This is a genomic window from Flavobacterium columnare (assembly GCF_014844295.1).
GTDB lineage: Bacteria > Bacteroidota > Bacteroidia > Flavobacteriales > Flavobacteriaceae > Flavobacterium > Flavobacterium columnare.
Genome location: NZ_CP054494.1, coordinates 3,097,398 through 3,212,500, shown reverse-complemented (window position 1 = coordinate 3,212,500; position 115,103 = coordinate 3,097,398). Strand labels below are relative to the sequence as shown.

Sequence of the window (115,103 nt, the reverse complement as noted above, 5' to 3'; positions counted from 1 at the left end):
CCGTAGCGAAAGCGAGTCTGAATAGGGCGCTTGAGTCAGTAATGTTAGACGCGAAACCGTGTGATCTACCCATGGGCAGGATGAAGCTGTGGTAACACATAGTGGAGGTCCGAACCGGTTGACGTTGAAAAGTCTTCGGATGACCTGTGGGTAGGGGTGAAAGGCCAATCAAACTCGGAAATAGCTCGTACTCCCCGAAATGCATTTAGGTGCAGCGCAGTGGTAGAGTTATATAGAGGTAGAGCTACTGATTGGATGCGGGGGCTTCACCGCCTACCAATTCCTGACAAACTCCGAATGCTATATAATATACACAGCAGTGAGGGCTGGGGTGCTAAGGTCCCAGTCCGAGAGGGAAAGAACCCAGACCATCAGCTAAGGTCCCCAAATGTATACTAAGTTGATCAAACGCGGTTTGATTGCATCGACAGCTAGGATGTTGGCTTGGAAGCAGCCATTCATTTAAAGAGTGCGTAACAGCTCACTAGTCGAGCGATCGAGCATGGATAATAATCGGGCATAAGTATACTACCGAAGCTATGGATTTGACAAAAGTCAAGTGGTAGGGGAGCATTCTAACATCGTAGAAGGGATTCCGTGAGGATTTCTGGAGAGGTTAGAAAAGAAAATGTAGGCATAAGTAACGATAAGGGGTGCGAGAAACACCCCCGCCGCAAAACTAAGGTTTCCGCAGCTATGCTAATCAGCTGCGGGTTAGTCGGGACCTAAGGCGAATCCGAAAGGAACAGTCGATGGCCAACGGGTTAATATTCCCGTACTACTTATAATTGTGATGGAGTGACGCAGTGGTGAAAGTACCGCGAACTGACGGAATAGTTCGTTAAAGCACCTAGCTATAGGCCCGGTAGGCAAATCCGCTGGGACTGGTGAAATGCGATAGTACTCGGATTCTTCGGATGATGGGATAGTGTACCTAAAGGCTGCCAAGAAAACCTTCTAAACATAGATTATAAGTACCCGTACCGTAAACCGACACAGGTAGTTGAGGAGAGTATCCTAAGGCGCTCGAGAGATTCATGGCTAAGGAATTAGGCAAAATAGACCTGTAACTTCGGGAGAAAGGTCGCCAGCGCAAGCTGGCCGCAGTGAAAAGGTCCAGGCGACTGTTTATCAAAAACACAGGGCTCTGCCAAATCGTAAGATGAAGTATAGGGCCTGACACCTGCCCGGTGCTGGAAGGTTAAGAGGAGATGTTATGAGCAATCAGAAGCATTGAATTGAAGCCCCAGTAAACGGCGGCCGTAACTATAACGGTCCTAAGGTAGCGAAATTCCTTGTCGGGTAAGTTCCGACCTGCACGAATGGTGTAACGATCTGGACACTGTCTCAGCCATGAGCTCGGTGAAATTGTAGTATCGGTGAAGATGCCGATTACCCGCAGTGGGACGAAAAGACCCTGTGCACCTTTACTATAGCTTAGTATTGACCTTGGATAAGTGATGTGTAGGATAGGTGGGAGACTGTGAAATGGCGTCGCTAGGCGTTGTGGAGTCATTGTTGAAATACCACCCTTTGCTTATCTGAGGCCTAACTCCATATTGTGGAGGACATTGCTTGGTGGGTAGTTTGACTGGGGTGGTCGCCTCCAAAAGAGTAACGGAGGCTTCTAAAGGTTCCCTCAGCACGCTTGGTAACCGTGCGTAGAGTGCAATGGCATAAGGGAGCTTGACTGAGAGACATACAGGTCGATCAGGTACGAAAGTAGAGCATAGTGATCCGGTGGTTCCGCATGGAAGGGCCATCGCTCAAAGGATAAAAGGTACGCCGGGGATAACAGGCTGATCTCCCCCAAGAGCTCATATCGACGGGGGGGTTTGGCACCTCGATGTCGGCTCGTCACATCCTGGGGCTGGAGAAGGTCCCAAGGGTTGGGCTGTTCGCCCATTAAAGTGGCACGCGAGCTGGGTTCAGAACGTCGTGAGACAGTTCGGTCTCTATCTACTGTGGGCGTTAGAAATTTGAGTGGATCTGACTCTAGTACGAGAGGACCGAGTTGGACCAACCGCTGGTGTATCTGTTGTTCCGCCAGGAGCACCGCAGAGTAGCTACGTTGGGAAGGGATAAGCGCTGAAAGCATATAAGCGCGAAACCCACCACAAGATGAGATTTCTTTTAAGGGTCGTGGAAGATGACCACGTTGATAGGCTATAGATGTAAAGGCAGTAATGTCACAGTCAAGTAGTACTAATAACCCGTAAGCTTATTGTAAGAGCCCCCTAACCCCCAAAGGGGGAACCTCAGGGGGCTCGTAAAATTCTTTCCAAATTAAATATTTATCTCAATATGTTAAAATATTTGTTTCGTTTAAAAACGAGACAGTCTTAAATAAGAAAGTCCAAAGGAAACTTTACGACATTCGACTTTAGACTTAAAACCTTAAGGTGGTTATTGCGGCGGGGCTCACCTCTTCCCATTTCGAACAGAGAAGTTAAGCCCGCCAGCGTCGATGGTACTGCATTTTGTGGGAGAGTAGATCGCCGCCTTTCTTTAGAAACCCTTCATCCGAAACGATGAAGGTTTTTTGTTTTATACGCGTTTGTGCTATCAAACCGAAATCACCGCGTGAGCGGGGATACTGTACAAAAAAAGTGTGTAAAGAATTTTTTGTAATTTTAAAATTATGAACCATTAAAATTTACAATTATGGACTTTACACACGCTCAAATTTCGGAATTATTATTGGAAGTTGCAAATTCAGAAAATGGAACGAATTTATTAATGCAAATGACCTTAGAGACCTTTATGAAGTCAGAACGGGTATTGCATCCGCTAGAAAATCCCACGGATTATGCAAATGGATTTAGAACTAGAACTACTAATGGTTTTGCAAAGAAATGGTTTTAAAGGTACCAAGAACACGAAGTGGTACCTTTTATCCAGCATTGCTTGGAGTTCTAAGAAATGAGGATGAAGAGCATCGAAAACTCATTTTTAGTCTTTATAGAAAAGGTTAAACAACAGAGCAAGTAAGCGACGTTTATGAAGAACTTTACGGTAAAGATTACAGCAAGCAGCAGATAAGTTACTTGATGAAGGAGAGTAAAAAAGAAATTGAATTATGGCTTAAAAGAGACTTAGAAGAACATTATTTAGTACTTTATATTGATGCTACTTTTGTTCATACAAGGCGAGATGATTCGGTTAAGAAAGAAGGCTATTTCACAATTTTAGGTATTAAAGAAGAAGGAACAAGGGAGGTTTTAACAATTGTAAATCATCCCACAGAAGGAGCTTTATTGTGGCAACAAGAGTTGGAGAGCTTAAAAACAAGAGGTGTAAAAAGTATTGGATTAGTGGTCTCTGACGGCTTAACATCTATTGAAAACGCTAGTGCAAAAGTCTTCCCTAATGCCAAACATCAACTCTGTGTGGTTCATTTTAAACGAAATATATTAGCTATTTTTCCACGAACAAAACGAGTAGAAATAGCAATAGAATTAAAGGAAATATACCAAGTAGAAACAAAAAGCACAACACCAATTGCTTCATTTGAAAAATTAATTAATTTTGTTCAAAAGAGGGAAAGTAAATATCCAAGCATAAAAAGTTTCAAAAATGAGCGAAATATAGCTTATTTTACTTATTTAGATTATCCGCCACAAATTCAAAGAATGGTTTATTCGACCAACTGGATTGAACGGTTGAACAGAGATTACAAGCGTGTTTTGAAAATGAGAGGAGCCATGCCGAACGTGTCTTCAGTTATTGCTTTAATGGGTTCGGTAGCATTGGAAAAAGAATATAAAACATACAAGTATCCAGTAAGTGCTTTTAGAGATATAGAGGAATTAAAAAGAAAGAAAGAAATAAGATAAAGGAAAGAAAATTAAGTGTAGCGTAGCGGAACGTATTTTCTTTCCTTTATCTTATTTTGAACATTGAAATATTGATTATAAAAATGATTTTACACACTTTTTAATACACTACCAACAATTAAAAAACAAAAACACCAGTGGTTTTTTTATTTTTTATAACAAAAACTTGTTTTTATAAAACAAACCCACTATATTTGACTTAATCATATTTCCATAAATGGTTGTTATTATTAAAAACAAAATATGTCATGAAACCACAAAATCCAAACGATCCTACTCAAATTGGTTCTTACCTAACAAAACCCACCCCAAAATCATTTTTTAACCTACTCTATACCTTTATAGATATATCCTTATGTATTTCTTAATTTTTTAAATATTTATAATTATGTCATTCAAAGCAAAATTAGCAGTAGCAGGAAAAGAGTACACAGTATTAAATGTAAACTACGGTTTATTTCAAGAAACAGACGCAACGGGTAGACCTTCTACTGTAACTAGAGGAGGAAAAATTGAATTAACAATTGAAGGTACTGCAGACACTTCATTCTTTGAGTGGATGACCAACTCATTTGAAAGAAAAGACGGAAGTGTAAAATTCTTTAAAAGAGACAGCGAAGCGGTTCTAAAAGAATTAAAATTCTCAGAAGGATACTTAGTAAAATTCAGAGAAAACTTTGATTCTACAGGCGTAAATCCACTAACTGAAACCTTTACCATTTCAGCTAAAAAAATTGAACTAGGTTCAGGAGCTTACGAAAACGAATGGGTATAATCCCTTCAAAAAGGCGTTCCCTAAAAACAACTTTTTAACCCCAGTTCTTTGTTAGTTTCTCTAGGGAAATGACATTGGCTAGATCAATCATTGTATTACCTCCTAGGTTTTACACCGGTCAACCCTAGTCTAAAAAGAACTCCGTTAAATGATGGTTGCGATCTTTTGGGATCGCCTTTTTTCTTTTTTTTCTTTCAAATAAACAACCCTATAAAAAAACAAACATGTCCTTTTTAGCTAAATTAGAACTAGACGGAAATACTTACAACATACTCAGTTGCGACTATAATTTTACACAACAAATAGACGCTACAGGAAAACCCGAAGGAATGCCTCAAGGAGGCGAAATTAACATCCGTATAGAAAGCAACGGGAAATCCAACCTATTACAATGGATGCTCGACCACAGTCAAACCAAAAACGGCACCATTATATTCTTTAGAAGAGATGCCATGAGCAAACTACAAGAGTTAAAGTTTGAAAAAGCCTATTGTGTTTCCTTTTCGGAATATTTTGACGCTAAAAGCACTGAACCGCTACAAATTGCCCTACGTCTAATGGCCAAACGTTTTGTTCTAAACGAAGCTGCACACGAAAAGAAATGGAAAGATTAAACAACAACTAAACAACTAAAAAATACGCGATATGGATACTTACAACAGCGATTATGGAAGACTCAACCATCCTGACGACATAGCAAAATACGCCTCATTACGTTCCTTTAAAGACTTTTTAGCCGACAAATCCAGTCCATTAGTCTACTGCACCCTTACCATAGAAGGCAAATCCTTCCTAGAAAAATCCCATTTTAACCTACAGTTCCATCAAAAAACCAACGAACACGACACCTTTACCCTAGATACCCGTGCCGATTCCCTAGACAACGAAGAAGCCTACATCATGGAACATTCTAAAAGCTACCTAGGAAAAACCATACACATCCACCTGCACCGATTTGGAGAAATAAAACAAACCTTTACAGGCATTATAACCCATTTAAACCTTTTAAAAAAAGACGGTTACGGCAGACTATATATTACAGGACACGCTCCTACCATTATGTTAGAACAAGGACTTGAATCCCAAAGTTTTGAAAACAAAACCCTAGAAGAAATCTTTCAAGACATAACCGCCCAATACCCCAAAGACACCCTTCATACCATTGTCCGAAACAACAACACCCAAAATGTGTTGCCTTACACCGTACAATACAACCAAACAGATTACCAATTTTTACAACAACTTGCCATACGCTATGGCGAATACCTGTATTACAACGGACAGAGCCTAGTGTTAGGCAACAAAGTAGGCCCTAAAATCATAAACCTAGACGAAAGTGTAGACCTAGTACACGTATCCTTTGAAATATCAGTAAAACCACAACAATTTACCTACACCACCTACGATGTAGAATCAGGCACCAGCCTACAACGAGATAGCGCCTCAGCTCAATTACAAAACAAAGTCAACCCCTACCAACTAGTAGCCCTAAAAGCCTCAAAAAACGTATTCCATAAAAAACCCAACAAGCTCCACAACCCCACGGGTATCAACAACCGAACCGATAGAGAGCTACAAGATGCCGTACGAAAACAAAAAGAACTCAGAGAAAACCTGATGATCGTAAAAGGCAAAAGCAAAGACCCCCAACTCAAACAAGGCGATCTAACCAAACTGGTTGATATAAACGACCGCCCTATGGAAACCTATCGCATCATAGAAATTCAACATTTTCATGATGGCAATAGCTATTACAACGAGTTCGTAGCCATTCCCGATTTATGGACCCCTCCTTATTTTGACGACAACACCTATCCTAAATGCGAAGAACAAACCGCACGGGTAGTAGACAACAACGATCCTATGAGCATGGGGCGTGTACGCGTACAATTTCCATGGCAAGAAAGAAAAAACCAAAAAACCCCATGGATTCGCCTAATACAACCCCACTCAGGAGCAGGCAAAGGATTTCATTTTATCCCCGAAATAGGCGAAGAAGTTCTTGTAGGTTTTGAAAGCGGCAATGCAGAAAAACCTTTTGTACTAGGCACTCATTATAACGGAAGCGAAACCAGTGGGTACCATACTAGCGGCAATGATGTAAAAGCCATTCATACCCGATCTGGAACTAAAATTATTCTAAACGATGCCCAAGGTTCTGTTTTTATAGAGGATCCTAGTGGCAACACTTGGACGATGGACGGACAGGGGAATATTAGTGTGAATGCGCCTAATGATATTACTATGAATGCTGGCGGAAATATTAGCATGACAGCAGGCATGAATATTACAACCTCCGCTGGTATGAATATCTCCGAAAGTGCTGGAATGAACCATAGCACTACAGCAGGAGCCATGATGATACAAAATGCAATAGGCGATTTTAGTTTACTAGCCAAAAACATAAAAAAAATAGCACATGAAAACATACAAACCTCCAGTAATGATATAACAAAACAAGCCTTAAAAGACATAACCGTATCAAGCCAAACCAATATTAATAAACACGCCAAAGACGAGGTATTTGTAAACAGCGGTAAAAACACTAAAAATCATTAATTCTTATGAGCAATAAATCAGGAAATTATATTGAAATTGCAGGTGGATCTATAACAGAACATTGCACAGGAGAATACAATTTATTTGCTCAAAAAATGAGTTTCAATGCCGAGGGTATAGTTTCTATTAACGGTGCCCAAAAAGGCACATCATATAAAACGCCAATAGAGCCTCCCAAAATAGTATTAAACCAAGGAAAAGTAAAAAAAGTAGAACTAGTTACTAAACTAGACCTTGGTTCAAAGAATGACAAGTCAGGAAGTACTCAGCTAGGAATGATTTTTGGAAAAGAATATACGTTTCAAGTCACACAATATGATAATGAAACATCATTGAGTCGTAGACTAACTAAGTGGCAAATACGCTACCATAGTCCAAAATACTCACAAAACAAATGGATAGATATACCATTAAAAGTTACAGGAGATACAGTAAAAATTACTATGAATGAAGAGGATATGTGTGGCAGATTTATTTATATTAGAGCTTATATTGACGATCCTAAAAGTGAAGGAGAAATAAAAGTTTGGAAGCATAATAGGTTTAGATGGTTTGATAGAATGGTTGTTTATGAGCAAGCAGAAGCAAGAGCAAAAGAACCGTGGAGAATTGATCAAGGTGGAACCTCACTATGTGGAATGGCAAGCTTATTTTATTTATTAGCAAAAAAAGATGGGAAAGGTTACGAAAAATTAGCTAAAGAACTATTCAGAACTGGCGAATATAAGTACAATAAATATATTGTGAAACCACACGAGAATGCTATTGAAATGTACTCTGTAAATCCCTACAAAGATAAAGACCACCCTAAATTACCAGAAGTAGATTGGTTAACTTTAGCTTGTGTGAGGAGCAAAGAAAGTTCATTTTTTGGAAAATTATTGTATAAAGGTAAAAAAGGGCAAGATGCAGAGGCAATAAATTGGCCTACGCTAATGAAGCCTCTAGGAAAAAACCTTTTGGGTTACACAGATGTTGAAATGGATTATTATAAAATTAATAAATCGTATTTAAGAGACTTTTTTGGTTCTGATGAAAAATTAAGAATACTTGAGAAAGATATTGATGCAGATTTTAAAAATGGATATCAAATATGCTTACTTATAGACGGAACTATGGTAGACTACAAACCAGGAGATGATTATTCATTAGATGATTTCAGCGAATATCACTGGGTTGTATATGAAGGTGGACTAGAAATTCTTAATGGTTTAAAACCTGAGTCAGATTATGACAATGTAACAAATATAAACTTCAATGTATTTACTTGGGGAGAGTTAAGAAATGATTCTGTGAATCCAACATCAGGTTTACCAATGAGAAAAATTAGATTAACAAAAAATCAGTTTAGAAGTAATTATTATGGTTATTTAAAGTTAAAGTAATGGAATATAAAAGTATAATTAAAATGTTTTTTTTAATGGCAATAATTAATTCTTGTAAAAGTGAAAAAAGAAAATGTGATAATGCAGAATTAAATAATGAAATAATTATAAAAGATTGGGGAGAAAATAAAATCAAGAAAGAAGATATCAAATTATACAAATATGACTCATTATTTTCAAAAAAAATAGATTCTTTTAAAATAGTTAAATTTTCCACTTATAATGATAAAAAAACAATAAAAGAATATTATGGTAGCATGAGTATTATTTTAGATAAGGAAATAGTATCAAAAGGCAACTATAGACTTATTTTATTAGACTCCTTAAAATACGACATTTCTAATATAAGAATTTTAACAAAAACAGTAATGATAGGGACGAGAGAAGAAAATATGTGTTTGATTGAAAGCTACAAAATAAATAACCGTGTAAGTAAATTAGGTTCTGGAGGAGTTCAAATAATTCTAAAAAAGGATTATAAACCGTAAGAGTTCACGATTATTTTTCAAATAGTGATTTAGAAGAATTAATAGAAATTGATAAAAGTCATAAATTGGGACATAAAACTTAAAGATGATTGTGAATGATAACAAGTCGAGTCATAACATTCTTGCAGATATTTGAAATGATTCACACTGGGTAGTTTATGAAGGTGGCTTACAGTTTTATGATAAAAATGGAAAAGTAACGTCAGTATTAGATGATATTGAGTCGTTAACTTTTAGAATTTTCACGTGGGGATATAACCCTGTGGATTACAAAAATGAAAAAGGGAAACCAATATGGGATAAGAATAGTGTTTTTCTTTTAGGTAATAACAGAATTTCAGTTAAATTTTTTAAATCCAACTATTATGGTTATATCGAGGTATATTAAATTTTATTATATATCATTTTTTTTTATTTTATTAAGTTGTGATAATTATGAAACTATAAACGATTCTTTCAGTTCTGTAATGATAACAAATTGGGATTCTGATGAAGATTCTTTAAAAATTAACTTTTTTAAATACAAAAAAGGAAGTAACTTCAAAATAGTTGAATCTAAAAATTCTGATTTTATTATTGAGAACAATAAATCCTTAAAAATATTATATTTAACTCCAAAATTCAAAAACGAGGGAGAAATAAATTCGGATATTGTTTTAACAATAAACGATAGTTTGAAATATCAGTTTGAAAACATACAATCAATTAGAGACACTACCCATTTAACATTTACTTTAGGAAGACGATATACTATTTTTTATAAAATCAATGCTATAGTAAATAATCAAATTATAAAAGGGGAAGATTCTTTTATTGTATTGGATTCAAAATCTTCATTATGTAAGCTTCCCCAAAAACAGCTACGATTAAAAGTATAATTTTTTAATTTTAGCAATATGAAAAAAAGTAAATTTACTGAGACACAAATCATCAAAATTATCTCAGAACAAGACAAGGGCAAAACGGTCAATGAAATTTGTCGTGAATTTGGTATAAGTCAGCCCACTTTTTATCAATGGAAAAGTAAATATTCTGGCATTGAACCCAATCAGCTCAAACAATTAAAAGAGCTTGAAAAAGCGTTGTCCAACCTGCAAAAGCCTCAATACGATAAAGTGGGGAATAAGAGAAATAAAAAAGGGCAGTTTATTAACCGCCCTCATTTTTTGTATATTATCAAATCTATTGCTGGTAGGAACAATTTCTTCTTTCATTTGATGTTGAAATATAATCAATTTAGATTAAAAATTCATGAACTATTTGATTACATTACCATTAAAGTAAAAGAGTCTAATTATTCTTGCATGGTATGAAAAACGTTCATAACGTCATCATCTTCTTCTATTTTTTCAAGTAATTTTTCAACATCGGCTACTTGTTCTGGTGTTAATTCTTTGGTTACTTGAGGGATTCTTTCGAATCCAGAAGATAAAACTTCTATGCTTCGATTTTCTAATTCTTTTTGGATAGCTCCAAAACTTTCAAAAGGTGCGTACATAACAATTCCATCTTCATCTGCAAATATTTCTTCAACACCAAAGTCAATCATTTCTAATTCTAATTCTTCAACATCTTGTCCTTCAGAAGGAATCCTGAAGTTGCAAGTATGATCAAACATAAATTCAACAGAACCTTGTGTGCCTAATGTTCCATTGCATTTATTAAAATAACTTCTGATATTAGCTACCGTTCTATTGTTATTATCTGTTGCTGTTTCTATTAAGATAGCAATTCCGTGTGGTGCGTAGCCTTCAAATAAAACTTCTTTATAGTTGGCTGTATCTTTATCAGTTGCTTTTTTTATGGCGCGCTCCACATTGTCTTTAGGCATATTAGCTGCTTTGGCATTTTGTATAACAGCTCTTAATCTAGAGTTGGTCTCAGGGTTTGGACCTCCTTCTTTTACTGCCATAACAATATCTTTACCAATTTTTGTAAACGTTTTAGCCATTGCTGACCAACGTTTCATTTTACGTGCTTTTCTAAATTCAAACGCTCTTCCCATTTCTATTTCTATTGGACTATATGAATGTTTACTAATTTTTATTCCTGCAAAAATACTATATGTATGATAAAAAAAAAATACTAAAAAAATATTTGATAGACCGTTTACTTTTATTATTTCTTGTTTTTAGTGTTATTTTCTTCTATTAATTCTTCTTCATCGTATTCATCATCTTCTTCTTTTTCAAATTCAAAAAAAGTGAAGACTGAGCCTCCATAGATTTTTTCGAATGAAAAGTTTTCTTTATGTGAGAGTTTTGTATATTTTGAATGTTCTATGATAAGCATTCCGTCTGGATCTAGTAGATTGTTTTCAAAAATAAGAGCTAAAATTTTTTCAAAGTTTTTTTGGTCTAGATCATAAGGAGGATCTGCAAAAATGATGTCATAATTGTTTTTGTTTTTTTCTAAGAATTTGAATACATCACTTTTGATTGGGGTAATATTCATTTCAAATTCCTTTGCTGTTTTTTTGATATAATTGATACAACCGAAGTCTCCATCTACACTAATTACGCTTTCTGCTCCTCTGGATAAAAATTCGTAGCTTATATTACCCGTACCACTAAATAGGTCTAATACGCGTAAGCCATTAAAATTAAAATAGTTATTCAATATGTTAAAGAGTGATTCTTTGGCCATATCTGTTGTAGGTCTTACGGGTAAATTTTTAGGTGCAACTAAACGTCTACCTTTGTATTTTCCTGAAATTATTCGCATGCGTGTATTAAAATAAAGTTTTTTAAATAGTTGTCTTCGGATATTGATTGGTCAAATTGTAAGTTTTCTGTGTATAGACTTACATTTCGAATGTATTTATATGCTATTTCAAATAATTCATTGTTTTTTGTTATTTTTCCAAGTAGTTTAACGATAACTGATTCTGGATTTAGTTTTAATTGTTCAGTAGTGAAAAGTAGGAGGTAGACAAAATCTTCTGATTTGTGATATTCAAATGAATTATATAATAATAATTTTTGATTTTTTACAACGATTATCTGAAACTGTTTTTCTTGAATATGTGCAAAAATCTGAGGTTCTGCTACATTTTTGCTTGTTTCTAAAATCTTTTTGACTAGAATAGTAGCTGTGTGTTTGTAATGAAACTGTCCATATATATCTATTAGTGCGTTGTTAAGCTTTACAAAAGGGATATAGATGTTGTTCATATCATTACCTGTAACTTCATCATAGGTTACAAAATCATCAGGAGATACTTTTACGTTGTAGTGTAAATAAGATTTTAGATATTGTTCGTCAAAAAGAGCTTGGGGAACAAAGCTATTTAATGTACTATCGTGTAATATTAAAACATCATCAAAACCAGTTTGTAAAACAGTACTTTGACGAATTAGGTTTAAAATTTCTTCTTCTGTTTCTTGGAGCGTATTGTTTTGAGTTAAAATGTAGTTACTAAAAAATTCTATTTTAGATTCTAAAGTATTGTACAAACAAAATGATACTTCATGTAATGAAATTTGAAGCAATAATTTCTTGTATTCTTTGTTAAGTATTGTATTAGTTGATGTTTGCATTCGTTTCTATACCCTTAATAGTGACAAAACTACGATTTTTTTAATAAAGAACCGATTTTGAAGAGGCTTAGATTATTAATATTTTTATTATTTTTAAAGAATTTATTGATAGTGTTGAGTTAATATTTATGAATGATGGATGCTATATCTTATGGAGATGTTTTATATTTGACCTTCTTAATGATATTAAAATATAGCCATGAGTTCGATATTATTTTACAGTATTTTACGAAAAAAATTTCCCTTTCAACCTACTGTAAAACAGGATGTTTTTTTTGGTAAAGTGGCTGAATTTGTAGAAAGTTCAAATAAAAATGAACTGTTTGTGCTAAAAGGATATGCAGGTACTGGTAAAACTACTTTGATTTCCACTATAGTAAATCATTTAGCGGAGGTTCAAAAGAAATATGTTTTGTTAGCACCTACAGGTAGAGCTGCAAAGGTAATTGCTAATTACTCTGAAAAACAAGCATTTACGATACATAAGAAAATTTATTTCCCTAAAAAAGGCAGTGGAGGAGGTGTTCGTTTTACGATGCAAACTAATAAACATACCAATACTATTTTTATTGTAGATGAGTCTTCTATGATTTCAGATGTAGATACAGATTCTACATTATATGGAAGCAGTTCATTGTTGGATGATTTGATGTCGTATGTATATTCGGGACAAAATTGTAAAATGATTATGATAGGCGATACGGCTCAGTTGCCTCCTGTTAATTTAGATATTTCGCCTGCGTTAAATGTAGAAACGTTAAGTTTAAATTATGATAAGGAGGTTTATTCAATAGAATTAGATGAAGTTATGCGTCAAGAAGCTAATTCAGGAATTTTGTATAATGCTACTGAATTAAGAGAATTATTGAAGGATCATTTTGTTACAGCCTTTCAATTTAAATTAAAAGGCTTTAAAGATATTTTTAGATTATCTGATGGATATGATATACAAGATGCAATCAATCAGGCTTATAGTAATTATAGTATAGAGGACACAACCTTTATTGTTCGTTCTAATAAAAGAGCTAATCAGTATAATCAACAGATACGGTCTAAAATATTAGGTAAAGAAAGTGAGTTATCGGTAGGTGACTTTTTAATGGTTGTGAAAAATAATTACTTTTGGTTGAAGGATTCAGATGAAGCGGGTTTTATTGCGAATGGTGATATTATTGAGGTTTTAGAAATTCGTTCTATAAAGGAATTATATGGTTTTAAATTTGCAGTTGTTAAAATAAGAATGGTAGATTATCCTAATCAACGACCTTTGGATACTATTTTGTTATTAGATACGATAACGAGTGAGTCCCCTTCATTAACTTATGAAGAGTCAAATAAACTGTATCAGGAAGTAACGAAGGATTATGAAAATGAACGAGCACAATATAAAAAGTATCAAAAAGTAAAAAATAATGAATATTTTAATGCTCTTCAAGTAAAATTTTCGTACGCTATTACTTGTCATAAATCACAAGGAGGACAATGGAACACAGTTTTTATAGAACAACCTTATTTAGCTAGTGATATAGATAAGGATTTTGTGCGTTGGTTGTATACTGCTATGACCCGTGCAAAAGATAAGTTGTATTTGATTGGTTTTAAAGATGAATTTTTTAATATATAATAGTTTCTTTTTAATCCTTAATTAAAAAAATGTTTAAAATAGTTTAGTATCGTTTCTGTTAAAAAAAATAAAATGAAAATAATAGCCGTAATACCCGCTCGTTATGCTTCCACTCGTTTTCCAGCTAAGTTAATGCAGGATTTAGGAGGGAAAACTGTTATACGTAATACGTATGAATCTGCTGTAAATTCTCAATTATTTGACGATGTATTTGTAGTAACTGATTCGGATTTGATTTATAATGAAATTGTTTCTAATGGAGGGAAAGCTCTAATGAGCATAAAAGAACACGAAAGTGGAAGCGATCGCATAGCCGAAGTCGTTGAAAATATGGATGTTGATGTTGTAATAAATGTGCAAGGTGATGAGCCTTTTATTAATGCGGAACCGTTAGGGAAAATTATTGAAATTTTTAAAAAAGATCTGAATAAAAAAGTAGATTTGGCTTCGCTTATGTTTGAAATAAAGGATAAAGTAGAAATTGAAAATCCTAACAATGTTAAGGTAATAGTAGATCAAGAAGGATTTGCGTTGTATTTTTCACGTTCAGTAATTCCTTATCCAAGAGAGGAGAATACAGGAGTTAGGTATATGAAACATATTGGTATTTATGCCTTTAGAAAAGAGGCCTTGATGGCTTTTTATCGTTTGCCGATGTTATCCTTAGAAGCTTCTGAAAAGTTAGAACAACTTCGTTATTTAGAATATGGCAAGCGTATCCGTATGGTTGAAACTACTCACGGAAGTATAGGTATAGATACTCCTGAGGATTTAGAAAAGGCTAGAAAAATGATAAAAAAATAATTTAGAAAAAACATTACGTTATAGATATAATTTGGATGTATATAGCTATAATTTTAAAAGAGGTTGGTTATAAGAAAATAAAGTGGGTGTTTCCAAAAGGAGTAGCTTAATGTTTAGTTTATTACTTTGATGATAGGAGAACTCACATTATCAGTACTATGTGGTTTCTCCTGTTCTCGAAATAAAAGATTACGACTTTTTAGCCCTCTCTTTTATAGAATTGGTTGTGTTTTTAGAAATTTAGTTAAGTTCAACAGTGCCTTTAATTTTTAAAGGGGTTAAACCATTTTCAGTATTAATAGCATTACTTTCCACCATAATGGACTTACGAATAGGCCCTGGATTCATATTGTATTTAACTTCTATTTTTCCAGATTGACCAGGCCCAACAGCTTCCTTTGAAAAGGAAGGTATAGTACAACCACAGGTGGATTGTACATTTTTTATAATAAGGGGTGCATCCCCTGTATTCGTAAATTCAAAAAAGCGAATACCATTATCAGTAGATTTACTAATCGTACCATAATCAATTTCATGTGTTTTGAATTCTATTTTTGCCCCACTCTGAGCTTGTAAGGAAAAACTGAATAACACCAATATTGTAAAAAATAAAATTCGTTTCATTTGCTTCAATTATATTAGTAAAAATACTTTCTTTCAAGTAAACCTACAAAAAAAATACTTAAACTTTTTATTTTTATGTGGTTTATTTACTTTTGCATAAAAAAATACAAAAAGTGTACCAAAAAAATACGTATATTTTTCTAAAGGAGCGAGTCTGCTTTCTACATCAATAATTTTTATTCCCACTGTGAAATCTATATGTTTTAGTAGTTTCCGTTGGGACTTTAGTTATTCATAACACTTTTATAAATGTTCTTTCAGTAAAACTGAAATCAAATTTCTAACTTTCAAAAATCTAAAATTTAAAATGATACCAGCACAATTTGATCCCAAGACCGTAGAAAAAAAATGGTATGACTATTGGATGGAAAATAAATATTTCCGTTCAACACCAGACCATCGTAAACCTTATACAATTACTATTCCACCACCCAATGTGACAGGCGTTTTACACATGGGACACATGTTAAATAATACGATTCAAGACGTATTAATTCGTCGTGCTCGTTTAAAAGGATTTAATGCTTGCTGGGTTCCTGGTACAGATCACGCATCTATTGCTACAGAGGCAAAGGTAGTAGCTAAATTAAAGGCAGAAGGGATCAATAAAAATGATTTATCTCGCGAAGAGTTTTTAAAACATGCTTGGGATTGGACACACAAATATGGCGGAACTATTCTTGAGCAATTAAAACAGTTGGGATGCTCATGCGATTGGGATAGGACCAAATTTACTATGGATGATGATATGACGGCATCAGTAATCAAGTCATTTGTAGATTTATATAACAAAGGAATGATTTATCGTGGTTACCGTATGGTAAACTGGGATCCTGAGGCTAAAACAACTTTGTCAGATGAAGAAGTAATTTATGAAGAGCGTCAAGGAAAATTATATCACTTAAGATATAAAATAGAAGATAGTAATGAGTTTGTAACGATTGCTACAACTCGTCCTGAAACTATTTTAGGGGACACAGCTATTTGTATTCATCCTGAAGATGAGCGTTACCAACATTTAAAAGGTAAGAAAGCAATTGTTCCTATTTGCAACAGAGTAATTCCTATTATTTTTGATGAGTATGTAGATATAGAATTTGGAACAGGTTGTTTAAAAGTAACACCTGCTCATGATATAAATGATAAAGAATTGGGAAATAAACACAATTTAGAAATCATTGATATTTTTAATGAAGATGCGACTTTGAATAGTTTTGGTTTGCATTATGTAGGCAAAGACCGCTTTGTAGTTCGCGATGAAATTGCAAAAGAGTTAGAAACTATTGGAGCATTAGTTAAAACCGAAAATCATCTAAATAAAGTAGGAACTTCCGAAAGAACTAAAGCTGTAATTGAGCCAAGACTGTCTGATCAGTGGTTTTTACGTATGGAAGAATTGGTTAAGCCTGCAATTAAAGCGGTATTAGAAACCGAAGAGGTGAAATTGTATCCATCACGTTTTAATAATACCTACCGTCATTGGATGGAAAATATTCGCGATTGGAATATTTCACGTCAGCTATGGTGGGGACAGCAAATTCCTGCGTATTACTATGGTGAAGGAAAGGAAGATTTTGTAGTAGCTGAAACAAAAGAACAAGCACTTGAGTTAGCAAAGCAAAAAACAAAAAATCAAGAACTAACAAAGGATGACTTAAAGCAAGATGTAGATGCTTTAGATACTTGGTTTTCTTCATGGTTATGGCCTATGGCCGTTTTTGGAGGTGTGTTAGATCCGGAAAATAAAGACTTTAAGTATTATTATCCTACTAATGATTTAGTAACAGGACCCGATATTTTATTTTTTTGGGTAGCGCGTATGATTATTGCAGGTTATGAATATGCAGATGAAAAACCTTTTACGAATGTATACCTAACAGGTTTAGTACGCGACAAACAAGGACGTAAAATGTCTAAATCTTTAGGAAATTCACCAGATCCATTAGATTTGATAGATAAATTTGGTGCTGATGGGGTTCGTTGTGGGTTATTGTTAAGTGCTGCTGCAGGTAACGATATTTTATTTGATGAAGAATTATGTAATCAAGGGAAGTCTTTTGCGAATAAAATTTGGAATGCTTTTCGTTTAATAAAAGGTTGGGAAGTAGCAGATATTGTACAGCCAGAAGCCTCTAAATCCGCGATTGCTTGGTATGAAGCTAAATTGCAAAAAACATTAGCAGAAATTGAAGATAATTTTGAGAAATATAGAATTTCGGATGCTCTAATGGCAATCTATAAATTAGTTTGGGATGATTTTTGTTCGTGGTTTTTAGAAATGATTAAACCAGGTTATCAGCAACCCATTGATAAAACTACTTTTGATAAAGCAATTGAAATGTTAGAGGCTAATCTAAAGTTATTGCATCCATTTATGCCCTTTTTAACAGAAGAAATTTGGCAATATATTGCTGATAGGAAAACGCCAGAAGAAGCATTAATTGTTGCTCAATGGCCAGAAATAAAAACCTATGATGAAAAATTAATTTCAGATTTTGATTTTGCTACAGAGGTAATTTCAGGAATTAGAACGATTCGAAAAGATAAAAACATTTCATTTAAAGATACTATTGAATTAAAAATAGTTAATAATGAAAAAGCTTCTACTTTTTTTGACACCGTAATTGCTAAACTAGGAAATCTATCTAATTTAGAATATGTTTCTGAAAAAGTAAATGGAGCCTTATCTTATCGTGTAAAATCCAATGAATATTTTATTCCAATAGGAGAGGGAATTGATATTGAGGCTGAAATAAAGAAATTAACCGAAGAGTTAAATTATACAAAAGGATTTTTAAAATCAGTTCAAGGCAAACTTTCTAATGAAAAGTTTGTTTCAGGTGCTCCAGAACAAGTAATTGCTAATGAGCGTAAAAAAGAAGCGGATGCTTTGGCCAAAATAGCAACTATTGAACAGAGTTTGGCGGGATTGAAATAAAAAGAAACATCCTAAAATATTTATAAAAAAGCTGTGCATTTTGCACAGCTTTTTTATGATTTGTTTTTTATTTAGGTTGTTTTATTTTTGAAATGAACTACTTTTTGTGATTAACCTTTTAAGTTTGTGGATCTAAGTTTTTTATTACCTTTATTTTTTTGAGAGAGGGCTAATGATTTCAACGTTTTGAAAAGCAATAGCTCCCCTTAAAACTCCTGAAATTACATTGCGTAAAGCATCTATAATATGGATTTTTAATTCATTTTTAGGGATTAATAAACTAACTTCTCTTGATGGTTTGGGATCTTTAAAATGACGTAGTTTTAATTTCTCTTTATCAGATAATTCTAAAGTATGCAAATAAGGAAGTAAAGTAACGCCCAACCCTTCGTTAGCCAATCGTATCAGTGTTTCAAAACTGCCACTTTCTAATTGAAATTTATTTTCTTTAGATGTATTTTTATTTTTACAAAGATTTAATATCCCATCTCTAAAACAATGACCATCTTGTAGTAATAAAATTTCATCTACATTTAAATCCCCAATTTCTAATTCAGCTTTGTTAAATTTACTATGACTTTCAGGAACGTAAACCATGAAAGGTTCATAGTACAAGACCACTTCTTTAATTTTTTCTTCTTCTAACGGAGTGGCTGCAATTGCTGCATCTAAATGACCATTTTTTAGTTTAGTGATTATTTCGTTGGTATTTAATTCTTCTATAATGAGTTTAACTTTTGGGTATTTTTTGATGAAATTGTTCAAAAACATTGGCAATAGGGTAGGCATTACTGTAGGGATAATTCCTATTCTGAACTCTCCCCCAACAAATCCTTTTTCTTGATCTACAATATCTTGAATTCGATCTGCTTCATTCACTATGTTTTTAGCTTGTTCAACAATTTTTTTACCTACTTCAGTAAGTTGAATTGGTTTTTTTGTTCTATCAAAAATAATAATATCCAATTCTTCCTCGATTTTTTGAATTTGCATACTTAGTGTAGGCTGTGTTACAAAACATTTTTCAGCTGCTTGAGTGAAATTTTTGTGTTCTGCAACAGCTAATACATATTGTAATTGTGTAATAGTCATTTTATAAAGTTCTTTTATACAAATATAAATATAATCAATTTGTTTTATGGTAAAAAGTGCTTAAATAAAAATAATTTTGAGGAACAAAAAGAAAGGCTTTAAAGAATTGATAATTTAATTTAACAGATTGTATTTATTTTGTTGTTAAAAAAAGTTAAAGAATCTATTAAAGAAAAAATATAAAACCGGAATGATGTTTCAGTAAGAATCTATATCATCAGGAACTTAAACTAAAAATGACTAAAATGAAAATAAATAACTTAGGACTACCAGTAGAAGAAACAAAAGAGTTAGTAATTCAATTAAATGCTTTGCTATCTAATTTTCAAATTTATTATCAAAACTTAAGAGGCTTACACTGGAATATACGTGGAAAACGTTTTTTTGATTTACATTTAAAATTTGAAGAGTTGTATAATGATGCACAACTTAAAATAGATATGATAGCTGAGCGAATTTTAACTTTAGGCGGGATTCCTTATCATACTTTTGAAGATTATTTGAAAGCTAGTGAACTTACGGCAGGTAAAAATATTTCTAACGATGAAAAAGCTATTAGACTTATCGTAGAATCGATCACCATTTTGTTGGTAATTGAACGTAAAATATTAAAAGGATCAGATGTAATAGATGATGAAGGAACGAGTTCAATGATGAGTGATTTTATAAAAGAGCAAGAAAAAACTATTTGGATGATGAGTGCTTGGTTAGAAGAAACTATAGATTAGCGTTCATCTAAGTTTTCATTGAAAGCAGAAGGAAGGAGTTTAGGAATAAATTTGATTAGGATAGGTAATAGTAAACTGCCACCAGGAACTAAAAAAATAGTAAGGGAGGGGATTGTTTTACAAATATCTAAGATTTGAGTCTTAACTTTTTTCTTTTCCTCAGGATTAAGTTCACGTAGAGTAGATTGTGATAATAAAATAACTAGTTCTTTGCTTTGTGAAAGTTCAATTAAAAGCCGTTTTTTATTTCTTTGTATAAGTGTTTGGATATTTAAACTGGTTTGGTCGTAAAAATGTTTGACAGGATTTGAGTAATTAAAATAAGGAATATTTTTTTTATTAAGACGTAAAAAATGATCCATATCATTAATACTTTTGCTGACAAAAGTATCAGAAAGATTTAATTGATGATTTAGAAATTTTAAAAATTGATATTCTGATTCATCCATCTGACCATCATTCCATAATGCCATGTTTGTAAGATCCATGAGATAAAATTTTTCATAATCATCTACTAAATAACTAAAATCGATATTTTCTAAAGTTGTTTTTGTATTTGCTCTGTTAAATTTAGAATAACGCACAGAAGAATCAAACAATTTCTGAAGAAGATCGTCATACACGGATTTAGTAGTTTTTGTAGTTAAGGCAAGTGAAATAACATTTACAATTATTTCTTCAATTTTTTTTAGATATTTTTTAGGGAAATAACCGTTTTCAAGATGTTTTTTAAATGCTAATACATCAATAAATAACAACGCATTGATTACTATATGTGAAAAATTTTTACTAATAATGTTATCATTAGTTTTGATACGGTTGGAAATAATTTTTTCTAATTTGCTTTCAAGCGTATCGTTAGGTAAAAAAAAATCAAAAAGACCCGACCCTTTAGGATGTAATTCCTGATAAAAAGTAACAATTTCTTTTGTAAAACGAATGCTATTATTGTCCTTTTTGATGATTTGATAAACACCAAACAAAGAATTTAATAAAGCAATTTTTGAAATTTCTTCTATGGTAAGCGAATGAATTTCAATAGGAATAGAGGTTACAAAATGAGTCGTATACCCAACTAAGAATCCCGTATTTCTTGTAGCCAGATAAAAACCTTCAGAATCAAATACGTTGAATTGTTCTTGTGAGGATTGCTCAAAGAAAAATTTGTGGACCCAACCGTGTGCTGATGGATTTATCATGTAACAAATTAATAGAAAAAAAGAAATTCAAGCAAATTTATATAATGTAATCTACTTAACATTTAGTCAATATTTAGAAGATTATTTTTGTGCTAAATAAATGAATAAAAAAAATAGAAAGCAGATCACTTTCATAAACAAATGAATAAGATTAACATTTAATCTTATTAAAGATACAATAAATAACTAAAAATAATTAATAACACAAAAAATGAATATTAAATTAAAAATTACATTATTATTACTATCAGGTATTGCAGTTCAACCAATAGCAGCGCAAGGTTGTAGTGATGCTGGATTTTGTTCCGTAGGAAATCCTTTTAAGACTATAAATAATGATATAAAAAATTATGTAGAAGTTAATACAGGTTACGGTTTAGGAGAACAAAACGTAGGTATTATTTCTTCTCATATAGCCTATACACGCCTATTTACAGATAAGTTTGCTATGAATGTAAAAGTTACAGGTTTATCAGCTAATGGTAATTTAGGTACTAAAACCAATATAGGGGATCTATTTGTAACGGCTAATTACAAATTAAGTAATTCAGAAAAAATGAAATGGTCTGGGGTATTAGGACTTAAAATTCCATTAACTAATGCTAATGATAAAATTAATAATGTTTCTTTACCCATGCCTTACCAGTCCAGTTTAGGAATTTATGATTTAATAGCGGGTATTGAGGCAGGAATAAAAAACTGGGATTTTAATTTAGCGACTCAAATACCATTAACTGATAATAAAAATTCGTATCTGAGTAATTTATCTTCCAATCAAGAATTTGTTTCTACAAATTTATTCCATAGAAGCCCAGACCTATTATTCAGACCTACGTATAAAATAATGTTAGCAAATGATCAATTAACATTAAAACCTAATTTACTATTTATTTATCATTTAGGAAATGATTCGTACATAGATCAATTAAATCAAAAAATAGAAATAGCTAATTCAAATGGTTTAACACTTAATGGAAATGTTATTGCAAATTATAAATTAGGAGCTAATAGTAGTATAGAAACATCTTTAGCAGCTCCGTTTGTAATACGTAAAGTTCGTCCTGATGGATTAACGAGATCATTTACTTTTGGAATAACATTTAAACAAGGATTTTAGTAAAATGCGAAGTTTAATTGTTTTAGCCTGCGGTGTGGTAAGTACAAGCTTTGGCCAAAAAGTAATTTCTGAAATTACATACACGGATGAAAGAAAACCTTTAGAATACGTTTATTTGCCTAATCAAGATAAAGTTGTACTAATTCAAGGAAAACCTGTAAATAAGGTTTATAAAAACGAAATACATGATATTTGGTCTTTTGATAAAGATGGATTTACACAAAAATTAATTTCAGACGAAAAATTAACCAATTGTGTTTTTTCGCCTATAGAAACCGCTTTTTTAATTGGTAAAATTTCAGATAAAAACGAATTCCCTAAGGAATATAAACTCAATTTAGACGGCTCTTCAAGCAAATTTTTTAAGATTAATGAAAATTTTAGATACTTTAATGATATTTACGGACTTTCAATAGTGAATCAAAAAAATAGCGATAAAGTAGATCTTAAAAATGAGGATTTGTTTTTAAAAGTAGTTGATTTATTTTCAGGGCAATTTACACAAAATAAGTTGGTTAAACCCGACCTAAACAAAATTGAAAATAAAACAACTACAACTTATTCTGAAGGGGTAAATTTTGATGTTCGGATAAACGAAGATAACATTAGTTTTATAACTAAATCTATAAATAAAAATTATAAATCAGCCACTATCTATAGGAATGTATATAATTTAAATGGAACCAAAATGGGCGATTTTTCCTATTTAGTAGATGTGCCTAAATATTATTTGTTATTTGCTGATAATGGAGGAGGGACTGTAATAGATACTAAAGGGAATAAAAGACTTTCTGAGTTAGCAATTAATAATTATGTGGTTGATAAAAGTACAGGAAATGTATATGTATTTGGAATTTTTGGAAATGAACCCAAAGAATTAGGAGAAAACATTAACATCCCATTAGGAGTATATGTGTTTAAATTTGATGCTAAAGGTAAATTAATTTGGGAATCGGTACAAGAAATTACAGATATAACAGGATTTAATCAAAAACAAGATATATCAAAAATTAATTTATCGTTACGAGTTCGTAAGGATGAGGTGTTATGTACTGTTAATTCTAAAGAATTAAATTATTCTGATACAATCGTTATTCAAAATGATACAGGACAAAAAAAATCAGATCATTTATTAAAATTCACTTCTGATCAAAATGTTATTTATGAATATGGAATTCAATCTAATTTAATAATAGATCAGTTTAAACAATTTAGAATAGATAAAGAAACACTTTATTTTATAAATACTTCGGATTCATTACAAAAATATTTGAATTCACTAGATAAAACAAAATCATTATTTTTCAAAAGCTATATTGCCCAAAAAGGCTTTTGGCTAATAGAAACGGATAATGCTTCTTATAGTAGAGTGTTATTTTTTAGTTAAGTTTGTTTAGATTAGGTGTCCTTTTGGGCACCTTTTCATTTTTAATAAAGAGCTTACTTTAAATAAAAAACAAAAATATTCTGTTAAAAATTAATCGGATGTAAACTAGATTACATTTAATTCAGTAAAACACAACTACCTTTAGTTTATAATATAAAAAAAGATGATTATGGTTAGGATTCTAAAAAAAGGAATTTTGTTTTTATTTCTAATTACATTAAATTATATGAATGCTCAAAACGGGAAAATTAAAAATCCATATTACTCCCATACAGCTACTAACAAATTAAAGCTAACGGATAAAGAATGGAAAAACATTTTACCAGAAAATTTGTACTTAGTTTCTAGAAAAGCAGATACAGAAGCTTCTTTTACAGGTAAATATTGGAATTATACAGGAAAAGGCACTTATTATTGTGCTGCTTGTGGAAACACATTATTTCGATCAGATGCTAAATTTGCAAGTTCATGCGGATGGCCTAGCTTTTTTGAACAAGTTGACAAAAAGAGTATTGTTTTTAGAAGTGATAAATCACATGGAATGGATAGGATAGAAGCTTTGTGTGGGCGTTGTGAAGGTCATTTAGGGCATTTGTTTGATGATGGTCCTGAACCCACAGGAAAACGTTATTGCATGAATTCAATAGCCTTAGATTTTGAACCCGATTCTAAAATTAAAAAATAAAAGATGAAAAAAGGAATAGTTATTTTTATAAGCTTTTTTAGTACAGTAATTTCGGCTCAAAAAACAAAAACACAAATAGAAACCATTACACTAGGAGGGGGATGTTTTTGGTGTATAGAAGCCGTTTTTGATAACTTAGATGGTGTTATTTCAGCGGAATCAGGATATTCAGGAGGAAATAGTTCAAACCCAACCTATGAAGAAGTATCTACAGGAGAAACAGGTTTTGCAGAAGCAGTTCAAATAAAATACGATACCACTAAAACCAATTTAGATGAAATTTTTAAAGTTTTTTTTACCGTACATGACCCAACCACTCTAAACCGTCAAGGAGCAGATATGGGATCTCAATATCGTTCCGTTATTTTTTATGCTAATGAAAAACAAAAAAATACAGCTAAAGATCTTATTATAGCATTAGAAAAATCAAAAGCTTATAGATCTAAAATTGTAACTCTATTGCAACCCTTCAGAGGTTTTACCAAAGCTGAAAATTACCATCAAAATTATTACGAAAACAATAAGAAGAAAAGTTATTGTCAATACGTAATTCAACCTAAATTAGAAAAATTTGAAAAAGTCTTTAAAGATCGCTTAAAGAAAAAATAATTAATATATAAGGTTATATAACTTTTTGAGCGTAAAAAAGTTGAATACAAATAAAGAAGAGACTCCAAAAACGGGTAATTTTGTTATTTATCGCTCATATCCATGATTTGAGTAAAACTTAAGAGAAATCGGAATGAAGTAAATCATTGAAAATCAGATGTAATTTATTCTAGTGTAAAATTTCTTCAGTTTTTAAAGCAACAAAAAATCTTGTTTTTTTATTTTTAGGGCCTCTTCTTTGTTGATTCAAAAATCTAAAATTGGAGCAATAGATAAAAAAGTATAAATCATTATCTAGAACCCAATTCAATGACTTCCAATTCTTTAATAGTTTCCCCTTCGATAATAAATCGCAACATAGTCCGTATTTGATGAAAACCACTTTTACCACAAGCCCCTGGATTCATGTGTAAAAGGTTTAATTTTTTATCAAATTGAACTTTCAGTATATGAGAATGCCCGCAAATAAATAATTTAGGAGGATTTTTATAGAGTTCGTCTTTAATTTCTGGATTGTATTTATTTGGGTAACCTCCAATATGAGTCATAAAAACATCAACCTTTTCACAATAAAAACGATTGTGTAAAGGAAATTCCATTCGGGCGCTGGTTCCGTCTATGTTTCCATAAACAGCACGCAATGGTTTGTATTTTTTTATGGTATCTGTAACGATTAGATTTCCTATATCGCCAGCATGCCATACCTCATCTGCCCAATTTATATGTTTAAGTATTGATTCGTCTATGTGTCCGTGGGTATCAGATAATAATAAAATTTTTTTCATACAAGGAAAACCTAATGGCTAATTCTAAAAGTTGTTAGATGATTTAAGCCCAAATTACGCATTAGAAATCTATTCCAACCTAAAACTATTTCAAAAATAAGCACTTACTCCTTTTTGAAATATTAATATATTCCAAAATTTCAAAAAGTCCGTGAGCACTCATTTTTATTATTTTTTTAGATTTCACAACGAAGTCTAATACGTAATCTGGGTTAAAAAAATATTCTTCTTTTTATTCAGAAGTATTTTCAGATTCAAATATATAAAATCATTAAATTTGAAATGAATAAAAATAAATGATAATTTCAGATAAAAGATATATGAAATTAATTATTATTTTACCTGTTTTATGATTTAAAAATGAAAAAAGTATATTTAGATAATGCCTCTACAACTTCATTGTATCCTGAAGTAATTGAGGAAATGACTCGAATATTAAGTACTCAATATGGAAATCCATCGTCTTCTCACCAAATGGGTAGAGAAGCAAAAAATGAACTTGAATTAGCTCGAAAAAGTATAGCTAAAAACCTTCAATGCAATGCTCAAGAAATTATTTTTACATCTTGTGCAACAGAGGCTAATAATTTAATACTTCGTTCAGCTATAAAAAGTTTGGAAGTAAAAAGGATTATTACAAGCAAAATAGAACATCATGCCGTTTTACATACAGTAGCCGTTTTACAAAAAGAATTTGAAATACAAGTAGATTTTGTCTCTATTAACCCTGATGGGACAATTAATTACGCTCATCTAGAAAACTTACTAAATTCAGATGTTAAAACCTTGGTTTCATTAATGTATGTTAATAATGAAATAGGAACCGTTTTAGATCTTCAGAAGGTAGCCCATCTATCAGAAAAAAACAATGCTTATTTTCATACAGATGCAGTTCAAGGAATAGGAAAATCAGTTGTTGATTTATCAAAGATTTCAATAGATTTTTTGGTAGCCAGTGCTCATAAATTTCACGGACCTAAAGGGGTTGGTTTTGCATTCATCAAAAAAAATATTGTTTTGCAACCCATATTGTATGGAGGAGAACAAGAAAAAGGACTTAGAGCAGGTACCGAAAGTATTCATAATATAGTAGGAATGGCTAAAGCCTTAGCTATTTCATTAGCTCATTTAGAAACGAACAAAGAATACCTTCAAGGGTTAAAAAAATATTTAGTAGAAGCATTTAAAAAACATTTTCCAGAAAGTATTTTTGTTGGAAACCCAGAAACGACTCAACATAATATTGTAAATATTATTTTACCATTAGAAGAAGCTAAATCAGGGATGATTGTTTTTTTAATGGATATGAACGGAGTAGCTATTTCAAGAGGAAGTGCTTGTCAATCAGGAAGCTCTAAACCTTCGCATGTTTTAGAAGCATTTATTCCTAGTGAATATTTAGCTAAACCCAATATTCGAATTTCATTATCTAAATACAATACCTTAGATGACATTGATTTTTTAATTGAAACTATTAAGAAACTATGAAACAAATACTAAGACTATTATTATTTTTACCTTTTATGAGTCAAGCCCAAAAATTTGATATTCAGGGGCATCGCGGATGTCGTGGTTTGCTTCCTGAAAATACAATAGAAGCAATGAAAAAAGCCATTGATCTAGGAGTTACTACTCTTGAAATGGATGTTGTTATTAGCAAAGATAAACAAGTTTTATTATCACATGAACCCTTTTTATCACATGAAATTTGTTTAGATAAAGAAAACCAAACCATTAGCGAAGCCACAGAACAATCATTTAATTTATATCAGATGAATTATGATGAAATAAAAAAATGTGATTGTGGTAGTAAAATACATCCCCGATTTTTAGAACAAGAAAAGATAAAAATCAATAAACCTTTATTAATAGAGGTAATTGATTTTGTCGAAAAATACATTCAGACAAAATATCCTAATAAAAAAATCTTTTACAATATAGAAACTAAATCAGATCCCAAAGGAGATGAAATATACCATCCGCTACCCAATGAATTTGTAGATTTATTGGTTAACGTTTTAGAAAATAAAAATATTATAGATAGGACTTATATTCAATCTTTTGACGTTAGAACGTTACAGTATTTACATCAAAAATACACTTCATTTAAAACCGTTCTTTTAGTTGAAAATAAATTATCTATTAATGACAATCTAAAGCGATTAGGTTTTAAGCCAACTGTTTATAGCCCAGATTTTATTTTATTAGATAAACAAAAAGTAGATTATTTGCATGCAAAGAATATAAAAGTAATTCCTTGGACCGTCAATAAAAAAGAAGATATGCAAACAATAATGTCATACGGAGTAGATGGGTTGATTACAGATTATCCGAATCGTTATTTTGAGCTAAAAAAACATAATTTTTTCTAAGTTCAAAATATAAGCGTAATTATTATATTTTGAACTTAGAAGGTAAAAGAGGGAATTATTTTTTATAAAAAGGTAATTTAACCACTTTTGCTGCAATATCTTTATTTCTAATTCTGATAAAAATTTCAGAGTCAGGAGCAGATAGAGCTGTTGGTACATACCCCATACCAATTCCTTTGTTTAATGAAGGAGATTGTGTACCCGATGTTACAATACCTATAATATTTCCATTAGCATCTACAATTTCGTAATCATGACGAGGAATACCTCTTTCTAATAATTCAAAACCAACTAATTTACGAGTAACCCCTTCTTCTTTTTGTTTTTTCAAGTTTAAAGAATTTGTAAAATCTTTATCAAATTTTGTAATCCATCCTAAACCCGCTTCAAGAGGAGATGTCGTATCATTAATATCATTTCCGTATAAACAAAAGCCCATTTCTAAACGTAACGTATCGCGTGCAGCTAATCCAATAGGTTTAATTCCAAAAGGAGCTCCTGCTTCAAAAACTTTATTCCAAATAGTTTCAGCATCTTCGTTTTTAAAATAAATTTCAAATCCTCCAGAACCTGTATAACCCGTAGCAGATACAATTACATTATGTACACCAGCAAATTCACCTATTTGAAAAGTGTAGTAACCCATATTTATTAAATCAATTGAAGTTAGGCGTTGCATAGCTTCAGCTGCTTTAGGGCCTTGAATAGCTAATAAAGAGTAAGTATCTGAATGATTTTCCATTGTAACACCTAAATCATTATGAGATGAAATCCAGTTCCAATCTTTTTCAATATTAGAAGCATTTACTACTAACATATAATGGTCATCTGCAATTTTATATACAATCAAATCATCTACAATACCTCCTTCGTTGTTCGGTAAACAAGAATATTGCGCTTTACCATTAACTAATTTTGAAGCATCATTAGAAGTTACTTTTTGGATTAATGCCAAAGCATTTTCGCCTTTGAGCATAAACTCACCCATGTGAGAAACGTCAAAAACACCTACACCGTTACGAACCGTTTCGTGTTCTATATTTACTCCTTCGTATTGTACAGGCATATTAAATCCTGCAAAAGGAACCATCTTAGCTCCTAAATTCTCGTGAATATGAGTTAATGCTGTGTTTTTCATTTTAAAGTAGTTTGTAAAAAATTGATTGCAAAATTAATATTTTTAAATAGAAGTTTTGTGTTATTATTCTTTGAAATCAAGTGAAAATTGTTTTATTTTATTAGACTTTTCATTTTGAACACCATTTTTTCTTTATACCATATTGTTTGAATAAAAGTAAAAGACTAAGAAGAACGGTCTATTTATTGAAAAAACTTCGTAAATATAGTATTATGAAATAATTAAAAAACAAATAAAGCAAAACACTTTGTATTTATACTTAAACTTCAGTTAGTACATAATTTTTTATTTGAAATGCTAAACTTCTTTTTGATTTCTGATCTTTTTTATGGAATTTTGGGCAACAAATTTTAGAATAAAGATGGATACTACTCATTATATTTCTTCTGATATATTTTCATTAGAAACGTTACAAGAAATTATTTCACAAAATCAAAAATTAGCATTATCAGAAGAAGCACGCTTAAACATTGTAAAATGTCGTGAATATTTAGATAAAAAAATGGAGGAACACAAAGACCCCATTTATGGTATAAACACAGGTTTCGGCTCGTTATGTGATGTGAAAATTTCAAATGAAAATTTATCAAAACTTCAAGAAAATTTAATGAAATCACACGCCTGTGGAACAGGAGATGAAGTGCCACAAGAGATTGTAAAAATCATGTTGTTGTTGAAAGTAAAATCTTTAAGTTATGGACATTCAGGTGTGCAATTAGCAACAGTGGAGCGTTTGATAGATTTTTATAATAACGATGTTTTTCCTGTAGTGTATACACAAGGATCATTAGGAGCCTCTGGTGATTTAGCACCATTGGCGCATTTATGTCTACCATTAATAGGAGAAGGAGAAGTATATCTAGATGGATTTCGTCAACCAGCTATGAAAGTACTTGAAAAAATGAATTGGCAACCTATTACTTTACAATCTAAAGAAGGATTAGCATTATTAAATGGTACACAATTCATGAGCGCTTATGGAAGTTATATCTTATTAAAAGCGGTGAAATATAGTTATTTAGCTGACGTAATAGGGGCTATTTCATTAGAAGGTTTTGATGGTAGAATTGAGCCATTTAATGATTTAATTCACATGGTTCGTCCGCATAAAGGACAAATTGTAACCGCACAACGTTTTCAAGAGTTGCTAGATGGAAGCCAAATTATTAAACAATCCAAAAAACATGTACAAGATCCTTATTCTTTCCGTTGTATTCCACAGGTACACGGAGCGTCAAAGGATACAATTGATTATGTAAAAAAAGTTTTCAAAACAGAAATCAATTCAGTTACCGATAACCCGAATATTTTTGTAGAAGAAGATTTAATTATCTCAGGAGGAAATTTTCATGGGCAACCTCTGGCGTTAACCTTAGATTTTCTAGGGATGGCATTAGCTGAATTAGGGAATATTTCAGAAAGAAGAACCTATCAATTAATTTCAGGCTTACGTGATTTACCAGCATTTTTAATAAGTGATCCAGGATTAAATTCCGGATTTATGATTCCACAGTATACCGCTGCCAGTATCGTAAGTCAAAACAAGCAACTAACAACACCAGCCAGTACAGATAGTATTGTTTCTAGTAATGGGCAAGAAGACCATGTTTCTATGGGAGCTAATGCCGCAACTAAGTGTTTGAAAATAATGGAAAATCTAGAACGTATTTTAGCTATTGAATTAATGAATGCTTCACAAGCTATTGAATTTAGACGACCATTACAATCTAGTACGTTTTTAGAAAGTTTCTTAAAGTTATATAGAGAAGAAGTTCCTCTTGTAAAAGAAGATCGAATTTTACATTATGATATAGAAAAATCAATTGCTTTCTTATCTAGTTTTTATGTAGAAGATTTAGAATAATTTAAAAGGCTGTCTGAAAAGTTCAAAATCTTGTTATTTTGACTAAAGGAGGGGGAATTACATAGTGTTGATAATATGATTTCTTCCTTTAGTTAAATGACAGACTATATGTTGAGTTTTTTTCAGACAGCCTCTTTTATTAGGATTTTAAAATTTATTTAGTATTTTAATTGAACTTTTAATTCAAATTCATCATCAATAGCTTTGTCTGCTAAAGCACCAAAGTTTTTAGAAGCATACTTTACATCGTATTTAGTTCGGTCTACCATTAGGGTAGCATTTGCAACATTTTTATTAGTTACTAGATCAAATTTTATAGGATTTGTAATTCCTTTTATAGTTAAATCAGCTTCTATACTATACGTATTTGTTGATTTCTTACCAATTTTTTTGAATACTAAAGTTGAGGTAGGAAATTTATCTACAGCAAAGAAGTCACCATCTTTAAGATGTACATCTAATTTGTTTTTCCATTCACCTTGTAAATCCAAAGTATTAATAGTAGTCATATCTACTGTAAAATTTCCGCCTTTTAATTCTTTTCCATTAAAAATTAATTGTCCTTCTTTTAGTTTTATATCTCCATCGTGTTGGCCACCAAATTTTTTTGCCAACCATAAAACTTTACTTTTTGATGCGTCTACTTTTTTTGAAGTTTGAGCAGTGGTAGTTAAACCCCCTAAAGTTACTAGTATTGCTAAAGCAAAAGATTTTAAAATATTCATTTTTTATGTAGTGTTAGATATTAATAAATAATTCTTCGTTTGATTTTCTTACTTTTTTATCGTGTTGAGTAAGATCTTCCTCATGTCTATAACCTATAGTAGCTACTAAAGAGGCATTTAAATTTTGAGAATTTAGATTGAGTATTTCATTATACTTTTCGGCTTCAAAACCTTCCATAGGAGTTACATCTATTTTTAGTTCAGCAGCGGCATTTAACAAATTACCAAGCGCTAAATAAGTTTGCTTAGAAGTCCAGATACTTTGTTCTGTAGTGCTTAGTTCTAAAATTTTACTTTTCATAAATGCACTATAACCAGCTAAATGTTCTTGTGGTACTTCTCTAACGAAACTCACTCTTTTTATAAAATCATCAATAACAGTTTCATCTAAATGACTATAGTTTGCAAAAACAAATAGATGAGAAGCATCTGTTATTTGGGACTGATTCCAAGAAGCAGGTTTTAATCGTTCACGAATCTCTGGATTATCAACAATTAGTACTTTATAGGGCTGAAGCCCATAAGAAGAAGTACTTAATCGAATAGCTTCTTTTAGTATATTTAAATCCGATTCACTAACTTTTTTAGAAGAATCGAATTTTTTGGTGGCATATCGCCAATTTTGGTATTCAATAAATTTACTCATTATTTAACTTCTATATTTTTCTAATAATTCATTGAAAATTTCTAATTCAGCAGGTGTTAACTTATCAGCAAACTCATTTTCGTGTGCTAATACTAAAGGATCCAAGGCCTCTAATACTTCTAGTCCTCTTTCTGTAATTGTAATTTCCATTTTTCTTTTGTTCTCAGGACAAACTTTTCGAACGACTAGTTCTTTTATTAATAATTTGTCAACCAATCGGGTAGTGTTACTAGTTTTGGCCAACATACGTTCTTGTATACATGCCATATTAGCAGGTTTGCCTTTTTGTCCTCTTAAAATTCTTAATACATTATATTGTTCACTTGATAAGTCATGAGGTTTTAATATTTCTAAAAATTTATCTCCAACAACATTTCGTGTGAACGTAAGATTTAGAAGTACCCTTTTTGCTAGCGATAAGGTAACTGTACTTTTAATTTCTTCTTCTATTTTCATTTCTATAGAAATTTTGATACAGCAAATGTAAAAAAAATAAACATTTGTATATACAAATGTTTGGTAAAAAAATGTTAATTTATTTTATGTAATATAAATTAGAAACTCTAAAAGGAACCTTTTCGTTTTATTAAGAGTAAGCTCGAATGAAGTGAACGGGCGAAGGGAATCATATATCACAGATAATGTGGACTTCTTTTGTTGTAGAAGAGACAAACTAGATCTTAAATGACTACTTTTTAGAGAGTCATTTCGATATTTGTTTTTATATAAAATGTTTTTGCAATTTTGTGTAACTTTTTTTTTCAACAAACGTATAACTAAGGTATTTAAATTTAATCAATGTAAGAATGGCACTAAGGTGTTACTAAATTAAAAATAGAATTCTAAATTTTACTGCAGTAAGAATTCCTATTTGTAATAAATTGAAAAATAAACTCCTATTTTATTTGGTTAAATTTTATTAGAAATATTTTATTCAAACTAATTAATTGTTTTATTATGACATCAATTATTTCATTATGGTGGTTATTACCATTGGTATTAACTGTTGTATTTTACAAATTTGTTTTAAGAGTTTTTTTTGGAATGGTCATCGTACCTGAGGACAAAATAGGTTTAGTAACCAAAAAATTTGTATTGTTTGGGACAGATAAATCGTTGCCAGATGGTAGAATTATAGCAACAAAGGGAGAAGCTGGTTTTCAGGCACAAACATTGGCTCCAGGATTGTATTGGGGGATGTGGATCTGGCAATATTCAGTAGATATGACCGCATTTACGATTATTCCAGAAGGTAAAATAGGTTTAATATTAAGCAAAGATGGAAAAGAAATTCCTACAGGTAGAATTTTAGCACGCAGAGTAGAATGTGATAATTACCAAGATGCTACGGGCTTTTTGGATAGAGGAGGACAAAAAGGCCGTCAAACAGCCTTTATTACGAGTGGATCGTATCGGATTAATACCTATTTATTTGAGATTGTTATCGTAGACCAAATTAAGATTTTTGAAAACATGGTTGGGATTGTAACAGCACTTGATGGAGAGCCTATACCTCATGGTCAAATTGCTGGAAAATTTGCTGATGGACATAATAATTTTCAAAATTTTGATCGTTTTTTAGATCAAGGGGGAAATCGTGGTTTGCAACCGCAAGTAATGTTAGCAGGTTCTTATTATATAAACCCTTGGGCAATACAAATAGAACAAAATCCTATGACTGATGTTCCAATTGGGCATGTAGGAGTAGTGATTTCTTATATAGGAGAAGACGGACAAGATGTAACAGGAGAAACTTTTAAACACGGTAATATTGTTTCTAAAGGGCAACGAGGTGTATGGATGGAGCCCCTAGGGCCTGGTAAGTACGCATTGAATAAATATACCACTAAATTAGAATTAGTTCCTACAACGAATTTGGTTTTAAATTGGGCAAATGCACGTAGTGAATCACACGATTTAGACAAAAATTTATCAACTATTACGGTTCGTTCAAAGGATGGATTCCCGTTTAATTTAGATGTATCTCAAATTATTCACGTTCCTGCAAATGAAGCACCTAAAGTTATTGCCCGCTTTGGTAGTATGACTAATTTAGTTTCTCAAGTGTTAGAACCAACAATAGGAAACTATTTTCGTAATTCAGCACAAGATAGTGATGTAATATCATTCTTAAGTACACGTAAAGAGCGTCAGGAATCAGCAAAAGTACACATTAAAACCGTTTTAGATGAATACAATGTAAACGCAGTTGATACCTTAATTGGAGATATTATACCTCCTGAATCATTAATGAAAACATTAACGGATAGAAAAATAGCAGAAGAAGAACAAAAAACATATCAAACGCAAAAAATGGCACAAGAACAACGTCAAGGAGTTGAAAAAGAAACAGCCATTGCAGATATGCAAAAAGAAATTGTTCGAGCAGCTCAAAGCGTAGAAATAGCACAGCGTACAGCGGATGCTACTGTTAAAAAAGCAGAAGGAGATGCCGCTAGTTTAAAATTAAATGTTAATGCAGAAGCTGAGGCTACTAAAATGAGAGCTATTGCTGAGGCTGAGGCTACTAAGGCAAAGGCTGCTGCTCAAGCAGAAGCAACTAAATTAAATGCAAGTGCAGAAGCTGAAAAAATATCAAAAACAGGTCTAGCCGAAGCTGAAAAAATTATGGCAATTGGTAAATCAACGGCAGAATCATATCAATTACAAGTTTCCGCAATGGGTGGCGATAATTTTACTAAATATAAAATTACAGAAGAAATTGGTAAAGGAAATATTAAAGTAATTCCTGAAGTACTAATTTCAGGTTCAAATGGAACGGATGGAGGTATTAGCGGTCTATTAGGTATGAAATTAATGGAACTTATGAACACATCCAACGACTCTAAAAAAGAATAACGATTTTTTTATCATTTATTGGGGTACTGTTTAATAATGACTAACAACTGGGTGTCCGAAAAGTAATATTTTAATGTGTAGTTTGTTTTTTCAACAATTAAATCCAAATTGCCATTAGAAAAATGTTACAAATTAAGACACCCTTTTTTATAAAATACCTATCATTAACTTTTGATTAACCAGCTCTTAACCTACGATAACCTAGTGTTTGCGCAATTTTGAATAAAAAATATGCGTCATTCAGTTGTTTTATTATTTCTATTTCTAAATTGGAAATTAACCAGTCAAGAAGTTAAAAAAGATTCAATAAAAAGAATTCAAGAAATCCAAATTCTTAATACACAAAAAACTATTGAGCGAAAAATAGATAGAGTACAGTTTATAATAACTCCAACCAATGAAGCCAGTACTGTATGGGATATTTTAAAAAAATCTCAAGGAATTATTGCCAAAGATAATAACTTGACAGTAAAAGGAAAAAGTGTTAAACTTACGGTAAATGATAAAACTATTAATCTGTCAGGAGAAGAACTCAAATCGTTTTTAGAAAACATGAAAGGGGATGAATAAAAAAAAATTGAGATCATAGAAAATCCACCCGCACGATATGATGCTCAAAATGGAGTCATCATTAATTTAAAAACTAAAAAAAGGGATCAACTTTAATTAAAAGTTAAACCCCATTATTATAACTTACACACTTTTTAGGATAGTGCCTAAAAAATATTAAAATAAGTTAATTTACTTTTAGTACCCTGTTTTTTTAATCAATATGCCATTTTCGTAGCTTATTTAGTTCTTCCTGTTCTCTAATTTCTTCTACAGATAAGACCTTTAAAAAAGAAGGATGCTGTTCTATTGCAAATTCAATTTTTTCTACAATCGATTCAATGGATTCGTTATCATAATCTATTTGTAGAGGTTCTTTAACTGTAAAACTTTGTAAAATACCTTTTTTCTTAGTAATAAGTCCCTTTTTGTCAAAAGATCTTCTAAAACCATCTATAACAATAGGTACAACAATAGGTTTGTATTCTTTTATAATATGTGCGGTACCTTTTCTTACAGGTTTAAACGACTTAGTTGTACCTTGTGGAAAAGTAATTACCCAACCATCGTTTAAGGCAATTTCAATATTTTTGAAATCAGATAAATTAACCTGTTTTTGTTCATGTTTTTCTAGATCTTTACCTCCTGCTCTCCAAGTTCTTTCAACAGATATAGCGCCTACATAAGACATAATTCTGGTAAGTAGATTTGCATCAAGAGTTTCTTTTGCACCTATATAATAAAGATTTAATTTAGGTTTCCATAAATATCCAATATTTCTAATATTATCCTCACGTCCTTTTAGACTTGCGTTAAAAACATGAAACATAGCTACGACATCGGCAAAATACGTTTGATGATTGGATATAAATAATACGTTTGTATTGGGCAAACTACGTATAATTTCAGATCCCTCAATGTTAAGTTGGTTAAATCCTCGGTACCTACGATGGGTACAAATTCCGAACAGGAAAATAATCCATCTTTTTATAAATAATATATGTCCGAAAGGATTTCGTTTAAATAATCCCATATTTTTTAATTTGGAGCTGGCAAATGTATGAAAAAAAAATTACAAGACTTTTTTTATAGTATCTTTAAGTTCACTCATCATCATAGCAGTTGCGCCCCAAATGATGTGTCCATCTATTTCAAAAGCAGGAACTTTAATTTTAGCTGCATAAGATGTGTCCATATTTACATAAGTAATGTTACGATCGTCTAAAAAATGGTGTAAAGGTAATTCTACGATATCAGCTACTTCTTCTGGATTTAGGTTAAAAAAAAGTTCTTCTTGACAAATTCCTAAAAACGGATAGACTAAATAATTACTAGGAGGAATATATACCTCGGTAAAAGGTCTTATTAGTTGTATCTTATTTTTAGGTATTCCAATTTCTTCATCTGTTTCTCTTAAAGCGGTTTCAGACAGGTTTTTATCACAAGTTTCAATTTTTCCACCAGGAAAAGCTATTTGAGAAGAATGTACTCCAGGATATGAATTTCGAACGATTAAGGCTAAGTGAGTAAAATGATTTTTAGGGTAAAACAACATCATTACAGCTGCTTTTTTGGCTATAATCGTCTCTATATTTAATTCTTCTAAAAACTTGATACGCTCGATAGGAATCATTTTAGAATGAGACTCTTTTGCGGGGAGTGTTTCTTTTGCTATTTTTGGGATGTATTTTAAAAAATTAGAAAATTCCATCTGAATCAAGTTTTAATAGGATCATTTATAGTAAGTATACTATATAAATCTTTTAAAGTTAAAACTATTTTTTGGGATATACAATTATTAAAAGTTTTAACTATGTATAGTAAAGAAGAAAGTATACAAATAAAAAAAGAATTTTGGACAAAATTTGCAGAAGCCTACCCGAGGAAATGGTTGCTGTATAATACAAAAATAAAAGATGTTAGTTTTAAGTTCTTTATAGATAACAAAAAAGCACAAGTTTTATTAGAAATAGAGCCTAAAGATGAAGAAAAAAGGAAAATATATTTTGAAAAAGTAGAATCTTTAAAAACTATCTTATTAGAGGATTATTTACCAGAGGCCATTTTTGAACGTAATTATTACCTTGAAAACGGGAAAGTAGTAAGTCGTATTTGGGTGGAACTCTCAGGCATTAGTATTAATAATAAGTCAACCTGGGATCGTGTTTTTGATTTTTTCTATGAGCAAATGGATGCTTTTGAACGATTTTTTTATGAAAATGAAGATTATATAAAAGATCTTGAGATTAATACCTAGAAAGGAATAAAAACAAAAAAGCAAAAGAAATTTTAGAAAAAGCAGAAGAGGGAGACCTAAAAAATATGTGGTTTCCTTATTTTAGCCTCAAAGGAAAACTTAAAGGAAATAATACAGGAAATCTCATCATCAATATAGACAATGAGATTTCTTCTGCTGTTGGACTAACAAACGAAGTTGTTGAATCTTTATTTAGGACAGCCTCTTTATTTGTAAAAATATTAAATACCTAAATAATTATTAGGGGTTATAGCTTTTAACTCTGTTTTAATAATATCAGAAACATTTAGCGCATCGATAAAAGTATGTATAGAATCTTTGTTGATAATTGTATTAGTTCTTGTAAGGTCTTTTAAAGCTTCGTAGGGATTAGGATAACCTTCTCTTCTGAGGATCGTTTGGATAGCTTCAGCCACTACGGCCCAGTTTTTTTCTAAGTCTTCTGCAAATTTTTCTTCGTTTAGTAATAATTTATTCAGCCCTTTAAGAGTAGCTTCAAAAGCAATGAGGGTATGTCCCATAGGAACTCCTATGTTTCTAAGAACGGTACTATCTGTTAAATCACGCTGTAGTCTGGAAATAGGTAGTTTAGAAGATAAGTGTTCAAAAAGAGCATTAGCAATACCTAGATTACCTTCTGAATTTTCAAAATCAATTGGGTTTACTTTATGAGGCATAGCACTTGATCCAACTTCTCCTGCTTTTATTTTTTGTTTGAAATAATCCATTGAAACATACGTCCAGATGTCTCGATCTAAATCAATTAAAATAGTATTAATTCTTTTTAAAGCATCAAAAAAAGCTGCAAAATGATCGTAGTGTTCTATTTGTGTAGTAGGAAAAGAATGGTGTAATCCAAGCGTTTTTTCTACAAATTGAGTTCCAAAAGACTTCCAGTCATCGTTGGGATAAGCCACTTTATGAGCGTTGTAATTACCTGTAGCGCCTCCAAATTTAGCAGCAAAAGGAATGCTATATAATAATTTGAGTTGTTCTTCTAAACGTTGAACAAAAACAAAAATTTCTTTACCCAAGCGAGTAGGAGATGCCGGTTGACCATGTGTACGAGCAAGCATAGACACCTCTTTCCATTCTATCGCTAACTCTTTTAGTTTTTCAATAACACGGGTTAAGCTAGGTATATAAACACTTTCAAAAGCATCCTTCGCAGAAAGAGGAATTGCTGTATTATTGATATCTTGTGAGGTAAGTCCAAAGTGAATAAATTCTTTGTATTTTTCTAAACCTAATTTATCAAATTGTATTTTTATGAAATATTCAACAGCTTTTACATCATGATTAGTGGTTTTTTCAGTATCTTTTATCCATAATGCGTCTTCTGTAGAAAAATTCTGGTAAATTTTTCGTAGTTCAGGAAAAATAGAAGCGTTAATTTCCTTAAGCTGTGGTAGATCAGCCTCAATGAGAGCAATGAAGTACTCAACTTCTATTAAGACACGGTATTTAATTAAAGCTTCTTCTGAAAAATAAGGAGAAAGACCAACGGTTTTACTTCTATAACGACCGTCAATAGGTGATATAGCATTTAATTCTGTTAATAGCATTTTGTGTGTTGTTTTTAAAAGAGCAAATATAGTTAGAATTCTTTTTTAGAGTCAGAAAATAGGATTAATAAAGTAAAATTTTAGTGTTGATTTATACTAAATAATAAAAAGAGGATAAGGCTGTCTGAAAAGGGCGAAATCTTTCATTTCAACCTTTTCAGACAGCCTCATACTTTTCTATTTTTGGAAAAATAAAACGTTATTTTTTAGAGGCTTTGGCAACTAAATAAAATCCTATAATGATAAAAGGCACGCTCAACCATTGTCCTGTACTCATAAAACCTAATATGTTTTCAAAACCGCCTTGACTTTCTTTGACTGATTCTACGATGATTCGTATAGTAAATAAAGTAACGAGGAAAGTACCAAATAACAAACCTTGTTTGTTTCTAGCATCTGTTTTCCAGTACATATAAAATAATAAGGCAAAGACAAAAACATAGCCAAAAGCTTCATATAATTGGGAAGGATGTTTAGCAGGTATACTCTCTATTAAAGAAGCATATTTTGGATTGGTGGTTAATTCTTTATAGGCTTCTCTATAATTTGTGATACCCGTTGTAGTAATGGCCTCGTTTTTAGAAATGGCATCTTGTACAAACTTTATTCCAAAAATTGATTGTGTTTGATCACCTACAATTTCTGAGTTAAAAAAGTTTCCTAATCGGACAAATATGGCTCCACTTGCCACAGGGATCACTATTCTATCTAATACCCATAAAAAAGGTCTGTTGAGGATGTTTTTAGAATAAAAATACATACAAGCAATTACAGATATAGCAGCCCCATGACTTGCTAATCCTTGAAAACCTGTAAACTCAAATTCAGGGGTAAAACGTACAGGTAATAATATTTCCTCTAAATGATTCTTATAGTAACTCCAGTCATAAAAGAATACATGTCCTAAACGTGCTCCTAATAAAACAGAAACTACCATCCAGATAAAAAGTGAATCTAATTTTTCAATTGGTTCTTCTTCTCTTATAAAGATTTTTTTCATGATGGCAATTCCCAGAGAAAATGCAATAACAAACATTAAACTATAAAAACGGATGGTAAAATTGCCTATTGAAATGCCATCTACTGGATTCCAAACAATAGCTAATAAATGATTCATAAGTTATTTTTTCAAGTCTACCAAAAGTAGAATTATAAAAATAGAAATCCAAATCTACATATAAAAATAGTTTAAATAGAATACAATATATAACTCAGAATAGTTTCGGATTGGTGATTTTTTTATGAATCCTTTATTTTATCTTTGTCTCATGCAAAATTTAATGTTTTTTCAGCCTTTTAAAAGTAATATTTCAGGTATTACGTTGCCTACAAAATTTACATTCCCATTTTATTATGAACCTCATGAGTTAGCTATAATTGCCAGTCAGGAATTACAGGCATATTTAGAAAATCAAAATGATTTTGAACATAATTTTGGTTTAAAACAAGGACAAGAAGGGCTTGTTATAGGCAAGATGTTTGGCGTTTTAGTCTGCCAGAATTTAGAAGGAGAAATTGGTTATTTATGGGCGTTTTCAGGTAAATTGGCAGAACAAAATCAACTTAATTATTTTGTACCCACAGTGTATGATATGTTAGATTCTTCTAGTTTTTATAAGGAAGAAGAAGCCAAGATTAATCAATTAAACGAACAGATTAATTTAGCGGAAACAAATCTTGAATACCTAGCCTCATTGTCTTTTTTAGAAAAAGTAAATGCAGAAGCAGAAAAAGATATTCAAAATCAAAAGCGACATATAAAAGAACAAAAAAAAGTACGTGAGGATTTGAGGAATCAAGCTTTCTTGAGTATGAGTAAAGAACAACAAGAGCCTTATTTTGTACAATTAAGTGAACAAAGTAAAAACGAAGCTATTTTACTAAAAAAAATGACAAAATATTGGAATTTCAAAAAAATAGAAGCAAAAGAAAAGGTTCAAGCTTTTGAAAATCAGATTTTAGCATTAAAAGAACAAAGAAAAAAACGATCAGCTCAAACACAACAACGATTATTTGCCGAATATTCTTTTTTAAACCAATTTGGAGAAACCAAGAGTATAGGAGAAATTTTTAATAATAATCCACCTGCTGGAGCAGGGGAGTGCGCAGCACCTAAATTGTTGCATTATGCTTTTAAAAATAAATTAAAACCCTTATGTATGGCTGAATTTTGGTGGGGACAATCACCTAAAAGCGAAGTACGCAAACATAAACAGTTTTATCCTGCATGTAAGGGAAAATGTGAACCTATTTTATTAGGACACATGTTAGAAGGTATAAAAATGGAGGAAAACCCATTTTATAAAAACCCCGCAGAAGGAAAAGATATTGAAATTATATACGAAGACGATTATATGTTGGCAATTAATAAGCCTGCTGAGTTTTTATCAGTACCTGGTAAATTAGTATCTGATTCAGTATATGAACGAATTAAGAAAAAATATCCAAATGCTACAGGACCTTTAGTAGTGCATCGTTTGGATATGTCAACTTCTGGTATTATGTTAATTGCTAAAACAGAAGAAATCTATGTAGTATTACAAAGCCAATTTATTAAACGGACAATAAAAAAGTGCTATGAAGCCATTTTAGACGGTTTGCTAAAGGATGATAAGGGATGTATAGATTTGCCATTGCGAGTAGATTTAGAGGATCGTCCAAGGCAAATGGTATGTTACGAATATGGAAAACCAGCGCAGACAATTTGGGAAAAAATTTCGATTGAAAACAATAAAACGAGAGTATATTTTTATCCAATAACAGGACGTACCCATCAACTAAGAGTACACGCTTCACATCCTTTAGGATTAAATACTCCCATTGCAGGTGATGATCTATACGGTACAAAGGTTGAACGATTGCATTTACATGCTAAATCTATAACCTTTGTACATCCAATAACTCATCAGAGCTTGACTATAGAAGTAAAAGCTGACTTTTAGTTTATGCTTTTTATTTTAGTGTGAGGGAATAAAAAATCGATTAAAATTCGTTTATAAATCGAGTCAAAATTTTTATTCTATAATTTTTATTTCAAACATTTTATCCCAATTTTTACCTGTTACAAACAAAGTTTTGCTAGTAGGATTATAAGCGATACCATTTAAGACGTCTAAATCAGGATGTTGTGTTACTTTATTTTTTAATTCACTCAAGTCAATTACTGACTCAACAGCACCAGAAGTAGGATTGATAATAACAATAGCGTCTTTTTGATAAATATTGGCATATATTTTACCATTTACCCATTCTAATTCATTAATAGCAGGTACTTTCGTGCTATTGGTATACACATTAATATGGTCTATTTCCTTGAAATTTTCAGGATTTATAATACTAATTCTTTCAGAACTATCAGTCATAAAAAGATTTTTACCATCTGTAGTTAATCCCCATCCTTCCATTTTTTTGAAATACTTAAACGTTTTTTCTTTTTTAAAAGTGCGGGCATCATATATATAGCCTTCATTATTTAGCCAAGTCAATTGGTAAATTTTATTATTTAAAAAGGTAATACCTTCACCAAAAATAGATTCAGGGAGTTCTATTTTGTCAATTACAGCACCCGTTTTATAATCTGTTTTTCGAAGGCTAGAAATACCTTTTTGCCCCGTAGAAACCCCCGATCCGTTACCTGTTCCTTCATATAAAAAACCTTGATAAAACTCTAATCCTTGTGTATAGGCTTTTAAATCATGAGGATGAGTAGCTACTAACTGATATTTTAAAAGTTTGGGTTCTTCCTTAGCAACGACTTCTACTCGTGCTATTAATTCTTGCACATCACCTTCGTAATATACCATGGCTTTTAGGTTCTGATAACCTAGTTTTACTTGATTTAGAGTATATGTAAAGTTATTGTTTTCCTTTGTAGAACCAATTCTTTTTTCGTTATTAAAAAAAGAAACAGAGTCAATATTTTTTTCATTTTTGTTTGTTACTGTGATAGAAATTTCATCACCTGGGTGATAAAAGGCTTTAAATTGCGTCTCGTCTATAGAAAATAAATTTTTTTTATCACCTTCGCAACTGCTTCCTATTACTAGTAATGATATGAAAGTTAGTAAGTTATAATTTTTCATTTTTCATTTTTTTTTCATTCACAATATACAAAAGGAATTTTGTTTATCAAAAGGCTTGCAAAAATATAAAAAGGTTGTATATTTGCACCGGCAAGTCCTACACGACCAGCTCCTGCAAACTCCTCCAGGGTGGGAACGCAGCAAAGGTAAGCGGTTGTAGCGGTGCGATGTAGGTCGCTTGCCTTTTTTGACGAAAAAAATGTTTACGACTATATGATCCCGATTTATTCGGGATTTTTTATTTTAGACGAAATTTTATTCCATGCAACTAACTTGGCAAAAGGTTAAATTACCATTAAAAGAAACTTTTTCTATAGCTTATGGAAATTATTCTTTTAGAAACGCTTTGATTGTAGTTTTAAAAAAATCAGGAACTATAGGGTATGGAGAATGCACGGAAATAGATTATTATGGTATAAAAATAGAAAATCTAATTGTTGAACTTAAATCAATTAAAAAATTCATTGAAACTCAAAAAATAAATCACCCTTTCGAATTCTATAAATTGATTTCTCAAAAAAACCTTTCTTCTTTTATTTGTTCCGCTTTAGACTGTGCTTATTGGGACTTGTATGGAAAACTTGAGAGAAAGCATTTTTTAGAATTAAATAAATTAGATTTTAAGATTATACCTGAATCATCCATTACAATTAGTATAGATACCTTGGAAAAGCAAAAGCGAAAAATGGATTCATTGCCTTGGAGTAAATTTAAAGTAAAATGTAAAGGATTGCAAAAAGATTCTCTTTATATGTTGTCTCAATTACAAAAAGATATAGCTATTGATTCTAATGCTAGTTTTACACAAGAAGATTGTAAATGGTTAGAAACGGAAGAATTTGTTTCAAAATTTGTTTATTTAGAGCAACCTATGAAGGTTGGAGAATATAAGAACCTAAATAAATCTAGTTATGCCAACTGGATGGCAGATGAAGATTTTCAGAATAGCTTACAGTTAGACGAATTAGCAGATCATTACGGAAGTATAAATATAAAATTAGTTAAATGTGGGGGATTAACACCTGCTTTAAAAATTATTTATGAGGCTAGAAAATTAAAATATAAAATTATGATAGGGTGTATGACTGAATCCACCATTGGTATTTCAGCAGGTGCAGTATTGGCTCCTTTAGTAGATTATGTAGATTTAGATGGGGCTAATTTACTAGCGTCAGATATTGCTTATGGTTCAGAAGTAATAGGAGGTAAAATTGTTTTAAACGAAGCCCCTGGGTTGGGGATATCAATTAAGTAAGAAATAGAATAAAATCAATTTTTTCATAAATAAAAAATGGATAAAAAAGTAGTAGTTATTACAGGGGCATCTTCAGGAATAGGAAAGGCAATAGGAGAATTTTTACAAGACAAAGGATATGTTGTATACGGAACGAGTAGAAACCCTGAAAGAGTAGAGAATTCTAAAATTCAATTACTGGCATTAGATGTCAGAAATATTAATACAATAAAAAAGGCAGTAGAAGAAATTCTTGCTAAATCAGGTAGAATAGATGTATTAATTAATAATGCAGGCGTAGGAATTACAGGTCCTATAGAAGAAATTCCTACAGAAGAAATGCGCACTCATTTTGAAACAAATCTGTTTGGTCCTATTGAAGTTATAAAAGCAGTTTTACCTCAAATGCGCTCACAAAAATCAGGTTTAATTATAAATATAACATCTATAGCGGGCTATATGGGATTGCCTTATAGGGGGATTTATTCCGCATCTAAAGGAGCTTTAGGTTTGGTTACAGAAGCTTTGCGTATGGAAACAAAACAATTTGGTATAGAAATTACCAATATTGCTCCAGGTGATTTTGCTACAAATATTGCAGCAGGACGTTATCATGCTCCCGTAATAAAAGGATCTGCTTATGAAAAAGTATATGGAAACACTCTTGACGAAATGAATGCGCATGTAGATAGTGGTCATGATCCTATAGAAATGGCGAAAGCTGTATTAAATATCATTCATACTTCTAAACCTAAAGTACATTACAAAGTAGGTGCTTTTATGCAAAAATTTTCTATCGTTCTAAAAAGGATATTGTCTGATAGAATGTACGAAAAAATGTTAATGAATCACTATAAACTTTAATTTCATTACTATTTGAATTATAATTATTTTTTTGACAGAATTGTTTGGAATAATTACTACTGATATTGAAATTGAATTCGTAATTTTGCTTTATACACAACTATAATTTAATATTAAAAAAAGAAGATGAAATTTTTTATTGACACAGCCAATTTAGATCAAATTAGAGAAGCGCAAGCATTAGGAATTTTAGATGGGGTAACCACGAACCCTTCCTTAATGGCAAAAGAAGGTATTACGGGTAAAAATAATATCTTAAAACATTATGTTGATATTTGTACTATTGTAGAAGGAGACGTAAGCGCAGAGGTAAATGCAATGGATTTTGAAGGAATGATAAAAGAAGGCGAAGAGTTGGCTGAATTACACGAGCAGATTGTCGTTAAGTTACCTATGACAAAAGAAGGTATAAAAGCGTGCAAATATTTTTCAGATAGAGGAATCAGAACGAATGTAACTTTAGTGTTTTCTGCAGGACAAGCATTATTAGCAGCAAAAGCAGGGGCAACTTATGTTTCACCTTTTTTAGGTCGTTTAGACGATGTGTCTACAGATGGTCTAAATCTAATATCAGAAATTCGTGATATTTATGATAACTATGCTTTTGAAACTCAAATTTTAGCAGCTTCTGTCCGTCACACAATGCACATCGTAAATTGTGCTAAAATAGGAGCCGATGTTATGACAGGTCCTTTATCTGCTATTACAGGTTTGCTTAAACATCCTTTAACAGATATTGGAATTGCACAATTTATTGCAGATTATGAAAAAGGAAATAAATAATTTCTAATTTTAGATACAAAAAAAGAATATTTTTTAAAAAACACTTGCCAAGTTTTATGGTAAGTGTTTTTTTTAAATAATTAGTAAGCCTTATCAGACGGAATCAAATAAAAAAAACATTAGTTTTCAATAAGACTTTTTTATACGGAATTATTGTTTATATAAAAACCTGTTTTTGATTACTTTTGTCCAAAAACAGGCATATATTGTATTAAACAAGTTAAACTTTTGATTTATCTCTTAAAGTAATTTATCTTTACTAATGAGATTCTTTATAAGAAGAATATTTTTTAATTAAAATTGATTAACTGTTTGTCTAATTGCAACTAATTTTTTCATTAGATTTTCAAAATAATCCAAATGTAACATATTAGCTCCATCACTTTTAGCATGAGCAGGATCAAAATGTGTTTCTATAAATATACCATCAACACCTACAGCTATTCCTGCCTTTGCAATGGTTTCAATCATATCAGGTCTACCACCTGTTACGCCTACTAATTGATTAGGTTGTTGTAAGGAATGAGTTATATCTAATACGGTAGTAGCCATTTGACGCATAGTAGGAATCCCTCTGAAATCAACAATCATGTCTTGATATCCAAACATAGTTCCTCTATCTGTAACCATTACGTTTTCATTATTAGAGTCTAATACTTTTTGAACAGCATGTTTCATGCTTTCAGGACTCATGAATTGTCCTTTTTTTAAATTAACTGTTTTTTGGGTTTGTGCAGCAGCTACAACTAAATCTGTTTGGCGAACTAAGAAAGCAGGTATTTGTAAGATATCAACAAATTCGGCTGCCATTGCAGCATCTTCGTTCGTATGAATATCAGTAATGGTAGGAACATTGAACTCCTTACTTACTTTTTGTAAAATTTTAAGGGCTTTTTCATCTCCAATACCTGTAAAACTGTCTACGCGAGAGCGATTGGCTTTTTTAAATGAACCTTTAAATACATAAGGAATTTTTAGATCATCTGTAATTTTTACTAAACGTTCGGCTATTTTCATGGCCATTTCTTCACCTTCTATGGCACAAGGTCCAGAAAGAACAAAAAAATTGTTGCTATCTAAATGTTTGATATTAGGAATATTTTCTAGATTCATTTTAGATTAATTTTTGCAAATATAATTTATATATATGAGTGAAGTAGTACTTCAATCGAAAATCATCTTCTAAACAATACGGATTTCATATTATTTTAAGTATTTTTTTCTATAATTTTCATAGTTTAAAATTTAGTGCATAGCATCTGCAGCACTAATATTAGATTTTCGAGTTTTGATGACTACTACTATAGGAATGCAAATCAAGAAAAGAATACCTAAATACATAAAAATATCCATAAAAGCTAATATATTAGACTGTTTTATCACTTTTAATTCAAGAACTTGATATGCTTTGTTCAAAGCTTCATTATAAGAATATCCTTTAGCAATGAAGTTTTTTTGCATCAGAGCTATTTGATTTTGGGTTTGAAAGCTTGTTTTGTCTAAATGAGTTACTAAATTAGCTCGATGTTTTTGTCCCCATCTAGAAATAAAAGTTGTAACAATAGCTATACCAAAAGACCCTCCTAGTTGTCGTAACATACCTGTAAAGGCTGCTCCATCACCTATATCCTTACCTGTTAGTTCACTTAAAGAATAACTGGTTACAGGCACAAAAAGGAGTCCTAAACCTAAACCTCTTAAAATTAAGGGCCACCAAAAATGTTCCTCACCTGTATTAGGAGTTAATATGTTGTATAGCCAAAAAGCAAAAATAGAAAAACAAGAAAAACCAATGATTAATAAATATTTAATGGAGACTTCTTTTTGTAGTAATTTACCCACAAAAGGCATAGCAAATGCAGTCATTAAGGAACTAGGGATTAATAATAAGCCCGATTGAGTTGCATTCCATCTTAAAATAGATTGAGTATATACAGGTATGATAAAAATTGTGGTATAAACTCCAAATCCTAAAATAGTGGAGAATAAAATACCCATTTGAAGGGAATTATACTTTAAGACCTTTAGGTTTACAATTGGAAACTCATAGGTTAATTCTCTATGAATAAAAAAGACAAAACCAAATAGAGAAACAATACACAAATTAATAATCGTTTTGCTATTAAACCAATCATCTTGTTGTCCGTGTTCCAAAACGTACTGAAGGGAGCCTACGAATAGAGATAGATAAATAATGCCTAACCAATCTACCTGATTTGCTTTTAGTTTGATACTAAATTTAGGGCTCTTTACATACATTATAGCCAAAACGGTAGCAATAATTCCGAGTGGAATATTGATGTAAAAAATGAAAGGCCAAGAAAAATGATCTACTATATAACCGCCTAATGGAGGACCAAAAGTAGGACCTAGGATAACACCTAATCCGTAAATGGCTTGAGCCATTCCTCTTTTTTTGATAGGATAACTTTCTGTTATAATGGTTTGTGCAGTTACTAATAAAGCACCTCCGCCTAGACCTTGAATAAATCTAAAAAATACGAGTTCCCAAATATTGGTTGAGTTTCCACATAAAAAAGAAGTAATAGTAAAAATAATGATTGAAGCAGTAAAATAATTTTTTCTTCCAAATTGTTGAGAAAGCCAATTGGTCATGGGTATAATGATTACGTTAGCTATGGCATAAGCCGTGATTACCCATGAAACATCGCTTAATGTAGCTCCCAAACTTCCTTTCATTTCATTAAGAGCTACATTAACAATGGTTGTATCTACTATTTCTAGTAGAGAACAGAGTATGGCAACAATTGTTACCATAACTCTTCTATAGCCATATTCTACTAGATCATTTGTAGTGTCTTGTATCATTTTTGATTTATTATTTTAAGTGTACATCTACATGTGCATTCATGCCAGAACGTAGTAGTTCTATTTTATTTTTTTCATTATCATTAGTAAACTCGATTTTTACAGGAACTCTTTGTACTGTTTTTACGAAATTTCCAGTTGCATTGTCAGGAGGTAGTATAGAAAACTGAGAACCTGTAGCAGGGGAAAATGAAGTTATTTTCCCTTTTAATTTAAAATCGTCAAAAGCATCTATTTTAATTACTACTTCTTGACCTATTTTCATTTTTCCTAATTGAGTTTCTTTAAAGTTAGCGACTACCCATGTTTCGGCAGTATCAACGATATAAAAAAGAGATTGGCCTTGATTAACCAATTGTCCAGGTTGAATGTTTATTTTAGAAACTTGTCCGTCTATAGTTGCTCTTATTATAGTGTATTCCAGATTTAATTCAGCGGCATTTAAAGAAGCTTTTGCTCTACTAATGTTAGCAGATGCTACCTGTGTTTGTTTGTTAGAAACGATAGCTTTAGAGGCTACTACATTTTTTTGATGACTACTGGCTTTTTGTTGGTTAGTTAAGATTTTAACTTGGTTTTCAGCTTCTAATTTAGTAGCTAAAGCTTGTTCGTATTGTTGTTTTGTAATAGAACGATTTTTATAAAGATTATTATATCGTTCATAATCACTGGTTGCGCGTTCTAAACGAATTTTAGCTGTTTCAATGGTTCCTAGTGCAGAAGCTACATTAGCGTCTGAGGCAGCAACACTTGCGTTAGCACTTCCTACATCTGCTTTAGCTACTTCAAAAGAGCTTTCTGAGGCAACCAATGCGGCTTTAGCTTCTTCTACTTTTACTAAATAATCGCGATTGTCTATTACAAATAAGGTATCTCCTTTTTTTACAAAATCATTGTCTTTAACGTATACTTTTGAAACATAACCAGAAACGCGAGGAATGATAGGAGTCATCTTTTTTTCTACTTGTGCATCGTCTGTTTCTTCATGTGTTTGAGCGTGTAAATACTTGCTAATGCCATAGCTTCCACCACCAATTACTAACGCTCCTAATATGATTGCGAATTTTTTATTAATTGCTTTTTTTCCAGTTTCCATAAGACGAAATTATTTTGTTAAATTGAATGATGTAGTTAGTTGACCTGATGTTGCTAACATTTCATAATATTTTAAAAGGACATTTGCTCTAGAATTAGCATAGTTTATTTTAGCATTTAATTGTTCAACATCAGCATCAATAAGTTCTGTAGCTGTTGCTAATCCATTGTCATGTTTATCCTTAACGATTCTATAGTTTTCGGTTGCTTGTTCTATAGCTTGTTGATATACCTTGTTTTGATCTTGAGCAAGATTAAAATTTTCTATACTTTGTTGGGTTTGAATTTTTATTCCTTCTTTTAATAAATTTTGAGTAAGTTTTAATTCTTCAGCTTTATTTTTAGCTGTTTTTACCTCTTTTGAAGTTTTATATAGAGAACTTAGGTCATAAGAAATTCCGCCACCTATGTTTATTGCATTTGTAACATTTATAACATTTTGTAAACTCATAGCTATATAGCCTGCCGATAAACCTATTTTAGGATAATAACCACTTTGTGCTATTTTTATATTATTTTCATTTGCCTTTTGTAAATAGTCTAAAATAACTAAATCCTTTCTGTTCTGTAGAGCATCTTGTTCAGCAATAGTTTTAGAAATAGGGGATTGTCCATCAAATTGATGTTCATCAATTCCTATTTGATATCCTTCAGGTAAATTTAGTAATGTGGTTAGAGCATAGTTCGTAACATTTACATTCTTATTTGCTTCTTGTAAGCTTAATTTTATTTTAGCTAATTGTAATTGTGCTTTTAAAAGATCATTTCGGGCAATAATCCCATTTTTTTCCATATTAGAAAAATCTTTTACACGTTGTTCCGCACTTTTAATATTATCACTTATTAGTTCTACAGATTTTAATGATTTATATAACAAAGCATAATACTCAATTACTTTTAATGAAACCTCTTCTTTGGTAGTAGAAGATTTAGCTTTTTCGGCTAAATATAAATTTTCTGTTGCTTGAATACTGTTTTGGATCTTTCCGCCAACAAATAGAGGCAAGTTAGCATTTGCCTGTCCAATCATAAATTGGTTGATATTTGTAGGACTTGCAGAGGGGGGGAAAGGTAATTTTAGCTTTAGATCAACAGTTGGTTCGGTAATGTAATAATACTGTCCGCCTATTTTAATATCAGGATATTGATGATCTTTTGCTTGTTGCCATTCTAGCTTTTTTGTATCGGCTTTTGTTTGAGCTAATAAAATTTCGTTGTTGTTTTTTTCTAAGAGGATTAAAGCATCTTTTAAATTTAAGTTGGTTCTTTCTTGAGCATACCAACTATAATTTACTAGCATTAATAATGGGAGAATTTTATTTACGTTCATTTTTTGACTAATGATTTAATAACTTGTTTTATATGTTGAGTTAGTTCCGTTTTTATATAACTTTCCCATTGATCCTCACTTTCTATACCTATTAGTTTTTGGTAAAAAGAACGACTATTATAAAAATGGAAATAGGTTCCTAGTATAGTTGGTGCAAGCAAGTAAGTATTTATATCTTCTTTAAATAAGCCTTGTTCTTGCCCTTCTCTTATAACTCTATTTAATTCAATATAATTTCCTTCTTTGGCTTCGTTTATCAGTTCAAAATCAATTTTTCTTTTTTGATTACTGAATTCAACATTTATTATTTGATAAATAGATTTATTACCATGTACAAGAGCTATATAAAACTCAACTAAATCATCTAATTTTTCAAATGGACATATTTCACTGTTTCGAATGCTTTCCATTTGAACATTTAAACCAGCTGAACGATAAAGAACGATTCCTTCTAATAGTTTTTCCTTAGAACCAAAATAATAAGAAATCATTGCTACATTAATGTTTGCTGCTTTTGCAATATCTCTTACGGATGTTCCATCAAAGCCTTTTTCAGCAAAGAGTTTTTCAACTACTTCTAAGATGGCAATTTGTTTATGATTGAATGGATGTGTTCCCATATATTTATTAATTTTCCGCAAAATTAAATGATTGTTTATTTTAATCAATTGTTTAACTTTACTTTAACTTTATTTTAACAAAATAGCGTAAAAATAAAATCTTCTAGATCAATAAAAAAGGAAGCAATAAGTTTCTTTTATTATTATAAACTCTATATCAAGTGTTCGAATAATTGTTGATTTCTTTAAATAAAAAATGACTTTTTTATTTTTTATTCTTTAAAAATTTAGGAAATAAATAATTTCTTTATAGTTTTAAGAAATAAAAAAGGGAAGAGTCTTTATAAGCTTATAACTTTATTATATATTTGCGCCCTCAAAATTAATGATATGCGATTACATAGAAACCTTGTTTACACGACTATAGACTCTTTAAATGCCATTTTTAACGAAGGAGAATATGCTGATAAAGTAGTAGCTAGAGCCCTAAAAAAAGATAAACGATGGGGGAGTGCTGATAGAAAGTTTGTCGCTGAAACAATCTATGAAATAGTAAGATGGAAGCGTTTATATGCAGAAATTGCCGATGTAAAAGAACCTTTTAATCGTGAAAATTTGTGGCGAATGTTTGCTGCTTGGGCTGTTTTAAGAGGGTATCCTATACCTGATTGGACCCAGCTACAAGGCACTCCAGAGCGTAAAATAAAAGGACGTTTTGATGAATTATCTAAAAAACGTGTTATAAAAGAGTCTATTCCTGACTGGATGGATGCTCTTTGCGTAAAGGAATTAGGCGAAAATGTTTGGAGCAAAGAAATTAAAGCTCAAAATGAACAAGCAAAAGTAATCTTACGAGTTAATACTTTAAAAACGACCAAAGAAAAGTTACGCGCCATCTTGATGGATTTAAATATAGAAACAGAATTCTTAAAAGACCAGCCTGATGCTTTAGTGTTGAAAGAACGTGCAAATGTATTCTTAACAGAAGCTTTTAGAGAAGGGATGTTTGAAGTGCAAGATGCTTCATCGCAATTAGTAGCTCCATTGTTAGATGTTCAACCTGGTATGCGTGTAGTAGATACTTGTGCAGGAGCCGGAGGAAAAACACTCCATTTAGCGTCTATCATGCAAAATAAAGGACAATTAATTGCTTTAGATTTATACGAAAGCAAATTAAATCAATTAAAGTTAAGAGCACGTCGTAATGGCGTTCATAACATTGAAACCCGTGTAATTGAAAATTCTAAAACAATCAAAAAACTTCATGGAACTGCTGATCGTGTATTGATAGATGCTCCTTGTAGTGGCTTGGGGGTTTTAAAACGAAATCCAGATAGCAAGTGGAAATTACAACCAGAATTTATAGACAATATTCGTAAAGTACAAGCTGAAGTTTTAGAAAATTATTCTAAAATAGTTAAGCCAGGAGGGAAGTTAGTATATGCCACTTGTTCTATACTACCGTCTGAAAATCAAGAACAAATTCAAAAATTTTTAGCAACAGAAAGCGGTCAAAATTTCACCCTTATTAATGATTACAAAATATTAGCCCATCAAACAGGGTTTGATGGGTTTTATATGGCATTATTAGAAAAAAAATCTTAATCTAAGTTCATAATTAGTATATGAAAAAGAATTATCTTTTTTTTATTTTTATTTTAAGTTCCTTTTTTGGAATTGGACAAAATTGTCCTAATGATTTAAAAACGTATTATTCCTCTGCAACAGGAGTGGGTTATATTTTAAAAACACAACTTTATAATATTATTAAAGGTCATACTGTAATTAGTTATACGCCTGGGTTATGGAATTTATACTATACTTCGGATGTGAATTCTGATGGAAAAGTCTGGGATATATATTCAAACTGTAATTTTGTTTTTGGAGCTCCTCTCTTAACAGGAGGAAATCAAGATGACGGAAAAGGAGGAAAAGTTGAATGCGAAAGATATAATAGAGAACATACTTTTCCTAAAAGTTGGTTTGGTGGTTCATCAGGAATGCCTATGTATACAGACGCATTTCATGTTATGCCTACGGACAAAAAAGATAATGGAATGAGAGGAAGTATACCTTATGGAATTGTAGGTAATAATCCTACTTATGTAACAAATAACAATTCCAAAATAGGAATTTGTACGGCTCCCAACACACCCACTAATCTTACCGTCTTTGAACCTGCAGATCAATATAAAGGAGATATAGCAAGAAATTATTTTTATATGGCTACACGCTATGAAGATAAAATTTCAAATTGGCAAAATATTACAGTTGATGCAAATGCTGTTTTAGATGGATCTAATGATCAAGTTTATGAAAAATGGTATCTAGACTTAATGATAACATGGCATCTTCAAGATCCCGTTAGTCAAAAAGAAATTGATAGAAATAATGCAGTTTGTGCCGCACAACATAATAGAAATCCTTTTATAGATCACCCAGAATACGTTTGTCAAATATGGTCAGCACAATGTCAAGCTTTATCGAATGCTGAATTTCAATTACAAACCAATATTAGTTTATATCCCAACCCATCCAATGGAGAATTAATAAAAATTAATTCAGAAATCGAATTAGATGAAATTCAAGTATACAACATAAACGGGCAGCTGATACAAAAAGATAAAAATCCTATAAAGAAAGGAGAAAGCTATGATTTAGTAGGTTTATCGAGAGGATTTTATCTGGTAAAATTGACTTCTGGAACTCAATCTGTAACGAAAAAAATTATCGTACAATAAAAAAGTGGCGCATAGCCACTTTTTTTATATCTATATTTTTAAATAAATTAATTATACACCCAAAACAATTTAAAAACAACCAATGAAATCAAAAACTACTTTTTTTGCACTTTTCTGTGCATTAGTGGGGCATGCACAAGCCCCTTCTGGGTACTACAGTTCCGCTACAGGTTCTGGTTATACCTTAAAAACACAATTGTATAATATTATCAAAGACCATACGGATAAAGGGTATGCTGGACTTTGGACTACTTATCAAACTTCTGATAGAGATAAAGAATACGAAAATGATAATTCAATCATTGATGTTTATTCTGAAAACCCTACGGGAGTAGATCCTTATGTATACCAATATGGTACAAACCAGTGCGGAACTTATTCAGGAGAAGGCGGATGTTATAATCGAGAACACATGATTCCGCAATCCGTTTTTAATAATGCAGCACCTATGGTATCCGATGCACATTTTATTCCACCTACTGATGGTAAGGTTAATGGAATGCGATCTAATTATCCTCACGGAATGGTAGCTGTTCCTAGCTGGACATCAAGAAATGGAGGGAAATTAGGATCAAGTGCTGTTTCAGGTTATACAGGTACCGTTTTTGAACCAATCAATGAATTTAAAGGGGATATTGCTCGTATGTATTTTTACTTTGCTACACGCTATGAAAATACAGTTGCTAATTATTCTTCTTATGAAATGTTTAACAGGACTTCAAATCAAGTTTTTGCAAAACCTTTCTTAGATATGTTATTAAAATGGCATGCACAAGATCCTGTAAGTGCTAGGGAAATTGCCAGAAATAATGCTATTTATGCTCGTCAAGGCAATCGAAACCCATTTATTGATAATCCTAATTATGTAAATCTTATTTGGGGAGGTTCTACTGCTGATACAATAGCCCCTACCGTACCGTCTGATCTGACATCTTCAGGAATAACAACGACCGCTTGTACTTTATCATGGACTGCATCTACAGATAATGTTGGTGTAACCAGTTATAATGTGTATCTAAATGATGCTCTAAAAATAACGGTTACAGGTACTAATGCTATTATAACAGGATTAACAGCTTCTACTTCTTATTCATTTACAGTAAAAGCAAAAGACGCTGCGGGAAATTTGTCAAATGCGAGTACAATATTAAATGTTACAACAGCTACTGGTACTGATACGGTTGCTCCTTCAAATCCTACGAACTTAACGGCTTCAAATATTACAACAACAACTTGTACATTATCATGGGGAGCTTCAACAGACAATGTAGGAGTAACGGGATATGATGTATATCAAGGAACAATATTAAAAACTTCTGTTGCAGGAACTACTACTACAGTTACAGGATTAACAGCTTCTACTTCTTATCCATTTATAGTAAAAGCAAAAGACGCGGCAGGGAATGTTTCAGGATCAAGTAATGTATTAAATGTTACAACAGCTACAGGTGCTGATACGATTGCCCCTTCAAATCCTACAAACTTAACGGCTTCAAATATTACAACAACAACTTGTACATTATCATGGGGAGCTTCAACAGACAACATAGCAGTAACAGGATATGATGTATATCAAGGAGCAATATTTAAAACATCCGTTACAAGTACTAGTGCTACTATAACAGGACTAACAACTTCCACTAGCTATTCATTTACAGTAAAAGCAAAAGATGCAGCAGGGAATGTTTCAGGATCAAGCAATCTATTAAATGTTACTACAAAAGCTAATGTAACTTCTGTTTCTGATTTATATTTTTCAGAATACTTAGAAGGATCTTCAAACAATAAAGCTTTAGAAATTACTAATAAAACAGGTGTTTCTGTTAATCTATCTTCTTACGTAATAAAAAAGCAAACCAACGGATCCGGTTCGTGGAGTACAGGTTTAAAATTAGCAGGTACATTAGCTGATAATCAAAAATTTGTAATTGTAAATAGTTTAATAGCGTCATCTTGCTATTCTTCTACATTGGCTAATTTATCAACCACTGCTGGAGAAATGGCTTATAACGGTAATGACGCTATAGGATTGTTTAAAAATGGTATTTTAATAGATATTATTGGTAAATTTAACGGAGGCACTGCTGATTTTTCAATAGACGAAACAATGAGAAGAAAAACAACAGCGGTTGTACCAAACACTACTTTTAATAAAAATACAGATTGGGATATATACGGTGTTGATATTTGTTCAGGCTTAGGAAATAGAATAGGAAAATCAACCCCAAATAAAAAAGAAGTAAATATAAAATTATATCCAAATCCAACAACTGGAAATTTTCAAATAGTTTTTGAAGATTTATCACAAAGATATACAGTTGAAATTTATACGACTTTAGGGAAAAAAATTCGTGAAATCGCAGGAATTACTTCTGGATCAATTTCTGTTAACGATTTATCTAAAGGAATTTATTTAATAAAGATAAATCAAAATGATAATTCTGTTATTAAACAAGTTGTAGTAGAATAAAAAGATACCGTAAAATTAAAATGAGGGGATCTAAAAAGTTGTAATCTTTCATTTCGACTAAAGAAAGGCTCGGACGAGGCTAACAGGCGAAATGATATAATGTCTAGTATGACTTCTGAAGTAAGAAAAGTTATGCACTAAACGTTAAGTTGCTACTTTTTAGATCCCTATTTTTTTATAGCCCCCCTAGTTTACCCAAGACTGCGTATTAGAAATTTATTACTACAGATAAAATTTCCCATTCATTTGATCTCTTCTTTGCCTTTTTATCTTTATCACAAAGGCTGACGCACAATCGGGATTTAAATAAGTATAGAATTAGAAAAAATAAACCAATAGAAAGTCATATAGTTTATTAATTCTATAATTAAACATAAAAACATAATTGATGTATTTTTTTATTATACCATAAATTATATTTATTTTCGTGCTCTGAAAAACTTGAAAAATCAAAATAAAATGAAATACGATATTATAGTTTTAGGTAGTGGACCAGGTGGTTACGTTACTGCTATTCGTGCATCTCAATTAGGCTTTAAAGTAGCTGTTATTGAAAAAGAAAACTTGGGAGGTATTTGTTTAAATTGGGGATGTATACCAACAAAAGCCTTGTTGAAATCCGCTCAAGTTTTTGATTACCTAAAACACGCTTCTGACTATGGTTTAAAAGCGGATAATGTAGATAAAGATTTTGGTGCTGTAATTACTCGCTCAAGAGGTGTTGCTGAAGGAATGAGCAAAGGGGTTCAGTTCTTAATGAAGAAAAATAAAATTGATGTAATTGACGGTTTTGGAAAGGTTAAACCTGGAAAAAAAGTAGAAGTTACAAATAAAGAAGGTCAAATAACTGAATATACTGCTGACCATATTATTATAGCTACAGGTGCTCGTTCACGTGAATTGCCTAATTTACCACAAGATGGTAAAAAGGTAATTGGATACCGTCAAGCAATGACATTGTCTGAACAACCTAAAAAAATGATTGTGGTAGGTTCTGGAGCCATCGGAGTAGAATTTGCACATTTTTATAATTCAATGGGAACAGAGGTAACAATTGTTGAATTTATGCCTAACATCGTTCCTGTAGAAGATGAAGATATATCAAAACAATTTGAACGCTCTTTAAAAAAAGCAGGAATCAATATTATGACCAATGCTTCAGTTGAAAAAGTAGATGCTACAGGAGAGGGAGTAAAAGCAACAGTTAAAACCGCTAAAGGAGAAGAAATACTAGAAGCCGACATCGTACTTTCTGCAGTAGGAATTAAAACCAATATAGAGGGAATAGGATTAGAAGATGTTGGAATTGCAACTGATCGCGATAAAATTTTAGTAAATGATTACTATCAAACCAATATACCAGGGTACTACGCAATAGGCGATGTAACTCCAGGTCAAGCATTAGCACACGTTGCTTCAGCAGAAGGAATTCTTTGTGTTGAAAAAATTGCAGGCTTACATGTTGAGCCACTAGACTATGGAAATATACCAGGTTGTACTTATGCAACTCCAGAAATTGCTTCAGTTGGTTTAACAGAAAAAGCAGCCAGAGAAAAAGGATACGAAATAAAAGTAGGAAAATTTCCGTTTTCGGCATCTGGTAAAGCATCAGCAGCAGGAACAAAAGATGGTTTTGTAAAAGTTATTTTTGATGCTAAATACGGCGAGTGGTTAGGTTGTCACATGATTGGTGCTGGTGTAACAGATATGATAGCAGAAGCTGTTGTAGCTCGTAAGTTAGAAACTACAGGACACGAAATTCTAAAAGCAGTGCATCCGCATCCTACCATGAGCGAGGCTGTAATGGAAGCTGTTGCAGATGCTTATGGAGAAGTTATCCATTTGTAACATATATCTTTAACATGTTAAAATAGGGGATCCTAGAAGGGCGGAATCTTGTTACTTTAACCAAAGAGAGAATTTATATAGTCTTAATAATAAAATCTCCACAAATGTTGAAGTGACAAGATAGACCCTAATTTATCATCTTTAGATAACCTCTTTTTACTACGACCATTTGTTGAAATAAAAATTTGGTATGAAAAAGATCTTTTTAAACGTGTAATGATCTATGATTAAACAATAAGAAAGTTTTAGATTTTTTTTAGTTGAAAATTTATAGATCTTTTTTAAATTTGATAAAAACAAATATTATGGATTTAAAGCAAGAAGATTGGTGGACTAAATTACAAGAGGATACTAATGCAGTCGTATTAGATGTGCGTACAGCGGATGAGTGTATAGATGGAATTATCCCTAATGCTGTAAATATAGACATTTATAAAGGTCAAGGTTTTATTTATCAATTAGAAGAGTTAGATAAAACTAAAAATTACTATGTATATTGTAAGGCAGGAGGACGTAGTGCTCAAGCATGTAATATAATGAATCAAATGGGATTTAATGTTACTTATAACCTAATAGGAGGTTTTTCAGAGTGGGATGGTCCAGTAGATCAATTGAAATAAATTATAATAAATACTTCAAATATTTTAAAAAAAGCTATCTAAAGGTAGCTTTTTTTGTTTTGTATTATGCCCATAAAATTAATTTTAGAGAAGTTGTACCATTTACACTTTAAATTTTCTTTTTAAAAATAGTACCTCTACAAAAGCAACAAAAATTAGTGTTGGTTCTCGATGCGCTTCGCGCTTGAACGAACGATGATTTCAATTATATATACTCAACCGCCTGTTCGAGTTGTTTTTAAAATGAAAAAGAACGTATCGAGAACTTTACTTTTTAATCCAGTATCTTTTAAGTTTAAATGGTATAATAATAAAAATAAAACCATTTAGATCAAATTCAAATGTACTTTTGAATAAAATAAAAAAGATTTTTTAAATTGATTCTAGGGAATATTGAATTTTATTTATAGAAAAAGAGTATCTAAAAAAGTTAAAACTCAATATCTAGTTCGTCACTTCAACGATAGGAGAAATCACATTTTTAGCATTATGCGATTCCTTCCTATGTTCGAAATGAGAAGGTTGTAGCTTTTTTGGGCAACCTCTTTGGTATTATAAACCTCCTTTTAAAAAGGTTTTAATTAAAAGTTAGGGGATAAATTATATTTCTTATAAAAATTATCTAAAGCTTCTACAACTTCATCTTCTGTATCTACAATTTTTATTAAGTTCATGTCTTCAGGATTTGCATTTTTTTGCTTGTCTATCATAACGTTTTTAATCCAATCAAGTAACCCGCTCCAGAATTCTGTTCCAACAAGAATAATTGGGAAACGACCTATTTTTTTTGTCTGAATTAATGTAATGGCTTCAAAAAGTTCATCTAAAGTGCCAAATCCGCCAGGCATTACAACAAAGCCTTGGGAATATTTCACAAACATTACCTTGCGAACAAAGAAATAATCAAAATTTAAATTTTTATCTTTATCAATATAAGGATTGTAATGTTGTTCAAAAGGAAGTTCAATATTTAAACCTACTGATATTCCTTCACCACGATGTGCTCCTTTATTACCTGCTTCCATAATACCAGGACCACCACCCGTAATAACGCCATATCCCGCTTTGGTGATTTTATAAGCAATTCTTTCTGCTAATTGATAATATTTATCCTCTGGTTTTGTTCTTGCTGAACCAAAAATAGATACACAAGGCCCTATACGAGCCATGGTTTCGTAACCATTTACGAATTCAGACATGATTTTAAAAATAGCCCAAGAATCGTTTGATCGTATCTCGTTCCAAGTTTTTTGTTTTAGTTTGTCTTGGATTCTTTCGTCTTCATTTGAAAATATTTCTTTCATCTTCTTATTATTGAGAGTCTTTAGGATTGACTCAGTTATTATTAGTATAAATTTTTTAAAAAATCAGCCAACTAAGATAATTCTTTTTTCAAAAATTGTGCGGTATAACTTTTTTTATTTTTAATTATTTCTTCGGGGGTTCCTTTTGCAATAATTTCACCTCCGCCTTTTCCGCCTTCATATCCTACATCTATTATATAATCAGCTAGTTTTATTACATCTAGATTGTGTTCTATGATTAAAACAGTATTGCCTTTATTAACTAATTTATGAATAACTTCCATTAACACGCGAATGTCTTCAAAATGTAAACCTGTAGTAGGTTCATCCATTATATAAAAAGTATTTCCTGTATCTTTTTTTGAAAGTTCTGTAGCTAATTTAATTCGTTGAGCTTCACCTCCTGAGAGGGTTGTACTTTGTTGTCCCAATGTAATATACCCCAATCCTACATCTTGAATTGTTTTAATTTTTCGGTAGATTTTTGGTATGTTTTCAAAGAAATCAACAGCTTCATCTACAGTCATATCTAATACGTCTGAAATAGATTTACCTTTATAACGAATTTCTAAGGTTTCTCTATTAAAACGTTTTCCTTGACATGTTTCGCATTCTACATATACATCAGGTAAAAAACTCATTTCAATAGTACGAACTCCACTTCCTTCACAGGTTTCACAGCGTCCACCAGCCACATTAAAACTAAAACGTCCGGGTTTGTATCCTCTTATCTGTGCTTCTGGGGTTTGTGTGTATAAAGATCGAATTTCTGAAAAAACATCGGTATAAGTAGCAGGATTAGATCTAGGAGTACGGCCTATTGGGCTTTGATCTATATCAATTACTTTGTCAATGTGTTCTAAGCCTTCAATTTTTTTATAGGGTTGTGGTTTTTTTACCGCATTAAAAAAATGGTGATTGAGGATAGGGTAGAGGGTTTCATTAATTAGAGTTGATTTACCCGATCCAGAAACGCCTGTTACACAAATCAATTTGCCTAATGGAAACTCTATAGAAACGTTTTTTAAATTATTGCCCGTTGCACCTGTAAGTTTGATTTTTTTACCATTTCCTTCACGACGTTTTTCAGGAATTTCTATTTTCATTTTACCACTCATGAATTGAGCTGTAATCGTATTTTCTTTTAATAAGTTTTGTGGGGTTCCTTGGCTGATAATTTGCCCGCCATAACGTCCGGCTTTAGGGCCTATGTCTATTACATGATCGGCTCTTTCTATCATATCTTTATCGTGTTCTACAACTAAAACGGAGTTGCCGATATCACGTAATTGTTCTAGGGAGCGAATTAGTTTTTCATTATCTCTTTGGTGCAAACCTATACTCGGTTCATCTAAAATATATAATACGCCTACTAGTTGTGATCCAATTTGTGTAGCCAAACGAATGCGTTGTGCTTCACCACCAGAAAGGGATTTAGAACTTCTACTTAAAGAAAGGTAGTTTAGTCCTACATCTACTAAGAATTGTAAACGAACTTTAATTTCTTTTACTATTTCTGAAGCAATTGTTTTTTGTTTTTCAGTTAAATAATCTTCTAATGTGTTAAACCATTCGCTTAAGTCAGCTATATCTGTATTGGATAGATCTTGGATATTTTTATTATTAATTTTAAAGTATAATGCTTCCTTTTTTAATCGAGAGCCATGGCATTCAGGGCAGCTTACTTCATCCATAAAATCTTTAGCCCAGCGTTTTATAGAGGTAGACTCTGTTTCGTCGTGCTGATTTTTAATAAAATTAGCAATTCCTTCAAATTCAATTTTGTACTCTTTTGTTACACCTGCTGTTTTTGAAGTAATACTAAATTTTTCATTGCCCCCATTTAAAATCATATTCATGGCTTCCGAAGAAATGGTTTCAATTGGGTCAGTTAGTTTAAAGCCAAATTTTTCGCCTATGGTTTCTAATTGTTTGAAGATCCAAGTGGATTTATATTCACCTAGCGCTATAATTCCTCCACTTTTGATGGATATTTTGGAATCTGGAATAATTTTTTTTAGATTAACTTCATTTACAGTTCCTAATCCATTACAACGATCACAAGCTCCCTTAGGCGAGTTGAAAGAAAATAAATTAGGTTCTGGATTTTGATATGAAATTCCAGTAGAAGGACACATTAAGTTTCGACTAAAATATCTGATTTCTCCTGAATCTTGGTCTAAAATGATGAGTACATTTTCTCCATGATACATGGCTGTTTTAATGCTTTCCATTAATCGCTTTTCGCTATCTGAGGATTTGTCTACAGCTAAACGATCAATAACAATTTCAATATCATGGGTTTTGTAACGATCTAATTTCATTCCTGTTACAATGTCTTGAACTTGTCCGTTGACGCGTACTTTTAAGAACCCTTGTTTGGCTATTTGTTGAAATAACTCAGCATAATGTCCTTTACGAGCACGAATAATGGGAGCCAAAATATTGATCCTCTTTTTGTCGAAATTTTGGAGAATCAAGTCCTTGATTTGTTCATCAGAATATGAAACCATTTTTTCGCCAGTATTATAACTATAAGCGTCTCCAGCACGAGCAAAAAGCAAACGAAGAAAATCGTAAATTTCGGTAATAGTCCCTACAGTAGAACGTGGACTTTTGCTTGTTGTTTTTTGTTCAATAGCAATTACAGGGGAAAGACCATCAATTTTGTCTACATCAGGACGCTCTAGTCCGCCTAAAAACTGACGAGCGTAGGCTGAAAAAGTTTCGATATAACGTCGTTGTCCTTCAGCATAAATAGTGTCGAATGCTAACGAAGATTTTCCAGAACCCGATAAACCTGTAATAACAACTAATTTTTCACGAGGTATGGTAATATCAATATTTTTTAAGTTGTGTGCACGAGCACCTATAATTTCAATAGTTTCCTCTGTATGTTGCATAATTTAAAGCAAAACACAAAGGTAGTTTTTTTGGGTTAAATAAGAGATGTAATAACTTTTTAAAATTTGTTAAAGAATTTTGTGAAATAAAAGGGGATCTTTTTAAATCAGACTTGATCCTAAATAATAATTCAAAAATAGAAGGTATAAAAAAAGCCCACTGTTGTGAGCTTTGTGACCTCGACAGGATTCAAACCTGTAACCTTCTGAGCCGTAATCAGATGCGCTATTCAGTTGCGCCACGAGGCCATTATAAGTATTTATTTAGTTTTGTGACCTCGACAGGATTCAAACCTGTAACCTTCTGAGCCGTAATCAGATGCGCTATTCAGTTGCGCCACGAGGCCATTAAATGAATCAGTTTGTATATTAACTTCCTGATTGCGGGTGCAAATATAGAAACTTTTCTTTATCTTGCAAATAAAAAATTGTAAAAAAATGAGTTTAAACCAGTATTTCCGTGATATTCAAGACTTTCCGAAGGAAGGAATTTTGTTTAAAGATATAACACCGCTATTATTAAGCCCCTCTGCAAGGCATGAAGTCTTAGAAAAACTCTTGTCTGAGTTAAAAAATATTCGAATAGATAAAGTAGTAGGAATAGAATCTAGAGGTTTTTTCTTCGGAATGTTGTTAGCTCAGGAATTAAACGTAGGTTTTGTTCCTGTAAGAAAGAAAAATAAACTGCCTTATAAGACTATTTCGGCTAGTTATGAGTTGGAATATGGAGAAGATGTTTTGGAAATGCACATAGATGCTATTCAAAAAGGAGAAAAAGTATTAATTCATGACGATGTGTTAGCAACGGGAGGTACTGCTAAAGCCGTGTGTGAATTAGTAGAAAAATTAGGAGGTGAGATTGTTCAATGTAATTTTCTTATGGAATTAACTTTTTTAAATGGTCGTAAAAAATTAGAGGGAAAACCTCTGTTTTCTGCGGTTACTTATTAGAAAGAGCTCTAGTTGTTACGTAATAACGGTATGCTAATATTGCTAATTGCCATTTCTTTGCTTTGGCAGGATCAAGTTGCTGTTTACTAAAACTAGGTAAGATGATTTTGTTGATTTTTGCTAAAATTTTGTACATATTTTTTTGTGCGAAAATAATCAAAAAATGAGAAGTATTACTTAGAGTTTGTTAAAAACAATTACAGTTTGAATTTTAGCTTTTTAAAATTGCTACAACCAACAAAAAGGAGATTTGAACCCAGGTTGCGCGTTAGAAATTTAGTACAGATAAAAAGGACTTTGAATCTAAAAAAGTACTCCATTTTTAGTCTTCAATAGTAAAACCAAAGTTGCAGTAATAAAAATTGTGCATTTTTAATTACTTTGTCCTTTTCCTCTTCATCACAAAATCTAAGGCATAATCTGGGTTGAAAAAAGCGAACAGATGAAACAAATTACTATACTGATGATGTCACTTCGATAATAGGAAAAACTAACAAACTAGATGTTGATTTATTCCTTTTTAGCCTCCCCCTTTGGCTGTTGAGGGAGTTACTAAAAACTAGTTTGTTATTGAATTTAAAAGTCAACTAAAATTTGATTTCGTGTTAAATCCTCTAGGGTTTCATGTTGGCGTATAAGATGCGCTTTTTGATCTTTCCATAATATCTCGGCAGGTTTAAAACGGGAATTGTAGTTAGATGCCATTGAAAATCCATAAGCACCTGCATTTTTAAAAGCTAGAATATCACCTTCCTTAATTTCTGCTATCTTTTTGTTGGTGGCAAAAGTGTCTGTTTCGCAAATGTATCCTACTACGGTGTAGAAACGTTCTTTTCCTTTGGGATTTGAAATGTTTATGATTTGATGTTCAGATCCGTACAACATTGGTCGTATTAGGTGGTTGAAACCAGAGTCAACTCCTGCAAAAACGGTAGAAGTAGTTTGTTTGACTACATTTACTTTTGTTAAGAAAATCCCAGCTTCGCTAACTAAAAATTTGCCTGGTTCAAACATTAAGGTTAATTCTCTTCCGTATTCTTTTTCAAAATGATTAAATCGTTTGCTTAATTTTTTACCTAATTCTTCAATGTCAGTTTCAATATCTCCTTTTTTATAAGATACTTTAAAACCACTTCCGAAGTCTATAAAATCTAATTGAGTGAAGTTTTTGGCAGTTTCAAATAATATTTCGGTTGCTTCTAAGAAAACTTCAATATCCAAAATATCGGAACCTGTGTGCATGTGTAATCCGTTAATGTGCATGTCTGTATTTTTGACAATTCGTAAGATGTGAGGAAGCTGATGTATAGATATGCCAAATTTACTGTCAATATGTCCAACGGAAATATTGGCATTTCCTCCAGCCATGATATGAGGGTTTATGCGTATACATACGGGGATATTAGGATGTTTATTGCCAAATTGTTCTAAAATAGATAAATTGTCGATATTAATTTGAACTCCTAATTCAGAGGCATTTTCTATTTCTTGTAAAGAAACGCCATTGGGTGTAAAGATTATTTTGTTAGGGGTAAAGCCTGCTAATAAACCAAGCTGTACTTCTTGTAAAGAAACAGTGTCTAATCCTGAGTTTAGTTTATTGAATAGTTTTAAAATAGAAAGATTAGATAATGCTTTAACTGCGTAATTTATTTGAAGCTTTTGAACCTTGGTGAAAGCATTTTTTAATCGATTGTACTGATTTTCAATTTTTTCTGCATGATAGACATATACAGGTGCTCCGTATAATTGTTCGATTTGTAATAAATTAGTTTCTTCCATTTTTAAAATTTTGATAAAAATAAAAAGTTCTTTTTTTTGGATAAAATAAATTAAGAATTAAAATAAAATAACAACAAAATGTTTTGTTTGTAACACTTTAAATTAAAAGATTGCTTGAAATCTACAGGGGTTTAAAAAATCTAAAACAAGTAATAATATTATTTCATTACTTTAAATAAAAGTTAGATGGAATTCTATTTTTCTTTTGAAAATTATTATTTTTGTGCCACTTTATAAAAGTCAAAAGAAATATTATGAATTTACACGAATATCAAGGGAAACAGATATTAGCAAGCTACGGAGTACGTGTTCAGCGTGGTTATGTAGCAAACAATGCTGAAGAAGCGGTTGCTAAGGCAAAACAACTTACAGATGAAACAGGTACAGGATGGCATGTGATTAAGGCACAAATACATGCTGGTGGTCGTGGTAAAGGTGGTGGTGTTAAGTTGGCTAAAAACTTAGATCAAGTAAAAGAATTAGCAGGTCAAATCATTGGAATGGATTTGATAACTCCTCAGACACCTCCAACTGGAAAAAGAGTTCATAAAGTTTTAGTGGCAGAAGATGTGTACTATCCAGGTGAGAGTGAAACAAAAGAGTTTTATATGTCTGTATTGTTAAACAGAGGAACAGGTCGTAATATGATCATGTATTCTACTGAAGGAGGTATGGATATTGAAGAAGTAGCAGAGCACACACCAGATAAAATCTTTACAGAAGAAATAGATCCAGCTGTTGGTTTACAAGGTTTTCAAGCTAGAAAAATTGCATTTAACTTAGGATTATCAGGTGAAGCATTTAAAGAAATGGTGAAATTCGTTGATGCTTTATACAAAGCATACGTTGGATCTGATTCTTCTATGTTTGAAATCAATCCTGTTTTAAAAACTTCAGACAATAAAATTATGGCTGTAGATGCAAAAGTATCTTTAGATGACAATGCGTTATACCGTCATGCAGATTTAGCTGAAATGCGCGATATTACAGAAGAACGCCCAATTGAAGTAGAAGCTAAAGAAGCCGGTTTAAATTACGTAGATTTAGATGGTACTGTAGGTTGTATGGTAAATGGTGCAGGTTTAGCTATGGCTACTATGGATTTAATTAAGTATGCAGGTTATGAGCCAGCAAACTTCTTAGACGTGGGAGGTACAGCAGATGCTAAACGTGTAGAAACAGCTTTTCGTATTATATTAAAAGATCCAAATGTAAAAGCAATTTTAATTAACATCTTTGGTGGTATTGTTCGTTGTGATCGTGTAGCACAAGGAGTAGTAGATGCTTATAAAAATATGGGAGATGCTATTAATGTTCCTATTATTGTGCGTTTACAAGGAACGAATGCTGAAATAGCAAAAGAATTAATTGATAATTCAGGTATGCCAATTTTATCAGCAGTTCAATTCCAAGAAGCAGCTGATCAAGTAAAAGTAGCTTTATCTTAATAAAGTTTAGTTACCTTATAATAATATAAAACCCAAAACGGCAACTAGCTGTCTTGGGTTTTTTATTATAGAAAGGTTCTTGCTTAAATATTCTTATAATATTTGATTAATATTTCTAAAAAGGTTGATCTAGATTATGCGTCAGTCTTTTGTGATTAAGATTAAAAGAACAAAGAAGATAAAAGGTAAAAAAGTACCAAAATTTTCCTTTGTAGATGTTTTCTATTGAGGGTAAAAAAATGAGTATTTTTTAGATTCAAAGTCATTTTTACCTGTAATAAATTTTAAATGTATAACATAAGTTTAGTCAAGATCGATTTTAGAATTATAAAAAAACCCGAGTTATAGAACTCGAGTTTAAATAAAATTTATAATGAAAACTATTTTGTTTCGTTTCGGTTTTTATAATTGTGAAGGAAATCACCTTTTGGTTTTCCTAAATCAAAAGAAGAATATTTGGTCAACATTCTAGTAGAAGTACGTGCTTTGTCTTTATCCCAATTTTCGTATTCTATTCTATAAAGAGCTGAATATAATTCGGCTCTGCCTACCCCATGATAACAATGAATTAAAACAGGATAATTTTTAGGATTATCCATAATTTTATAAAATGTTTGTAAATTTTGTTCTGTAGGTACTTGGTCAGAACCATTGTTAAAATAATTAAGACCTGGTATTTTTGCAATAGCTTGTTTTTCAGCGGTTAATTCAGAAGGTACTTCTGGGTTGTTTTCTAAATCAGCAGTTCCAGGAAAGCGTAAGTCTACAATTGATTTTATTTTGTACTTTTTTACATAATCTTCTATTTCATCTGGTGGTATAACCCCGCTTTTGTATACTTTTCCTTCTGTAATGGTTTCAAAGTTGTGATTTAGGTGCATATCATATACGTATTTACCACCTATGATACTTCCTAATATTGCTATGAATAATATTATTTTCTTTTTCATTATTGAGCTAATTTTCTATCTATAATTCTATCAAAATAATCTTTAATTAACGCTTTACAAATTTCTGCTGTTTCCAGCATTTCTTGGTTAGGTTTTAGATTAAGTTCTTTTTCTAATGCTTTGTCATTTTTATCGTAAAAATGAATGTCTTTATTGCCATCAAAAGTACAAATATAGTTCCCTCTTTGTAATTGGTAGCTATTACCGTTAAAATTTATTGTAAAAGGGGGTATGTTTGTTTTACTTACTAAACTTCTTCCCCAGCTTCTAAAGGGTTTTGGATACCCAATCATATCTAATAGAGTAGGGTAAATATCTATTTGTTGTGCAAAATCATTGTTTTCAGCTTTTAGACTTCCGTCGGGTTTGTAGATAAGTATGGGTACAGCTTGTCTGTTTACAATTTTGTCGTATTCGGGATATGCGGTCAGGTTGGTATGATCTGCGGTTATAATAAATATAGTGTTTTTAAACCAAGGTTGTTTTTTAGCTTCTTCAAAAAAACGTTTAAAAGCATAATCTGTATATCCTACACATTGATGCATTGGGCTTGTTCCTTTAGGGAATTTACCTTCGTATTTTTTAGGTACTATATAAGGTTCGTGAGATGAAACTGTAAAAATTGTGCTAAAAAAAGGTGTTTTCTTTTGATCCAATGTTTTTTTCATGAATTGCATAAAAGGTTCGTCCCAAATTCCCCATACACCATCATGTTGCGTATCGTCATTAAATTCTGTTTTTCCATAATAATGATCAAAACCTAAAATATTTCCAAATCCCATGAATCCCATAGATCCATTAGGAGCTCCATGAAAAAAAGAAGTATCGTAACCCAGTTCTTTTAAACAAGAAACCAAAGATTGAATTTTTTGATTAGGGTAAGGAGAAGAGGTAAAGGCATCTCTAAAGGATGGGATACCAGCAATAACTGATGACATTCCGTGAATAGATTTGCTTCCATTAGCATAGGCATTTGTAAAGATTAAACTTTCTTTAGCTAATTCATCTAAAAAAGGAGTATAACTCTTAAAACCAGGGATGGTCGTATTTTTATTCATGCATCCCCAATATTCTCGTCCAAAACTTTCTGTTATAAATACAACAATATTAGGTTTTGTGAGAGGGTAGTTACGGTATTGTTTAATGGGTTGTATTTGATTTTTTAAAACAGAATCGTTGATTGTATAATTAACTTTTTGAAATGTTGTTGTGCGAAATGTTCGAATTAATGCAAAAGGTGTATTTAGAACTATATCTGCATGTTGTGGTTTCGTAACATATTGATTGGCATCTATAAGGTTAATAGGACGAGTACTTTTTTTAAAATCACCTCGTATTCCACCTATTGATAAAACTAAAATAATAATAACTCCAATTTTTGAAGTTAAAAAATATTTCCAATTATGTTGAATTTTTTCTTCTTGAACTTTAACTAACTTGTATAATTTAATCCAGACAAAAGCCGTTATAAAAAAGAGTAGATAAACATACCAATAGCTTACAATAAATCTAAAAAACATATTTCCTTTATTAGATTCATGTTTAGCTATATCTAAAATAGCAATAGTGGTTCTTGAATAAATATATTTATAGTAAATAAAGTCAATAAAATTAGTTGCGTAGGCTATTAGATTAGTAATGAAGTATACATATAACAGTACTGTTTGATAACCTTTGCGTGTATTAATCCATAAAGGAAATATAGAAAGTAATATGAAAAGAGAATTTACGTATAATATAGCAGTAGTATCAAAAGTTAATCCATGAAACGCTAATTTTAAAAATTGACCTAAAGAGTCTATTTTTAAAAATTTTAGATTAAAAAGAGTAAAAAGAATTCGAACTAAGGAGTAAAAAGCATATACTAGTAATATTCTGTAAATTAAAGCTTTATATTCTTGAATTCTAATATGTTTGATCATTGCTTTGTTTTTTTAGGGCAAAAGTAATTGATAAAATGATATCTCTATTTATATTTTTTAAAAAATTAACGCTTTTTTGTAAGCAATAGGAACCTTATCTTTGTACGCTAAAATAAAAAATTATGGAAGAGTGTATTTCAGTATTTGATATGTTAAAAATAGGAGTAGGACCTTCAAGTTCACATACTCTAGGTCCTTGGCGCGCGGCTGAACGATTTTTAAATGAAATTAAAGAAGCAAACATTCTAAATAAAACAAATAAAGTACAGGTTGACTTATACGGATCTCTTTCATTGACAGGGGTAGGTCATGCAACGGATTTAGCCGTAATGTTAGGTCTTAGTGGGCAAGATCCAGAGTATATTCCAGTGCAAGATATTGACGGAATCATTTATCATATTAATGACTCTAACGAATTAAAATTAGCCAATGAATTTGTTATAAAATTCAATCCCAAAATAGATATTGTATTTAATAAAAACTTTTTGCCTTTTCATGCCAATGGATTAACGTTTACTGCATTTTATGAGAATAAAAAATATGAATCAACATTTTATTCAATAGGAGGAGGATTTGTTGTAAAAGAAGAAAGAGTATCTGCTAAAGAAAAAGAAGAAGTAAAAAAGGCATTTCCATATCCTATAAATTACGCAACCGAATTATTAAATTACTGCCAGCAACAAAATCGAAAAATATCAGAAATAGTTTATGATAATGAAAAATCAATTCGTACAGAAGATCAAATTCATCATGAACTAGTAAGAGTATGGAATACCATGCTAGAATGTATGTATATAGGCTGTCATACAGAAGGAATCTTACCAGGTGGATTGAATGTAAGAAGGAGAGCATTTGATATACATCAAAATTTGATTGGTCTAGCACATTATAATTCGCCGCAAGAATGGCTGGAAACAATACGTAAAACCGAAGTGAAATTTAGACAAATACTTAAGTGGGTATCTTGTTTTGCACTAGCAGTTAATGAGGTTAATGCCTCATTAGGCAGAGTTGTTACGGCACCTACTAATGGGAGTTCAGGGGTAATACCAGCCGTGTTAATGTATTATATGGTCATAGAAAATCATCAAGCTAATGAAGATCAAATCAAACAATTTTTGATGGTAGCAGGTGAAATTGGTTCTATTTTTAAAAAAGGAGCCACCATCTCAGCGGCTATGGGAGGGTGTCAAGCCGAAATAGGGGTTTCATCAGCCATGGCGGCAGGTGCTTTATGTGAAGTAATGGGGGGAACACCAGAACAAGTTTTAATGGCAGCAGAAATTGCCATGGAACATCATTTAGGACTTACTTGTGATCCTATTGGAGGTCTTGTTCAAATTCCGTGTATAGAGCGTAATACAATGGGAGCTATTAAGGCTATTAACGCAGCTGAACTAGCACTAGAAACAGATCCTAAGAATGCAAAAGTACCATTGGATAAAGTAGTAAATACCATGTGGGAAACGGCTAAGGATATGAATAATAAGTATAAAGAAACCTCAGAAGGAGGCTTGGCAGTTGCCGTAAATATGGCTGATTGTTAATATATGTATTAATTAAATTCCGAAGGTGTCTGAAAAGTTAAAACTCAATGTTTAGTCTGTTACTTCGACGGTAGGAGAAGTTACATTATCAGCATCATGTGATTTTTTCTTCTGGTTAAGATGGTAAAATTGTAACTTTTTCGGATAGCTTTTTTATCTTTGACTCAATCAAAAAAATATAAAACAATGCATCTTTTCATTCAAAAAATAACAAAAGAAGAAAACATCACCTTTGAAGAGGTTATTGCACATATTGATGCAAATTATGAATTTACGCCTACACTTTTTAAAAATGGAAATCAGGTAAATCAAGCGGGAGAAAATAATGGTTCTTGTAAAATATTTTCTTTTGCTCTTTTACATGAATTAACAAAGGAACAAACGTTAAAACTTTTTGGTAAATTTTATCAGGATGTAATAGCAACCCCAGAGGCAGAAGATCATCAAAACATCCGAAATTTTATTACATTCGGGTGGGATGGAATTGTATTTGAAAAAGAAGCACTTAGATTGATATAAACCTAAAAAGAATGTAGCAGTAGTTTCTAGTGTAAAATTTTAGTAGTAAAAAGGAGGGCTCTTTTTTGTATATTTTAAGGAATCGTTTTCATTATAATTTAGTTTCAAACACAAAAGGGAGCCAGTGTAGTTTTATCCCAGATTACGCATTATAAAATTATTACAGATAAAAATGGCTTTGAATCGAAAAAAGTACTTAATTCTTTGTCCTCAACGTAGCAAAATTACAGTTGCGGTAAAAAATTTCAGTGTATTTTTATCTTCTTCGCCTTTTTCATTTTCATCACAAAGGCTAACGCATAATCTGGGTTCAGTATAACATAATAATCTATAGTTTTATGCGTTGGACGTTAAAATCGAAGCCAAATGATCAAAAAGTACAAGCTTTACAAAATGTACTTCAAGTAGATTCTATTGTAGCAACTCTTTTAATACAAAGAGGGATAGATACATTTGATGAGGCTAAAAAATTTTTTAGACCATCTTTATCTGATTTGCATGATCCTTATCTTATGAAAGATATGGATAAAGCGGTAGATCGAATTGAAAAGGCTATTTCATATAATGAAAATATTTTAGTTTTTGGTGATTATGATGTAGATGGCACAACAGCTGTATCCTTAGTTTCCTCTTATCTAAAAAGTTTTTATCCTAATGTGGCTACCTATATACCTGATCGTTATGCAGAAGGATATGGCGTTTCTTTTAAAGGAATTGATTTTGCTGAGGATCATAATTTTACTTTAATTATAGCTTTAGACTGTGGTATTAAATCTATAGACCATGTAAAATATGCTTCTCAAAAAGGAATTGATTTTATTATTTGCGATCATCACAGACCAGGATCTGTTTTACCAGATGCGGTAGCCATCTTAGATCCTAAAAGAGAAGATTGTTTTTATCCTTATAAAGAATTATGTGGCTGTGGAGTAGGATTTAAATTAATACAAGCATTAGCCTCTAAAAGAAATCAAACAATTCAAGAATTAGTTCCCTATTTAGATTTAGTAGCTACGGCTATAGGAGCTGATATAGTACCTATAACGGGAGAAAACAGAGTTTTAGCTAAATTTGGATTAGAAGTAATTAATACATCTCCTAGGCCAGGTATACAAGCTTTAATCTTAAATATAAAGAAAAAAGAGCTAACTATTTCAGATGTAGTATTTATTATAGCACCACGAATAAATGCAGCAGGAAGGATAAAACATGGGAATTATGCAGTATCATTATTAACAGAATTTGATTTGTTACAAGCGTCTCAATGCGCCGCTGATATTGAAATTTTTAATTCAGATAGAAAAGATCTAGACAAACAAATAACAGAAGAAGCTCTCGAACAAATTATACAAAATCAAGAAATAGATCGTTTTTCTACGGTAGTTTATCAAGAAAACTGGCATAAAGGAGTTATAGGAATAGTAGCTTCTCGTTTGGTAGAAAATTACTATCGTCCAACTATTGTTTTTACAAAAAGTGGCGATAAATTGGCCGCATCCGCTCGTTCAGTAAAAGATTTTGATATTTATAATGCTCTAGAAGCCTGTGCTGAACATTTAGAACAATTTGGAGGGCACATGTATGCTGCGGGTATGACACTAAAAGAAGAAAATTATATTGCTTTTAAAAAAGCATTCGAACAAACAGTAAAAGAATCTATTCATCCTGATTTATTGATACCAGAAATCAGTATAGATGCAGAAATCCAATTAGAAGATATTACCCCTAAATTAATGCGTATTTTAAAACAATTTGAACCTTTTGGACCAGAAAACATGACCCCTGTTTTTATATCGAAATCAATACATGATACAGGTTATGGCAAAGCAGTCGGTCAAAACGACGAACATCTTCGTCTTTTTGTGAAGCAGAATATGAGTGCTAGTTATAGTGCGATAGGTTTTGGTATTGGAAAAAAACAAATACTAACATCTAATTTACGAAGATTTGATGCGGTATATTCCATTGAAGAAAATGAATGGAATGGAAGCGTTTCGTTACAACTTAGATTAAGAGATATAAGGTAATGAAAATAGAAATCGAATATTTTAAACTTCAATTTAAGTTATTCAATAGACAACTAAAAGAGTTTTAAATTTCACCTCAATTAGCATACCCTTTTTTAATAGTAGGGTTTTGGATTACATCTATTTGTTTTTAGCTTTAGTATTTGTATTTATCTGTCTGAAAAACAAAGGAATTTGTTTTAATAAATCAGAATATTATACGATTATAGATTACTTGAAAACGGTATTCTTAATTTATCTTAAAAGAATACTATTTAAAGTCTTTATTTGTATTATTGAGTATAAAAGCATCTAGTAGTTGTAATTCAATAAAAAAAGTAAAACGATTAAATAACAATAAAGTGTCAAAAAAAAAACATAAAGATCCTTATTCATCATTAAGAATTAAAGAATTTAGATGGTTTTTAGCCATGCGATTAGCAGTTGTACTGGCTTGGTCTATGCAATTCATAATTGTAGAATGGGAAGTATATAGGATTACCCAAGACCCATGGTCATTAGGACTAATAGGTTTGATGGAAGTAATTCCAGCTATTGCTTTAGCATTATTTGCTGGACATATAGTAGATAAAAATGAAAAGCGAAAAATGATGATAAGGTGTTATATTGCGTTATTCGTACTTTCATTCGTTTTAACAAATCTACTCAATCCTTTTTACCCTTCTTTTTTTACAGCTAAAGAAGTCCTTTATAGTATATACATATTAGTTTTTTTAGGAGGTGTAGCTCGAGCTTTTATTTTTCCGTCGGTGTTTAGTTTGTTGGGTTTAATAGTACCTCATTCAGAAAAATCAAATGCTGCCGCTTGGAGTAGTTCTACTTGGCAAATTTCAGCTACTATAGGTCCTGCATTAGCGGGTTTTCTAATAAGTTGGATGGGGGTTTTTGAGGCTATGTGTGTTGTACTAGGATGTGTATTGGTAGGATTATTTGCGCTTTTTCAAATTACACCTAAACCTATTTTAAACACCCAAAAGGTAGAGTCAGTATATGAAAGTCTAAAAGAAGGATTGTTTTTTGTATTTAATAATAAGACCATCTTAAACGCTATATCACTAGATATGTTTGCTGTTCTTTTTGGTGGTGCAGTAGCATTATTACCCATTTTTGCAACAGATATTTTAAAAGTTGGTTCTGAAGGTTTTGGTATTTTAAGAGCGGCGCCTGCTATAGGTGGGTTAATAACAATGTTAGTGGCAACACATCTTGATCTTAATCATCAAGCGGGTAAAAAACTATTATGGGCTGTTTTTGGTTTTGGTATTTGTATTATTATGTTTGGTTTGTCTACAAATTTTTGGGTTTCAGTTCTGGCTTTGTTTTTAAGTGGTATTACTGATGGAATTTCAGTAGTAATTCGATCTACTATACTCCAACTTTATACACCTGATACCATGCGTGGAAGAGTTTCCTCAGTTAACTCTATATTTGTAGGATCCTCTAATGAATTAGGCGCTTTTGAAAGTGGGTTTACCTCAAAACTTATGGGCACCGTAAATGCTGTTCTTTTTGGAGGAATCATGACACTGATAGTAGTAGGTAGTATGACAATAGCTTCGCCAAAATTTAGAAACTTAACTATTGATAAATAGGTCTTTTCTTAATACAATCTAAATTATGTTTAAAAGAAAAAACATTTCCCTAGCCTCTAAAAAGAGGTATAATATCTTGTAGGTATAGAATTCTTTTTTGTGAATGTAGAAAACATAAATTTAAATCAATGTTTAGTCTACAATTTAGTGTAGTTTTATTATTGTTGTATAAAAAAGGGGACTAATACATAAAAGGGTAAAATACTATTTCAAATAGCACATCTTTTAAAAACGATTCCTTTAACTCGTTAAAGGAATCGTTTTTAAAAAGCATCTATTAATATTTAAATTTATTTAAACAATCCATCCATCCCAGGGATGTTAGGCATTCCATCTTTAGCAACCGCACCTAATTCAGCTTCGTTTACAGCTGTTGCTTTTTCAATAGCTTTGTTTAATATTAATACCAGATAGTCTTCTAATTGATCTTTGTCTTTTAATAAACTATCATCTATGGTAATACTTCTTATTTGACGGTTAGCACTTAAGGTTACATGCAATAATCCATCATTACTTTTTTGATCTACTAAAACAGTATCTAGACGTTTTTTAGTATCTTCAATTTTTTGTTGGGTTTCTTTTAATTTGCCCATCATGCCCATAATATCTCCAAACATAATTTTTTTAGTTTTAATTTAGCCGCAAACTTACTAATTTCATTTATGAAAGTGTAAATTTGCAATTCAAAAAATAATAAAATGTCAGATATCCTTATACCTCCTGTGGCTAAGATTATACCACAAAAATTAGAAATACATAATGATGTGCGTATAGATAATTATTATTGGTTAAATGATCGAGAAAATCAAGACGTAATTGATTATTTGAATGCAGAAAACGCATATTATGAGCAAATGACTGCGCACACAAAGGATTTTCAAAAGAAATTATTTCAAGAAATGAAAGCGCGTATAAAAGAAGATGAATCATCAGTACCTTATCTATATAATGGATATTGGTATATTACACGTTTTGAAAAGGGGGGAGATTATCCTATTTATTCTCGTAAAAAAGAAAGTTTAGAGGCGCCAGAAGAAATTTTGTTTAACTGTAATGAAATGGCAAAAAACTTTGCCTACTTTCAGTTAGGAGGAGTAAGTGTAAGTCCTAATAACAAGTTTGCTACTTTTGGTACAGATACGGTAAGTCGTCGTATATATACGATTCAAATTAAAAACTTAGAAACGGGTGAAATTCTTACTGATAAAATAGAAAATTGTACAGGAGGGTCAATTTGGGCCAATGATAATCAAACGATCTTTTACACCACTAAAGATCCTGTAACACTTCGTTCAAATAAAGTGTATAAACATAAAATAGGAACAAATGTTTCGGAAGATGTATTAGTTTTTGAAGAAAAAGATGAAACTTTCAGTGTATATATTTACAAAGAAAAATCAAAAAAATATTTAGTAATTGGTTCTCAAAGTACCATGACCACTGAATATCAGTATTTGAATGCTGATACACCAGATGAATCTTTCTTGATTTTCCAAAAACGAACCCGTGGTTTGGAATACACAATTTCACATTTTGACAACAACTTTTATATATTAACGAATAAAGATAATGCCACTAATTTTAAGCTAATGAAAACTTCTGAAACAACTACTTCTAAAGAAAATTGGGTAGATGTTTTACCGCACCGTGAAGATGTTTTATTAGAAGATATTGAAATTTTTAAAGATTATTTGGTAGTTGAAGAGCGTTCGAATGGTTTAACCCAATTACGAATCATACCGTGGAGCGGAGCAGAAGCGTATTATCTTCCTTTTGAAAGTCAAACCTATACAGCTTACACATCCACTAATGTTGATTTTGATACAGAAATTCTTCGTTATGGATATCAGTCACTAAAAACACCTTCTTCAATTATAGATTTCAATATGCGGACACAAGAAAAAGAAATCAAAAAAGAACAAGAAGTTTTAGGAGGTACGTTTGATAAAGAGAATTACGAAGAAAAACGAGTATGGGCAACAGCTCGTGATGGTGTAAAAGTACCTATTTCATTAGTATACAAAAAAGGAATTGAACTTAATGCACAAAGACCTTTGTTGCAATATGCTTACGGTTCGTATGGTTATTCTATGGATTGTACTTTTTCAACCACCCGTTTGAGCCTTTTAGACCGTGGGTTTATTTATGCAATTGCCCATATTCGTGGAGGAGAAGATTTAGGTCGTCCTTGGTATGAAGATGGGAAATTACTAAAAAAGAAGAATACTTTTACCGATTTTATAGATTGTTCTAAATTTTTAATCGAAAATAAATATACTTCAGCTCAACATTTATATGCCGAAGGAGGCTCAGCAGGCGGTTTGTTAATGGGAGCAGTCATTAATATGAATCCTGAGTTGTATAACGGAATTATTTCCGCCGTACCGTTTGTAGATGTAGTAACAACCATGTTAGACGATTCGATTCCATTAACCACAGGAGAATATGATGAATGGGGTAATCCAAAGGATAAAGAATATTATGACTATATGAAATCCTATTCACCTTACGATAATGTAGAGTCAAAAGAGTATCCCAATATGTTAGTAACAACAGGTTTACATGATTCACAAGTTCAATATTGGGAACCCGCTAAATGGGTTGCTAAGTTAAGAGCTTCTAAAACTGACAAAAATTTATTATTTTTAGACACGAATATGGATACAGGACATGGTGGAGCTTCTGGTAGATTTGAAGCTTTAAAAGAAATAGCAAAAGAATTTTCGTTTTTGTTTCAACTAGAAGGAATCAAACGATAAAAAATTAATAGCTTTGTAGTTCATTATCCAGAAAAAAATTAATAAACTGTATGAAGACAGAAATTAAGGCTTATAGCTCTATTTTAGAATTAATAGGAAACACGCCTTTAATTAAATTAAATAAGATAACGGATTCCTTTAAAGGAAATTTTTATGCTAAAGTAGAAGCTTTTAATCCAGGACATTCTACAAAAGATAGAATTGCTTTATACATCATTGAAGAGGCTGAGCGCAGAGGGATTTTAAAACCAGGTGATACAATAGTAGAAACAACTTCTGGTAATACAGGTTTTAGTCTTGCCATGGTGAGTATTATCAAAGGGTATAATTGTGTTTTGGCTGTGAGTTCAAAATCTTCACCTGATAAAATAGATATGCTCAAGAGTATGGGGGCAAAAGTGTATGTTTGTCCAGCCCACGTTTCTGCAGATGATGAACGTTCTTATTATAATGTAGCAAAACGTTTGCATGAAGAAACCAAAGGATCTATTTATATCAATCAATATTTTAATGAATTAAATGTTGAAGCCCATTATAAAACTACAGGTCCTGAAATTTGGGAACAAACAGGCGGTCAGGTAACGCATATTATTGCTTGTTCAGGAACAGGAGGAACATTATCAGGGACAGCAAAATTTTTAAAAGAACAAAATCCTAATATCAAAATTTTAGGAGTCGATGCCTACGGTTCAGTGCTAAAAAAATACCATGAAACCAAAGAGTTTGATTCAGATGAAATTTATCCTTACCAAATAGAAGGATTAGGAAAAAATCTGATTCCCACCGCTACCGATTTTGATATTATAGACCGCTTTATTAAAGTTACAGATGAAGAAAGCGCTCACATGTCTCGGAAATTAGCCAAAACAGAAGGAATTTTTGCAGGTTATACTTCAGGAGCCGTTTTAGAAGCTATTAGGTTGTATGATGAAGAAGCTGAATTTAATGAAGAGAGTGTAGTAGTAGCTATATTACCCGATCACGGATCTCGTTATATGAGTAAAGTATATAATGATGAATGGATGCGTTCACAAGGCTTTTTTGATAGTGTAAATGCAGAAGATCAAAAAGTAGAATTTATAAAATAAAATAAGCATAATGTGATGCTTGTTTAATCAAAAAAAAACACCAAACATACACGATTCTTATTTGTATTACAGCATACAAAAAGATTTGTCCAAAATACGATGTCATTTGCTTCGCTTATTCGAATGAAGTCCTTAGGTTATCTTTGTTCTTTGATCGATTAGAGCGAAGCGATTCTAACGAAGTTAAATGACACAAGTTTTGTACTCTATATTTTTATATCAGCCTGTTTGAAAAAAAAAGCATAAAATTAAAAGAAATAATCAATATTTTTTATAATAGAAGGTTATTCTTGATATTCAGATATAATTTCATTATCAAATTCCATGTGATCTATTATTTCTGAATGCGTTTCAACATCAGGTTTAGAAGCTTTGAGTTTATTAAATCGTTCTACTGCTTCTAGATCATTTTCATCACCACTAAAATAAGGGAATACATCCACAATAGGAGACTCTGAAATGGCAGGAATGGTATAATCCCCCATTGTATTTTTCATAGCTATTTGTGTATTATCATAAGCTTCACGTACATCATTTGCTTGTACTAATAAGTATAAATTAGTTTTTCTTTCTTTTCCGCTTTCTTCATCATAGGCTATTAAAGAAACTTTTGAACGAAACCATCTATCTGTATTTTCAAATGGATGAATTTCAGCATAATTGGCCACTTTAATATTCGTTATTTTAAACTCCTCAGTCAGATAAGACATCATTTCTTGTGTAATTCTAGATTCAGCTTCGGTATAGGATAGAGCATCGACTAAATAAGGTTCTGTTGTGACTTTTTGGATGCCATTTTCGTCTACTTTTCTAAATTTTACTTTACATTCGTACCAAGTTGCGCTCATAATTTTATATTTAAGGAGGGCAAATGTACTTTTTTAATTCTAAATAATAAGGAGTTTGAGAAGATATATACTACTAGTTTATAAACAAATTTTTATAGTATTTATAATCTGTTTTTTATGCATTCCAAATTTCCCAAGCTTTCTCTGCTTGTAATACTAACATCTCATAACCATTTTTAATGATAGCTCCTTTTTCCTCAGCTTTTGTGAGAAAAGAAGTTTTTTCCGGATTATAAATCAAGTCGTATACGAGATGATTAGAAGTTATGAACTCATAGGGAATTGTAGGGCAGTCTTGAATATTAGGATACGTTCCTAATGGGGTACAATTAATTATTATAGTATATTCTGCCAGTGTAGAAGCATTTAATTGATCATAAGTGATCGTATTATTAAATTGTTGTCTTGAAACAAATAAGAAATCAATTCCTAAGTTTTTTAAAGCGTAAGCAATAGCTTTTGAAGCACCTCCCGTACCTAATAATAAGGCTTTTTTATGATGATTACAGAGTAGAGGGGTAATTGATTCTTGAAAACCATAAAAATCAGTATTATGCCCAATCAGTTTTTTATCTGAAGTAATTTTAATCGTATTTACCGCTTCAATATCTTTTGCTGTTTCTGAAAGTTCATCTAAATAAGGTATGATTTTTTCCTTATAGGGTATTGTTACATTTAAACCTATTAAATTAGGCTCATTGATAATTATTTCTTTAAATTCACCAATTTTTTGAATATCATAATTATCATACGAAAAAATAAGGGTTAAAGATTCATTTTGAAATTTATTTGTAAAATAATTTTTAGAAAAAGAATAAGAAATATTTTTACCTAGTAATCCTAATTTTTTCATAAAATAATGTATTTATTGTAACTCATTGAATTTATTTATAATTTTTTGAATAGCTTTCATATCAAATACGGCAGGAAATAGTTCCTGTAGAATACTCTTCATTTTAAAATTATGATGTAAAGCATTTGTTAAGTGATATAATCCTTTAGTAGGGTTATCTAAAGAATAATACAACCCAGCTAAACGATATTCTATTTGATAATGATCTAAAAACAAGACATTTGCTTTTATTAAGGTTTCTACAGAAGCTTCATATTCCCCAATAAATAATTGTGTATCCGCCCAAAATAGAATGGTTTCTAATTCTGTATCTCCTAATTCTATAGCTTTTCGATATCCTTCTTCTGCTTCTTCAAATAGTGCTAACTCTTTATTTATAGAGGCATACCGTTTCCAGTATAAAGGGTTTTCTGCATCTATACCAAGGGCTTTGTTTACATAATAAAGAGCCTTTTGAAAGTTTTCTTGGCGCATATAAAAATCCGTTATGGCTATCCATCCTTTATCTAATAAAGGATCTTCATGTACTGTTTTGTTATAATAATTTAAAGCTTCTGAATCATTGCCCATTTTTTCAAAACATTTGCCTATTCGTAATAAGGCGTAAGAGGTTGGATCTTCTAATCGAATGGTTTCTTGATAGTTCCAGATGGCTTCTTCATAGCGTTCTAAACGTTCAAGTGCTTTGGCTTTTTCCATATAGGCTCCCATGAATTGATCGTCAATAACGGTTGCATAATCAAATGCTATGTAGGCTTCTTGGTACTGTTTTATAGTAAAGTTTAATCTACCTAGTTGGTGCCATGCAATTTCACTATAAGGATTTGTGTCTATATAGTTTTGTAAAAAGGAAATGGCTTCTTGGTATTGTTCTAAAAATTCAAAACAATAGATGACGTTATAGAGTCCGGATTGTTCTTCGGGTTCTTCTTCTAAACAAGCTATAAAATGTGTTTTGGCGAGTTCTAGTTCATCCATGAATAAATATTCCATCCCTAAAAGGTTATGAACATCAGCATAGTCATCTGTGTATTGTAAGGCTGTTTTTAGAAACTCAACGGCTTGTTTATGATCGTCTCGTTTAGAACAAATGTTTGCTTTTTGTATAAAAATTTCTTCATTGGTGGGTTCTATAGCGTATAAATCATTCAGCAGCTTTTCGGCTTGTTCGATTTTGTCTTCAAATAACAGCATTTCTACCTGAACCAACTTCAATCCAAAGGATTTGGGATGTTGCTCTAGCCCTAATTTTAGAGCTTTTTTGGCTAGACTAGGTTTGCCAATATCCATATAATGGAGGATGATATCCTCAAATTCTTCTGAATCAAAAAATAAGACCTTATTGGTTTTTAACATTGATTCAAATTTTGATAAGGATAAACTATAATCTTCTTCATTGTGACTCAAATCCATACTCCTAAGTTTTTATTATCCTTACTAAAAATAGTAAAGTTGGCGTTTATAATGGGTTAAAAAACGATTTTTTTTGAACAATTTAATGAACAAAATAAAGACGTTTTTGATTATTGTTTTCGTTCAATTTTTGATTATTAATCAGCCTCTATTTCATTCATAGCATCAATAATAATGCCACATCCTTCCTGTGTTTTTGAATGTGAAAAATAAAAAAAGATGTTATTTTTTTACCAATTCAATATCCTGTGTTTGTAATTTTTGACTCAACCATTTTTTTATCTTATTTGTGTCAATTGTATTATCATTACATTCGTACAGCAAAACAATAAATGTTTTTTGTTCGTCCGTATTTGTATTAATTATATGTTTTCCTAATGATACATTTTTTAGTTCAGGAAATAGGATAGCAATTTCTTCTAAGGTTTCGTTATTTGAAATTTTGTACTCATTCAATTCTTTTTGTAATTTGTTTATTAAAAGATCTTTTTGGTCAGATGTTTTGTTTTGAATCCCAATTTCATTCAAAATTTCATCTTTTAAATCTTTTGGATCTTGTTTTATTTCTATTACAGTATTCTTAATATCGTATTTAGAAAGTCTTTCATTTAGTAATTTAGTTTCATTTTCATTAAACTTTTTACTTAAAAAAGCCAGTTCTATTGTTTTAGGGGTGGTATTATGTTTTGTTTTTTTATAAATAATTGTATAGCCTTTATTTGTTAATTCTTGAGTTAGAAACTCTTCTATTTTTTGGTTATACTTATTTTCCTGAAGCAAGCTATATGCCATATAAAAACTAGGAATGATCATAATTAAAATAAGAATTGAAATACCGTAACGTATTTGTTTTTCAAATTTTTGATTGAGTGTTTTTATAGGTTTGTAATTCAGGTATTTAAGTACTAAAAAGGTTGAGATGCAGATAAAAAAACAGTTGATAGAATATAAATAAATAGCTCCTAAAAAATAAGAAAAATTACTAATAGCAAGTCCGTGTCCTGCTGTACAAAGAGGAGGCATTAATGCAGTGGCAATAGCTACCCCTGGTATTGGATTGCCTTTTTCTACTCGAGTTATTGCAATAACACCAACCAAACCTCCAAAAAAAGCAATGAGAACATCGTAAATATTAGGAGAGGTTCTAGCAAGTAATTCGGAGTTTGTATCCTTAAAAGGACTAAAGTAAAAATAAATAGTTGCAACAGTTAAACTTAATATGGTAGCAATTAATAAATTTTTGGAAGATTTTTTTAATAGTTCAAAATCATAAATAGCTAATGAAAATCCAGCTCCTACAATAGGCCCCATTAAAGGAGAAATAAGCATTGCACCTATAATTACAGCTGTAGAATTTACATTTAAGCCAACACAGGCAATTACTATGGCACAGGCCAATGTCCATAAGTTAGATCCTCTAAAAGAAATATTAGATTTTACAGTTTCTAAAACTTTTTCTTGCTTTTCTTCACCTTTATTTAAATTGATAAAGTCGTAAATTTTTTTCTCAATCATCTGCTATTTATTATAATTTCTTATTAGTTTTTATGAAGTTAATGTTTTGTTTTTAAATAGTACATTAGGATGGAAGTCAAATATATAAAAATGCTTTTAAATTTAGACTTAGAACCTTAATTTCCTAAAAATGCTTAATAAGCACTTTGGGTAAGTTCATACAAAACGCTAAAATTTAAAATTTTGTAAAAGAATGAAGACTTTAAAAATTTTTTTTTAGAAAGGATGAGGTTTGTTATGAACAAGGTATTTAAAAAGGAATAGCATTAAGATAGCATTAATACCATTTAAACTTTGAATTTTCTTTTTAAAAATAGTACCTCTACAAAAGCAACAAAAATTAGTGTTGGTTCTCGATGCGTTTCGAACTCGAACGAACGATGATTTCAATTATATACTCAACCGTCCGTTCGAGTTGTTTTAAAATGAAAAAAAAAGATCGAGAATTTTACTTTTTAATCCAGTATATTTTAAGTTTAAATGGTATAAAAGACCTCTCGTTTGTGGCTCCAACGTTGGTCTAACTATAAAATTTACTCCAAAACATCCATATCAAAATCTTTTTTGCAGATGTTCACTTCGTTAGTCGTTTTGCGCATTTTGATTACAGAATGTCCCACATCCCCCTGGATGATTACCGAAGTGTCTTTGGTTTCGTTTTTAAAACTATAGTCCGATTCGTATTGACTCACAACGAAAACATCGTTTGTTTCCTGAAAGGTCATTTTTACTACCTCTTTCAATACCCTTACAGTATATCCCGTACTTTGTTTGTCGTTAAAATTATCACTGCTCATCTCAAAAGTATAGTCCGAAAGGAGATGATATTCCAAGGTTATCGGGCGACATTCTTTTTTGGTAAGCGTTAAGGAGCCCAGTAATGGTAATTTAGGATTTTGTGAGCGAAAATGCAGGATATAGTTAGCTTTATCACTGGTTTCTTCCAATTTGAATTGAAAATCTTTGCGATTCAAAAAAGCATAGCTTTCATAGAAGTGCTCCAACTGCCCAAAAATCGAAGTCAAATAAAATGGAATTTGCTCCCTTGGATTGCGTTCTTTTTTAAAAATGGCATTTTCAGCTTGCTGATACGTATCAAATTTAGCTTTGTCCAATTGATAAGTACTTTCGCAACCAATAGGCGAAACGGACTTCAAGAGACAAGTACCTTTAAAATTATAAAAAGGCATTTGGTTGATTTGCGCCACAGCTTCCACCGTATAAAAATCGGTGGTGTTTGAGCGGTAATGCTGTTTGAACTGCGCACGCATTTTCAATAGCACTTGCTCCAACTCAATTTCCTGAGGGGTTCTAAAATCTTTGTGTTCCTGTTTTTTGATTTGAGCACCAATGCCTTGTATAGCTAACAATGCAAAAAGAAGCGGACGTAGTAACATGCGTAGCCGATTTTGGGTTAGTAGTTCTTAAAGATACTAAAACGCAGGTATTTATAGAAAATTTTGTGGGATAAAAGAAAAGTACCCAACAGGATATTTTTTGAACCCTCTTTTGTATAAAATGCTATTTTTGAATAGCAAATAAACAAAACATTTTCCTCTACTAAACCCTGTGCTATTATTGTGCGTTTTCTTGTTTTAGCTTTTGGATATTGTTTTTACGGGAAACCGTAGCGGAAATAATTTTAAAACGTTAATTTTATAATTGAACAAAGTAAAAATTAAATTAGTATAAATGGAAGATAACATTAAAGTAAATAAGTATATAATTCATTTTTTAGAAAAAGAAAAAAATAAAGCAGAAGTTAAAATTGATTTTTCAGACAAAGTATCTAAATCAGATGATTTTTCAAATGTTTTGGTTAAAAGTTTGCATAAATCTATTAGTGAAAGTCCCTCATTAAAAAACACAAAGTTTAAAATAAATAATTCAAATGAATTCTCAAACTCATTAAATAGTTATTTAGAGTTGATTGAAGATGAAAATGAGGATGCCTTTTATGAATTATCTAAATCTATTACAGCTTTAAAAGAGAAAATTGAAACTAAACCATTTGCAACGGGAGGTTATTATTTATTTGTAGATTATTTTATATCTAATAATAGATTCATAGCGGTTGTATTACTCAGAAAGAGAGATGGAATTAACATAATAAAAAAGGAAGGAGTATTCACACTTGATAATACAGAGAACATTAATATTGATAAGATAGCAATGGCGTTGAGGATAAATTTTGCTATTTATTTGAATTCTGATTCAGAAGAAGAAAAAAATAATTACTTGGCATTAATCACAACTCAACAAGATGGAGAGGTTTCAGAATATTTTAAAGATTGGGTTAATGCTGGTGATATGATTAAGAACTCAGTCAATACTAAAAATTTTATTAGATTATTAAAACTGGTTGATTTACCAAAAAATGAAATTGGTGAAGAAAAATTCAAAGGTGTTGAAGAATTAAAGAGAGCTGTATATGAATATGTTAAAGATAAAAAAAGTAAAACAATTAATTTGTCTGACGTAAGTAGTCATTTGTGGGGAGAGGATAAGAAAAATATTTTAAGCGAAACGGCTAAAAATTATTCAATTGATATTGATAATGAATTTAAAAAAGAGACTAGAATTTTTAAAGAATTAATAACCATAAAAGCTAGTGTGGATGGTATTGTCATTTCTGTAGATTATGATAAAATTAATCCTGATGAAGTTGATATAAAAGAAGATGTAATAATAATTAAAAATAAGAAACTAGCTACTAAATTAAATAATAGATATAAAGAAGAAAAACAGAATGGTAGGTAGTAATATTTCGATAGATGAAGTTGTTAGTATTCTTGAAAAGAAATTTACTGATGGTAAAATTAATAGAATTAGTAATTCCGAAATTCAGATTACTGATAATGAAAATCAAAATAAATATAGCAATGAAATATTTATTAAAATTTTCAGTAATGTTGAACTTAACAAAGATAAAATTAGTTTAAAATTAAATAGATATGTCTCTGGAATTGATAATTTATTTATTTATTATAATGTCAAGGATTATTTAGTTGACGACAGTTATAAAGATGTCTATTATAATTCAGACATAATTATAATTGATTTTAATGGAGAAACTATACGAAAAAAAGCAGATGAAGATTTTAGTAAAGAAAAAGCTTTGTTTTTTAATTACCCTATTTACAAAGAATTATTTCTTTTTTTGAAATCGAATAATTTATTTACAACATTATATGGAGAGTCCAAAAATGAAATTATTATTGTAAATAAAAAGAATGGAGCTTTTCATATTGGGTATAAATCAAATGAGTTAAGAGTTGCTGATTTTGATAATATTCAACCACTGTTTTTGATTTTAAAAGAATCTTTTAAAAATAAAGAATTTGTTCAATTTTTTAAAGAAAACATAATTGTTTTTGGAATAGGTAATAACGACACTTTAGACCGTTTTTATCATATAGTTTTGAATTTAAATCCAATTCTTCGTCTTACAGAAAGAGATTATGAAAATTATGTTCTAGATTTTAATTTTGAAAATATAAAATCAAAATTTAAAGATGAAAGGAATAAATATTTTGAAAGTATAGAAAAAAATATTGAATCAGTAAATAAACAAGTTTTGTCTATTCCTTTAACTTTTGCTGCTACTGCGTTCGCAAGTTATCAAGTAAAAGATAAATCATTTATTGTGTTTCTGATACTTACAGGTTTTATATTATATTCAATTATCGCTTTTAAAATGTTAAATATTTCTAAGTATAATATTGATTGTATAAAAGGTGATGTGAAAAAAGAAGAAGGTGAAATTAAAAATAATTTTTTAAAAAATTATACTCATTTTGAATCAGATTTTAAGAAAATCTATTCAAAAATTTGTAAAATAAAAAGCTTAATAAATAGTATTAAATGGGTTTTATGTGCTATGCTATTACTTTTTGGTACATTTTCTTTTATCCAAATTTTATATAAACAAGAAATTAAGAAAGATGATTTTATAACAATACCTGTCGAATCTATAAAGCAAGTTGATACTTCTTCAAAAGCGGTTAATATTAGGATTTATAAGAGGTCTCACGAAAAGTAATTTTTAAAAAAGTATTTACTCCTAAAGAAAATTAATTTTTTTGAAACTAACAATGAGCCTTTTGAGAAGTATAAACAAGATATTGCCAAGCAAATAGGATTGTTTCTTCTGTCAAATGAATCTTCAAAAAATAAAGGGAATTAGTTGTTTTGTCTTTACTTTATGAGACTCCTCGTTGCCTCGGAGTGACCAACTGTATGGAGTAACTTTGAGTATCTCTGTGTTTTCTTTGAGTATCTCTGTGTAATAGCAAATAAAACAAAAGCCTGAAAAAATCTCAGGCTTTATATTATCGTATTTTCTTAATAAAATTTCCAATACCATCCACACCATTAGCGGTTAAATGTTTGATAAACGCGCTACCTATAATGGCACCTTGTTGGTGCGTAGTGGCTTGTTGGAACGTTTCAGCATCAGAAATTCCAAAACCAATTACTTGTGGGTTGTTGAGTTGCATTTGGGCAATTCGTTCAAAATACGCCATTTGCTCTTCGCCAAAGCCCGTTTGACTACCCGTAACGCTTGCGGTACTGACCATATAGATAAAACTATTGGAAACAGCATCGATCTGGCGAATGCGTTCGTCACTGGTTTGCGGAGTGATTAAAAAGATATTTTTTAAATTATATTTTTCAAAAATAGCCTGATATTCTTCTTGGTATATCTCTAAAGGTAAATCGGGGATGATTAAACCGTCGATGCCTACTTGGGCGCATTGCTGACAAAATTTTTCTACGCCAAATTGCAGTATCGGATTCAAATACCCCATAATCAATAACGGAATTTGTACCGTTTGACGAATGTCCTTTAATTGCTCAAATAGCAGAGCAGAAGTCATTCCGTTTTCTAACGCAACGGTCGAACTTTCTTGTATGGTGGGACCATCGGCTAAGGGATCACTAAACGGTAATCCAATTTCAATCATATCGACTCCGTTTTTTTCTAGTTCTTGGATAATGTGTACGATGTCGTTTAAAGAAGGATACCCAGCGGTGAAATACAGGGAGAGAATAGCCTCCCCAACCCCTCCAAAGGAGGGGCTAGCTGTTGCGTGTAATTTTGACGTGAAAAGTTTATTGATTCTATTCATAATTTTATTATTTAACCGCGAAGTGCGCTAAGGTGTACGCAAGGTTCGCGAAGGTGTTCTTTTATAATTTCATAAAAACTGATTGGGCGTTCCTACATTCCCCCTTCGGGGGTTAGGGGGCAATTGCGTCCAGTTAAGCCCCTCCTTTGGAGGGGTTGGGGAGGCTCAGGCTCCTCATATAAGTCTCCAAATCTTTGTCGCCTCTTCCTGAAAGGTTAATAACTACAATATCTTCTTTTCGGAATTTTTTTAAGCCAAAAACCGCTAAAGCGTGCGAACTTTCAATGGCTGGAATGATGCCTTCTTTTTTACATAGGTTAAGACCTGCTTGCATGGCTTCGTCATCGGTAGCCGACATAAATGTTGCTCTCCCGCTTTTGAATAAATGGGCGTGTAAGGGTCCCACACCTGGGTAATCTAATCCTGCCGAAATAGAATAGGGTTCGGTGATTTGTCCGTCTTCGGTTTGCATTAATAGCGTTTTACTTCCGTGGATAATACCTTCCTTTCCTAATATGGAAGTAGCGGCACTTTCGCCTGAATAAATTCCTTTTCCAGCGGCTTCTACTGCTATTAAATTGACATTTTCATCGTCTAGGAAATGATAAAAAGCGCCAGCGGCATTACTTCCTCCACCTACACAAGCAATGACATAATCAGGGGTTTCTCGACCTTCTTTTTCCAATAATTGTTTTCTAATTTCTTCCGAAATAATGCTCTGAAAACGGGCTACCATATCAGGGTAGGGATGAGGTCCTACTACTGATCCTATGATGTAAAAGGTATCTAGCGGATTGTTAATCCAATCGCGAATAGCTTCATTCGTCGCATCTTTTAAGGTCTTTGAACCTGAGGTGGCAGGACGGACTTCTGCGCCTAGCATTTTCATTCGGGCAACATTGGGTGCTTGACGTTTGATGTCGATTTCGCCCATATACACAATACATTGTAATCCCATTAAGGCGCAAACGGTAGCGGTAGCTACTCCGTGTTGACCAGCACCTGTTTCGGCTATGATGCGGTGTTTGCCTAATCGTTTGGCTAATAAAATTTGGCCTATGGTATTATTGACTTTATGTGCTCCTGTATGGCATAAGTCTTCTCGTTTTAGGTAGATATTGGTGCCATATTGCTCCGATAAATTTTTAGCAAAATACAAAGGGGTAGGGCGACCCACATAATCTTTTAATAATTGTAGATATTCCTCTTGGAAACTCTCCGTTTCGATAATATCAAGGTATTGTTGGCGTAATTGCTCCACATTAGGATACAGCATTTCGGGGATAAAAGCCCCTCCAAAATCACCATAAAATCCTCTTTCGTTTACTGTATATTTCATTTTTTTATTTTTAGTTGTTTCAAGTTTCAGGTTTCAAAGTTTTCTTGTTACACAGAGTTGCACAAAGTAAGGTACAAAGTTTCTCAAAGTTTGATGCTTGTTACTTATTACTATTCACTCTTTACTCTTTACTCTTTACTCTTTACTCTTTACTCTTTACTCTTTACTCTTTACTCTTTACTCTTTACTCTTTACTCTTTACTCTTTACTCTTTACTCTTTACTCTTTACTCTTTACTCTTTACTCTTTACTCTTTACTCTTTACTCTTTACTCTTTACTCTTTACTCTTTACTCTTTACTCTTCACTCTTCACTCTTTACTTCTTCACTCAACATTCGTTAATCTTAAATCATCAATCAGTAACCTACATTTCTCCACATCTTTCAACCCTGCATCGATTTCAAATTTACTATTGACGTCTATGGCGTAACATTTTTGACCGACGTCTGTTTTTAGGAAAGCTTTTAGCGCTTCTAATTCGTTTATGCCAATGCCTCCACTTAAAAAATAAGGTTTATCGGAAGGATAATTGTTTAAAATATCCCAATCAAAAGTAAATCCATTGCCTCCGTGTTGTTGTCCTTTGGTATCAAACAAATAATAGTCGCAAACATTTTCGTAGTTAATTATACTTTGAAAATCAAAATGAGCATCCATCGAAAATACTTTGATAACTTCAATTGAAGTGTCTTTTAAGGCTTGGCACATCGTTGCAGACTCTTTTCCGTGTAATTGCACTGCATTCAATTGATACTGTTGTATTTTTTGTTGAATGGTTTCCAAATCAGCATTGACAAACACGCCCACTTTTTTGATGGTATTGGGAATCTCAGGGATATTTCCTGTGCAATGCCTTGGAGACATTTCATAAAAAATAAAACCTAAATAATCGGGTTTTAGTTTCGAAACTGCCTGTATGTTGACAGGGTATTTCATTCCGCATATTTTGATTTTTATGGACATATTTTTTTGTTACACAGAGTTTCATAAAGTTTTTTCACAGAGTTACACAAAGTTTTAATTCTTTTTGTGGTTCTTCGTGTTTTCTCTGTGTGTCTCTGTGGAATTATCTACATTGATTTATAAATTCTTTTAAAGCCACTTCTGGATTATCGGTTTTCATAAAGTTTTCACCTATTAAAAAACCTTGATACCCATATTGTTGGAGTTCAATCACAGCACTAGGTTCGCTTATTCCACTTTCGGAAACTTTAACAAATTCATTCGGGATTTTAGGAGCGAGTTCCTTACTGTAATTCAGACTCACTTCAAAGGTTTTTAGATTACGATTGTTTACGCCAATCATATCCAAACTGGGCATAATCGATTTTTCCAATTCTTCTTCGTTGTGGACTTCCAATAAAACTTCTAAAGCCAATGATTGCGCAAATTCCGATAATTGTTTGATTTCTTCACGGGTTAAAACCGCTGCAATCAACAAAATGGTATCCGCACCATACGCTTTTGCTTCAAGAATTTGATATTCATCCACGATAAATTCTTTTCGCAATAAAGGCACCGAAGTCGATGCTTTAGCGAGAAGTAAATCATCTAACGAACCTCCGAAGTATTTTCCATCAGTCAGCACAGAAATCCCCGAAGCACCACCATTTTGATACCCCATTACCACTGAGTTCACACTATGATTTTGATTGATAACCGCTTTAGATGGCGACCTGCGTTTGTGTTCGGCGATAATACCCACAAAGTTGTTTCGTAAATTTTTACTCATCGAAGTTGTTTTACTTCCAAATAACACCGATTGCTCCAATTGGCTCACCGGTACAATCGATTTTTTAAGTTCAACTTCTATTTTTTTATCTGCTATTATTTTATCTAGAATATTCATTGTTTTTAAGTGATAAGTAAATAGTAATTAGTGATAAGTGAATAGTGTTTTGTGATTAGTTCATTTTCAGGGAAATCTCTGACTAATCACTTTTTACTTTTCACTAATTACTTAATTTTTGTAATTTCTCCAACTTCTCCAAAGCCCTTCCACTCATTAAACTCTCTTTTGCTAGTTCAAATCCGTCGAGTACCGAGCAATTTTGAGCGGTGGCAATAGCCAATCCAGCATTAGCACAGACCACATTGTTTTGAGCCGTAGTACCGTTACCTTGAAGAATGTTCATAAAAATATCCGCCGATTCTTGTACAGTAGTTCCGCCAGCAATATCGATAGCGTTTAATTTGGTTATATTAAAATCTTCAGGTTTTAAGATTCTTTCGGTATTACGAGAAATAACTTTGGTAGCATTCGTTAACGATACTTCATCATAACCATCTAAATCGTGTAAAATGGTAAAATTAGTTTCGGTATTTTGGTACAAATAAGCATACATACGAGCCAATTCTAAATTGAAAACGCCTACCATTTGATGTTTAGGAAAACTAGGATTCACCATAGGACCTAACATATTAAAGAAGGTTTTTACACCCAATTCCTTACGGATAGGCGCTACTTCTTTCATAGCAGGGTGGAAAAGAGGCGCGTGAAGGATACAAATATTTGCTTCTTCCAAGCATTTTTCTAAAAAGCCTTTGTCATTACTGAATGTAACCCCAAGGTTTTCCATTACATTACTCGACCCAGAAATAGAAGAAAGTCCGTAATTCCCGTGTTTAGTCACTTTGGTACCTGCACCAGCCGTGATAAAAGACGCTAAAGTCGAAATGTTAAACGTGTCTTTTCCGTCTCCACCCGTTCCACAAAGGTCAATGGTGTCATAAGCCGAAAAATCGGTTGCGATACATAAATCTAATAGCGCTTGACGGAAACCTGCTAATTCAGCAATGGTAATAGGGCGCATCATAAACACGGTTAAAAACGATGCAATCTGACTCGGATTGTACTGTCCGTGTGAGATGTTAACTAATATTTGGTACGCCTCGTCTTGCGAAAGTGTTTCGTGTTGGAATAATTTATTAAGTGTTGATTTCATTAGGTGTGAATTAAAAATGATGAATTAAAAATTAAAAGTTCATTTGTTAGATTCTATGAAATGAAGTAACACAATGTTGCACAATGTTTTTTCACAACGTTTCACAATGAAAAAAACTTCTTTGACTTTGTGTCCGAACTTTGTGCGACTTTGTGTAACTACCCACGCCAACTTACCCAATTCTCTAAAATCTTTTTACCCAATGGTGTTAATACACTTTCAGGATGGTATTGTACCCCACGAACATCGTAAGACTTATGTTTTAAGGACATAATTTGTCCGTTTGCATCTACCGAAGTTACTTCCAGAACCGCAGGGAAGTTTTCATTTGCCACCACCCACGAATGGTAACGTCCTACTTCAAACTCCGCTGGTAAATCTCTAAAAAGTACTTCATCAGGATTCGTTAATTTGACCTTTGTAGCTACGCCGTGATACACCTTTTCCAGGTTGGTTAACTGTCCACCAAAAACTTCACCTATGGCTTGTTGTCCTAGGCAAACCCCTAAGATACTTTTGGTAGGCGCATATTTTTCGATAACTTGTTTTAATAAACCCGCCTCATCTGGAATACCAGGACCAGGAGAAAGTAATATTTTATCAAACTTTTCAAGTTCGGCTAATTCAAACTCGTCGTTGCGATACACCGTAACCTCACAATCTAAATCTTCTAAGTAATGTACCAAGTTGTAGGTAAAACTATCGTAATTGTCTATGACTGCTATGAGCCCCTTTGCCCCCGAAGAGGGAACTGTTGTATGTGTTGTATTCATCTTTATATTTTTTTTAGTTGCTCTTAAGCCCTCCTTTGGAGGGTTTGGGAGGCTTTAAATTGTTTCTGCTAACTCCAGCGCTTTATTCAACGCTCCTAATTTGTTAAACACTTCGTTATTTTCACTTTCTTCTACCGAATCGTTTACAATTCCAGCCCCTGCTTGATAATGTAATTCGTGATTTTTGCTAATAAAAGTACGAATCATTATGGCGTGGTTAAAATTTCCTTCAAAATCCATTACCCCAATGGCACCCCCGTAAAACGAACGGTTGGTATTTTCAATTTCTTCGATTAAATGTAAGGCTTTGTGTTTAGGCGCTCCTGAAAGTGTGCCCGCTGGAAAAGTATCTGCCACCACTTGCATCGTTGTTGCCGACTCGTGTAATTCGCTGGTTACTTTGGAAACCAAATGAATGACGTGTGAAAAGAATTGGACTTCTCTGTATTTTTCTACTTGAACATTATGACCGTTGCGACTCAAATCGTTACGGGCTAAATCGACCAACATTACGTGTTCGCTATTTTCTTTAGGGTCTTCTGATAATTGTTTTGCCAAAAGCGCATCTTTTTCATCATCGCCCGTACGTTTAAAAGTTCCTGCGATAGGATGGATTTCGGCTTTGCGGTTTTGAATGATAATTTGTGCTTCAGGAGACGAACCCATAATTTTGAAATTACCATAATCAAAATAAAATAGGTAAGGAGAAGGGTTGATGCTTCGTAAAGCACGATACACATTAAATTCGTCGCCTTTGAATTTTTGCGAAAAGCGACGCGACAACACCAACTGGAATACATCGCCACGGGCACAATGTTTCTTACCTAAGCTGACATTTTGTTTAAAAGCCTCATCGGTCAGGTTAGAAGTACTTTGCCCTTCACGCTCAAAAGTATATGAAGCAAAGGTTTTCGATTGTATGTATTGCTCGATTTCAGCTAAATTATCCTGTCCGTTTGTACTATGGCAAAACAAATACGCTTCATTTTTAAAGTGATTGATAGCAATGATATTCTGATAGACACTATAATGTATATCGGGAATGGCTAAATCCCCTTGTTTTTTTTGGATATCCACTTTTTCGAAATAGCGTACGGCATCAAACGTAGTGAATCCAAAAAGTCCGTTGGTTATAAATTTGAAATTGGATTTTTCTACTTCAAAACTTGTAGTGAAGCTTTCTATGGCATCCAAGACTTCTTTTTTATGGGTAATACTTTTGGTAGAGGAAGAACCATCAGGAAAAGAAGTGGTTATAGTCTCGTTTTGAATCGTAATCGAAGCTATGGGATTGCAACAGATGTACGAAAAACTCTTGTCATTAGTATGATAATCGTTACTTTCTAACAAAATGCTGTGCGGGAATTTGTCCCTTAGTTTTAAGTAAATGCTTACCGGCGTGATGGTGTCGGCAAGGATTTGTTTGTAGGTGGTATGTAATTGTATTTTGTTCATTTTGTGTGTTTTCTAAATTTTTAACAATAAAAAAAGGCTTGTCGTGATTGACAAGCCTTTTTGAGTATATTATGGTTTTAAACTACTACATAGCTGGTACTGCTCACGACGTTTGACGTAAGTTGTTCCACCACCAAGTATTGTTTAAACTATTTTGCATTTTTATTTTCATTATTTGTATAGTGCAAATGTATAGAATTATTTTTTTAAAATCCAAAACAAATTTTAAAAAAGCGTGTCGTATTTTTTTGTTTCCTTGTAGGATAGTGTTTGATATATGATTTTTTATAGCAATGGAATCTGTTTTTAAATAAACCTGTGGCTACGGATTTTTAAGAGAAGTATATGTAGTAGCAGGTGAAAAATGGAGGAGGAAGATTAGGAAGGGGCTTGAGGTGTAGTTTTATTTAGAAAACCTAACAGGTTTTTTATACCATTTAAACTTTGAATTTTCTTTTTAAAAATAGTACATCTACAAAAGCAACAAATATTAGTATTGGTTCTCGATGCGCTTCGCACTCGAACGAACGATGATTTCAATTATATACTCAACCGTCTGTTCGAGTTGTTTTTAAAATGAAAAAAAAACGTATCGAGAACTTTACTTTTTAATCCAGTATATTTTAAGTTTAAATGGTATTAAACCTGTTAGGTTTAACTAAATTTTAAAATTGATTTTTGGTTATGAGAGTATTTGAGTTTTGATAAGTTTAATATAGTTATTACCAATATCGATAATTTCAATTTTGTAAATAAGTTCTCTAATTATAAGTTCGTTTTTAACTAATTTGTCAACCTGATATATTTTATTATTGAAACTATTTTTTAATATTTCTAAAAATTCTTTACTTGATTTACCATTATTGTTATCCTTGAAATTATATATATAGATATTTGTATCAATAATCTCTAATTTATTGAATCTCTAATTATTAAAGAATAAAGGAGCAAGAATTACTTTTGAGATAGCATCTTTGTTTATTTGTATATTGCCTCCAGATTTTCTATCATCTTCAATTAATTTTTCATCATCATTGATTATTTCAGTAGGGAAAGAAATTGAATTAAATTTTCTATCACGGAGTAAAAAACGCCATTCGTTTTCATATCCCCAAAATTTGTCTTTTTGAGCAAAACAATATAAGATAGCTAAAATTGCTTCGAAATTTATTTTGTTTTCTTTTTTTTCGTAACCAATATATTCATAGAAATCTTTTTGTTTTAAATTGTCATAACTTATGGGAAAGAATAAACAATCATTTTCTTCTCTATTTTGATTTATACTCTTTTTTAAATTATCAGTTTCAAATTCTAAACAATACCCACTTTCATTTGTATAATGAATCCATAAAAGTTCGTTTTTGTATGTATCTGAAAGGGATAAAACACCTCTGCATTCAAGAACCTTATTAGTTAATTTCTTAACTAAATTTTTAACACTTTCTATTGTATTCTCCCTATCTTCACCTGTTATCTTTTGATGATGGATGATAAAATTTTCCATATTCCATAATGAAAAATTTCCATCCATAACATCATTAAGTAAATGTGCGTGCGAGAAATATATAGTGCTGTTTTTGAGACCTTTTAAAGTGTAATCAGATAGAGAATAATATTTATAAAGTTTTTCTGGGAAGGCTACATTTTTACAAATATCTATTGTAACATTAGTTGTTTTTTCTTCGAATGTAAATTTTGCTTTGACTAAATTTAAAGGCGAAGGTGGTTTTTTATTTTCCATTTGATTTGTTTTTTTAAAAGTGTTATTAGTCTGTTGAAGGAATTTAGTGAATGGATTTTGTCCAATGAAGTCTGTGCTGTTCAGGATTATAAATTATATTAGGCTCTTAAATTCAACGAAAATAGAGCGGGGATTGATAATTTTATTTCCAAAATTTCCACCATTTTTTTTCATCGATTTTAGATGCACTTTCAGTATCGTCTTTGAGATTAATGGTTACACTTCCAACAGTGTCAATATCCCAAATTGTTGCAGTCTTAATATCTATTGAATTTATATTTAAAAAGTTTTCTATTTTTTTGTTTAGATACTCGTCGCTTGTAATTTCTTCTTTATTTGTTCTAGGTAATGAAATAATTGATTTGTCATCATTTTCAATTCTCATCATTCTATCAGCAAGTAATTTTAAAATATTTTCTGGGTAGCTAGAAGTTGCATTTTTGGGAATATTATAATCCTCATCAAAGTGAAAATAATCAGTAATTAGAATTGAAAAAAACTGATTATCACGTTTATCAAAATAAAATAATTCAGATATTCTTTCGCTTGGTTGTTGGAAACCAATTTTTATCCAATTATAGATTCTTTCTTCTAATGTTTGTTTTATTTCCATTTTTTTGTTGAAAATTTTGAAAGATATCTCGCCTGCTTAGCAAAATATTTGAGTTAGCGAATCTTTAATTCTTTTAGAAATAGATAGTTGGTACTTGTTAAAATCAAATTTAATTTAGACTTATAGCGCATATTGACAAAAATATGGTTAGAGTTGGTATAGTTAATATTTATCTTGAAGCCAAATTTTAATATCATTGTAATCTTTTAATTCAAGTTGATTCTCAATTAATTTAGCCTCTTCTTGAGCATCCTTTGTGAAGAAGCTGGTTGTGACAATGATACTTTTGGATGGTTTTCTTAAATAATGTACACCTGCAACGTTTCTAATTATTCCAACATCAATTTTATTATCTGGAGTATATCTTTTGCACTCAATGTAAGCAAGTAGATTATAAACTGGATTTTTTATACTTGCAATAATATCCCTTCCACCATCCCTAGTGGCTTTTGTTAATTCTACATCGAAACCATAATCATTAAAAATACTAGCTATTAATTCTTCAAATTTCCGTGGGTTAATTTCGTATAATTTTTCAGGAAATTTTTTGAAATATTTTTTCACAGTATCATCAATTTCAGTAATTATTATTGGGGATTTAGGGATGAATAGGTTTGATTCATAAATCATTTTTTCTATTTTACCTGTCATCGCGATGCTATCCATTTTAGAGTAAAGATTTTTAATTGCATCATTAGCTTCTTCAATTGAAATCTCAACATCAATAGCTCTATATACTTCATCTTCATCTTTTCCTAGAATGACATAACTATAATCCTTATCAAAATTATCTAGTAAAATTGTTGCAATAATATTTGCATCGTCATCTGAGTACCATAATTTTTCTTTAGCTATAAAGGTTGGAAAACTTTCAAGATTATAATGTTGGAATTCTTCTTCTGAAATTTGTCTTATTGCCATAGTTTTTTAGTATTTGTTCTAAAATACCAAATATACATATATAATAGTTTGCCTAAAAAAAGTTTCATAATTCTAAACCTCTAGCTCATTTTTTAATAAACAATTGTCACAAAAACTAAAATTTGATTCAGTCTTTATGATGATGAAGCAATAAAGCTTATTTTAGCCAATGTAAAAACTTGTTAGTCTTGTTAATCTATCAAAAAACACTCAAACTCCTCTTCATTTGCACCATCAACGAATGCGAAGTGCCACCGCCCATGCGATTTACCAAGACTTTAGCAATAAGGGAGAATTAAAAAAGTATCTATATGTAGGAGCATAGTTGAATAGTAGTGCTTTTTTGAGTGGGTATTTTTGAAAGTTAAAGTCTTTTCAACTTTTAAATTTTCAATGGGGTAAGCTGTATATCCCAGCAATTGACCGTTAATAAATACGAAATGCAACCTTATCCTAAAGTTGCATTTCGTGTATAGACTAATTTGTAGTATTACTATTGAGTTTTAATTTTGAGTACTGGTCGTTAGATCAACTGATTTAGCTCTACCCACAATCAGATTGTTATATTGATCAATCAAGGCATTGAGCTGATTAATAGAGGTTGCGTAAGGTGAAATAGCAGGCGCCTCAATTAGCGTGTGAAATGCTGTAATACGGTCTCTTAAGGCATAGTACACGGTGTTGGCTTCGTTGCGTTTGCTGATTAAATTTTCTGGTGTAGCATTGCCATATTCTTGAGTTCTATCAAGATATACGGTGTTAAACGCATTGTTTTGTTTTTTCATTTCGTCTTTCCATGCTGTCAAATTAAGGGTAGTAAGTGCAGCTATAAGTTCTGGTTTTGTTTCCCAATCGTTGATGATGTTAGTCAGGGTAGCTGTTTCGGTTTGGTAGTTTAATCGAGAGATCCCCGAACCGTAAAATCGTAGGTTAGTGGCTAATTTTTGTGCGGCTACTCGAAGGGTTTCCTCAAAATGGTATTCATAGCCTTGAACCACATAGAATAAACCATTTATACAATCGTCCCTTCTTTTGTCAATGTTTAATAGGGTAGTGGTGTTTTCGTTCGCCAGCATTTTTTTGAACAGCGTATCCATTTCGCCAACTTTAGTTTGTAAATCCGCTAATTTTGCGGTTACATTTAGGGCGTTGGGATCGTTGCGTTCTACGATGGTAACAAAATCTTTCATGAACTGGAGGTACTCGGCATTGCGTAGTTTAACCAAGTCGATAGCGTTAATCATAGGTCTGTTTGTTTAAAATTTTAACTGCAATATAATTATTTTTCTCGAAAAGAGGTAGCAAGGGTGCAGGAGGTTTTCGGGGCTTCCCGAAAGTTTGTTGCGAGGGTGTTTGGGGTTTTCGGGCGTTCCCGAAAAGTGGTTACTAGGGTGCAGGAAGTTTTCGGGAAGCCCCGAAAGTTTGTTGCAGGGGTGTTTGGAACTTTCGGGAAATTTTGTTTAAAAATGTTAACAAGTGGGTGGCTAGTTTATTAGTTGGTTGTTTTTGTAAATTTTGCTTGAGTTCTGGATGGTGTCTAATCAACATGCCGTTTGTCACTCCTACGTAAGGAGGCGTTTTATAATCAGCGTTATGTGATTTCTCCCTTTGGTCGAAATGAACAAGATTGTGAACTTTTGGGACAGTCTCAAGGTTAAAAAAATAGTATTATGAGGAAATTTTAAAGTTAAAATGGTATAACTACTTTGTTTTTAGCTATTGTGTCTCTCAGAGGTTGGGTGTCAAACTATACCATTGTTTGTCAGTTATATTTTCTAAAAGAGTTTTAAAGCCATTTAAATCATCGTTTATGAGTGGTATTTGATCGGTTCTAATTAGTGATGTTTTAGATTGCAGTATTTGATCAATCAGTTTAAATTCAGGATCAAGAGAAAGAGAGTAAATGGCTAATTTTTTTCTAAAACGGTTGAATTTTTTATTGAGAGTGTATTTTTTTCGTTTGGATTAGTTTTGTTGTGTTAAGGATTAATTTCGTAGAAAAAGTTATCAAATTTTATGTTTTTTTGAATTTGTTAGATAAAGTATGGGATTTGATTGCTAAAGTGGTCTTCTTTAATTAATATATAATGATTTTGTTTAAGGTTAATTAGTAGTTCTTTCCATCCTTTTCCTTGAAGCCTTTTATTGGTAACTTAAAAAGGAATTGAAAAGGTTAGGAGGATATAATTGACGAATGACTAATCCTGAAATGGGGGAATAATGTATAGTTTTTTACGTTATTTTAACATAACAACCAAATCTTATTATTTATAACAATGATTATCTTTGTGGCGAAATAAATAAAGAATGGATACAACAAATACTTCAAATATACTTCCTACAGGAAAACCCAAATGGCTTAAGGTAAAACTTCCTATTGGTCAAAAATACACAGAATTGAGAGGATTGGTAGATAAGTATAAACTTAATACGATTTGTACTTCGGGAAGTTGCCCTAATATGGGAGAGTGTTGGGGTGAGGGTACAGCTACTTTTATGATTTTAGGAAATGTTTGTACACGGTCTTGTGGTTTTTGTGGGGTTAAAACGGGACGTCCGGAAGATATTGAATGGGATGAGCCGGAAAAAGTAGCGCGTTCTATTAAAATTATGAAGATCAAACATGCGGTTATTACAAGTGTTGATCGGGATGATATTAAAGATATGGGGTCTATTATTTGGGCGGAAACAATAAAAGCAATTCGCAGAATGAATCCACAGACGACTCTAGAAACTTTAATACCCGATTTTCAAGGTGTTGAACGTAATATAGATAGGATTGTAGAGGCTAACCCCGAGGTGGTTTCGCATAATATGGAAACAGTTCGTCGTTTAACAAGAGAAGTGCGTATACAGGCCAAATATGATAGAAGTTTAGCTGTTTTAAAATATTTAAAAGAACAAGGCATTCGTAGAACTAAATCAGGAATAATGCTTGGTTTAGGAGAAACAGAGGAAGAAGTTTATGAAACGATTCGAGATATTCGTACTCAGAATGTAGATATCATTACCATTGGACAATATTTACAACCTAGTAAAAAACATCTGCCTGTAAAACGGTATATTACACCAGAAGAATTTGCTAATTATGAAAAATACGCAAAAGAATTAGGGTTTCGTCATGTAGAAAGTGGCGCATTGGTACGTTCTAGTTATCACGCAGAAAAACATATACTTTAAATAACTATAGAATAAAATTTAGTTAATAAAAGAAACTGAATTTATTTTACCTTAATACCTTTAAATTTTGAATTTGAATTTGAAACTTGAAACAAAAATAAGGATTGCCATTAATGGTTTTGGTCGTATTGGTAGAAATCTATTCAGATTATTGCTTAATCATCCTCAGATAGATGTTGTGGCTATTAATGATATTGCAGATAATAGAACTATGGCCCATCTGTTAAAATATGATAGTATACATGGTGTTTTACCTTTTGATGTTTCCTATAATGAAAAATCTATCATTGTAGAAGGAAGAGAATATATCTTTTTTCATGAAAAAGAAATAAAAAATTTAGTTTGGAAAGATTTAAATATAGATTTTGTTGTTGAAAGTACAGGAAAATTTAAAACATACGAGTCTATATATGCACATATTAAGGCAGGAGCTCAAAAAGTAATATTATCTGCGCCAGCTGAAGTAGATGCAATTAAGACGGTTGTTTTAGGAGTAAATGAGGATATTTTAGATGGAAGTGAAGTTATTATATCCAATGCAAGTTGTACGACTAATAACGCCGCTCCTATGATAAAAGTAATACAGGAATTGTGCGGTATTGAACAAGCCTATATTACCACTGTACATTCGTTTACTACGGATCAAAGTTTGCACGATCAGCCCCATAAAGATTTGCGTAGAGCGAGAGGAGCCTCGCAATCTATAGTACCCACTACTACTGGAGCAGCAAAAGCATTGACTAAAATATTTCCAGATTTAGAAGGAAAAATAGGAGGGTGTGGTATTAGAGTTCCAGTGCCAGATGGATCCCTTACAGATATTACTTTCAACGTTAAAAAAGAGGTTAGTATAGAAGAAATTAATACCACTTTTCTTAATGCTTCAAAAAATGAATTAAAAAATATTTTAGCTTACACAGAAGACCCAATTGTTTCGGTTGATATTTTAGGGAACCCTCATTCGTGTTTGTTTGATGCACAATTAACATCTGTTATCGATAAAATGGTAAAAGTAGTAGGATGGTATGACAACGAAATAGGATATTCGTCAAGAATTATTAATTTAATTGAATATATTGTAAAAAAATAATTACATTTAGGGAGTTTTTTCAACTCCCTATGAACAAAATATATTTATCGTTACTCCTATTTCTTAATTTACAGGTTTTAGGATTTTATAATAGTACAGATAACTCCTCTGTAGACAGTTCCTATTATTATTCTGAAAAGGCAATACGTTTTAAGGATTTTAAGATTTATGAAAGAGCATTAGAAAATGCCAATAAATCTATTGTGTTTGCGCAAAAGACAACTAATAATGCTTCTTTGGCCAATGGGTATTATACATTAGGTATTATTTATTTAGATTTTAAAAAATACGATGATGCAATAGAACAGTTTATTCGAGCTGTTTCTGTTTATAATACTCTGGAACCATCTACTAAGCTAGCTTTATCTTATTTTAAAATAGGAATTTGCCATTTGCATAAAGGAAATAATATAAAAGCTGAAGCCTATTTTAGCAAAGCTAATTCAGTATATGATAATATTGATTTACCTCAAGCCAAGGTTGTTTTGTTATTAGAAAAAACAAAAATTTATATAAAACAAAATAATCTAATATTGGCAGAAGCTAATTTGATAAAGTTATTAAATAGTCCTCACATTACAGAAATCAAAAGAAATCAAGCAGAAATATTTTTTCAATTAGGCATGGTAAAAAGTCTAGAAAAAAAATATGTAGACGCTTTAGAGTATTTAAAAAAAGGCTATCTGTTAAGTAAAAAAGAAAAAAATGCGTGTTTACAATTACGATGTACAGAAGAGTTAAGCAAAATTTATGAAATAAATGACTTAACTAACAATTCTTTATTCTTTTTAAAAAAACATCTTCGTATAAAAGACTCTCTAGAACGAGTAGGGCAGCTTAAGAATCAACATTTGATTAACGAACAAGTAAAAGTGGATGATTTGATGAAATCCATGGAAAAAATGGACAAGGATAAAAAGAGCCAAGAAAAAGCAACTCAGTTTTCTAAATTAATAAATATTCTTGCAATAGCTCTGATTACAATTCTTTCGTTACTAAGTCTTTCTCTGTATAAAAATAATATTATTCGTAATAAATCGAATGAATTATTAAGAGAAAAAAACAATGAATTAAAAATAGCAAAAGAAAGAATAGAAAAAGCATCTAAAGCTAGAACCGAATTTTTATCTACAGTAAGCCATGAACTAAGAACGCCATTAAACGCTATTAATGGTATCTCTCATTTGTTATTAGAAGAAAATCCTAAAAAAAGTCAAATAGAATATTTGAAATCATTAAAATTCTCAGGGAATTATCTTTTGACTTATATAAATGAAATTTTAGAAATTAATAGAATCGAATCCAATAATATAGAATTAGAATTAATCAATTTTAACTTCAGAGAACTTATTAATAATATACATAAATCTTTAAAAGAGTTAGCCGAACAAAATAATAATTTATTTAGGTTAGAAATAGATGAAAATATTCCTCAAAATCTCATAGGTGATACGACTAAAATATCGCAAATTTTTATTAATTTAATAAACAATGCCTTAAAATTTACAAAAAATGGAGAAGTATTGTTCATAGCAAAATTAATTTCGGAAGACAAAAACTTATGTAATATTCATTTTGAAATTAAAGATACAGGTATCGGAATACCAGAAAATAAACAAGAAGAAATTTTTGAAAGTTTTTCTCAAGGATCAGTAGAAATAAATAGAAAATATGGAGGTACAGGATTAGGACTGACTATTGTAAAAAGATTAGTAGCTCTAATGAAAGGAGATATAAAAGTAACAAGTATAGTAGATAAAGGATCACAGTTTTATTTTGATTTGACATTAGAAAAAGGAGTTTCAGAAATTGAAGTAACAGATCAACAACTAAATAATGAAGTATTCATTGGTAAAAAAGTTTTACTTGTAGAAGACAATAAAATAAACCAAATGATTACGAAGAAAATATTAGAAAAGAAAAAAATGCTTGTTACTTTATGCGAAACAGGGGAGGACTCTATTGAAATGATGCGTAAAAATCAATACGATATAACCTTAATGGATGTGCATTTACCAGGAATAAATGGAACGATTGCAACCGAAAAAATTAGAAAATTTGATGAAGAAACACCTATTATTGCATTAACGGCTATTTCTTTAAATGAAAACCGAGAAATGCTTTTATCGTATGGTATGACAGACGTTATAACCAAACCGTTTAATCCCGATGATTTTTATAAAATCATCGAGACTAACCTTGTTTGATGTTGTATTTAATACTGTAAAATGATTTCTTTGATTAATTTGCGTACCTGAGGTTCTGTACTTTTTACAGCTTGTAGAACTTCTTCATGTGTTACACTGTCTATATTTTCGGCATCTCCCATATCTGTTATGACTGAAATTCCGAAAGTTTCTAGTTCCATGTGTCTCGCTACAATTACTTCAGGTACCGTACTCATTCCAACACAGTCGCAACCAACGGCTTTTACCATTTTATACTCCGCTAGGGTTTCATAAGTAGGTCCTTGTAATGCTAAATAGATTCCTTCTTGTACTTCAATTCCTAAATCATTTGCAATTTCTTTTGCTTTTGCCAGCATTTGTCTGCTATAAGGTTCACTCATATTAACGAATCGAGGACCAAAACGTTCGTCATTTTTACCACGTAAAGGATGTTCTGGCATCATATTTAAATGGTCTTTTAATAAAACAATAGAACCCACACTATAATCAGGGTTTACTCCTCCAGAAGCATTGGAAACAATTAATTTGTTTACTCCAATGTATTTCATAACTCGCACAGGAAAAGTTACTTCCTGCATAGTATAACCTTCATAATAATGGAAACGGCCTTGCATGGCTACCACCTTTTTTGAACCTATAGTTCCAAATACTAATGCTCCTTTATGTCCTTGTACAGTAGATACAGGGAAATTAGGAATTTCGCTATAAGATAGTATAAACTCAACTTCAATATCGTCAGTAAAACCACCTAATCCAGAACCTAGAATGATACCATATTCAGGTTCAAAATTGATTTTGTTTGTAATGTAATCAACGGTTTCTTGTACTTTTTCCCACATAGTTTAAAATTTCAGATTCAAATAATATACTTTCTTTGTTAAATAAGCTTTTTATAGGTAAATAATATAGTTGTTCTTTAGGTAATTTTCCTTTTAGACGCACGTAATCTTTTTCTGTTGTTATAATTTTTTTACCTGAGGCACGCTTTAAAATAGATTTTAAATCGGTTGATGTAAAATTATGATGATCTGTAAAGACCATCTGATTCTCCTTTTTAACCTTTAAAAAATTAAAAAAGGGCTCAGGTTTTGCAATTCCTGCAATTACAAGGTAATCGCATTCTAGAGATGAAATAGTAATAGATTGTTCTTCATTATATACCTTTTCATCATACCCTATATAAGAAAAATAAATAGGTGTTTCTCTTTTTGAAAATGACTGTACTTTTTCAACTATTTTTGATTTCGCAATTTCATCAATTTCTTTAGGACATTTTGTGATAATTATCATGTTAGCTCGTTGAGCTCCCTTCTTATTTTCACGCAAATTACCTGTAGGTAACATAAAATCGTTATAAAATAAGTCATCATAAGAAGATAGCATTATGTAAAAACCAGCCTTTACTTTTCTGTGTTGAAACGCGTCATCTAATAAAATAATATCAGGTTTATTTGGTAGTGATAATAATTTTTCAATTCCTTCTTTTCTATTGGCTTCTACGGCTACATGAATTTTAGGAAATTTTTGGAAAAATTGATACGGCTCATCTCCCAAGATTTCACTGGTTACTTTTTCATCAGCTAAAACAAATCCTTTTGATTTACGCTTATAACCACGACTTAATGTTGCTATTTTATATTTACTAGACAATAAACGAATTAAATACTCTATCTGTGGGGTTTTACCTGTTCCTCCTACACTCAAATTGCCAACAGCAATAATAGGAATATTAAAAACGTAAGATTTAAAAAAACCTATATCAAACAAAAAATTTCGAATACAGGTTATTATACCATATACTATAGAAAAAGGAAAGAGTAGTTTTCGAAGCGTTTTCATTTTTAATGACAAATTATACAAAGGTAATAAATCATTAACCAACAGAAAAAATATAATTTGATTCAAAACAAAAGTTTTAGAAAAAAAGAATAATATAACGGCATTACAAATTATTGTATAGCTTCAAAATAAAATCAATAAATTTGCAAAAAGTCAAGAAATAAAGGATTTATGATAATAAATGATATAATTTCTATTTTAGAAGAAATGGCTCCTTTAGCCTATGCAGAAGATTTTGACAATGTAGGCCTATTGGTAGGGAATAGATATTTAGAAGCTACAGGGGTGTTAGTTTGTCATGACGCTTTAGAAACTGTAATTGATGAGGCTATTTTAAAAAAATGCAATATGGTCGTTTGTTTTCATCCCATTCTATTTTCGGGAATTAAAAAAATTACAGGTAAAAATTACGTTGAACGAGCCATTTTAAAAGCAATCAAAAATGATATAGCTATTTATGCCGTACATACAGCCTTAGACAATCATCAAGAAGGAGTTAATAAAATATTTTGTGATGCTTTGGGATTACAAAATACTAAAATACTGATCCCCAAACCTCATTTTATTCAAAAGCTAGTGACTTATACAATCCCAGAAAATGCAGCACAAGTTCGTCATGCTCTATTTAAGGCAGGAGCTGGAAAAATTGGGAACTATGAAGATTGCAGTTTTAGTTCAAGAGGAAAAGGAACTTATATGGGGAACGAAAATAGTACCCCCGAAGTAGGGAAACCACTTGAATTTATAGAAGCAGAGGAAATTAAAATAGAAGTTACTTTTGAAAAATATAGACAAGGAAAGATTTTAAAAGCTTTATTTGAAAATCATTTATATGAAGAGGTTGCATACGAAATATACAATTTAGAAAATTTGCATCAGAATATAGGTTTAGGTATGATAGGTGAATTAGAAACACCAATGGATGAAAAAGAATTTCTTCAGTTTGTAAAAGAAAAAATGCAATGTGAAGGCATTAGACATACTCACTTTATGCAAAAAAATATTAAAAAAGTTGCTGTTTTAGGAGGGGCTGGAGCTTTTGCTATTCAAAATGCTATTCAAAATGGAGCAGATGCGTACTTAACAGCAGATCTAAAATATCATAATTTTTACGAAGCGGAAAGCAAAATTTTACTAGCTGACATTGGGCATTTTGAAAGTGAAAGATTTACAAAAAAATATATTGTTGATTTTCTTAAGAAAAAAATTTGTAGTTTTGCAAACTATTTGTCGAAAGACAAAATTATGTTATCTGAAATAAATACAAATCCAGTTAATTACTTGTAGAAATATGGCAACAAAAGAATTGAATGTAGAAGAAAAATTAAGAGCGTTATACGACTTACAATTAATCGATTCAAGAATCGACGAAATTAGAAACGTGAGAGGGGAATTACCTCTTGAAGTGGAAGATTTAGAAGATGAGGTTGCTGGTTTGACTAAAAGAGTTGAAAAATTAAAAGCTGATTTAGATTCAATCGAAGAACAAATAAAAGGCAAAAAGGGTTCTATAGAGGAACACAAGGAAGCAATTAAAAAATATACTGCGCAACAGAAAGAAGTTCGTAATAACCGTGAATTTAATTCTTTGACAAAAGAAGTTGAGTTTCAGGAACTTGAAATTCAATTAGCAGAAAAGCATATTCGTGAAATGAAAGCTTCAATTGAACATAAAAAAGTTTCGATTGCTCAAACAAAAGAAAAATTAGATGCAAAATCAACTCACCTGAAGCACAAAAAGTCAGAATTACAAGAAATTATGGCTGAAACACAAAAAGAAGAAGCTTTTTTAGTGAGTAAATCACAAGAATTTGAAGAACAGATAGAAGAGCGTTTATTAAAAGCCTACAAACGTATTCGCGGAAATGTACGCAATGGTTTAGCAGTAGTTTCTATTGAACGTGGGGCTTCAGCAGGATCTTTTTTTACAATTCCACCGCAAACACAAATGGAAATTGCCGCTCGTAAAAAGGTAATTACTGACGAGCATAGTGGACGAATTTTAGTTGATGCCGTTTTAGCGGATGAAGAAAGAGAAAAAATAGAACAATTATTTGCTAAAATATAATTATAGTAAATCCCGAGCAATCGGGATTTTTTTTATGAATCATTTTTTTTATTTTTTATTTACTAAATCCATAGGCTTATACCTTAATATTTTGAGTTTTTTAATGCCTAAAAAAGCATTAGAAATTTCATTTCTCCTTTTTAGTACACCTAGAAAAGGAAAATTAAAAAAAGAAAAACTTCCCCAATTTTTACAAAACCCTAAAAAAGAACGATTAAATTATAAAGATTCTTTTTTTCAAACCTATGTTTGGGAAGGGAATGATACAAGAATACTTTTAGTTCATGGTTGGCAAAGTAATTCCTCACGTTGGGAAAATATGTTCTCTTATTTAAAAAAAACAGGAAGTACTATTATAGCCCTTGATGCACCTGCCCATGGTCTTTCGGAAGGAAAAAAATTTAGTATTCCCCAATACAGTCAATTTATCAGCAAAACAGTTCAAAGATACCAACCGCAATACCTAATAGGACATTCAATAGGAGGCAAAGCCTGTTTGTATTATCAATACAATTTTCCAACAAACGTAATAAAAAAAATAATTATTTTAGGAGCTCCTTGTGATTTTACAACAATTCTAAAAAATTACACAGATTTATTAAGTTTAAACGCAAAACTGGTGAAAGAATTAAAAAATAAATGTACGACCGAATATAAACAAAAAATAGAAACATTTTCTGCTGATTTATTTGTACAAAATACAAAGATAAAAGGATTAGTTGTTCATGATATTCATGATAAAACAGTGTCTATTGATGAGGGAATAAAAATAGTAAAAGCTTGGAAAAATGCACGTTTTCTTCAAACTAAAGACTTAGGGCATTCGTTGCAAAATTCAGAAGTTTTTAAAGAAATTGGCCTGTTTTTATTTGATTAAAACATACTTACCTACAAACAATACACTTGTTGTTTAAATAAAGATAAATTTTCTTACCAATGAAAGTTGCCCAATGCAGAAATTCAAATTGTAATGTCCTTTTCTTATATATGCAATCTGATTTCTAATATCTATTATTATCTTTGCCAAATGGAAGAGAATAAGACAAGAATTAATAAATTTTTATCAGAAACAGGTTTTTGTTCCCGTCGTGAAGCAGATAAATTATTAGAACAAGGACGAATAACAATTAATGGAAAAAAACCAGAGCTAGGCACTAAAGTATCTTTAGAAGACGAAATAAGGGTTGATGGTAAGCTTATTCGAGAAAAGACAAGTAAACCCATTTATTTAGCCTTTCATAAACCTGTAGGAATAGAGTGTACAACCAATCTAAAAGTAAAAAATAATATAATTGATTATATTAATTACCCCAAAAGAATTTTTCCTATAGGTCGATTAGATAAAGCTAGTGAAGGTCTTATATTCATGACAGATGACGGAGATATTGTAAACAAAATATTAAGAGCTCGTAACAATCACGAAAAAGAGTATATTGTAACCGTAGATAAACCAATAAACGAACGTTTTATACAACGTATGGGGAATGGAATACCTATTTTAGGAACGGTAACACGTAAATGCAAAGTAGAAACAATCAATGCTACAACATTTAAAATAATATTAACACAAGGGTTAAACAGACAAATTCGTCGTATGTGTGAATATTTAGGGTATGATGTAGTACGATTAAAAAGAGTACGCATAATAAATATTTCATTAGATATTCCACTAGGTCGATACAGAGCACTAACAGAAAATGAAATAAATCAATTAAGTAAATTAATTGCTCCTTCTAGCAAAACAGAAGAGGCTAGTTTTTTAAAATCAAATAAAAAAGAATGATTTCTTTTTAAATAATGACTCTTTTTACTAAATAACAAGAATAAAAAATCCAATTATGAATGGACATAATTGGATTTTTTAATAAAATACCTTTTGAAGGTATTATGGCAAAAAATAATTACTCATTTAAATGTTGATAAGCCCCTAAATCAGAAGGTAGTGTCCTGTTTTTACCCTCTATGTCCTTAGGAATTAAAAAAGAGTCATTTCCTTTTGCTATAGCAACAGAGTTTTTAAGAATTCGAAGATCGTTTTTAAAAGGATCCTTAAATTTAGGATCAAAATTATTTTGACGTGTATTTACAATATTATTGTTGCTAGTATTTTTTATAAAATCATATAAAGAAGTGTTGTACTGATTATTTGTATCATTAAACTTTATTAAACAGTAACTAAAATCAAGGTTGAATGCAGCTAAATTATTTTTTTTCAAGCCTAATTCAATATTGTTATTGCCATAGATTATACAATTTACAAAACTAGCCAAGCTAAGATCGGAAATCAATAAAACATCTTTTTGTTTGTATGTATTATCTATATAGACACATGGGGTTTGACGATTACTATTATTCCAGTAGTTTGCAAAAGTACACGATTTAAAACGATATTCACCTCCTAATGTACAGGCTAAACTAGCCTGCCCACATTTGTTAATAACAATGTTTTCGCCATATATTTTCCCTTTTCTAGCAGCTAATCCAAAATCACTAGAGTTGTATATTTGTGTGTTAAATATATTAGTGGTAGATCCATCGTTTTTATCTACGAAAATACCAAATGAGCTGTTTTTGATAGTTAAATGATTAAATTCATTTTTTGTGCTCCCGTCAGCTAAATAAATCCCTCCCCATTGCCCAGGAATATCCGCATATTTTGGTTCTAAACGATCACTTTCAAATACTACTTCTTTTTCTAGCTTTTTTGGATCACTAGATTCCTCTCCATTTATCTTAATACTCCCTGATTTTTTTACAAAAATGCCTGATTGATTATGACAATATATCCTAGCTCCAGGATCTATTATTAATGTTTTATCGGCGGGAACTCCAGCATACCCATAAATAACATACGGTTTTTTATTGGTAAAATGAAGTTCATTACCATTAATGGGGTCTTTTTCGCTTAATTCAAAGCCATAAACAGTATTGTCAGGTACCAAATTATCTAAAGTTAATTTTTCTTTTTTTTCAGGATATAAAAAAACGGCATCTTGAATGAGTGTAACTAAGTCCACTTTTTGTTGATTGAGTCCTGTGTCAAACAAAATTTGATCTGTATAAAGATAGTCTGTTACATCCGCATCTTTAATATCCGCTGTTTCTTCAATGAAAATATATAGACTATCATTGGCTAAAATTTCTACATCGTTAAATATTTTACCCTGATTATTCATACCAGTTGTGCCATCAATCATTAATCTGTATTTAGAAAGGGTTCCTTTGGCTAGAGAAACCGTAGGGATGCGTATATCTTTATGGCTCTTGTTGTATACTTTTAGAGAATATGTACTAGAAGAAACTCCTGAAAAAACAGTATCTAGGTAAACTGTGTTTTTAGAGAATAATAATTGCCCGTTACTAAGTTCTGTTTCAAAATCTTTTCGGCAAGAAATAAATATTGAAATGATGCTAATTAAAAAAAATAAATATTGACGCATTATATATATAATTTGGTATAAAAATACTGAAAATAAAAATGTAAAATATTGTTTTTTTATCCGCTGAATATCTTTTAATCCTATTTTTTGTACTTTTGATAGGATATTTTATTAATATGATACTGGATAAAGAAAAATTTATTGAAAAATGCAACGTTTTGTGTCAAAATACATTGATGCAAACTTTAAAAATAGAATTTATAGAAGCGGGGGATGATTATCTAGTAGCTCAAATGCCTGTGGATAGTAACGTGCATCAACCAATGGGGTTGTTGCATGGAGGTGCTACTGTAGCTTTAGCAGAAAGTGTTGGCAGTGCAGCCTCGCTTATGTTTATAAATCTAGATAAAC

97 protein-coding genes, 2 tRNA genes, 2 rRNA genes, 1 other RNA gene and 1 pseudogene (2 of these 103 cut by a window edge) are annotated in these 115,103 nt (G+C 31.5%); 54 read left to right on the top strand and 49 right to left on the bottom strand.

The genetic code is table 11. The annotated features are described in order from the left end of the window. The 11 genes and pseudogenes from HUE53_RS14195 to HUE53_RS14145 form a co-directional block, all read left to right on the top strand. A 23S ribosomal RNA gene (locus HUE53_RS14195) occupies positions 1–2,229 on the top strand; it begins 647 nt to the left of the window's first position. Positions 2,230–2,398: 169 nt separating this feature from the next. After that, positions 2,399–2,507, top strand: a 5S ribosomal RNA gene (rrf, locus tag HUE53_RS14190). A gap of 157 nt (positions 2,508–2,664) precedes the next feature. After that, positions 2,665–2,865 carry a hypothetical protein gene (locus tag HUE53_RS14380; RefSeq protein ID WP_065213728.1) on the top strand — a complete coding sequence of 67 codons (201 nt, stop codon included), beginning with the start codon at positions 2,665–2,667 and terminating at the stop codon, positions 2,863–2,865. After that, positions 2,856–3,836, top strand: a pseudogene (locus HUE53_RS14180) (IS256 family transposase). Before HUE53_RS14380 ends, HUE53_RS14180 begins: the two are co-directional and overlap by 10 nt. Before the next feature lie 388 nt (positions 3,837–4,224). Continuing rightward, the gene (gene tssD, locus HUE53_RS14175; RefSeq protein ID WP_014164869.1) at positions 4,225–4,611 is read left to right on the top strand and encodes a type VI secretion system tube protein TssD; all 387 of its coding nucleotides are present in this window, start codon (positions 4,225–4,227) and stop codon (positions 4,609–4,611) included. A gap of 224 nt (positions 4,612–4,835) precedes the next feature. Further along, positions 4,836–5,225: a type VI secretion system tube protein TssD gene (gene tssD / locus HUE53_RS14170; RefSeq protein ID WP_014164870.1), complete on the top strand. Its 390-nt coding sequence runs from the start codon at positions 4,836–4,838 to the stop codon at positions 5,223–5,225. A gap of 31 nt (positions 5,226–5,256) precedes the next feature. Next, positions 5,257–7,170 carry a type VI secretion system Vgr family protein gene (locus HUE53_RS14165; RefSeq protein ID WP_065213727.1) on the top strand — a complete coding sequence of 638 codons (1,914 nt, stop codon included), beginning with the start codon at positions 5,257–5,259 and terminating at the stop codon, positions 7,168–7,170. Between the two features lie 5 nt (positions 7,171–7,175). Further along, complete coding sequence (locus HUE53_RS14160) at positions 7,176–8,555, top strand: hypothetical protein (protein WP_077225424.1); 1,380 nt, start codon at positions 7,176–7,178, stop codon at positions 8,553–8,555. 35 nt (positions 8,556–8,590) lie between these two features. Next, positions 8,591–9,043, top strand: a complete 453-nt coding sequence (locus tag HUE53_RS14155) for a hypothetical protein (RefSeq protein WP_123906700.1) — start codon at positions 8,591–8,593, stop codon at positions 9,041–9,043. 365 nt (positions 9,044–9,408) lie between these two features. Then, on the top strand, positions 9,409–9,921 hold the full coding sequence (locus HUE53_RS14150; protein WP_065213723.1) for a hypothetical protein: 513 nt from the start codon (positions 9,409–9,411) through the stop codon (positions 9,919–9,921). Positions 9,922–9,939: 18 nt separating this feature from the next. After that, entirely contained in the window at positions 9,940–10,356 is a 417-nt protein-coding gene (locus HUE53_RS14145) for a transposase (RefSeq protein ID WP_075348575.1), read from the top strand. On the opposite strand, the gene HUE53_RS14140 is transcribed toward HUE53_RS14145, so the two are convergent. The 3 genes from HUE53_RS14140 to HUE53_RS14130 form a co-directional block, all read right to left on the bottom strand. Next, a complete protein-coding gene (locus HUE53_RS14140) occupies positions 10,338–11,048 on the bottom strand; it encodes a YebC/PmpR family DNA-binding transcriptional regulator (RefSeq protein ID WP_014164271.1) in 711 nt (236 codons plus the stop codon). The two genes, HUE53_RS14145 and HUE53_RS14140, sit on opposite strands and share 19 nt — an antisense overlap. 113 nt (positions 11,049–11,161) lie before the next feature. Continuing rightward, a complete protein-coding gene (gene rsmD, locus HUE53_RS14135) occupies positions 11,162–11,767 on the bottom strand; it encodes a 16S rRNA (guanine(966)-N(2))-methyltransferase RsmD (protein WP_014164272.1) in 606 nt (201 codons plus the stop codon). Beyond that, on the bottom strand, positions 11,758–12,582 hold the full coding sequence (locus tag HUE53_RS14130; RefSeq protein ID WP_192188591.1) for a DUF3822 family protein: 825 nt from the start codon (positions 12,580–12,582) through the stop codon (positions 11,758–11,760). The genes rsmD and HUE53_RS14130 overlap by 10 nt, the downstream gene beginning before the upstream one ends. A gap of 199 nt (positions 12,583–12,781) precedes the next feature. Here HUE53_RS14130 and HUE53_RS14125 point away from each other — a divergent pair, with 199 nt between their 5' ends. Together HUE53_RS14125 and kdsB are read left to right on the top strand one after the other, a co-directional pair. Beyond that, positions 12,782–14,206 (top strand): ATP-dependent DNA helicase, encoded by a 1,425-nt coding sequence (locus HUE53_RS14125; RefSeq protein WP_065213721.1) that lies wholly within the window; start codon positions 12,782–12,784, stop codon positions 14,204–14,206. A 72-nt stretch (positions 14,207–14,278) separates the two neighbouring features. Then, positions 14,279–15,010 carry a 3-deoxy-manno-octulosonate cytidylyltransferase gene (kdsB, locus tag HUE53_RS14120; RefSeq protein WP_014164275.1) on the top strand — a complete coding sequence of 244 codons (732 nt, stop codon included), beginning with the start codon at positions 14,279–14,281 and terminating at the stop codon, positions 15,008–15,010. Between the two features lie 240 nt (positions 15,011–15,250). Here kdsB and HUE53_RS14115 read toward each other — a convergent pair whose 3' ends face one another. Further along, the gene (locus tag HUE53_RS14115) at positions 15,251–15,634 is read right to left on the bottom strand and encodes a DUF1573 domain-containing protein (RefSeq protein ID WP_014164276.1); all 384 of its coding nucleotides are present in this window, start codon (positions 15,632–15,634) and stop codon (positions 15,251–15,253) included. A gap of 307 nt (positions 15,635–15,941) precedes the next feature. Here HUE53_RS14115 and HUE53_RS14110 point away from each other — a divergent pair, with 307 nt between their 5' ends. After that, positions 15,942–18,572 (top strand): valine--tRNA ligase, encoded by a 2,631-nt coding sequence (locus tag HUE53_RS14110; protein ID WP_014164277.1) that lies wholly within the window; start codon positions 15,942–15,944, stop codon positions 18,570–18,572. Positions 18,573–18,722: 150 nt separating this feature from the next. Here the strand turns inward: HUE53_RS14110 and HUE53_RS14105 are convergent, their stop codons facing one another. Next, positions 18,723–19,664 (bottom strand): LysR substrate-binding domain-containing protein, encoded by a 942-nt coding sequence (locus HUE53_RS14105; protein WP_014164278.1) that lies wholly within the window; start codon positions 19,662–19,664, stop codon positions 18,723–18,725. 245 nt (positions 19,665–19,909) lie between these two features. On the opposite strand from HUE53_RS14105, the gene HUE53_RS14100 reads away from it, so the two are divergent. Then, a complete protein-coding gene (locus HUE53_RS14100) occupies positions 19,910–20,392 on the top strand; it encodes a Dps family protein (RefSeq protein ID WP_014164279.1) in 483 nt (160 codons plus the stop codon). Here the strand turns inward: HUE53_RS14100 and HUE53_RS14095 are convergent. Beyond that, the gene (locus HUE53_RS14095; protein WP_065213720.1) at positions 20,389–21,591 is read right to left on the bottom strand and encodes an LETM1-related biofilm-associated protein; all 1,203 of its coding nucleotides are present in this window, start codon (positions 21,589–21,591) and stop codon (positions 20,389–20,391) included. The genes HUE53_RS14100 and HUE53_RS14095 overlap by 4 nt on opposite strands. A 211-nt stretch (positions 21,592–21,802) precedes the next feature. Here HUE53_RS14095 and HUE53_RS14090 point away from each other — a divergent pair, with 211 nt between their 5' ends. The 4 genes from HUE53_RS14090 (at position 21,803) to msrA (ending at position 25,389) form a co-directional block, all read left to right on the top strand. Further along, positions 21,803–22,708 carry a hypothetical protein gene (locus tag HUE53_RS14090; protein ID WP_065213719.1) on the top strand — a complete coding sequence of 302 codons (906 nt, stop codon included), beginning with the start codon at positions 21,803–21,805 and terminating at the stop codon, positions 22,706–22,708. Between the two features lie 4 nt (positions 22,709–22,712). Next, entirely contained in the window at positions 22,713–24,095 is a 1,383-nt protein-coding gene (locus HUE53_RS14085; protein ID WP_014164282.1) for a hypothetical protein, read from the top strand. A 163-nt stretch (positions 24,096–24,258) separates the two neighbouring features. After that, entirely contained in the window at positions 24,259–24,780 is a 522-nt protein-coding gene (gene msrB, locus HUE53_RS14080; RefSeq protein ID WP_014164283.1) for a peptide-methionine (R)-S-oxide reductase MsrB, read from the top strand. A 3-nt stretch (positions 24,781–24,783) separates the two neighbouring features. After that, on the top strand, positions 24,784–25,389 hold the full coding sequence (gene msrA, locus HUE53_RS14075) for a peptide-methionine (S)-S-oxide reductase MsrA (protein ID WP_014164284.1): 606 nt from the start codon (positions 24,784–24,786) through the stop codon (positions 25,387–25,389). 290 nt (positions 25,390–25,679) lie between these two features. Here msrA and HUE53_RS14070 read toward each other — a convergent pair whose 3' ends face one another. Beyond that, positions 25,680–26,174: a metallophosphoesterase family protein gene (locus HUE53_RS14070; protein WP_014164285.1), complete on the bottom strand. Its 495-nt coding sequence runs from the start codon at positions 26,172–26,174 to the stop codon at positions 25,680–25,682. 360 nt (positions 26,175–26,534) lie between these two features. Between HUE53_RS14070 and HUE53_RS14065 the strand changes: the two genes are divergently transcribed. Both HUE53_RS14065 and HUE53_RS14060 read left to right on the top strand, forming a co-directional pair. After that, on the top strand, positions 26,535–27,662 hold the full coding sequence (locus tag HUE53_RS14065; RefSeq protein WP_065213718.1) for a cysteine desulfurase family protein: 1,128 nt from the start codon (positions 26,535–26,537) through the stop codon (positions 27,660–27,662). Beyond that, the gene (locus HUE53_RS14060; RefSeq protein WP_192188590.1) at positions 27,659–28,546 is read left to right on the top strand and encodes a glycerophosphodiester phosphodiesterase; all 888 of its coding nucleotides are present in this window, start codon (positions 27,659–27,661) and stop codon (positions 28,544–28,546) included. Before HUE53_RS14065 ends, HUE53_RS14060 begins: the two co-directional genes overlap by 4 nt. Before the next feature lie 55 nt (positions 28,547–28,601). On the opposite strand, the gene gcvT is transcribed toward HUE53_RS14060, so the two are convergent. Beyond that, a complete protein-coding gene (gcvT, locus tag HUE53_RS14055; protein ID WP_192188589.1) occupies positions 28,602–29,684 on the bottom strand; it encodes a glycine cleavage system aminomethyltransferase GcvT in 1,083 nt (360 codons plus the stop codon). A 361-nt stretch (positions 29,685–30,045) separates the two neighbouring features. Between gcvT and hutH the strand changes: the two genes are divergently transcribed. Continuing rightward, positions 30,046–31,548: a histidine ammonia-lyase gene (gene hutH / locus HUE53_RS14050; protein ID WP_041253308.1), complete on the top strand. Its 1,503-nt coding sequence runs from the start codon at positions 30,046–30,048 to the stop codon at positions 31,546–31,548. A 158-nt stretch (positions 31,549–31,706) separates the two neighbouring features. Here hutH and HUE53_RS14045 read toward each other — a convergent pair whose 3' ends face one another. From HUE53_RS14045 to HUE53_RS14035, 3 genes are read right to left on the bottom strand one after another with little or no spacing between them, the layout of a single operon-like run. Further along, positions 31,707–32,273 (bottom strand): YceI family protein, encoded by a 567-nt coding sequence (locus tag HUE53_RS14045; protein ID WP_065213716.1) that lies wholly within the window; start codon positions 32,271–32,273, stop codon positions 31,707–31,709. Positions 32,274–32,286: 13 nt separating this feature from the next. Next, a complete protein-coding gene (locus HUE53_RS14040; RefSeq protein WP_065213715.1) occupies positions 32,287–32,919 on the bottom strand; it encodes an NAD(P)H-dependent oxidoreductase in 633 nt (210 codons plus the stop codon). A 3-nt stretch (positions 32,920–32,922) separates the two neighbouring features. Continuing rightward, positions 32,923–33,375, bottom strand: coding sequence for a MarR family winged helix-turn-helix transcriptional regulator (locus HUE53_RS14035; RefSeq protein WP_014164292.1), 453 nt, complete (start codon positions 33,373–33,375; stop codon positions 32,923–32,925). Between the two features lie 501 nt (positions 33,376–33,876). Between HUE53_RS14035 and HUE53_RS14030 the strand changes: the two genes are divergently transcribed. Together HUE53_RS14030 and HUE53_RS14025 are read left to right on the top strand one after the other, a co-directional pair. Beyond that, positions 33,877–35,778: an SPFH domain-containing protein gene (locus HUE53_RS14030; protein WP_014164293.1), complete on the top strand. Its 1,902-nt coding sequence runs from the start codon at positions 33,877–33,879 to the stop codon at positions 35,776–35,778. 231 nt (positions 35,779–36,009) lie between these two features. Further along, the gene (locus HUE53_RS14025; RefSeq protein WP_014164294.1) at positions 36,010–36,348 is read left to right on the top strand and encodes a hypothetical protein; all 339 of its coding nucleotides are present in this window, start codon (positions 36,010–36,012) and stop codon (positions 36,346–36,348) included. A gap of 193 nt (positions 36,349–36,541) precedes the next feature. Here HUE53_RS14025 and HUE53_RS14020 read toward each other — a convergent pair whose 3' ends face one another. Together HUE53_RS14020 and HUE53_RS14015 are read right to left on the bottom strand one after the other, a co-directional pair. Beyond that, positions 36,542–37,360: a lysophospholipid acyltransferase family protein gene (locus HUE53_RS14020; RefSeq protein ID WP_014164295.1), complete on the bottom strand. Its 819-nt coding sequence runs from the start codon at positions 37,358–37,360 to the stop codon at positions 36,542–36,544. Positions 37,361–37,399: 39 nt separating this feature from the next. After that, the gene (locus tag HUE53_RS14015) at positions 37,400–38,038 is read right to left on the bottom strand and encodes an NUDIX hydrolase (RefSeq protein WP_014164296.1); all 639 of its coding nucleotides are present in this window, start codon (positions 38,036–38,038) and stop codon (positions 37,400–37,402) included. Positions 38,039–38,140: 102 nt separating this feature from the next. On the opposite strand from HUE53_RS14015, the gene HUE53_RS14010 reads away from it, so the two are divergent. Together HUE53_RS14010 and HUE53_RS14005 are read left to right on the top strand one after the other, a co-directional pair. Next, complete coding sequence (locus HUE53_RS14010) at positions 38,141–38,584, top strand: DUF4268 domain-containing protein (RefSeq protein WP_014164297.1); 444 nt, start codon at positions 38,141–38,143, stop codon at positions 38,582–38,584. 65 nt (positions 38,585–38,649) lie between these two features. Next, positions 38,650–38,817, top strand: coding sequence for a hypothetical protein (locus HUE53_RS14005; protein WP_155761346.1), 168 nt, complete (start codon positions 38,650–38,652; stop codon positions 38,815–38,817). On the opposite strand, the gene purB is transcribed toward HUE53_RS14005, so the two are convergent. Next, a complete protein-coding gene (gene purB, locus HUE53_RS14000) occupies positions 38,806–40,149 on the bottom strand; it encodes an adenylosuccinate lyase (protein ID WP_014164298.1) in 1,344 nt (447 codons plus the stop codon). The genes HUE53_RS14005 and purB overlap by 12 nt on opposite strands. 199 nt (positions 40,150–40,348) lie before the next feature. Then, positions 40,349–41,266 carry a prolipoprotein diacylglyceryl transferase gene (gene lgt / locus HUE53_RS13995; RefSeq protein WP_014164299.1) on the bottom strand — a complete coding sequence of 306 codons (918 nt, stop codon included), beginning with the start codon at positions 41,264–41,266 and terminating at the stop codon, positions 40,349–40,351. Between the two features lie 163 nt (positions 41,267–41,429). Between lgt and HUE53_RS13990 the strand changes: the two genes are divergently transcribed. After that, the gene (locus tag HUE53_RS13990) at positions 41,430–43,091 is read left to right on the top strand and encodes an RluA family pseudouridine synthase (protein ID WP_225556159.1); all 1,662 of its coding nucleotides are present in this window, start codon (positions 41,430–41,432) and stop codon (positions 43,089–43,091) included. 72 nt (positions 43,092–43,163) lie between these two features. Here the strand turns inward: HUE53_RS13990 and HUE53_RS13985 are convergent, their stop codons facing one another. Next, positions 43,164–44,231 carry a glutaminyl-peptide cyclotransferase gene (locus HUE53_RS13985; protein WP_065213712.1) on the bottom strand — a complete coding sequence of 356 codons (1,068 nt, stop codon included), beginning with the start codon at positions 44,229–44,231 and terminating at the stop codon, positions 43,164–43,166. 88 nt (positions 44,232–44,319) lie between these two features. Between HUE53_RS13985 and ffs the strand changes: the two genes are divergently transcribed. The 4 genes from ffs to fsa all read left to right on the top strand — a co-directional run bounded on the left by ffs (position 44,320) and on the right by fsa (position 47,112). After that, positions 44,320–44,418: signal recognition particle sRNA small type (gene ffs, locus HUE53_RS13980), an RNA gene on the top strand. A gap of 75 nt (positions 44,419–44,493) precedes the next feature. Continuing rightward, complete coding sequence (locus tag HUE53_RS13975; RefSeq protein WP_097609275.1) at positions 44,494–45,486, top strand: enolase C-terminal domain-like protein; 993 nt, start codon at positions 44,494–44,496, stop codon at positions 45,484–45,486. A gap of 36 nt (positions 45,487–45,522) precedes the next feature. After that, positions 45,523–46,329: an SDR family oxidoreductase gene (locus HUE53_RS13970; RefSeq protein ID WP_097609274.1), complete on the top strand. Its 807-nt coding sequence runs from the start codon at positions 45,523–45,525 to the stop codon at positions 46,327–46,329. Positions 46,330–46,455: 126 nt separating this feature from the next. Then, positions 46,456–47,112 (top strand): fructose-6-phosphate aldolase, encoded by a 657-nt coding sequence (gene fsa / locus HUE53_RS13965; RefSeq protein WP_065213709.1) that lies wholly within the window; start codon positions 46,456–46,458, stop codon positions 47,110–47,112. Between the two features lie 294 nt (positions 47,113–47,406). Here fsa and kdsA read toward each other — a convergent pair whose 3' ends face one another. The 5 genes from kdsA to HUE53_RS13940 all read right to left on the bottom strand — a co-directional run bounded on the left by kdsA (position 47,407) and on the right by HUE53_RS13940 (position 52,986). Beyond that, complete coding sequence (gene kdsA / locus HUE53_RS13960) at positions 47,407–48,225, bottom strand: 3-deoxy-8-phosphooctulonate synthase (protein WP_014164304.1); 819 nt, start codon at positions 48,223–48,225, stop codon at positions 47,407–47,409. Between the two features lie 132 nt (positions 48,226–48,357). After that, on the bottom strand, positions 48,358–49,941 hold the full coding sequence (locus tag HUE53_RS13955) for a DHA2 family efflux MFS transporter permease subunit (protein ID WP_014164305.1): 1,584 nt from the start codon (positions 49,939–49,941) through the stop codon (positions 48,358–48,360). A 10-nt stretch (positions 49,942–49,951) separates the two neighbouring features. After that, on the bottom strand, positions 49,952–51,037 hold the full coding sequence (locus HUE53_RS13950) for an HlyD family secretion protein (RefSeq protein WP_014164306.1): 1,086 nt from the start codon (positions 51,035–51,037) through the stop codon (positions 49,952–49,954). 9 nt (positions 51,038–51,046) lie between these two features. Further along, positions 51,047–52,366 (bottom strand): TolC family protein, encoded by a 1,320-nt coding sequence (locus tag HUE53_RS13945; protein ID WP_065213707.1) that lies wholly within the window; start codon positions 52,364–52,366, stop codon positions 51,047–51,049. After that, positions 52,363–52,986 (bottom strand): TetR/AcrR family transcriptional regulator, encoded by a 624-nt coding sequence (locus tag HUE53_RS13940; protein ID WP_014164308.1) that lies wholly within the window; start codon positions 52,984–52,986, stop codon positions 52,363–52,365. The genes HUE53_RS13945 and HUE53_RS13940 overlap by 4 nt, the downstream gene beginning before the upstream one ends. Before the next feature lie 330 nt (positions 52,987–53,316). Between HUE53_RS13940 and HUE53_RS13935 the strand changes: the two genes are divergently transcribed. The 5 genes from HUE53_RS13935 (at position 53,317) to HUE53_RS13915 (ending at position 60,605) form a co-directional block, all read left to right on the top strand. Then, positions 53,317–54,531 (top strand): RsmB/NOP family class I SAM-dependent RNA methyltransferase, encoded by a 1,215-nt coding sequence (locus HUE53_RS13935; RefSeq protein WP_014164309.1) that lies wholly within the window; start codon positions 53,317–53,319, stop codon positions 54,529–54,531. Positions 54,532–54,551: 20 nt separating this feature from the next. After that, entirely contained in the window at positions 54,552–55,667 is a 1,116-nt protein-coding gene (locus HUE53_RS13930) for an endonuclease (protein ID WP_014164310.1), read from the top strand. Positions 55,668–55,749: 82 nt separating this feature from the next. Beyond that, on the top strand, positions 55,750–58,137 hold the full coding sequence (locus HUE53_RS13925) for an endonuclease (protein WP_014164311.1): 2,388 nt from the start codon (positions 55,750–55,752) through the stop codon (positions 58,135–58,137). A 459-nt stretch (positions 58,138–58,596) separates the two neighbouring features. Then, positions 58,597–59,985: a dihydrolipoyl dehydrogenase gene (gene lpdA, locus HUE53_RS13920; protein ID WP_065213705.1), complete on the top strand. Its 1,389-nt coding sequence runs from the start codon at positions 58,597–58,599 to the stop codon at positions 59,983–59,985. A gap of 305 nt (positions 59,986–60,290) precedes the next feature. Further along, positions 60,291–60,605, top strand: coding sequence for a rhodanese-like domain-containing protein (locus HUE53_RS13915; protein ID WP_014164313.1), 315 nt, complete (start codon positions 60,291–60,293; stop codon positions 60,603–60,605). Between the two features lie 581 nt (positions 60,606–61,186). Here the strand turns inward: HUE53_RS13915 and HUE53_RS13910 are convergent. The 4 genes from HUE53_RS13910 to HUE53_RS13895 form a co-directional block, all read right to left on the bottom strand. Further along, entirely contained in the window at positions 61,187–61,909 is a 723-nt protein-coding gene (locus HUE53_RS13910) for an LOG family protein (RefSeq protein WP_014164314.1), read from the bottom strand. 71 nt (positions 61,910–61,980) lie between these two features. Next, complete coding sequence (gene uvrA / locus HUE53_RS13905; protein ID WP_014164315.1) at positions 61,981–64,812, bottom strand: excinuclease ABC subunit UvrA; 2,832 nt, start codon at positions 64,810–64,812, stop codon at positions 61,981–61,983. 175 nt (positions 64,813–64,987) lie between these two features. Next, a tRNA-Arg gene (locus HUE53_RS13900) sits at positions 64,988–65,061 on the bottom strand. Between the two features lie 24 nt (positions 65,062–65,085). Beyond that, positions 65,086–65,159: transfer RNA gene (locus HUE53_RS13895), tRNA-Arg, on the bottom strand. A 91-nt stretch (positions 65,160–65,250) separates the two neighbouring features. Here HUE53_RS13895 and HUE53_RS13890 point away from each other — a divergent pair. Then, positions 65,251–65,763, top strand: a complete 513-nt coding sequence (locus tag HUE53_RS13890; RefSeq protein WP_014164316.1) for an adenine phosphoribosyltransferase — start codon at positions 65,251–65,253, stop codon at positions 65,761–65,763. On the opposite strand, the gene HUE53_RS13885 is transcribed toward HUE53_RS13890, so the two are convergent. Then, the gene (locus tag HUE53_RS13885) at positions 65,753–65,899 is read right to left on the bottom strand and encodes a hypothetical protein (RefSeq protein WP_014164317.1); all 147 of its coding nucleotides are present in this window, start codon (positions 65,897–65,899) and stop codon (positions 65,753–65,755) included. The two genes, HUE53_RS13890 and HUE53_RS13885, sit on opposite strands and share 11 nt — an antisense overlap. A gap of 440 nt (positions 65,900–66,339) precedes the next feature. Beyond that, a complete protein-coding gene (lysA, locus tag HUE53_RS13880) occupies positions 66,340–67,545 on the bottom strand; it encodes a diaminopimelate decarboxylase (RefSeq protein WP_014164318.1) in 1,206 nt (401 codons plus the stop codon). 254 nt (positions 67,546–67,799) lie between these two features. On the opposite strand from lysA, the gene sucC reads away from it, so the two are divergent. Beyond that, a complete protein-coding gene (gene sucC / locus HUE53_RS13875) occupies positions 67,800–68,993 on the top strand; it encodes an ADP-forming succinate--CoA ligase subunit beta (protein ID WP_014164319.1) in 1,194 nt (397 codons plus the stop codon). A 380-nt stretch (positions 68,994–69,373) separates the two neighbouring features. On the opposite strand, the gene HUE53_RS13870 is transcribed toward sucC, so the two are convergent. After that, a complete protein-coding gene (locus tag HUE53_RS13870) occupies positions 69,374–69,943 on the bottom strand; it encodes a dual specificity protein phosphatase family protein (protein ID WP_065213702.1) in 570 nt (189 codons plus the stop codon). Next, on the bottom strand, positions 69,943–71,865 hold the full coding sequence (locus tag HUE53_RS13865; protein ID WP_192188588.1) for an LTA synthase family protein: 1,923 nt from the start codon (positions 71,863–71,865) through the stop codon (positions 69,943–69,945). The genes HUE53_RS13870 and HUE53_RS13865 overlap by 1 nt, the downstream gene beginning before the upstream one ends. Positions 71,866–71,987: 122 nt before the next feature. Between HUE53_RS13865 and HUE53_RS13860 the strand changes: the two genes are divergently transcribed. From HUE53_RS13860 to HUE53_RS13845, 4 genes are all read left to right on the top strand, one after another. Beyond that, positions 71,988–73,412 (top strand): L-serine ammonia-lyase, encoded by a 1,425-nt coding sequence (locus HUE53_RS13860; protein ID WP_192188587.1) that lies wholly within the window; start codon positions 71,988–71,990, stop codon positions 73,410–73,412. Positions 73,413–73,598: 186 nt separating this feature from the next. Continuing rightward, complete coding sequence (locus HUE53_RS13855) at positions 73,599–73,931, top strand: HopJ type III effector protein (protein WP_041253145.1); 333 nt, start codon at positions 73,599–73,601, stop codon at positions 73,929–73,931. Positions 73,932–74,269: 338 nt separating this feature from the next. Further along, positions 74,270–75,958, top strand: a complete 1,689-nt coding sequence (gene recJ, locus HUE53_RS13850) for a single-stranded-DNA-specific exonuclease RecJ (RefSeq protein WP_014164324.1) — start codon at positions 74,270–74,272, stop codon at positions 75,956–75,958. A gap of 410 nt (positions 75,959–76,368) precedes the next feature. Then, positions 76,369–77,550 (top strand): MFS transporter, encoded by a 1,182-nt coding sequence (locus tag HUE53_RS13845; protein ID WP_050855812.1) that lies wholly within the window; start codon positions 76,369–76,371, stop codon positions 77,548–77,550. 290 nt (positions 77,551–77,840) lie between these two features. Here the strand turns inward: HUE53_RS13845 and HUE53_RS13840 are convergent, their stop codons facing one another. Beyond that, positions 77,841–78,167, bottom strand: coding sequence for a YbaB/EbfC family nucleoid-associated protein (locus HUE53_RS13840; protein WP_065213699.1), 327 nt, complete (start codon positions 78,165–78,167; stop codon positions 77,841–77,843). Between the two features lie 81 nt (positions 78,168–78,248). Here HUE53_RS13840 and HUE53_RS13835 point away from each other — a divergent pair, with 81 nt between their 5' ends. Together HUE53_RS13835 and HUE53_RS13830 are read left to right on the top strand one after the other, a co-directional pair. Further along, a complete protein-coding gene (locus HUE53_RS13835; RefSeq protein ID WP_192188586.1) occupies positions 78,249–80,309 on the top strand; it encodes a S9 family peptidase in 2,061 nt (686 codons plus the stop codon). Positions 80,310–80,359: 50 nt separating this feature from the next. Next, on the top strand, positions 80,360–81,397 hold the full coding sequence (locus HUE53_RS13830; RefSeq protein ID WP_014164328.1) for a PLP-dependent cysteine synthase family protein: 1,038 nt from the start codon (positions 80,360–80,362) through the stop codon (positions 81,395–81,397). Positions 81,398–81,681: 284 nt separating this feature from the next. On the opposite strand, the gene HUE53_RS13825 is transcribed toward HUE53_RS13830, so the two are convergent. The 5 genes from HUE53_RS13825 to HUE53_RS13805 form a co-directional block, all read right to left on the bottom strand. After that, positions 81,682–82,245, bottom strand: a complete 564-nt coding sequence (locus tag HUE53_RS13825; protein WP_014164329.1) for a DUF4494 domain-containing protein — start codon at positions 82,243–82,245, stop codon at positions 81,682–81,684. Positions 82,246–82,360: 115 nt separating this feature from the next. Further along, positions 82,361–83,098 (bottom strand): shikimate dehydrogenase family protein, encoded by a 738-nt coding sequence (locus HUE53_RS13820; RefSeq protein WP_014164330.1) that lies wholly within the window; start codon positions 83,096–83,098, stop codon positions 82,361–82,363. Between the two features lie 12 nt (positions 83,099–83,110). Next, positions 83,111–84,511: a tetratricopeptide repeat protein gene (locus HUE53_RS13815; RefSeq protein ID WP_014164448.1), complete on the bottom strand. Its 1,401-nt coding sequence runs from the start codon at positions 84,509–84,511 to the stop codon at positions 83,111–83,113. A 222-nt stretch (positions 84,512–84,733) separates the two neighbouring features. Continuing rightward, positions 84,734–86,026 (bottom strand): TIGR00341 family protein, encoded by a 1,293-nt coding sequence (locus HUE53_RS13810; protein WP_014164332.1) that lies wholly within the window; start codon positions 86,024–86,026, stop codon positions 84,734–84,736. Positions 86,027–86,559: 533 nt separating this feature from the next. Further along, positions 86,560–87,423 carry a hypothetical protein gene (locus tag HUE53_RS13805; protein ID WP_192188585.1) on the bottom strand — a complete coding sequence of 288 codons (864 nt, stop codon included), beginning with the start codon at positions 87,421–87,423 and terminating at the stop codon, positions 86,560–86,562. 295 nt (positions 87,424–87,718) lie between these two features. Between HUE53_RS13805 and HUE53_RS13800 the strand changes: the two genes are divergently transcribed. Together HUE53_RS13800 and HUE53_RS13795 are read left to right on the top strand one after the other, a co-directional pair. Continuing rightward, on the top strand, positions 87,719–88,786 hold the full coding sequence (locus HUE53_RS13800; RefSeq protein ID WP_107317847.1) for a nucleoid-associated protein: 1,068 nt from the start codon (positions 87,719–87,721) through the stop codon (positions 88,784–88,786). Beyond that, on the top strand, positions 88,776–90,068 hold the full coding sequence (locus tag HUE53_RS13795; RefSeq protein WP_107317846.1) for a hypothetical protein: 1,293 nt from the start codon (positions 88,776–88,778) through the stop codon (positions 90,066–90,068). The genes HUE53_RS13800 and HUE53_RS13795 overlap by 11 nt, the downstream gene beginning before the upstream one ends. A gap of 289 nt (positions 90,069–90,357) precedes the next feature. Here the strand turns inward: HUE53_RS13795 and trpA are convergent, their stop codons facing one another. From trpA to HUE53_RS13740, 11 genes are all read right to left on the bottom strand, one after another. Further along, a complete protein-coding gene (gene trpA / locus HUE53_RS13790) occupies positions 90,358–91,158 on the bottom strand; it encodes a tryptophan synthase subunit alpha (RefSeq protein WP_225556158.1) in 801 nt (266 codons plus the stop codon). A gap of 133 nt (positions 91,159–91,291) precedes the next feature. Then, positions 91,292–92,497 (bottom strand): tryptophan synthase subunit beta, encoded by a 1,206-nt coding sequence (trpB, locus tag HUE53_RS13785; RefSeq protein WP_192188584.1) that lies wholly within the window; start codon positions 92,495–92,497, stop codon positions 91,292–91,294. Positions 92,498–92,822: 325 nt separating this feature from the next. Beyond that, positions 92,823–93,461 carry a phosphoribosylanthranilate isomerase gene (locus HUE53_RS13780; RefSeq protein WP_225556157.1) on the bottom strand — a complete coding sequence of 213 codons (639 nt, stop codon included), beginning with the start codon at positions 93,459–93,461 and terminating at the stop codon, positions 92,823–92,825. Between the two features lie 103 nt (positions 93,462–93,564). Then, complete coding sequence (gene trpC / locus HUE53_RS13775; RefSeq protein WP_192188583.1) at positions 93,565–94,347, bottom strand: indole-3-glycerol phosphate synthase TrpC; 783 nt, start codon at positions 94,345–94,347, stop codon at positions 93,565–93,567. Positions 94,348–94,450: 103 nt separating this feature from the next. Continuing rightward, positions 94,451–95,443 carry an anthranilate phosphoribosyltransferase gene (gene trpD, locus HUE53_RS13770; protein ID WP_065213690.1) on the bottom strand — a complete coding sequence of 331 codons (993 nt, stop codon included), beginning with the start codon at positions 95,441–95,443 and terminating at the stop codon, positions 94,451–94,453. 158 nt (positions 95,444–95,601) lie between these two features. After that, entirely contained in the window at positions 95,602–96,216 is a 615-nt protein-coding gene (locus tag HUE53_RS13765) for an anthranilate synthase component II (protein ID WP_192188582.1), read from the bottom strand. 54 nt (positions 96,217–96,270) lie between these two features. Further along, the gene (locus HUE53_RS13760; RefSeq protein ID WP_192188581.1) at positions 96,271–97,671 is read right to left on the bottom strand and encodes an anthranilate synthase component I family protein; all 1,401 of its coding nucleotides are present in this window, start codon (positions 97,669–97,671) and stop codon (positions 96,271–96,273) included. Between the two features lie 925 nt (positions 97,672–98,596). Then, a complete protein-coding gene (locus HUE53_RS13755; protein ID WP_192188580.1) occupies positions 98,597–99,412 on the bottom strand; it encodes a DUF2971 domain-containing protein in 816 nt (271 codons plus the stop codon). Between the two features lie 142 nt (positions 99,413–99,554). Beyond that, on the bottom strand, positions 99,555–100,025 hold the full coding sequence (locus HUE53_RS13750; RefSeq protein WP_192188579.1) for a hypothetical protein: 471 nt from the start codon (positions 100,023–100,025) through the stop codon (positions 99,555–99,557). 162 nt (positions 100,026–100,187) lie between these two features. Beyond that, positions 100,188–100,946 carry a restriction endonuclease gene (locus HUE53_RS13745; RefSeq protein ID WP_192188578.1) on the bottom strand — a complete coding sequence of 253 codons (759 nt, stop codon included), beginning with the start codon at positions 100,944–100,946 and terminating at the stop codon, positions 100,188–100,190. Positions 100,947–101,449: 503 nt separating this feature from the next. Further along, positions 101,450–102,190, bottom strand: a complete 741-nt coding sequence (locus HUE53_RS13740; RefSeq protein WP_192188577.1) for a DUF6261 family protein — start codon at positions 102,188–102,190, stop codon at positions 101,450–101,452. Between the two features lie 1,063 nt (positions 102,191–103,253). Between HUE53_RS13740 and lipA the strand changes: the two genes are divergently transcribed. The 3 genes from lipA (at position 103,254) to HUE53_RS13725 (ending at position 107,423) form a co-directional block, all read left to right on the top strand. After that, positions 103,254–104,126: a lipoyl synthase gene (lipA, locus tag HUE53_RS13735; protein WP_065213684.1), complete on the top strand. Its 873-nt coding sequence runs from the start codon at positions 103,254–103,256 to the stop codon at positions 104,124–104,126. Positions 104,127–104,205: 79 nt separating this feature from the next. Then, entirely contained in the window at positions 104,206–105,216 is a 1,011-nt protein-coding gene (gene gap / locus HUE53_RS13730) for a type I glyceraldehyde-3-phosphate dehydrogenase (RefSeq protein ID WP_014164346.1), read from the top strand. A gap of 29 nt (positions 105,217–105,245) precedes the next feature. Beyond that, positions 105,246–107,423, top strand: a complete 2,178-nt coding sequence (locus HUE53_RS13725) for a tetratricopeptide repeat-containing hybrid sensor histidine kinase/response regulator (RefSeq protein WP_014164347.1) — start codon at positions 105,246–105,248, stop codon at positions 107,421–107,423. Between the two features lie 8 nt (positions 107,424–107,431). On the opposite strand, the gene HUE53_RS13720 is transcribed toward HUE53_RS13725, so the two are convergent. Both HUE53_RS13720 and lpxK read right to left on the bottom strand, forming a co-directional pair. Further along, the gene (locus tag HUE53_RS13720; RefSeq protein WP_014164348.1) at positions 107,432–108,244 is read right to left on the bottom strand and encodes a purine-nucleoside phosphorylase; all 813 of its coding nucleotides are present in this window, start codon (positions 108,242–108,244) and stop codon (positions 107,432–107,434) included. After that, a complete protein-coding gene (gene lpxK / locus HUE53_RS13715; protein WP_014164349.1) occupies positions 108,216–109,244 on the bottom strand; it encodes a tetraacyldisaccharide 4'-kinase in 1,029 nt (342 codons plus the stop codon). Before lpxK ends, HUE53_RS13720 begins: the two co-directional genes overlap by 29 nt. A gap of 171 nt (positions 109,245–109,415) precedes the next feature. On the opposite strand from lpxK, the gene HUE53_RS13710 reads away from it, so the two are divergent. The 4 genes from HUE53_RS13710 to rluF all read left to right on the top strand — a co-directional run bounded on the left by HUE53_RS13710 (position 109,416) and on the right by rluF (position 113,095). Continuing rightward, positions 109,416–110,531 carry a Nif3-like dinuclear metal center hexameric protein gene (locus HUE53_RS13710; RefSeq protein ID WP_014164350.1) on the top strand — a complete coding sequence of 372 codons (1,116 nt, stop codon included), beginning with the start codon at positions 109,416–109,418 and terminating at the stop codon, positions 110,529–110,531. A 4-nt stretch (positions 110,532–110,535) separates the two neighbouring features. Beyond that, positions 110,536–111,312 (top strand): zinc ribbon domain-containing protein, encoded by a 777-nt coding sequence (locus tag HUE53_RS13705; protein WP_014164351.1) that lies wholly within the window; start codon positions 110,536–110,538, stop codon positions 111,310–111,312. A gap of 103 nt (positions 111,313–111,415) precedes the next feature. Then, positions 111,416–112,189 (top strand): alpha/beta fold hydrolase, encoded by a 774-nt coding sequence (locus tag HUE53_RS13700; protein ID WP_014164352.1) that lies wholly within the window; start codon positions 111,416–111,418, stop codon positions 112,187–112,189. A 150-nt stretch (positions 112,190–112,339) separates the two neighbouring features. Further along, positions 112,340–113,095 (top strand): 23S rRNA pseudouridine(2604) synthase RluF, encoded by a 756-nt coding sequence (gene rluF, locus HUE53_RS13695; protein WP_014164353.1) that lies wholly within the window; start codon positions 112,340–112,342, stop codon positions 113,093–113,095. A 118-nt stretch (positions 113,096–113,213) separates the two neighbouring features. Here rluF and HUE53_RS13690 read toward each other — a convergent pair whose 3' ends face one another. After that, complete coding sequence (locus tag HUE53_RS13690) at positions 113,214–114,752, bottom strand: hypothetical protein (protein WP_065213682.1); 1,539 nt, start codon at positions 114,750–114,752, stop codon at positions 113,214–113,216. Positions 114,753–114,868: 116 nt separating this feature from the next. Between HUE53_RS13690 and HUE53_RS13685 the strand changes: the two genes are divergently transcribed. Continuing rightward, on the top strand, positions 114,869–115,103 hold the 5' portion of the coding sequence (locus HUE53_RS13685; protein WP_014164355.1) for a PaaI family thioesterase. 194 nt of this gene lie beyond the right edge of the window; 235 of the gene's 429 nt are visible here — the first part of the coding sequence; the start codon lies at positions 114,869–114,871; its stop codon lies off the right edge, out of view.

What these genes read in the sequence shown, in the direction of transcription:
- HUE53_RS13845 (WP_050855812.1), top strand. Translation starts at nt 76,369, where the DNA reads ATGCGATTAGCAGTTGTACTGGCTTGGTCTATGCAATTCATAATTGTA.
- gcvT (WP_192188589.1), bottom strand. Translation starts at nt 29,684, where the DNA reads ATGAAAAACACAGCATTAACTCATATTCACGAGAATTTAGGAGCTAAG.
- HUE53_RS14005 (WP_155761346.1), top strand. Translation starts at nt 38,650, where the DNA reads ATGTGGTTTCCTTATTTTAGCCTCAAAGGAAAACTTAAAGGAAATAAT.
- HUE53_RS13700 (WP_014164352.1), top strand. Translation starts at nt 111,416, where the DNA reads ATGCCTAAAAAAGCATTAGAAATTTCATTTCTCCTTTTTAGTACACCT.
- HUE53_RS13915 (WP_014164313.1), top strand. Translation starts at nt 60,291, where the DNA reads ATGGATTTAAAGCAAGAAGATTGGTGGACTAAATTACAAGAGGATACT.
- HUE53_RS14015 (WP_014164296.1), bottom strand. Translation starts at nt 38,038, where the DNA reads ATGGAATTTTCTAATTTTTTAAAATACATCCCAAAAATAGCAAAAGAA.
- HUE53_RS14095 (WP_065213720.1), bottom strand. Translation starts at nt 21,591, where the DNA reads ATGATAAATCCATCAGCACACGGTTGGGTCCACAAATTTTTCTTTGAG.
- HUE53_RS13810 (WP_014164332.1), bottom strand. Translation starts at nt 86,026, where the DNA reads ATGATTGAGAAAAAAATTTACGACTTTATCAATTTAAATAAAGGTGAA.
- HUE53_RS14085 (WP_014164282.1), top strand. Translation starts at nt 22,713, where the DNA reads ATGCGAAGTTTAATTGTTTTAGCCTGCGGTGTGGTAAGTACAAGCTTT.
- rsmD (WP_014164272.1), bottom strand. Translation starts at nt 11,767, where the DNA reads ATGCGAATAATTTCAGGAAAATACAAAGGTAGACGTTTAGTTGCACCT.
- HUE53_RS13815 (WP_014164448.1), bottom strand. Translation starts at nt 84,511, where the DNA reads ATGGATTTGAGTCACAATGAAGAAGATTATAGTTTATCCTTATCAAAA.
- HUE53_RS13945 (WP_065213707.1), bottom strand. Translation starts at nt 52,366, where the DNA reads ATGAACGTAAATAAAATTCTCCCATTATTAATGCTAGTAAATTATAGT.
- tssD (WP_014164870.1), top strand. Translation starts at nt 4,836, where the DNA reads ATGTCCTTTTTAGCTAAATTAGAACTAGACGGAAATACTTACAACATA.
- HUE53_RS13910 (WP_014164314.1), bottom strand. Translation starts at nt 61,909, where the DNA reads ATGAAAGAAATATTTTCAAATGAAGACGAAAGAATCCAAGACAAACTA.
- HUE53_RS14115 (WP_014164276.1), bottom strand. Translation starts at nt 15,634, where the DNA reads ATGAAACGAATTTTATTTTTTACAATATTGGTGTTATTCAGTTTTTCC.
- HUE53_RS14125 (WP_065213721.1), top strand. Translation starts at nt 12,782, where the DNA reads ATGAGTTCGATATTATTTTACAGTATTTTACGAAAAAAATTTCCCTTT.
- HUE53_RS13830 (WP_014164328.1), top strand. Translation starts at nt 80,360, where the DNA reads ATGAAGACAGAAATTAAGGCTTATAGCTCTATTTTAGAATTAATAGGA.
- HUE53_RS13975 (WP_097609275.1), top strand. Translation starts at nt 44,494, where the DNA reads ATGCAACTAACTTGGCAAAAGGTTAAATTACCATTAAAAGAAACTTTT.
- lgt (WP_014164299.1), bottom strand. Translation starts at nt 41,266, where the DNA reads ATGAATCATTTATTAGCTATTGTTTGGAATCCAGTAGATGGCATTTCA.
- HUE53_RS14150 (WP_065213723.1), top strand. Translation starts at nt 9,409, where the DNA reads ATGGTTATATCGAGGTATATTAAATTTTATTATATATCATTTTTTTTT.
- lysA (WP_014164318.1), bottom strand. Translation starts at nt 67,545, where the DNA reads ATGGAAGAAACTAATTTATTACAAATCGAACAATTATACGGAGCACCT.
- HUE53_RS13930 (WP_014164310.1), top strand. Translation starts at nt 54,552, where the DNA reads ATGAAAAAGAATTATCTTTTTTTTATTTTTATTTTAAGTTCCTTTTTT.
- purB (WP_014164298.1), bottom strand. Translation starts at nt 40,149, where the DNA reads ATGCTATTAACAGAATTAAATGCTATATCACCTATTGACGGTCGTTAT.
- HUE53_RS14090 (WP_065213719.1), top strand. Translation starts at nt 21,803, where the DNA reads ATGAATATTAAATTAAAAATTACATTATTATTACTATCAGGTATTGCA.
- HUE53_RS13825 (WP_014164329.1), bottom strand. Translation starts at nt 82,245, where the DNA reads ATGAGCGCAACTTGGTACGAATGTAAAGTAAAATTTAGAAAAGTAGAC.
- HUE53_RS13780 (WP_225556157.1), bottom strand. Translation starts at nt 93,461, where the DNA reads ATGTCCATAAAAATCAAAATATGCGGAATGAAATACCCTGTCAACATA.
- HUE53_RS13885 (WP_014164317.1), bottom strand. Translation starts at nt 65,899, where the DNA reads ATGTACAAAATTTTAGCAAAAATCAACAAAATCATCTTACCTAGTTTT.
- HUE53_RS14010 (WP_014164297.1), top strand. Translation starts at nt 38,141, where the DNA reads ATGTATAGTAAAGAAGAAAGTATACAAATAAAAAAAGAATTTTGGACA.
- HUE53_RS14045 (WP_065213716.1), bottom strand. Translation starts at nt 32,273, where the DNA reads ATGAATATTTTAAAATCTTTTGCTTTAGCAATACTAGTAACTTTAGGG.
- HUE53_RS14105 (WP_014164278.1), bottom strand. Translation starts at nt 19,664, where the DNA reads ATGACTATTACACAATTACAATATGTATTAGCTGTTGCAGAACACAAA.
- HUE53_RS14140 (WP_014164271.1), bottom strand. Translation starts at nt 11,048, where the DNA reads ATGGGAAGAGCGTTTGAATTTAGAAAAGCACGTAAAATGAAACGTTGG.
- msrA (WP_014164284.1), top strand. Translation starts at nt 24,784, where the DNA reads ATGAAAAAAGGAATAGTTATTTTTATAAGCTTTTTTAGTACAGTAATT.
- trpC (WP_192188583.1), bottom strand. Translation starts at nt 94,347, where the DNA reads ATGAATATTCTAGATAAAATAATAGCAGATAAAAAAATAGAAGTTGAA.
- HUE53_RS13725 (WP_014164347.1), top strand. Translation starts at nt 105,246, where the DNA reads ATGAACAAAATATATTTATCGTTACTCCTATTTCTTAATTTACAGGTT.
- HUE53_RS14380 (WP_065213728.1), top strand. Translation starts at nt 2,665, where the DNA reads ATGGACTTTACACACGCTCAAATTTCGGAATTATTATTGGAAGTTGCA.
- rluF (WP_014164353.1), top strand. Translation starts at nt 112,340, where the DNA reads ATGGAAGAGAATAAGACAAGAATTAATAAATTTTTATCAGAAACAGGT.
- fsa (WP_065213709.1), top strand. Translation starts at nt 46,456, where the DNA reads ATGAAATTTTTTATTGACACAGCCAATTTAGATCAAATTAGAGAAGCG.
- HUE53_RS13745 (WP_192188578.1), bottom strand. Translation starts at nt 100,946, where the DNA reads ATGGCAATAAGACAAATTTCAGAAGAAGAATTCCAACATTATAATCTT.
- trpB (WP_192188584.1), bottom strand. Translation starts at nt 92,497, where the DNA reads ATGAAATATACAGTAAACGAAAGAGGATTTTATGGTGATTTTGGAGGG.
- HUE53_RS13820 (WP_014164330.1), bottom strand. Translation starts at nt 83,098, where the DNA reads ATGAAAAAATTAGGATTACTAGGTAAAAATATTTCTTATTCTTTTTCT.
- HUE53_RS13950 (WP_014164306.1), bottom strand. Translation starts at nt 51,037, where the DNA reads ATGGAAACTGGAAAAAAAGCAATTAATAAAAAATTCGCAATCATATTA.
- msrB (WP_014164283.1), top strand. Translation starts at nt 24,259, where the DNA reads ATGATTATGGTTAGGATTCTAAAAAAAGGAATTTTGTTTTTATTTCTA.
- hutH (WP_041253308.1), top strand. Translation starts at nt 30,046, where the DNA reads ATGGATACTACTCATTATATTTCTTCTGATATATTTTCATTAGAAACG.
- kdsB (WP_014164275.1), top strand. Translation starts at nt 14,279, where the DNA reads ATGAAAATAATAGCCGTAATACCCGCTCGTTATGCTTCCACTCGTTTT.
- HUE53_RS13750 (WP_192188579.1), bottom strand. Translation starts at nt 100,025, where the DNA reads ATGGAAATAAAACAAACATTAGAAGAAAGAATCTATAATTGGATAAAA.
- HUE53_RS14040 (WP_065213715.1), bottom strand. Translation starts at nt 32,919, where the DNA reads ATGAGTAAATTTATTGAATACCAAAATTGGCGATATGCCACCAAAAAA.
- HUE53_RS14145 (WP_075348575.1), top strand. Translation starts at nt 9,940, where the DNA reads ATGAAAAAAAGTAAATTTACTGAGACACAAATCATCAAAATTATCTCA.
- HUE53_RS13860 (WP_192188587.1), top strand. Translation starts at nt 71,988, where the DNA reads ATGGAAGAGTGTATTTCAGTATTTGATATGTTAAAAATAGGAGTAGGA.
- HUE53_RS14165 (WP_065213727.1), top strand. Translation starts at nt 5,257, where the DNA reads ATGGATACTTACAACAGCGATTATGGAAGACTCAACCATCCTGACGAC.
- HUE53_RS13985 (WP_065213712.1), bottom strand. Translation starts at nt 44,231, where the DNA reads ATGAAAAATTATAACTTACTAACTTTCATATCATTACTAGTAATAGGA.
- lpxK (WP_014164349.1), bottom strand. Translation starts at nt 109,244, where the DNA reads ATGAAAACGCTTCGAAAACTACTCTTTCCTTTTTCTATAGTATATGGT.
- HUE53_RS14030 (WP_014164293.1), top strand. Translation starts at nt 33,877, where the DNA reads ATGACATCAATTATTTCATTATGGTGGTTATTACCATTGGTATTAACT.
- HUE53_RS13760 (WP_192188581.1), bottom strand. Translation starts at nt 97,671, where the DNA reads ATGAACAAAATACAATTACATACCACCTACAAACAAATCCTTGCCGAC.
- HUE53_RS13765 (WP_192188582.1), bottom strand. Translation starts at nt 96,216, where the DNA reads ATGAATACAACACATACAACAGTTCCCTCTTCGGGGGCAAAGGGGCTC.
- HUE53_RS14130 (WP_192188591.1), bottom strand. Translation starts at nt 12,582, where the DNA reads ATGCAAACATCAACTAATACAATACTTAACAAAGAATACAAGAAATTA.
- HUE53_RS13705 (WP_014164351.1), top strand. Translation starts at nt 110,536, where the DNA reads ATGGCAACAAAAGAATTGAATGTAGAAGAAAAATTAAGAGCGTTATAC.
- trpD (WP_065213690.1), bottom strand. Translation starts at nt 95,443, where the DNA reads ATGAAATCAACACTTAATAAATTATTCCAACACGAAACACTTTCGCAA.
- HUE53_RS13890 (WP_014164316.1), top strand. Translation starts at nt 65,251, where the DNA reads ATGAGTTTAAACCAGTATTTCCGTGATATTCAAGACTTTCCGAAGGAA.
- HUE53_RS13855 (WP_041253145.1), top strand. Translation starts at nt 73,599, where the DNA reads ATGCATCTTTTCATTCAAAAAATAACAAAAGAAGAAAACATCACCTTT.
- HUE53_RS13940 (WP_014164308.1), bottom strand. Translation starts at nt 52,986, where the DNA reads ATGGGAACACATCCATTCAATCATAAACAAATTGCCATCTTAGAAGTA.
- HUE53_RS13865 (WP_192188588.1), bottom strand. Translation starts at nt 71,865, where the DNA reads ATGATCAAACATATTAGAATTCAAGAATATAAAGCTTTAATTTACAGA.
- HUE53_RS13870 (WP_065213702.1), bottom strand. Translation starts at nt 69,943, where the DNA reads ATGAAAAAGAAAATAATATTATTCATAGCAATATTAGGAAGTATCATA.
- HUE53_RS13720 (WP_014164348.1), bottom strand. Translation starts at nt 108,244, where the DNA reads ATGTGGGAAAAAGTACAAGAAACCGTTGATTACATTACAAACAAAATC.
- HUE53_RS14020 (WP_014164295.1), bottom strand. Translation starts at nt 37,360, where the DNA reads ATGGGATTATTTAAACGAAATCCTTTCGGACATATATTATTTATAAAA.
- HUE53_RS14070 (WP_014164285.1), bottom strand. Translation starts at nt 26,174, where the DNA reads ATGAAAAAAATTTTATTATTATCTGATACCCACGGACACATAGACGAA.
- HUE53_RS13835 (WP_192188586.1), top strand. Translation starts at nt 78,249, where the DNA reads ATGTCAGATATCCTTATACCTCCTGTGGCTAAGATTATACCACAAAAA.
- HUE53_RS14065 (WP_065213718.1), top strand. Translation starts at nt 26,535, where the DNA reads ATGAAAAAAGTATATTTAGATAATGCCTCTACAACTTCATTGTATCCT.
- HUE53_RS14160 (WP_077225424.1), top strand. Translation starts at nt 7,176, where the DNA reads ATGAGCAATAAATCAGGAAATTATATTGAAATTGCAGGTGGATCTATA.
- HUE53_RS14100 (WP_014164279.1), top strand. Translation starts at nt 19,910, where the DNA reads ATGAAAATAAATAACTTAGGACTACCAGTAGAAGAAACAAAAGAGTTA.
- HUE53_RS13690 (WP_065213682.1), bottom strand. Translation starts at nt 114,752, where the DNA reads ATGCGTCAATATTTATTTTTTTTAATTAGCATCATTTCAATATTTATT.
- HUE53_RS13805 (WP_192188585.1), bottom strand. Translation starts at nt 87,423, where the DNA reads ATGTTACTACGTCCGCTTCTTTTTGCATTGTTAGCTATACAAGGCATT.
- HUE53_RS14060 (WP_192188590.1), top strand. Translation starts at nt 27,659, where the DNA reads ATGAAACAAATACTAAGACTATTATTATTTTTACCTTTTATGAGTCAA.
- HUE53_RS13925 (WP_014164311.1), top strand. Translation starts at nt 55,750, where the DNA reads ATGAAATCAAAAACTACTTTTTTTGCACTTTTCTGTGCATTAGTGGGG.
- recJ (WP_014164324.1), top strand. Translation starts at nt 74,270, where the DNA reads ATGCGTTGGACGTTAAAATCGAAGCCAAATGATCAAAAAGTACAAGCT.
- HUE53_RS13990 (WP_225556159.1), top strand. Translation starts at nt 41,430, where the DNA reads ATGTTTTTTCAGCCTTTTAAAAGTAATATTTCAGGTATTACGTTGCCT.
- trpA (WP_225556158.1), bottom strand. Translation starts at nt 91,158, where the DNA reads ATGAATAGAATCAATAAACTTTTCACGTCAAAATTACACGCAACAGCT.
- lpdA (WP_065213705.1), top strand. Translation starts at nt 58,597, where the DNA reads ATGAAATACGATATTATAGTTTTAGGTAGTGGACCAGGTGGTTACGTT.
- HUE53_RS13800 (WP_107317847.1), top strand. Translation starts at nt 87,719, where the DNA reads ATGGAAGATAACATTAAAGTAAATAAGTATATAATTCATTTTTTAGAA.
- HUE53_RS13755 (WP_192188580.1), bottom strand. Translation starts at nt 99,412, where the DNA reads ATGGAAAATAAAAAACCACCTTCGCCTTTAAATTTAGTCAAAGCAAAA.
- HUE53_RS14110 (WP_014164277.1), top strand. Translation starts at nt 15,942, where the DNA reads ATGATACCAGCACAATTTGATCCCAAGACCGTAGAAAAAAAATGGTAT.
- kdsA (WP_014164304.1), bottom strand. Translation starts at nt 48,225, where the DNA reads ATGAATCTAGAAAATATTCCTAATATCAAACATTTAGATAGCAACAAT.
- HUE53_RS13935 (WP_014164309.1), top strand. Translation starts at nt 53,317, where the DNA reads ATGCGATTACATAGAAACCTTGTTTACACGACTATAGACTCTTTAAAT.
- lipA (WP_065213684.1), top strand. Translation starts at nt 103,254, where the DNA reads ATGGATACAACAAATACTTCAAATATACTTCCTACAGGAAAACCCAAA.
- HUE53_RS13840 (WP_065213699.1), bottom strand. Translation starts at nt 78,167, where the DNA reads ATGTTTGGAGATATTATGGGCATGATGGGCAAATTAAAAGAAACCCAA.
- HUE53_RS13795 (WP_107317846.1), top strand. Translation starts at nt 88,776, where the DNA reads ATGGTAGGTAGTAATATTTCGATAGATGAAGTTGTTAGTATTCTTGAA.
- HUE53_RS14035 (WP_014164292.1), bottom strand. Translation starts at nt 33,375, where the DNA reads ATGAAAATAGAAGAAGAAATTAAAAGTACAGTTACCTTATCGCTAGCA.
- HUE53_RS13710 (WP_014164350.1), top strand. Translation starts at nt 109,416, where the DNA reads ATGATAATAAATGATATAATTTCTATTTTAGAAGAAATGGCTCCTTTA.
- HUE53_RS14025 (WP_014164294.1), top strand. Translation starts at nt 36,010, where the DNA reads ATGCGTCATTCAGTTGTTTTATTATTTCTATTTCTAAATTGGAAATTA.
- HUE53_RS13740 (WP_192188577.1), bottom strand. Translation starts at nt 102,190, where the DNA reads ATGATTAACGCTATCGACTTGGTTAAACTACGCAATGCCGAGTACCTC.
- tssD (WP_014164869.1), top strand. Translation starts at nt 4,225, where the DNA reads ATGTCATTCAAAGCAAAATTAGCAGTAGCAGGAAAAGAGTACACAGTA.
- HUE53_RS13955 (WP_014164305.1), bottom strand. Translation starts at nt 49,941, where the DNA reads ATGATACAAGACACTACAAATGATCTAGTAGAATATGGCTATAGAAGA.
- HUE53_RS14155 (WP_123906700.1), top strand. Translation starts at nt 8,591, where the DNA reads ATGGCAATAATTAATTCTTGTAAAAGTGAAAAAAGAAAATGTGATAAT.
- HUE53_RS13970 (WP_097609274.1), top strand. Translation starts at nt 45,523, where the DNA reads ATGGATAAAAAAGTAGTAGTTATTACAGGGGCATCTTCAGGAATAGGA.
- uvrA (WP_014164315.1), bottom strand. Translation starts at nt 64,812, where the DNA reads ATGCAACATACAGAGGAAACTATTGAAATTATAGGTGCTCGTGCACAC.
- sucC (WP_014164319.1), top strand. Translation starts at nt 67,800, where the DNA reads ATGAATTTACACGAATATCAAGGGAAACAGATATTAGCAAGCTACGGA.